The organism is Pseudomonas sp. TSO6, assembly GCF_056098905.1.
On sequence record NZ_JBLZWV010000062.1, the window covers coordinates 1 to 113,203 of the forward strand.

104 protein-coding genes and 1 pseudogene (1 of these 105 cut by a window edge) are annotated in these 113,203 nt (G+C 62.6%); 62 read left to right on the forward strand and 43 right to left on the reverse strand.

Going from position 1 to position 113,203, the window contains the following annotated elements:
* The first annotated feature begins 181 nt into the window (after nucleotides 1-181).
* Together ACN6NG_RS24145 and ACN6NG_RS24150 are read left to right on the forward strand one after the other, a co-directional pair.
* Nucleotides 182-775, forward strand: coding sequence for a biliverdin-producing heme oxygenase (locus ACN6NG_RS24145; RefSeq protein ID WP_016501291.1), 594 nt, complete (start codon nucleotides 182-184; stop codon nucleotides 773-775).
* Nucleotides 776-829: 54 nt separating this feature from the next.
* Complete coding sequence (locus ACN6NG_RS24150; RefSeq protein ID WP_016501292.1) at nucleotides 830-1,243, forward strand: YbaN family protein; 414 nt, start codon at nucleotides 830-832, stop codon at nucleotides 1,241-1,243.
* Here ACN6NG_RS24150 and arcD (ACN6NG_RS24155) read toward each other — a convergent pair.
* Nucleotides 1,223-2,650 carry an arginine-ornithine antiporter gene (gene arcD, locus ACN6NG_RS24155; protein ID WP_156859112.1) on the reverse strand — a complete coding sequence of 476 codons (1,428 nt, stop codon included), beginning with the start codon at nucleotides 2,648-2,650 and terminating at the stop codon, nucleotides 1,223-1,225. The genes ACN6NG_RS24150 and arcD (ACN6NG_RS24155) overlap by 21 nt on opposite strands.
* A gap of 436 nt (nucleotides 2,651-3,086) precedes the next feature.
* Between arcD (ACN6NG_RS24155) and arcD (ACN6NG_RS24160) the strand changes: the two genes are divergently transcribed.
* The 16 genes and pseudogenes from arcD (ACN6NG_RS24160) to ACN6NG_RS24235 all read left to right on the forward strand — a co-directional run bounded on the left by arcD (ACN6NG_RS24160) (nucleotide 3,087) and on the right by ACN6NG_RS24235 (nucleotide 20,970).
* Complete coding sequence (gene arcD / locus ACN6NG_RS24160) at nucleotides 3,087-4,514, forward strand: arginine-ornithine antiporter (RefSeq protein WP_016501294.1); 1,428 nt, start codon at nucleotides 3,087-3,089, stop codon at nucleotides 4,512-4,514.
* Between the two features lie 33 nt (nucleotides 4,515-4,547).
* The gene (gene arcA / locus ACN6NG_RS24165) at nucleotides 4,548-5,810 is read left to right on the forward strand and encodes an arginine deiminase (RefSeq protein WP_016501295.1); all 1,263 of its coding nucleotides are present in this window, start codon (nucleotides 4,548-4,550) and stop codon (nucleotides 5,808-5,810) included.
* A 69-nt stretch (nucleotides 5,811-5,879) separates the two neighbouring features.
* Complete coding sequence (locus ACN6NG_RS24170; protein ID WP_016501296.1) at nucleotides 5,880-6,890, forward strand: ornithine carbamoyltransferase; 1,011 nt, start codon at nucleotides 5,880-5,882, stop codon at nucleotides 6,888-6,890.
* 143 nt (nucleotides 6,891-7,033) lie between these two features.
* On the forward strand, nucleotides 7,034-7,963 hold the full coding sequence (arcC, locus tag ACN6NG_RS24175) for a carbamate kinase (RefSeq protein WP_043196856.1): 930 nt from the start codon (nucleotides 7,034-7,036) through the stop codon (nucleotides 7,961-7,963).
* 56 nt (nucleotides 7,964-8,019) lie between these two features.
* Nucleotides 8,020-8,388: a DUF5064 family protein gene (locus ACN6NG_RS24180; protein WP_059394656.1), complete on the forward strand. Its 369-nt coding sequence runs from the start codon at nucleotides 8,020-8,022 to the stop codon at nucleotides 8,386-8,388.
* A gap of 156 nt (nucleotides 8,389-8,544) precedes the next feature.
* Nucleotides 8,545-10,053: a sigma-54-dependent transcriptional regulator gene (locus tag ACN6NG_RS24185; RefSeq protein ID WP_353455781.1), complete on the forward strand. Its 1,509-nt coding sequence runs from the start codon at nucleotides 8,545-8,547 to the stop codon at nucleotides 10,051-10,053.
* A gap of 127 nt (nucleotides 10,054-10,180) precedes the next feature.
* On the forward strand, nucleotides 10,181-11,380 hold the full coding sequence (gltS, locus tag ACN6NG_RS24190; RefSeq protein ID WP_063426422.1) for a sodium/glutamate symporter: 1,200 nt from the start codon (nucleotides 10,181-10,183) through the stop codon (nucleotides 11,378-11,380).
* A 97-nt stretch (nucleotides 11,381-11,477) separates the two neighbouring features.
* Nucleotides 11,478-11,759: a hypothetical protein gene (locus ACN6NG_RS24195; RefSeq protein WP_155737867.1), complete on the forward strand. Its 282-nt coding sequence runs from the start codon at nucleotides 11,478-11,480 to the stop codon at nucleotides 11,757-11,759.
* A 105-nt stretch (nucleotides 11,760-11,864) separates the two neighbouring features.
* Complete coding sequence (gene nhaA, locus ACN6NG_RS24200) at nucleotides 11,865-13,226, forward strand: Na+/H+ antiporter NhaA (RefSeq protein ID WP_474316631.1); 1,362 nt, start codon at nucleotides 11,865-11,867, stop codon at nucleotides 13,224-13,226.
* A gap of 106 nt (nucleotides 13,227-13,332) precedes the next feature.
* Nucleotides 13,333-13,656 (forward strand): annotated as a pseudogene (locus ACN6NG_RS24205) (chloride channel protein); the annotation flags it as partial.
* Nucleotides 13,657-13,975: 319 nt separating this feature from the next.
* Nucleotides 13,976-14,359: a glycine cleavage system protein GcvH gene (gcvH, locus tag ACN6NG_RS24210; protein ID WP_016501301.1), complete on the forward strand. Its 384-nt coding sequence runs from the start codon at nucleotides 13,976-13,978 to the stop codon at nucleotides 14,357-14,359.
* Between the two features lie 11 nt (nucleotides 14,360-14,370).
* Nucleotides 14,371-17,226, forward strand: a complete 2,856-nt coding sequence (gene gcvP / locus ACN6NG_RS24215) for an aminomethyl-transferring glycine dehydrogenase (RefSeq protein ID WP_353455784.1) — start codon at nucleotides 14,371-14,373, stop codon at nucleotides 17,224-17,226.
* 65 nt (nucleotides 17,227-17,291) lie between these two features.
* Nucleotides 17,292-18,668 (forward strand): L-serine ammonia-lyase, encoded by a 1,377-nt coding sequence (locus tag ACN6NG_RS24220; RefSeq protein WP_353455785.1) that lies wholly within the window; start codon nucleotides 17,292-17,294, stop codon nucleotides 18,666-18,668.
* A gap of 27 nt (nucleotides 18,669-18,695) precedes the next feature.
* Nucleotides 18,696-19,817, forward strand: coding sequence for a glycine cleavage system aminomethyltransferase GcvT (gcvT, locus tag ACN6NG_RS24225; protein ID WP_353455786.1), 1,122 nt, complete (start codon nucleotides 18,696-18,698; stop codon nucleotides 19,815-19,817).
* A 357-nt stretch (nucleotides 19,818-20,174) separates the two neighbouring features.
* On the forward strand, nucleotides 20,175-20,387 hold the full coding sequence (locus ACN6NG_RS24230) for a cold-shock protein (RefSeq protein WP_353455787.1): 213 nt from the start codon (nucleotides 20,175-20,177) through the stop codon (nucleotides 20,385-20,387).
* 94 nt (nucleotides 20,388-20,481) lie between these two features.
* Entirely contained in the window at nucleotides 20,482-20,970 is a 489-nt protein-coding gene (locus ACN6NG_RS24235; protein ID WP_016501306.1) for an RDD family protein, read from the forward strand.
* A 173-nt stretch (nucleotides 20,971-21,143) separates the two neighbouring features.
* On the opposite strand, the gene lptG is transcribed toward ACN6NG_RS24235, so the two are convergent.
* Both lptG and lptF read right to left on the reverse strand, forming a co-directional pair.
* Nucleotides 21,144-22,205, reverse strand: a complete 1,062-nt coding sequence (gene lptG, locus ACN6NG_RS24240) for an LPS export ABC transporter permease LptG (protein WP_063426410.1) — start codon at nucleotides 22,203-22,205, stop codon at nucleotides 21,144-21,146.
* Nucleotides 22,198-23,313: an LPS export ABC transporter permease LptF gene (lptF, locus tag ACN6NG_RS24245; RefSeq protein WP_049276550.1), complete on the reverse strand. Its 1,116-nt coding sequence runs from the start codon at nucleotides 23,311-23,313 to the stop codon at nucleotides 22,198-22,200. The genes lptG and lptF overlap by 8 nt, the downstream gene beginning before the upstream one ends.
* Before the next feature lie 301 nt (nucleotides 23,314-23,614).
* Between lptF and ACN6NG_RS24250 the strand changes: the two genes are divergently transcribed.
* The 5 genes from ACN6NG_RS24250 (at nucleotide 23,615) to rlmF (ending at nucleotide 30,149) form a co-directional block, all read left to right on the forward strand.
* Nucleotides 23,615-25,108 (forward strand): leucyl aminopeptidase, encoded by a 1,494-nt coding sequence (locus ACN6NG_RS24250; RefSeq protein ID WP_016501309.1) that lies wholly within the window; start codon nucleotides 23,615-23,617, stop codon nucleotides 25,106-25,108.
* 50 nt (nucleotides 25,109-25,158) lie between these two features.
* Complete coding sequence (locus tag ACN6NG_RS24255; protein ID WP_016501310.1) at nucleotides 25,159-25,587, forward strand: DNA polymerase III subunit chi; 429 nt, start codon at nucleotides 25,159-25,161, stop codon at nucleotides 25,585-25,587.
* Between the two features lie 5 nt (nucleotides 25,588-25,592).
* Nucleotides 25,593-25,958: a hypothetical protein gene (locus ACN6NG_RS24260; RefSeq protein WP_016501311.1), complete on the forward strand. Its 366-nt coding sequence runs from the start codon at nucleotides 25,593-25,595 to the stop codon at nucleotides 25,956-25,958.
* A 217-nt stretch (nucleotides 25,959-26,175) separates the two neighbouring features.
* Nucleotides 26,176-29,022, forward strand: coding sequence for a valine--tRNA ligase (locus ACN6NG_RS24265; RefSeq protein WP_016501312.1), 2,847 nt, complete (start codon nucleotides 26,176-26,178; stop codon nucleotides 29,020-29,022).
* 173 nt (nucleotides 29,023-29,195) lie between these two features.
* Nucleotides 29,196-30,149, forward strand: coding sequence for a 23S rRNA (adenine(1618)-N(6))-methyltransferase RlmF (gene rlmF / locus ACN6NG_RS24270; RefSeq protein WP_063426591.1), 954 nt, complete (start codon nucleotides 29,196-29,198; stop codon nucleotides 30,147-30,149).
* A gap of 51 nt (nucleotides 30,150-30,200) precedes the next feature.
* On the opposite strand, the gene ACN6NG_RS24275 is transcribed toward rlmF, so the two are convergent.
* Nucleotides 30,201-30,482 (reverse strand): HU family DNA-binding protein, encoded by a 282-nt coding sequence (locus tag ACN6NG_RS24275; RefSeq protein ID WP_003255106.1) that lies wholly within the window; start codon nucleotides 30,480-30,482, stop codon nucleotides 30,201-30,203.
* 370 nt (nucleotides 30,483-30,852) lie between these two features.
* Here ACN6NG_RS24275 and yejK point away from each other — a divergent pair, with 370 nt between their 5' ends.
* A complete protein-coding gene (yejK, locus tag ACN6NG_RS24280) occupies nucleotides 30,853-31,860 on the forward strand; it encodes a nucleoid-associated protein YejK (protein ID WP_063426406.1) in 1,008 nt (335 codons plus the stop codon).
* Here yejK and ACN6NG_RS24285 read toward each other — a convergent pair whose 3' ends face one another.
* On the reverse strand, nucleotides 31,861-32,145 hold the full coding sequence (locus tag ACN6NG_RS24285) for a GIY-YIG nuclease family protein (protein ID WP_016485057.1): 285 nt from the start codon (nucleotides 32,143-32,145) through the stop codon (nucleotides 31,861-31,863).
* Nucleotides 32,146-32,173: 28 nt separating this feature from the next.
* On the opposite strand from ACN6NG_RS24285, the gene ACN6NG_RS24290 reads away from it, so the two are divergent.
* Nucleotides 32,174-33,073 (forward strand): hypothetical protein, encoded by a 900-nt coding sequence (locus ACN6NG_RS24290; protein ID WP_474316643.1) that lies wholly within the window; start codon nucleotides 32,174-32,176, stop codon nucleotides 33,071-33,073.
* Here the strand turns inward: ACN6NG_RS24290 and ACN6NG_RS24295 are convergent.
* The 3 genes from ACN6NG_RS24295 to ACN6NG_RS24305 all read right to left on the reverse strand — a co-directional run bounded on the left by ACN6NG_RS24295 (nucleotide 33,052) and on the right by ACN6NG_RS24305 (nucleotide 35,545).
* Complete coding sequence (locus ACN6NG_RS24295) at nucleotides 33,052-33,537, reverse strand: nuclear transport factor 2 family protein (protein WP_063426401.1); 486 nt, start codon at nucleotides 33,535-33,537, stop codon at nucleotides 33,052-33,054. The two genes, ACN6NG_RS24290 and ACN6NG_RS24295, sit on opposite strands and share 22 nt — an antisense overlap.
* 63 nt (nucleotides 33,538-33,600) lie before the next feature.
* Nucleotides 33,601-34,881, reverse strand: a complete 1,281-nt coding sequence (locus ACN6NG_RS24300; RefSeq protein WP_059394664.1) for a CynX/NimT family MFS transporter — start codon at nucleotides 34,879-34,881, stop codon at nucleotides 33,601-33,603.
* Between the two features lie 13 nt (nucleotides 34,882-34,894).
* On the reverse strand, nucleotides 34,895-35,545 hold the full coding sequence (locus tag ACN6NG_RS24305) for a FadR/GntR family transcriptional regulator (RefSeq protein ID WP_016501318.1): 651 nt from the start codon (nucleotides 35,543-35,545) through the stop codon (nucleotides 34,895-34,897).
* A 139-nt stretch (nucleotides 35,546-35,684) separates the two neighbouring features.
* Between ACN6NG_RS24305 and ACN6NG_RS24310 the strand changes: the two genes are divergently transcribed.
* Nucleotides 35,685-36,869 carry an alkaline phosphatase family protein gene (locus tag ACN6NG_RS24310; RefSeq protein ID WP_474316646.1) on the forward strand — a complete coding sequence of 395 codons (1,185 nt, stop codon included), beginning with the start codon at nucleotides 35,685-35,687 and terminating at the stop codon, nucleotides 36,867-36,869.
* Between the two features lie 171 nt (nucleotides 36,870-37,040).
* On the opposite strand, the gene hisC is transcribed toward ACN6NG_RS24310, so the two are convergent.
* The 10 genes from hisC to ACN6NG_RS24360 all read right to left on the reverse strand — a co-directional run bounded on the left by hisC (nucleotide 37,041) and on the right by ACN6NG_RS24360 (nucleotide 44,963).
* Nucleotides 37,041-38,087 (reverse strand): histidinol-phosphate transaminase, encoded by a 1,047-nt coding sequence (gene hisC, locus ACN6NG_RS24315; RefSeq protein ID WP_474316647.1) that lies wholly within the window; start codon nucleotides 38,085-38,087, stop codon nucleotides 37,041-37,043.
* A 2-nt stretch (nucleotides 38,088-38,089) separates the two neighbouring features.
* On the reverse strand, nucleotides 38,090-39,415 hold the full coding sequence (gene hisD, locus ACN6NG_RS24320) for a histidinol dehydrogenase (protein WP_016501321.1): 1,326 nt from the start codon (nucleotides 39,413-39,415) through the stop codon (nucleotides 38,090-38,092).
* A 127-nt stretch (nucleotides 39,416-39,542) separates the two neighbouring features.
* Nucleotides 39,543-40,178: an ATP phosphoribosyltransferase gene (gene hisG / locus ACN6NG_RS24325; protein WP_019471359.1), complete on the reverse strand. Its 636-nt coding sequence runs from the start codon at nucleotides 40,176-40,178 to the stop codon at nucleotides 39,543-39,545.
* Nucleotides 40,179-40,269: 91 nt separating this feature from the next.
* A complete protein-coding gene (gene murA / locus ACN6NG_RS24330; RefSeq protein ID WP_063426397.1) occupies nucleotides 40,270-41,535 on the reverse strand; it encodes a UDP-N-acetylglucosamine 1-carboxyvinyltransferase in 1,266 nt (421 codons plus the stop codon).
* 23 nt (nucleotides 41,536-41,558) lie between these two features.
* Nucleotides 41,559-41,798 carry a BolA family protein gene (locus ACN6NG_RS24335; protein WP_016501324.1) on the reverse strand — a complete coding sequence of 80 codons (240 nt, stop codon included), beginning with the start codon at nucleotides 41,796-41,798 and terminating at the stop codon, nucleotides 41,559-41,561.
* Between the two features lie 117 nt (nucleotides 41,799-41,915).
* Nucleotides 41,916-42,218 (reverse strand): STAS domain-containing protein, encoded by a 303-nt coding sequence (locus ACN6NG_RS24340; RefSeq protein ID WP_049276543.1) that lies wholly within the window; start codon nucleotides 42,216-42,218, stop codon nucleotides 41,916-41,918.
* Nucleotides 42,215-42,862 (reverse strand): MlaC/ttg2D family ABC transporter substrate-binding protein, encoded by a 648-nt coding sequence (locus tag ACN6NG_RS24345; protein ID WP_016501326.1) that lies wholly within the window; start codon nucleotides 42,860-42,862, stop codon nucleotides 42,215-42,217. Before ACN6NG_RS24345 ends, ACN6NG_RS24340 begins: the two co-directional genes overlap by 4 nt.
* Before the next feature lie 9 nt (nucleotides 42,863-42,871).
* A complete protein-coding gene (gene mlaD, locus ACN6NG_RS24350) occupies nucleotides 42,872-43,357 on the reverse strand; it encodes an outer membrane lipid asymmetry maintenance protein MlaD (RefSeq protein ID WP_016501327.1) in 486 nt (161 codons plus the stop codon).
* Nucleotides 43,357-44,154, reverse strand: a complete 798-nt coding sequence (mlaE, locus tag ACN6NG_RS24355; protein WP_016501328.1) for a lipid asymmetry maintenance ABC transporter permease subunit MlaE — start codon at nucleotides 44,152-44,154, stop codon at nucleotides 43,357-43,359. Before mlaE ends, mlaD begins: the two co-directional genes overlap by 1 nt.
* Nucleotides 44,154-44,963: an ATP-binding cassette domain-containing protein gene (locus ACN6NG_RS24360; RefSeq protein ID WP_016501329.1), complete on the reverse strand. Its 810-nt coding sequence runs from the start codon at nucleotides 44,961-44,963 to the stop codon at nucleotides 44,154-44,156. The genes mlaE and ACN6NG_RS24360 overlap by 1 nt, the downstream gene beginning before the upstream one ends.
* Before the next feature lie 248 nt (nucleotides 44,964-45,211).
* Here ACN6NG_RS24360 and ACN6NG_RS24365 point away from each other — a divergent pair, with 248 nt between their 5' ends.
* The 10 genes from ACN6NG_RS24365 (at nucleotide 45,212) to ACN6NG_RS24410 (ending at nucleotide 52,223) form a co-directional block, all read left to right on the forward strand.
* A complete protein-coding gene (locus ACN6NG_RS24365; protein ID WP_016501330.1) occupies nucleotides 45,212-46,186 on the forward strand; it encodes a KpsF/GutQ family sugar-phosphate isomerase in 975 nt (324 codons plus the stop codon).
* Between the two features lie 11 nt (nucleotides 46,187-46,197).
* On the forward strand, nucleotides 46,198-46,722 hold the full coding sequence (locus tag ACN6NG_RS24370; RefSeq protein WP_063426395.1) for a KdsC family phosphatase: 525 nt from the start codon (nucleotides 46,198-46,200) through the stop codon (nucleotides 46,720-46,722).
* Between the two features lie 8 nt (nucleotides 46,723-46,730).
* Complete coding sequence (gene lptC / locus ACN6NG_RS24375; RefSeq protein ID WP_474316657.1) at nucleotides 46,731-47,303, forward strand: LPS export ABC transporter periplasmic protein LptC; 573 nt, start codon at nucleotides 46,731-46,733, stop codon at nucleotides 47,301-47,303.
* Nucleotides 47,290-47,814, forward strand: coding sequence for a lipopolysaccharide transport periplasmic protein LptA (gene lptA, locus ACN6NG_RS24380; RefSeq protein WP_016501333.1), 525 nt, complete (start codon nucleotides 47,290-47,292; stop codon nucleotides 47,812-47,814). Before lptC ends, lptA begins: the two co-directional genes overlap by 14 nt.
* Complete coding sequence (lptB, locus tag ACN6NG_RS24385; protein ID WP_016501334.1) at nucleotides 47,815-48,540, forward strand: LPS export ABC transporter ATP-binding protein; 726 nt, start codon at nucleotides 47,815-47,817, stop codon at nucleotides 48,538-48,540.
* A 175-nt stretch (nucleotides 48,541-48,715) separates the two neighbouring features.
* The gene (locus tag ACN6NG_RS24390; protein WP_041167860.1) at nucleotides 48,716-50,209 is read left to right on the forward strand and encodes an RNA polymerase factor sigma-54; all 1,494 of its coding nucleotides are present in this window, start codon (nucleotides 48,716-48,718) and stop codon (nucleotides 50,207-50,209) included.
* Nucleotides 50,210-50,288: 79 nt separating this feature from the next.
* Complete coding sequence (gene hpf / locus ACN6NG_RS24395; RefSeq protein WP_016501336.1) at nucleotides 50,289-50,597, forward strand: ribosome hibernation-promoting factor, HPF/YfiA family; 309 nt, start codon at nucleotides 50,289-50,291, stop codon at nucleotides 50,595-50,597.
* Between the two features lie 12 nt (nucleotides 50,598-50,609).
* Nucleotides 50,610-51,074 (forward strand): PTS IIA-like nitrogen regulatory protein PtsN, encoded by a 465-nt coding sequence (ptsN, locus tag ACN6NG_RS24400; RefSeq protein ID WP_016501337.1) that lies wholly within the window; start codon nucleotides 50,610-50,612, stop codon nucleotides 51,072-51,074.
* A gap of 2 nt (nucleotides 51,075-51,076) precedes the next feature.
* Nucleotides 51,077-51,931, forward strand: a complete 855-nt coding sequence (gene rapZ, locus ACN6NG_RS24405; RefSeq protein WP_049276540.1) for an RNase adapter RapZ — start codon at nucleotides 51,077-51,079, stop codon at nucleotides 51,929-51,931.
* Nucleotides 51,932-51,950: 19 nt separating this feature from the next.
* Complete coding sequence (locus ACN6NG_RS24410) at nucleotides 51,951-52,223, forward strand: HPr family phosphocarrier protein (protein ID WP_003255140.1); 273 nt, start codon at nucleotides 51,951-51,953, stop codon at nucleotides 52,221-52,223.
* A 158-nt stretch (nucleotides 52,224-52,381) separates the two neighbouring features.
* Here the strand turns inward: ACN6NG_RS24410 and ACN6NG_RS24415 are convergent, their stop codons facing one another.
* From ACN6NG_RS24415 to pmbA, 6 genes are all read right to left on the reverse strand, one after another.
* On the reverse strand, nucleotides 52,382-53,275 hold the full coding sequence (locus ACN6NG_RS24415; RefSeq protein ID WP_016501339.1) for a ZIP family metal transporter: 894 nt from the start codon (nucleotides 53,273-53,275) through the stop codon (nucleotides 52,382-52,384).
* Between the two features lie 11 nt (nucleotides 53,276-53,286).
* A complete protein-coding gene (locus tag ACN6NG_RS24420; RefSeq protein WP_016501340.1) occupies nucleotides 53,287-53,898 on the reverse strand; it encodes a superoxide dismutase in 612 nt (203 codons plus the stop codon).
* A gap of 1 nt (nucleotide 53,899) precedes the next feature.
* Nucleotides 53,900-54,361 (reverse strand): DUF2753 family protein, encoded by a 462-nt coding sequence (locus ACN6NG_RS24425; protein WP_063426393.1) that lies wholly within the window; start codon nucleotides 54,359-54,361, stop codon nucleotides 53,900-53,902.
* A gap of 28 nt (nucleotides 54,362-54,389) precedes the next feature.
* A complete protein-coding gene (locus tag ACN6NG_RS24430) occupies nucleotides 54,390-55,766 on the reverse strand; it encodes a class II fumarate hydratase (protein WP_063426391.1) in 1,377 nt (458 codons plus the stop codon).
* On the reverse strand, nucleotides 55,759-56,160 hold the full coding sequence (locus ACN6NG_RS24435; protein WP_016501343.1) for a hypothetical protein: 402 nt from the start codon (nucleotides 56,158-56,160) through the stop codon (nucleotides 55,759-55,761). Before ACN6NG_RS24435 ends, ACN6NG_RS24430 begins: the two co-directional genes overlap by 8 nt.
* 128 nt (nucleotides 56,161-56,288) lie before the next feature.
* Complete coding sequence (gene pmbA, locus ACN6NG_RS24440; RefSeq protein WP_063426389.1) at nucleotides 56,289-57,635, reverse strand: metalloprotease PmbA; 1,347 nt, start codon at nucleotides 57,633-57,635, stop codon at nucleotides 56,289-56,291.
* 109 nt (nucleotides 57,636-57,744) lie between these two features.
* On the opposite strand from pmbA, the gene yjgA reads away from it, so the two are divergent.
* Nucleotides 57,745-58,263 carry a ribosome biogenesis factor YjgA gene (yjgA, locus tag ACN6NG_RS24445; protein ID WP_016501345.1) on the forward strand — a complete coding sequence of 173 codons (519 nt, stop codon included), beginning with the start codon at nucleotides 57,745-57,747 and terminating at the stop codon, nucleotides 58,261-58,263.
* A 138-nt stretch (nucleotides 58,264-58,401) separates the two neighbouring features.
* On the opposite strand, the gene tldD is transcribed toward yjgA, so the two are convergent.
* The 8 genes from tldD to mreB form a co-directional block, all read right to left on the reverse strand.
* Entirely contained in the window at nucleotides 58,402-59,841 is a 1,440-nt protein-coding gene (gene tldD / locus ACN6NG_RS24450; RefSeq protein ID WP_063426387.1) for a metalloprotease TldD, read from the reverse strand.
* Nucleotides 59,842-59,843: 2 nt separating this feature from the next.
* Entirely contained in the window at nucleotides 59,844-60,695 is an 852-nt protein-coding gene (locus ACN6NG_RS24455; protein WP_059394671.1) for a carbon-nitrogen hydrolase family protein, read from the reverse strand.
* Between the two features lie 8 nt (nucleotides 60,696-60,703).
* On the reverse strand, nucleotides 60,704-64,525 hold the full coding sequence (locus tag ACN6NG_RS24460) for a YhdP family protein (protein ID WP_474316664.1): 3,822 nt from the start codon (nucleotides 64,523-64,525) through the stop codon (nucleotides 60,704-60,706).
* Nucleotides 64,526-64,607: 82 nt separating this feature from the next.
* Entirely contained in the window at nucleotides 64,608-66,065 is a 1,458-nt protein-coding gene (gene rng, locus ACN6NG_RS24465; RefSeq protein WP_049275123.1) for a ribonuclease G, read from the reverse strand.
* 54 nt (nucleotides 66,066-66,119) lie between these two features.
* A complete protein-coding gene (locus ACN6NG_RS24470) occupies nucleotides 66,120-66,731 on the reverse strand; it encodes a Maf family protein (protein WP_063426383.1) in 612 nt (203 codons plus the stop codon).
* Between the two features lie 33 nt (nucleotides 66,732-66,764).
* Complete coding sequence (mreD, locus tag ACN6NG_RS24475) at nucleotides 66,765-67,253, reverse strand: rod shape-determining protein MreD (protein ID WP_016485021.1); 489 nt, start codon at nucleotides 67,251-67,253, stop codon at nucleotides 66,765-66,767.
* Nucleotides 67,253-68,287, reverse strand: a complete 1,035-nt coding sequence (gene mreC, locus ACN6NG_RS24480) for a rod shape-determining protein MreC (RefSeq protein WP_474316734.1) — start codon at nucleotides 68,285-68,287, stop codon at nucleotides 67,253-67,255. Before mreC ends, mreD begins: the two co-directional genes overlap by 1 nt.
* Before the next feature lie 196 nt (nucleotides 68,288-68,483).
* Nucleotides 68,484-69,521, reverse strand: coding sequence for a rod shape-determining protein MreB (gene mreB, locus ACN6NG_RS24485; RefSeq protein WP_003255163.1), 1,038 nt, complete (start codon nucleotides 69,519-69,521; stop codon nucleotides 68,484-68,486).
* A gap of 205 nt (nucleotides 69,522-69,726) precedes the next feature.
* Here mreB and gatC point away from each other — a divergent pair, with 205 nt between their 5' ends.
* The 5 genes from gatC (at nucleotide 69,727) to ACN6NG_RS24510 (ending at nucleotide 74,570) form a co-directional block, all read left to right on the forward strand.
* Nucleotides 69,727-70,014: an Asp-tRNA(Asn)/Glu-tRNA(Gln) amidotransferase subunit GatC gene (gatC, locus tag ACN6NG_RS24490; protein WP_003255165.1), complete on the forward strand. Its 288-nt coding sequence runs from the start codon at nucleotides 69,727-69,729 to the stop codon at nucleotides 70,012-70,014.
* Nucleotides 70,015-70,029: 15 nt separating this feature from the next.
* Complete coding sequence (gene gatA, locus ACN6NG_RS24495; protein WP_063426379.1) at nucleotides 70,030-71,481, forward strand: Asp-tRNA(Asn)/Glu-tRNA(Gln) amidotransferase subunit GatA; 1,452 nt, start codon at nucleotides 70,030-70,032, stop codon at nucleotides 71,479-71,481.
* Between the two features lie 11 nt (nucleotides 71,482-71,492).
* A complete protein-coding gene (gatB, locus tag ACN6NG_RS24500; RefSeq protein WP_016501353.1) occupies nucleotides 71,493-72,938 on the forward strand; it encodes an Asp-tRNA(Asn)/Glu-tRNA(Gln) amidotransferase subunit GatB in 1,446 nt (481 codons plus the stop codon).
* 153 nt (nucleotides 72,939-73,091) lie between these two features.
* Nucleotides 73,092-73,466 carry a septal ring lytic transglycosylase RlpA family protein gene (locus ACN6NG_RS24505; protein WP_063426377.1) on the forward strand — a complete coding sequence of 125 codons (375 nt, stop codon included), beginning with the start codon at nucleotides 73,092-73,094 and terminating at the stop codon, nucleotides 73,464-73,466.
* 60 nt (nucleotides 73,467-73,526) lie between these two features.
* The gene (locus ACN6NG_RS24510; RefSeq protein ID WP_063426375.1) at nucleotides 73,527-74,570 is read left to right on the forward strand and encodes a calcium/sodium antiporter; all 1,044 of its coding nucleotides are present in this window, start codon (nucleotides 73,527-73,529) and stop codon (nucleotides 74,568-74,570) included.
* A gap of 95 nt (nucleotides 74,571-74,665) precedes the next feature.
* Here the strand turns inward: ACN6NG_RS24510 and ACN6NG_RS24515 are convergent, their stop codons facing one another.
* From ACN6NG_RS24515 to ACN6NG_RS24530, 4 genes are all read right to left on the reverse strand, one after another.
* Complete coding sequence (locus tag ACN6NG_RS24515) at nucleotides 74,666-76,024, reverse strand: amino acid permease (RefSeq protein ID WP_016501356.1); 1,359 nt, start codon at nucleotides 76,022-76,024, stop codon at nucleotides 74,666-74,668.
* Between the two features lie 56 nt (nucleotides 76,025-76,080).
* The gene (locus tag ACN6NG_RS24520; protein ID WP_049274375.1) at nucleotides 76,081-77,022 is read right to left on the reverse strand and encodes an AEC family transporter; all 942 of its coding nucleotides are present in this window, start codon (nucleotides 77,020-77,022) and stop codon (nucleotides 76,081-76,083) included.
* A 215-nt stretch (nucleotides 77,023-77,237) separates the two neighbouring features.
* The gene (locus tag ACN6NG_RS24525; protein ID WP_003255244.1) at nucleotides 77,238-77,798 is read right to left on the reverse strand and encodes a response regulator transcription factor; all 561 of its coding nucleotides are present in this window, start codon (nucleotides 77,796-77,798) and stop codon (nucleotides 77,238-77,240) included.
* On the reverse strand, nucleotides 77,798-79,054 hold the full coding sequence (locus ACN6NG_RS24530) for an ATP-binding protein (protein WP_016501358.1): 1,257 nt from the start codon (nucleotides 79,052-79,054) through the stop codon (nucleotides 77,798-77,800). Before ACN6NG_RS24530 ends, ACN6NG_RS24525 begins: the two co-directional genes overlap by 1 nt.
* Before the next feature lie 201 nt (nucleotides 79,055-79,255).
* On the opposite strand from ACN6NG_RS24530, the gene ACN6NG_RS24535 reads away from it, so the two are divergent.
* From ACN6NG_RS24535 to ACN6NG_RS24575, 9 genes are all read left to right on the forward strand, one after another.
* On the forward strand, nucleotides 79,256-79,972 hold the full coding sequence (locus ACN6NG_RS24535; RefSeq protein WP_059394678.1) for an SIMPL domain-containing protein: 717 nt from the start codon (nucleotides 79,256-79,258) through the stop codon (nucleotides 79,970-79,972).
* A gap of 353 nt (nucleotides 79,973-80,325) precedes the next feature.
* Nucleotides 80,326-81,951 carry an ABC transporter substrate-binding protein gene (locus tag ACN6NG_RS24540; RefSeq protein WP_063426373.1) on the forward strand — a complete coding sequence of 542 codons (1,626 nt, stop codon included), beginning with the start codon at nucleotides 80,326-80,328 and terminating at the stop codon, nucleotides 81,949-81,951.
* 142 nt (nucleotides 81,952-82,093) lie between these two features.
* The gene (locus tag ACN6NG_RS24545; RefSeq protein WP_063426371.1) at nucleotides 82,094-83,686 is read left to right on the forward strand and encodes an ABC transporter substrate-binding protein; all 1,593 of its coding nucleotides are present in this window, start codon (nucleotides 82,094-82,096) and stop codon (nucleotides 83,684-83,686) included.
* A 229-nt stretch (nucleotides 83,687-83,915) separates the two neighbouring features.
* Nucleotides 83,916-85,295: an OprD family porin gene (locus tag ACN6NG_RS24550; protein WP_474316675.1), complete on the forward strand. Its 1,380-nt coding sequence runs from the start codon at nucleotides 83,916-83,918 to the stop codon at nucleotides 85,293-85,295.
* Between the two features lie 79 nt (nucleotides 85,296-85,374).
* Nucleotides 85,375-86,985, forward strand: a complete 1,611-nt coding sequence (locus ACN6NG_RS24555) for an ABC transporter substrate-binding protein (RefSeq protein WP_063426369.1) — start codon at nucleotides 85,375-85,377, stop codon at nucleotides 86,983-86,985.
* 91 nt (nucleotides 86,986-87,076) lie between these two features.
* The gene (locus ACN6NG_RS24560) at nucleotides 87,077-88,087 is read left to right on the forward strand and encodes an ABC transporter permease subunit (protein ID WP_016485006.1); all 1,011 of its coding nucleotides are present in this window, start codon (nucleotides 87,077-87,079) and stop codon (nucleotides 88,085-88,087) included.
* A 10-nt stretch (nucleotides 88,088-88,097) separates the two neighbouring features.
* Nucleotides 88,098-89,024, forward strand: coding sequence for an ABC transporter permease subunit (locus ACN6NG_RS24565; protein ID WP_016501364.1), 927 nt, complete (start codon nucleotides 88,098-88,100; stop codon nucleotides 89,022-89,024).
* Nucleotides 89,025-89,034: 10 nt separating this feature from the next.
* Nucleotides 89,035-90,003 carry an ABC transporter ATP-binding protein gene (locus ACN6NG_RS24570; protein ID WP_063426367.1) on the forward strand — a complete coding sequence of 323 codons (969 nt, stop codon included), beginning with the start codon at nucleotides 89,035-89,037 and terminating at the stop codon, nucleotides 90,001-90,003.
* On the forward strand, nucleotides 90,003-90,971 hold the full coding sequence (locus ACN6NG_RS24575) for a peptide ABC transporter ATP-binding protein (protein ID WP_063426365.1): 969 nt from the start codon (nucleotides 90,003-90,005) through the stop codon (nucleotides 90,969-90,971). The genes ACN6NG_RS24570 and ACN6NG_RS24575 overlap by 1 nt, the downstream gene beginning before the upstream one ends.
* 223 nt (nucleotides 90,972-91,194) lie before the next feature.
* Here the strand turns inward: ACN6NG_RS24575 and ACN6NG_RS24580 are convergent, their stop codons facing one another.
* Nucleotides 91,195-92,094, reverse strand: coding sequence for a hypothetical protein (locus tag ACN6NG_RS24580; protein WP_132844027.1), 900 nt, complete (start codon nucleotides 92,092-92,094; stop codon nucleotides 91,195-91,197).
* A gap of 211 nt (nucleotides 92,095-92,305) precedes the next feature.
* Between ACN6NG_RS24580 and ACN6NG_RS24585 the strand changes: the two genes are divergently transcribed.
* The 4 genes from ACN6NG_RS24585 (at nucleotide 92,306) to ACN6NG_RS24600 (ending at nucleotide 96,084) form a co-directional block, all read left to right on the forward strand.
* Nucleotides 92,306-93,106: an AraC family transcriptional regulator gene (locus tag ACN6NG_RS24585; RefSeq protein ID WP_474316682.1), complete on the forward strand. Its 801-nt coding sequence runs from the start codon at nucleotides 92,306-92,308 to the stop codon at nucleotides 93,104-93,106.
* Nucleotides 93,107-93,170: 64 nt separating this feature from the next.
* Complete coding sequence (locus ACN6NG_RS24590; protein WP_474316685.1) at nucleotides 93,171-94,577, forward strand: NAD(P)/FAD-dependent oxidoreductase; 1,407 nt, start codon at nucleotides 93,171-93,173, stop codon at nucleotides 94,575-94,577.
* Between the two features lie 33 nt (nucleotides 94,578-94,610).
* Entirely contained in the window at nucleotides 94,611-94,952 is a 342-nt protein-coding gene (locus tag ACN6NG_RS24595) for a cupin domain-containing protein (RefSeq protein ID WP_016484999.1), read from the forward strand.
* Between the two features lie 52 nt (nucleotides 94,953-95,004).
* Complete coding sequence (locus tag ACN6NG_RS24600; RefSeq protein WP_016501371.1) at nucleotides 95,005-96,084, forward strand: polyamine ABC transporter substrate-binding protein; 1,080 nt, start codon at nucleotides 95,005-95,007, stop codon at nucleotides 96,082-96,084.
* Nucleotides 96,085-96,347: 263 nt separating this feature from the next.
* Here ACN6NG_RS24600 and ACN6NG_RS24605 read toward each other — a convergent pair whose 3' ends face one another.
* Nucleotides 96,348-97,931, reverse strand: coding sequence for a peptide chain release factor 3 (locus ACN6NG_RS24605; RefSeq protein ID WP_016484997.1), 1,584 nt, complete (start codon nucleotides 97,929-97,931; stop codon nucleotides 96,348-96,350).
* Nucleotides 97,932-98,487: 556 nt separating this feature from the next.
* Here ACN6NG_RS24605 and ACN6NG_RS24610 point away from each other — a divergent pair.
* Genes ACN6NG_RS24610 through ACN6NG_RS24625 form a run of 4 tightly spaced genes read left to right on the forward strand, consistent with a single transcriptional unit; the run spans nucleotide 98,488 to nucleotide 101,933 of the window.
* A complete protein-coding gene (locus ACN6NG_RS24610) occupies nucleotides 98,488-99,201 on the forward strand; it encodes an ABC transporter permease (RefSeq protein ID WP_016501375.1) in 714 nt (237 codons plus the stop codon).
* Nucleotides 99,202-99,214: 13 nt separating this feature from the next.
* Nucleotides 99,215-100,129, forward strand: a complete 915-nt coding sequence (locus ACN6NG_RS24615) for a glycine betaine ABC transporter substrate-binding protein (RefSeq protein ID WP_019472713.1) — start codon at nucleotides 99,215-99,217, stop codon at nucleotides 100,127-100,129.
* A complete protein-coding gene (locus tag ACN6NG_RS24620; RefSeq protein WP_016501377.1) occupies nucleotides 100,126-100,779 on the forward strand; it encodes an ABC transporter permease in 654 nt (217 codons plus the stop codon). Before ACN6NG_RS24615 ends, ACN6NG_RS24620 begins: the two co-directional genes overlap by 4 nt.
* A complete protein-coding gene (locus ACN6NG_RS24625) occupies nucleotides 100,776-101,933 on the forward strand; it encodes an osmoprotectant ABC transporter ATP-binding protein OsmV (protein WP_063426355.1) in 1,158 nt (385 codons plus the stop codon). Before ACN6NG_RS24620 ends, ACN6NG_RS24625 begins: the two co-directional genes overlap by 4 nt.
* A gap of 135 nt (nucleotides 101,934-102,068) precedes the next feature.
* Here ACN6NG_RS24625 and ACN6NG_RS24630 read toward each other — a convergent pair whose 3' ends face one another.
* From ACN6NG_RS24630 to ACN6NG_RS24640, 3 genes are all read right to left on the reverse strand, one after another.
* Nucleotides 102,069-104,498: a TonB-dependent siderophore receptor gene (locus ACN6NG_RS24630; RefSeq protein ID WP_474316691.1), complete on the reverse strand. Its 2,430-nt coding sequence runs from the start codon at nucleotides 104,496-104,498 to the stop codon at nucleotides 102,069-102,071.
* Between the two features lie 108 nt (nucleotides 104,499-104,606).
* Nucleotides 104,607-105,569 carry a FecR family protein gene (locus tag ACN6NG_RS24635; RefSeq protein WP_474316693.1) on the reverse strand — a complete coding sequence of 321 codons (963 nt, stop codon included), beginning with the start codon at nucleotides 105,567-105,569 and terminating at the stop codon, nucleotides 104,607-104,609.
* A gap of 20 nt (nucleotides 105,570-105,589) precedes the next feature.
* Nucleotides 105,590-106,087, reverse strand: a complete 498-nt coding sequence (locus tag ACN6NG_RS24640) for a sigma-70 family RNA polymerase sigma factor (RefSeq protein ID WP_063426349.1) — start codon at nucleotides 106,085-106,087, stop codon at nucleotides 105,590-105,592.
* Nucleotides 106,088-106,581: 494 nt separating this feature from the next.
* Here ACN6NG_RS24640 and ACN6NG_RS24645 point away from each other — a divergent pair, with 494 nt between their 5' ends.
* Complete coding sequence (locus ACN6NG_RS24645; RefSeq protein ID WP_016501382.1) at nucleotides 106,582-107,745, forward strand: type III PLP-dependent enzyme; 1,164 nt, start codon at nucleotides 106,582-106,584, stop codon at nucleotides 107,743-107,745.
* 94 nt (nucleotides 107,746-107,839) lie between these two features.
* Here the strand turns inward: ACN6NG_RS24645 and ACN6NG_RS24650 are convergent, their stop codons facing one another.
* Nucleotides 107,840-108,589 (reverse strand): tetratricopeptide repeat protein, encoded by a 750-nt coding sequence (locus tag ACN6NG_RS24650; RefSeq protein ID WP_341797625.1) that lies wholly within the window; start codon nucleotides 108,587-108,589, stop codon nucleotides 107,840-107,842.
* A 3-nt stretch (nucleotides 108,590-108,592) separates the two neighbouring features.
* Nucleotides 108,593-109,273, reverse strand: a complete 681-nt coding sequence (locus tag ACN6NG_RS24655; RefSeq protein WP_474316695.1) for a Fe2+-dependent dioxygenase — start codon at nucleotides 109,271-109,273, stop codon at nucleotides 108,593-108,595.
* A 221-nt stretch (nucleotides 109,274-109,494) separates the two neighbouring features.
* Here ACN6NG_RS24655 and ACN6NG_RS24660 point away from each other — a divergent pair, with 221 nt between their 5' ends.
* On the forward strand, nucleotides 109,495-111,786 hold the full coding sequence (locus ACN6NG_RS24660; protein ID WP_016501385.1) for a TonB-dependent receptor: 2,292 nt from the start codon (nucleotides 109,495-109,497) through the stop codon (nucleotides 111,784-111,786).
* A 102-nt stretch (nucleotides 111,787-111,888) separates the two neighbouring features.
* Nucleotides 111,889-113,203, forward strand: partial view of a PepSY domain-containing protein gene (locus ACN6NG_RS24665; RefSeq protein WP_474316699.1) — the 5' portion only. Its footprint extends 1,241 nt past the window's final position; the window shows 1,315 of its 2,556 coding nt (coding positions 1-1,315); the start codon lies at nucleotides 111,889-111,891; the stop codon falls past the right edge of the window.

Consider the following 113,203-nt stretch of genomic DNA (forward strand, 5'->3'; position numbering starts at 1 on the left):
CAGTAATCTTTGCATCAGCACAGAAAATCTGGGGCCGCTGCGCGGCCCATTCGCGACACAAGGCCGCTCCCACAAAAAAACTCTGCGGCCTGCAGGAACGATGTAAAACCCGTTTTTTTTACTGTCCCGCCGCCGCTGTTTCGTCTTGTATCTAGACGCCCCTCTTTCCAAGGACTGCCCCATGACCGAACGCCCAGCCCTGCGCTCCCAGCGCCTGAACCAGATCACCCACGCCCCGCACGCCGAGCTGGATGCCCTGGTCAAATCCCACGCGCCCTTCGACAGCCGCGAAAGCTTCGCCCGCTTCGTCGTTGCCCAGTACCTGTTCCAGTCCGAGCTGCAAGCCCTGTACAACGATCCGCAGCTGAACGCCATAGTCCCCGACCTGGCCGAGCGCTGCCGTGCCGACCAGGCCCGCCTGGACCTCGCCGACCTCGACACCGAAGTGCCAGCCGCCGTGCCCGGCGCCGTGGGCAAGCCGAGCCTGGGCGAGGCAATGGGCTGGATCTTCGTCTCTGAAGGCTCCAAACTGGGCGCTGCGTTTCTGATCAAGCGTGCAGTGGCCCTGGAGCTGTCCGACACCTTCGGTGCCCGCCACCTGGGCGAGCCAGCCGGTGGCCGTGCCGAAGGCTGGAAGCAGTTCACCCGCATCCTCGATGGCCTTGAGCTGTCGGCTGAAGAGGAAGCCGCTGCCGAACGCGGTGCAGTTGCCGCCTTCGAGCGTTTCACCGAACTGCTCAAACATGCCTATGCTGCGGATGCCGCGCTGGTCTGATACGCCGTAACCGGCCACCCTACCGGTGGCCGAACCGCTTTTTGCAGTGAGACCATGACCCGACCTGCCCGCTCGAAGATCGCCCGCCTGTTGTATGGAATCCTGGCTTACGTGAGCCTTGGGGTGGGCTTGGTCGCAATCGTCATACCCGGTTTGCCGACCACCGAATTCATCCTGCTGGCCGCCTGGGCGGCGACCCGCAGCTCGCCGCGCCTGTCTGCCTGGCTGGAGAACCACCGGCTGTTCGGGCCGATTCTCTACAACTGGCGCAACGGCAAGGTGATCCAGCGCCGGGCCAAGGTAAGCGCTACCATCAGCATGCTGCTGTGCGCGGGCCTGATGCTGACGTTTCTGGAGCACCACTGGCCGGTGTTCCTGGCAATCGCCGGCATGACCCTGGGCAACCTGTGGATCTGGTCACGCCCGGAGCACGCCTGCCCTGCCCCGTCACAAGCTCAACAGCCCTGAATACAGGGCGTAGGCCGCCAGTGCAGCGCCCGCCAGCACAGCGGCGAAAATCAGCTTTTCCCAGGTGGTGAACAACGCCTGGCCCTGCTCATGCTTGGCCCTGGCAAACAGAATTACGCCGGGGGCATACAGCAGCGCCGACAGCAGCAGGTACTTGAGCCCGCCGGCATACAACAGCCACACGGCATACAGCAAGGCAACCAGCGCCACCAGCAAGTCCTTGCGCCGCAACCCCGTTTGCCCTGCATAGGTTTCTGCACGCACCGCCAGCAGCACGGCATACGCCGCCGACCACAGGTAAGGCACCAGGATCATCGACGAAGCCAGGTAGATGAGGCTGGTGTAGGTACCGGCCGAGAACAGCGTAATCAGCAAGAAGCCCTGGATCATGCAGTTGGTCAGCCACAGGGCGTTGGCAGGCACATGGTTGGCGTTTTCCTTGGCCAGAAAGCGCGGCATGGTCTTGTCCCGCGCCGTGGCGAACAGGATCTCGGCACACAGCAACGCCCACGACAGCAACGCGCCCAGCAGCGAAACCGCCAGGCCGAGGCTGATCAGCAACGCCCCCCAAGGGCCGACGATATGCTCCAGCACCGACGCCAGCGACGGGTTCTGCAAACCGGCCAGTTCCGGCTGGGTCATCACCCCTAGCGAAAGCACGTTGACCAGCACCAGCAGCGCCAGCACACCCAGAAAACCGATGACGGTAGCCTTGCCCACATCCGAACGACGCTCGGCGCGCCCGGAGTACACGCTGGCGCCCTCGATGCCGATGAACACGAACACGGTCACCAGCATCATGTTGCGCACCTGCTCCAGCACGCTGCCGAATTGCGGGTTGCTCAAGCCCCAGATGTCACGGGTGAAGATATCGGCACGAAAGGCGAACGCCGCAATCACCACGAACATCAGCAACGGCACCACCTTGGCCACGGTGGTCACCTGGTTGATGAAAGCGGCTTCCTTGATGCCGCGCAGCACCAGAAAGTGGACTGACCACAGCAGCAACGAGGCACAGCCGATGGCGATCGGCGTGTTGCCTTCGCCGAAAACCGGAAAGTAAAAGCCCAAGGTGCTGAACAGCAGTACGAAATAGCCGACATTGCCCAGCCAGGCGCTGATCCAGTAGCCCCAGGCCGAAGAGAAGCCCATGTAGTCGCCGAAACCCGCCTTGGCATAGGCGTACACCCCCGAGTCCAGTTCCGGCTTGCGGTTGGCCAGGGTCTGGAACACGAAGGCCAGGGCCAGCATGCCGACGGCTGTGATGCCCCAACCGATCAGCACCGCCCCGACATCGGCACGCGCCGCCATGTTCTGCGGCAGCGAGAAGATCCCGCCGCCAATCATCGAGCCGACCACCAGTGCGATCAGCGCGCCCAGGCGCAACTTCTGTCCCGGTTCGCTCATGCATCCCCCATTTTTTTTCGCGCTGTCATGCCTTTGAAACAGCCCTGCGGGCCATATACATGTGGTTACTTATAAGAAAACCCGCCACTCAAGCTATAGCACTCATAACTGCCTTGTCTATGCACCCTTCGTTAAAAGCTAGCAGCTGGATAGCAACTAGAACAGTTCCCGATAAAACTCAAAATTATTGTGAAAAATTTGCGAAAGCGTCAAAAACGGCTAGCTTCAAGCATCGCAGGCTGAACAGAGCGTTTGCTCTAGAAAGACATGGAGGTGCCAGCGCGCAAGGCTTGCAGCTTAAGCTGTCGGCACTCTCCAGGAGCACCCGTGAAGGAAATTTCCCACCTTCACGTCGCCTTAAACTGACACAAGTCAGCTTACGGCAACGGCGTCGGATTTATGCTGACGTCAACTTTCTCCTGGCAGGAGTTGTTAAATGTCTGATTCATCCGGAAAACTAAAGCTCGGCGCGTTAGTTGCACTTGTCGTCGGTTCGATGATTGGCGGCGGGATCTTCTCGCTGCCGCAAAACATGGCCGCCAGTGCAGGGGTTGGCGCTGTGCTGATCGGCTGGGGCATCACCGCGGTCGGCATGCTGACCCTGGCGTTCGTGTTCCAGACCCTGGCCAACCGCAAGCCTGACCTGGATGGCGGGGTGTATGCCTACGCCAAGGCCGGTTTCGGCGACTACATGGGCTTCTCTTCGGCCTGGGGCTACTGGATCAGCGCCTGGCTTGGCAACGTCGGCTACTTCGTGCTGTTGTTCAGCACCTTGGGCTACTTCTTCCCGATCTTCGGTGAAGGCAACACGCCGGCCGCCATCATTGGCGCGTCGATCCTGTTGTGGGCAGTGCACTTCCTGGTGCTGCGTGGCATCAAGGAAGCAGCGTTCATCAACCTGGTCACCACCGTGGCCAAGGTGGTGCCGCTGGTGCTGTTCGCGCTGATCTGCCTGTTTGCCTTCAGGCTCGACATCTTCACCGCCGACATCTGGGCCCTGGGTACACCGGAGCTGGGCAGCGTGATGAACCAGGTGCGCAACATGATGCTGGTCACCGTGTGGGTGTTCATCGGCATCGAGGGCGCGAGCATCTTCTCGTCCCGGGCGGAAAAGCGCTCTGACGTGGGCAAGGCCACGGTCATCGGCTTTGTCACCGTGCTGCTGTTCCTGGTGCTGGTCAACGTACTGTCGCTGGGCATCATGACCCAACCGGAACTGGCCAAGCTGCAGAACCCGTCGATGGCAGCCGTACTGGAGCATGTGGTCGGCCACTGGGGCGCGGTGCTGATCAGCGTCGGCCTGATCATCTCGCTGTTGGGGGCCTTGCTTTCGTGGGTACTGCTGTGCGCCGAGATCATGTTCGCTGCCGCCAAAGACCACACCATGCCGGAGTTCCTGCGCCGCGAAAATGCCAACCAGGTACCGGCCAACGCCCTGTGGCTTACCAACGCCATGGTGCAGATCTTCCTGGTGATCACGCTGTTCTCCAACAGCACCTACCTGTCGCTGATCTACCTCGCCACCTCGATGATCCTGGTGCCCTACCTGTGGTCGGCAGCCTATGCGTTCCTGCTGGCACTGCGCAGCGAAACCTACGAGCAGGCCCTGGCCGAACGCAAGAAAGACCTGATCATCGGCGGCATCGCCCTGCTGTACGCCATCTGGCTGCTGTACGCCGGCGGCGTGAAATACCTGCTGCTCTCGGCCCTGCTCTACGCACCTGGGGCGATTTTGTTCGCCAAAGCCAAGCGTGAAGTTGGCCAACCTATCTTCACCAACGTGGAAAAACTGATCTTCGCAGCCGTGGTCATTGGCGCCTTGGTGGCAGCTTATGGCCTGTACGACGGCTTCCTGACCCTTTGACCCACGTCTTCGTTCAATTGGAGGAATGAAACCATGTCCGCTGAAAAACAGAAGTACGGTGTCCACTCCGAAGCCGGCAAACTGCGCAAAGTGATGGTTTGCTCGCCGGGCCTGGCGCACAAGCGCCTGACGCCGAGCAACTGTGACGAGCTGCTGTTCGACGATGTGATCTGGGTCGACCAGGCCAAGCGTGACCATTTCGACTTCGTCACCAAAATGCGCGAGCGCGGCGTGGATGTGCTGGAAATGCACAACCTGCTGACCGACATCGTGCAGCAACCCGAAGCCCTCAAGTGGATCCTTGACCGCAAGATTACCTCTGACACCGTGGGTGTCGGCCTGACCAACGAGGTGCGTAGCTGGCTCGAAGGGCTGGAACCACGCCACCTGGCAGAGTTTCTGATTGGCGGCGTGGCAGGCCAGGACCTTCCAGTCAGCGAAGGCGCCGAAGTGATCAAGATGTACAACAAGTACCTCGGCCACTCCAGCTTCATTCTGCCACCACTGCCTAACACCCAGTTCACCCGCGACACCACCTGCTGGATCTACGGTGGCGTGACGCTCAACCCGATGTACTGGCCTGCGCGACGCCAGGAAACCCTGCTGACCACAGCCATTTACAAGTTCCACAAGGAATTCACCGGTGCTGACTTCCAGGTCTGGTATGGCGACCCGGACAAGGATCACGGCAACGCCACCCTCGAGGGCGGCGACGTGATGCCGGTCGGCAAGGGCATCGTGCTGATCGGCATGGGTGAGCGCACCTCGCGCCATGCCATCGGCCAACTCGCTCAGAACCTGTTCGAGAAAGGCGCGGCCGAGAAAATCATCGTCGCCGGGCTGCCGAAGTCCCGCGCGGCGATGCACCTGGACACCGTGTTCAGCTTCTGCGACCGCGACTTGGTAACGGTATTCCCGGAGGTGGTGAAAGAGATCAAGCCATTCATCATCACCCCAGACTCCAGCAAGCCCTATGGCATGAACATCGCGCCCCAGGATGCCTCGTTCCTCGAGGTGGTATCCGAGCAGTTGCTGGGCAAGAAAGACAAGCTGCGCGTGGTCGAGACCGGCGGCAACAGCTTTGCCGCCGAGCGCGAGCAGTGGGATGACGGCAACAACGTGGTGGCCATCGAGCCGGGCGTGGTCATCGGCTATGACCGCAACACCTACACCAACACCCTGCTGCGCAAGGCCGGCATCGAGGTCATCACCATCAGCGCCGGCGAACTGGGCCGGGGCCGGGGCGGCGGCCACTGCATGACCTGCCCGATTGTGCGTGACCCGATCGACTACTAACGACCATTGCACCCGGCCGCGCCCACAAAGTGCCGGCCGGGACACTACCGAACTCAAGGAGAAGCAATCATGGCGTTCAACATTCACAACCGCAACCTGCTCAGCCTGGAACACCACACCAACCGCGAGCTGCGCTACCTGCTGGACCTGTCCCGCGACCTCAAGCGTGCCAAGTACACTGGCACCGAGCAGCAGCACCTGAAGGGCAACAATATCGCGCTGATCTTCGAAAAAACCTCCACCCGTACCCGCTGCGCCTTCGAAGTGGCGGCTTACGACCAGGGCGCGAACGTTACCTACATCGACCCCAACTCTTCGCAGATCGGCCACAAAGAGAGCATGAAGGACACCGCCCGCGTGCTCGGGCGCATGTACGACGCCATCGAGTACCGTGGCTTCAAGCAGGAAATCGTCGAAGAGCTGGCCAAGTTTGCCGGCGTACCGGTGTTCAACGGCCTGACCGATGAGTACCACCCCACCCAGATGATCGCTGACGTGCTCACCATGCGCGAGAACAGCGACAAGCCGCTGCACGACATCAGCTACGCCTACCTGGGCGACGCCCGCAACAACATGGGCAACTCGCTGCTGCTGATTGGCGCCAAGCTCGGCATGGATGTGCGCATCGCCGCGCCAAAGGCACTTTGGCCGCATGACGACCTGGTCGAGCGCTGCAAGAAGTACGCTGAGGAAAGCGGCGCCCGCATCACCCTCACCGAAGACCCGAAAGCGGCGGTCAAGGGTGTGGACTTTGTGCATACCGACGTATGGGTATCGATGGGCGAGCCGATCGAAGCCTGGGGTGAGCGCATCAAGCAGCTCAAGCCTTACCAGGTGAATGCCGAGCTGATGAAGTCCACTGGCAACCCACGGACCAAGTTCATGCACTGCCTGCCGGCGTTCCATAACTCCGACACCAAGGTAGGCAAGCAGATCGCCGAACAATACCCGGACCTGGCCAACGGCATCGAAGTGACTGACGACGTGTTCGAGTCGCCGGCCTGCATCGCCTTCGAGCAGGCGGAAAACCGCATGCACACCATCAAAGCGATCCTGGTGTCGACCCTGGCTGACCTCTGACAACCACCCCGCTCCTGTGGGAGCTGGCTTGCCGGCGATGCAGGCAACCCGGTGCATGGCACCGGCTTCGCCGGTGATCGCCGGCAAGCCAGCTCCCACAAAGGATCGAGGTGCTCACCCCATCTGCGTAAAGGACATTCCCCATGCGTATCGTTGTTGCATTGGGCGGCAACGCCCTGCTGCGTCGCGGCGAGCCCATGACCGCTGACAACCAGCGCGCCAATATCCGCACCGCCACCGAACAGATCGCCAAGATTCACCCTGGCAACGAACTGGTCATCGCCCACGGCAACGGTCCGCAAGTCGGGCTGCTGTCGCTTCAGGCACTGTCCTACAAGCCTGACGAGGCTTACCCACTGGACGTGCTGGGTGCCGAAACCGAAGGCATGATCGGCTACATGATCGAACAGGAACTGGGCAACCTGCTGGCCTTCGAGGTGCCGTTCGCCACCCTGCTGACCCAGGTGGAAGTGGACGCCAACGACCCCGCCTTCAAGGACCCGACCAAGTTCATCGGCCCGGTCTACAGCAAGGAAGAGGCCGAGCGCCTGGCCAAAGAGAAAGGCTGGGTGGTCAAGGCCGATGGCGACAAGTACCGCCGTGTGGTGGCCAGCCCGAAACCCAAGCGCATCTTCGAAATCCGCCCGATCAAGTGGCTGTTGGAAAAGAACAGCATCGTGATTTGCGCAGGCGGTGGCGGCATCCCCACCATGTACGATGAAAACCGCAAGCTCAAAGGTATCGAAGCGGTGATCGACAAGGACCTGTGCTCGGCACTGCTGGCCGAGCAACTGGAAGCCGACCTTCTGATTATCGCCACTGACGTCGATGCAGCCTACATTGACTGGGGCAAGCCGACGCAGAAGGCCATTGCCCAGGCTCATCCGGACGAACTCGAGCGCCTTGGCTTCGCCGCAGGCTCCATGGGGCCGAAGGTGCAAGCGGCCAGTGACTTTGCCCGCAACACCGGCAAGGTGGCGGTAATCAGTTCGCTGGAAAACATTGAAGACATTGTCAAAGGTACTGCCGGCACACGGGTTTCCACCGCGAAGCCTGGGATCAGCTACCGTTGAATGCAGTTGGCGGGCGCCAGGTGCCCGCCGTTTTCGACCTTCCAAAGGAGCTAGCCATGGCCCAGTACCACCCCGGTCATGTACACATCGAGCGCACTGCGCTGAACAATACCGACCACAGCTATGACCTGAACATCGAGTACGAAGCAGCGTCGGACCCCAAGGAAGGCAGAGGCATTCAGTTCCGCATGCATGGCAGCATCGAAGGCAAGCCTGTGGAAGAAAAGTTCTTCCTCGCCAAGGACCAGGTGCTGCCAAGCTTTCTCATGCTGCTGACTCGCAAGGCGCAGTCGTATCTGGCGCCGCCGAAGAAATTCGAGAACCTGAGTTCGCCGCACAAACTCTACGACTATATGTTTGCGGACATTCGCGAAAAGCTCGATGTCAAATCGGGCGACCCGATCAAGCCTGAACATCTCGAGTGAATTCAAGATCTCGGGGCTGCTTTGCAGCCCATTCGCGGCACAAGGCCGCTCCTACAGGAGAATGCGTAAACTTTGTGTCGCGATAGGGCCGCACAGCGGCCCCGGCGATGTTAAGGCATACTACCGCCCTCCCCGGCCATCACCTTTCGCCTCCTCATGCGCATCCACGTCAGCTTCATCGACCGCGTCGGCATCACCCAGGAAGTCCTCGCCCTGCTCGGTGCCCGCCACCTCAACCTGGACGCCGTGGAGATGGTCCCGCCGAACGTCTACATCGACGCCCCCACCCTCAGCCCCGCCGTGCTCGAAGAACTGCATGATGCACTGTTCGAGGTGCAAGGCGTGCAATCGGTAGACGTGGTCGACATCCTCCCCGGCCAGCGTCGTCACCTGCAGCTCGATGCCCTGCTGGCAGCGATGAGCGACCCAGTGCTGGCAGTGGACAGCGCAGGCCTGGTGCTGCTGGCCAACCCGGCGCTGATCGCCTTGTGCGGCCGCGAATCCGCCGGGCGCTCGGTGGGTGAACTGTTCGGCGACCCCGCGCTGCTGCAGGCGCTTTTGGACAACAACTTCCACCTGCCCATGCGCGAGATGCAGCTCAACGGCCAGAGCCTGCTGCTGGACGCCATGCCGATCACCAACGCCGGTGGCCTGCTGACGCTGTACCCCCCAACCCGCATGGGCGAACGCCTGTCGGCGCTGCACCACGACCATGCCGAAGGCTTCGATGCCCTGCTCGGCGAGTCGCCCGCCATCCGCACGCTCAAGGCCCGCGCCCTGCGCGTGGCGGCGCTCGATGCACCGCTGCTGGTGCATGGCGAAACCGGCACTGGCAAAGAGCTGGTAGCCCGCGCCTGCCATGCCATCAGCAGCCGCCATGCGGCACCGTTCCTGGCCCTGAACTGTGCCGCACTGCCCGAAAGCCTGGCCGAGAGCGAGTTGTTCGGTTACGCCCCTGGCGCCTTCACCGGCGCGCAACGCGGTGGCAAGCCCGGGCTGATGGAGCTGGCCAACCAGGGCACGGTGTTCCTTGATGAAATTGGCGAAATGTCACCGTATTTGCAGGCCAAGCTGCTGCGTTTTCTAAGCGATGGCAGCTTCCGTCGGGTGGGCGGTGACCGCGAAGTGAAGGTGGACGTGCGCATCATCAGCGCCACCCACCGCGACCTGGAGCGCATGGTCGCCGAAGGCAGCTTCCGCGAAGACCTGTTCTACCGCCTCAACGTGCTCAACCTGCAGGTACCGCCCCTGCGCGACAGGGGCCAGGACATCCTGATGCTGGCGCACTTCTTCATGCAGCAAGCCTGCACGCAGATCCAGCGCCAAGCCTGCCGGCTGACCCCCGCCACCCACTCTGCACTGCTGGCCAACCCTTGGCCGGGCAACGTGCGCCAGCTACAGAACGTGATTTTCCGCGCTGCGGCCATCTGCGAGGGCAACCTGGTGGATATCGGCGACCTGGACATTGCCGGCACCTCGGTGGCCCGCGGGCAGGACGGCGAAGTGGCCAGCCTGGAACAGGCCGTGGGTGATTTCGAGCGGGAGCTGTTACAGCGCCTGTATGCCAGTTACCCGTCGACGCGGCAGCTGGCCGGGCGCTTGCAAACTTCGCATACCGCTATTGCCCAGCGACTGCGTAAATATGGAATACCCGGGAAACTTTGAAGCGTGTCGTCAAAACCGACAGCTCATTCAGACTTTTCCTAGCCGCGTAGCCGCAATTGACTGGAGTGCTCGCCGTAGAATGGTGACATCGTAATTTCGCATGTCACCTTGAACGAAGAGTACCTTGATGTTTGAACTCGATTTTTACGGGACACTTGTAGCCGCCTCTTTAGTACTGCTACTGGGGCGCGGGCTGGTCGCGCGTATTGGTTTCCTGCGCGTTTACAATATCCCCGAACCTGTTGCAGGCGGATTGGTCGTTGCCTTGGCACTCTTGGCATTACGCAGCTTCGATATACAGGTCCAGTTTGATACCTCATTGCAAACCCCGTTGATGCTGGCGTTCTTCGCCACCATCGGTTTGAGTGCAGACTTCGCCAGCCTGAAGAAAGGCGGGCGCGTGGTCGCCGTGTTCCTGCTGGTGGTGACTGGCTTGCTCCTGGTGCAGAACGCCATGGGCATCGGCCTGGCAACGGCCTTGGGGCTCGACCCGTTGATGGGCCTGCTGGCGGGTTCGATCAGCCTCTCCGGTGGCCACGGCACAGGCGCCGCCTGGGGCGCGACGTTCACTGAAAAATTTGGCCTGCCTTCGGCCTCCGAACTGGCGATGGCCTCTGCCACTTTCGGCCTGGTATTGGGCGGCCTGATTGGCGGCCCGGTTGCCAGGCTGCTGATCAAGCGGGTAAAGACGCACGGCAGCGATGAAGAAGCCCCCCAACTACCAAAAGGCTTTGAGCAGCCGAATAAAGAGCGCCTGATTACATCATCTTCATTCATCGAAACCTTGGCCCTGATTGCCGTCAGCTTGCTGGCGGGCACCCTCCTTCACGGTTTATTGAAAAGCACTGCATTTGAATTACCGACCTTCGTGTGCGTATTGTTCGTCGGCGTGCTGTTGCGCAACGGTCTTTCCGCATTCGGTTTCTACCGTGTATTCGAGCGGGAAGTTTCGGTCTTGGGCAATGTCAGTTTGTCCCTGTTCCTGGCCATTGCCTTGATGTCGCTGAAGTTGTGGGACCTGGCCGCACTGGCCTTACCCTTCTTTATATTGCTGGCCACGCAAACACTGGTCATGGCACTGTTCGCGATCTTCGTGACGTTCAGGGTGATGGGCCGCAACTACGATGCGGCAGTACTGGCTGCCGGGCACTGCGGCTTCGGCCTGGGGGCAACGCCGACGGCCATCGCCAACATGCAGGCAGTGACCCAGCGCTACGGCGCCTCGCACATCGCCTTCCTGGTAGTGCCGATGGTAGGGGCGTTCTTCATCGATATCATCAATGTCATCGTGATCAAGCTGTACCTGGCATTACCCTTTTTAGCGTGAGTTAAAACATCCAACCGTCCATGTAGCCACTACTGGGCATGACCGGGTCTACCGGGGCCTCACAACGCTGGGTGCATTGGCATTGTGGGCTGTCGGCATGACCCCGTTCGAGGCTATCAACCATTCGATGTCGCTGATTCCAACCGGCGGCTTTTCAAATCCTCACCATACTGGTTCTGGTCTCTCCTGCGTTCTGGCGGTTCTAGGCGGACTGATCGAGAAAATCGCCAATAACATCGTCGCGGCTCTACCCCATGATGTCGTAATCCTGGCGGCATCATGGCGATATTGCGCAGGCGACGCTGCCAGCCACCGGCCGTTTGGCGGGTGTGGCGGGGCCTGGCAGCGCTTGATTACGCAACCCGCTTGGTTCACCTGAGAACGGTTGTTCGGTAGACTACCGGACGGGTGCCAACTGCACAGTGCAGTGAGGCAGGTTAAAAAACAGCGCAGGTCGGGCCGCCATGCGGGAGTACCTGCGCCTATGCAAAAAAAAGAAATGCCTCGCGCCCAGAAGCTGGCCGAGCGTGCCTTCGCCAACCTTGAACGCTTTGTACACATTGAAGCGGTCAGCGGCGTTGTTCTACTGATTGCCGCCGTCGCCGCCCTGATCTGGGCGAACTCCCCGTCTGCCGACAGTTATGAAGCCCTCTGGCATACCCCTTTGACGATCGGCGTGGGTTCGCTGGTCTATTCGCAATCTCTGCATTTCTGGATCAATGACGGCCTGATGACCATCTTCTTCCTGGTCGTTGGCATGGAAATCCGCCGGGAGATCCACGAGGGCGCCCTGTCCAGCCTGCGCCAGGCTACCCTGCCCATGGCAGCCGCCGTCGGCGGGGTAGCGGTGCCCGCACTTCTCTACCTGAGTTTTGGCCACGCGTCGGCAGAACAACAAGGCTGGGCAGTTCCAACCGCCACGGATATCGCATTTGCGGTCGGCGTATTGGCGCTGCTCGGCAAATCCATCCCGTCCAACGTACGGGTGTTTCTGCTCGCCCTGGCAATCATCGATGACATCATCGCAGTCCTGATCATCGCATTCTTCTATTCAGGCGGCCTTGATTACAGCGGTTTCGGCGTTGCCGTGATCGGCCTGCTAATGGTGATCGGGCTGCAGAAGATCGGTGTGGGTACGGCCTACGCCTATATCGTTCCTGGCGCTCTGGTCTGGCTGGGCATCTTGTTGACCGGAGCCCACCCCACCCTCGCAGGCGTTGTGCTGGGCCTGATGACACCGGTGACCGCCATGCCGATGCGTGAGCGGCCACTGGATGCAATTACCCGTTTCACCGGAGAATTGCTGGGGCGGGCCAAAGCCCCCGAGCAAGATGCCAGCGACCTCATCGACCCTTTGAAACGACTGCGTCTGGCGCAGCGCGAACTGGTGCCGCCGGTGGTACGCATGCAAGGCGCCCTGCACCCTTGGGTAGCTTTCGGCATCATGCCTGTGTTTGCCTTGGCCAATGCCGGCGTCAGCCTTTCGGGCGTAGACCTGTCCGCCGAGGCCCCCCAGTGGGTCATGATCGCCGTGGCTGTCGCACTGGTCGCTGGCAAGCCCTTGGGCATCGTGTGTGTCAGTTGGCTGATGGTCCGCCTGGGCTGGTGCATACTTCCCGCTGACGTCAACTGGCGTAGCATCATCCTGGTTGGGCTGCTGGCCGGCATCGGCTTCACCATGTCGATCTTCATCGCCAACCTCGCCTTCGTCGACCCTGGCTCACTGGGAGCAGCGAAACTTGGCGTTCTGTCCGCGTCGTTGATCGCGGCCGTACTGGGCTTGACCTGGGGCGTATGGAGCATACGCAGAGCAGCATCTGCGACCAGAGCAAGTTCGCCCGCCTAGCAACATTCCTGGTGTGGCGGTCCAGCATGACCGAGCAAGTGGATCGCCATATCTGCCCCCTACAACCTGTGTCGGGTAGGCCCGTTCGGTAAAACACGCCATACCCGGTTACGAAGAAACGCGTGCCCTGCTGGAAACTCAGCCGATCACGGATTTGGGTTTTCTTCTCTGGAAGTTTCTGGCCAATGTCGTTTCGTATCCTTCGGGCATCCCCGGCGGGCTCTTTTTGCCTTCGCTGAGTATTGGCGCCGCATTCGCGCCACTGCTGTCAGTGCTACCCGATGTCGATCCCCAAGCATGCGCACTACTTGGAATGGGCGCCTACCTTGCCGGAGTGACCCGTTCCCCACTGGCCGCCTTGGACGCGTGCAATACGCTGTTCAATGGCTTCGATCACGGCTTTTTCGACACGATCAATCGTCTCGCCTGAAGCAGGGTGATTGTCGGCGAGTTGCAATGCAAGTGGCAGGCCGCGTACGAATGGGCATGTATCGATTTAGTTACAGTGCAACGAAATCAATACACGCCCATTCGAGAGCGCCTCCACAGGGGTTTGATGCCCAAACGGTTTTTCCTGGCCTGCCACCTGTAGCGTTTTCGTTCCATGAAAACCAGATGACAATCCAAGAAACTATCTAACTAATTGTTTTATATGGATTTTTATTAACTGGCCGTATTTTTGCTTAGAGAATCCCAACCCAAGAGCGCGGAGCCACCGCGCCCAACGCCCTGCTTCCCGAGGATTCCCCATGAGCGAGTTGCGTTTCACTGAAGATCACGAATGGCTGCGCGTCGAAGCCGATGGCAGCGTCACCGTGGGCATCACTGCCTACGCCCAGAACGCCCTTGGCGATGTGGTTTTCGTGCAACTGCCCGAGTTGCAGCAGTATGAGAAAGGTAGCGAAGCGTCCACCGTCGAGTCGGTCAAGGCCGCCAGCGGCGTGTACATGCCGCTGACCGGCGAAGTGGTCGAGGTCAACGGCCAGCTCGAAAGCAGCCCTGAACTGGTCAACGAAGACCCGATGGGGGAAGGCTGGTTCTTCCGCTTCAACCCGGCCGACATGAGCGAAGTCACCGCCCTGCTCGACCAGGACGCCTACGACCGCCTGATCAAAGCCAACGACGACGCCTGAGGAACCCCGCCATGACCATCAACCTCAGCACCGCCAACGAATTCATTGCCCGTCACATCGGCCCGCGCGCCGCTGACGAGCAGGCCATGCTCGCCGCCCTGGGCTTCGACTCGCTGGACGCCATGACGGCCGCAGTCATCCCCGACAGCATCAAGGGCACCAGCGTACTGGGCTCGCACGACGGCCAGAGCGAAGCCGACGCGCTCGCCGCGCTCAAGGCCATCGCCGGCAAGAACCAGCTGTTCAAAAGCTACATCGGCCAAGGCTACTACAACACCCACACCCCGGCGCCGATCCTGCGCAACCTGCTGGAAAACCCGGCCTGGTACACCGCCTACACCCCGTACCAGCCAGAAATTTCCCAAGGCCGCCTGGAGGCGCTGCTGAACTTCCAGACCCTGATCAGCGACCTGACCGGCCTGCCGATCGCCAACGCCTCCCTGCTCGACGAAGCCACTGCTGCGGCCGAGGCCATGACCTTCTGCAAGCGTCTGTCGAAGAACAAGGCCAGCCATGCCTTCTTCGCCTCTGTGCACTGCCACCCGCAAACCCTCGACGTACTGCGCACCCGTGCCGAGCCGCTGGGTATCGAGGTGGTGGTTGGCGACGAGCGCGAGCTGGGCGATGTAAGCGCCTTCTTCGGCGCCCTGCTGCAATACCCCGCCAGCAACGGTGAAGTGTTCAACTACCGTGAAGTGGTACAGCGCTTCCACGCTGCCAACGCGCTGGTCGCCGTCGCGGCCGACCTGCTGGCCCTGACCCTGCTGACCCCACCGGGCGAATTCGACGCCGACGTGGCCATCGGCAGCGCCCAGCGTTTTGGCGTGCCACTGGGCTTCGGTGGCCCGCACGCGGCCTACTTCGCCACCCGTGACGCGTTCAAGCGCGACATGCCGGGCCGCCTGGTCGGCGTATCGATCGACCGCTTCGGCAAAACCGCCCTGCGCCTGGCCATGCAGACCCGCGAGCAGCACATCCGCCGCGAAAAGGCCACCAGCAACATCTGCACCGCCCAAGTGCTGCTGGCCAACATCGCCAGCATGTTCGCCGTCTACCACGGCCCGGCCGGCCTCAAGCGCATTGCCGAACGCACCCATGCACTGACCGCGATCCTGGCCGCCGGCCTGAAGACGCTGGGCGTACAGGTAGTGGGCGCCAGCGCCTTCGACACCCTGACCCTGGCCACTGGCACTGCCACCGCAACCCTTCATGACAAGGCACGCGCCCAGGGCATCAACCTGCGCCAGGTCGACGCCGCCCACGTGGGCCTGTCGCTGGACGAAACCAGCAGCCAGGCTGACGTTGAATCCCTGTGGCAGCTGTTCGGTGACGACAAGGCCCAGCCTGACTTCGCCGCCCTGGCTGCCAGCACCGGTTCGCTGCTGCCTGCCGCCCTGCTGCGCCAGTCGGCCATCCTCGAACACCCGGTGTTCAACCGTTACCACAGCGAAACCGAGCTGATGCGCTACCTGCGCCGCCTGGCCGACAAGGACCTGGCGCTGGACCGCAGCATGATCCCGCTGGGCTCGTGCACCATGAAGCTGAACGCGGCCAGTGAAATGATCCCGGTCACCTGGGCCGAGTTCGGCAACCTGCACCCGTTCGCCCCGGCCGCGCAAAGCCAGGGCTACCTGCAGATGACCACCGAGCTGGAGGCCATGCTGTGCGCCGCCACCGGCTATGACGCCGTGTCGCTGCAGCCCAACGCCGGCTCCCAAGGCGAGTACGCAGGCCTGCTGGCCATCCGCGCCTACCACCGCAGCCGTGGCGAAAGCCACCGCGACATCTGCCTGATCCCGTCGTCGGCCCACGGCACCAACCCGGCCACCGCACACATGGCTGGCATGCGCGTAGTCGTCACCGCCTGTGACGCCCGCGGCAACGTCGATGTCGAGGACCTGCGCGCCAAGGCCATCGAGCACCGCGAGCGCCTGGCCGCGATCATGATCACCTACCCGTCGACCCACGGTGTGTTCGAGGAAGCGATCGGCGAAATCTGCGCGATCATCCACGACAACGGTGGCCAGGTGTACATCGACGGCGCCAACATGAACGCCATGGTCGGCCTGTGCGCCCCGGGCAAGTTCGGCGGCGACGTGTCTCACCTGAACCTGCACAAGACCTTCTGCATCCCCCACGGTGGCGGCGGCCCGGGCGTTGGCCCGATTGGCGTCAAGTCGCACCTGGCGCCGTTCCTGCCTGGCCATGCGCAGCTGGAAAACACCCAAGGGGCGGTGTGCGCCGCACCGTTCGGCAGCGCCAGCATCCTGCCAATCACCTGGATGTACATCCGCATGATGGGCGGTGCCGGCCTCAAGCGTGCTTCGCAGATGGCGATCCTCAACGCCAACTACATCGCCCGCCGCCTGGAAGAGCACTATCCTGTTCTGTATACCGGTGGCAATGGCCTGGTGGCCCACGAGTGCATCCTCGACCTGCGCCCACTGAAAGACACCAGCGGCATCAGCGTCGACGACGTGGCCAAGCGCCTGATCGACTTCGGTTTCCACGCCCCGACCATGTCCTTCCCGGTGGCCGGCACGCTGATGATCGAACCGACCGAAAGTGAGGCCAAGGAAGAACTGGACCGCTTCTGTGACGCGATGATCCAGATCCGCGAAGAAATCCGTGCGGTCGAAAGCGGTAGCCTGGACAAGGACGACAACCCGCTCAAGAACGCCCCGCACACGGCGGCCGAGCTGGTTGGCGAGTGGGCCCACGGCTACAGCCGCGAGCAGGCGGTCTACCCGCTGCCAAGCCTGGTGGAAAGCAAGTACTGGCCGCCGGTCGGCCGGGTCGACAACGTGTTCGGCGACCGCAACCTGGTGTGCGCTTGCCCGTCGATCGAGAGCTATCAGGACGCCTGATTACGCTCCGGCCCGCTCCCACAGGGTTCACCGTCCGCCTAATTTTCCTGGCTGGAGGAACCACCATGTCACTGAGCGTCTTCGACCTGTTCAAGATCGGCATCGGCCCCTCCAGCTCCCATACGGTCGGCCCGATGCGTGCTGCCGCACGTTTCGCCGAAGGGCTGCGCCGTGATGACCTGCTCACCCGCACCGCCAGCGTCAAGGCCGAGCTGTATGGCTCCCTGGGCGCCACCGGCAAGGGCCACGGCAGTGACAAGGCCGTACTGCTAGGCCTTGAAGGTGAACACCCCGACTCCGTCGACACCGGCTCCATACCAGGCCGCCTGCAGGCCATCCGCGACAGCGGCCACATCAACCTGCTGGGCGAACAGCGCATTGCGTTCATCGAAAAGCAGCACCTGGCAATGATCCGCAAGCCACTGGACTACCACCCAAACGGCATGATCTTCCGCGCCTTCGACGACGCCGGCCTGCAAATCCGCAGCCGCGAATACTACTCGGTGGGCGGTGGTTTCGTGGTCGACGAGGATGCCGCCGGCCACGACCGTATCGTCGAGGACAGCACCGTACTGCCCTACCCGTTCAAGACCGCCAAGGAACTGCTTGGCCACTGCACCACGCAGAACCTGTCGGTGAGCCAGGTGATGCTGGCCAACGAGGCCGCCTGGCGCCCGGAGGCGGAGACCCGCGCCGGGCTGCTGCGTATCTGGCAGGTGATGCAGGATTGCGTCGAAGCCGGCTGCCAGAATGAAGGCATCCTGCCGGGCGGGCTCAAGGTCAAGCGGCGGGCGCCAGCCCTGTATCGCCAGCTGAGCCGTCACCCGGAGGCCAGCCTGCGCGATGCGCTGTCGGTGCTCGACTGGGTCAACCTTTATGCCCTGGCGGTGAACGAGGAAAACGCCAATGGCGGGCGTGTGGTTACCGCGCCCACCAACGGCGCGGCGGGCATCGTCCCGGCGGTGCTGCACTACTACATGCGCTTCGTGCCGGGCGCCAGCGACGACGGGGTGGTGCGTTTTCTGCTCACCGCCGCGGCGATCGGCATCCTGTACAAGGAGAACGCCTCCATCTCCGGCGCCGAAGTGGGCTGCCAGGGTGAAGTCGGCGTGGCCTGCTCCATGGCCGCCGGCGCGCTGTGCGAAGTGATGGGCGGCACCGTGCAGCAGGTGGAAAACGCTGCCGAAATCGGCATGGAACACAACCTGGGCCTGACCTGCGACCCGATCGGCGGGTTGGTCCAGGTGCCCTGCATCGAGCGCAATGCCATGGGCTCGGTGAAAGCGATCAACGCGGTGCGCATGGCCTTGCGCGGCGACGGCCAGCACTTCGTGTCGCTCGACAAGGTCATCCGCACCATGCGCCAGACCGGCGCCGACATGAAAAGCAAATACAAGGAGACCGCCCGCGGCGGTCTTGCCGTCAACATCATCGAATGTTGACCCAACAATAAACCCAAGGAGTCACCGATGTCCGAAACACTGCTCAAGACCCCACTGCACGCCCTGCACCTGGAACTGGGTGCGCGCATGGTGCCGTTTGCCGGCTACGACATGCCGGTGCAGTACCCGCTGGGCGTGCTCAAGGAACACCTGCACACCCGTGAGCAGGCCGGCCTGTTCGATGTCTCGCACATGGGCCAGATCATCCTGCGCGGAGCCGATGCCGCCAAGGCCCTGGAAAGCCTGGTGCCGGTGGATATCATCGACCTGCCGGTGGGCATGCAGCGCTACGCCATGTTCACCAATGAACAAGGCGGCATCCTTGACGACCTGATGGTTGCCAACCTGGGCGACGACACTCTGTTCCTGGTGGTCAACGCCGCCTGCAAGGACCAGGACCTGGCCCACCTGCAAACGCACATCGGTGGCCGTTGCGAGGTGCAGCCGCTGTTCGAACAACGTGCCCTGCTTGCCCTGCAAGGGCCGGCAGCGGTCAAGGTGCTGGAGCGCCTGGCCCCGGAAGTGGCCGGCATGACCTTCATGCAGTTCCGGCCGGTAAAACTGCTGGGTGAAGACTGCTTCGTCAGCCGCTCAGGCTACACCGGCGAAGACGGCTACGAAATTTCGGTACCGGTCCAGGCCGCCGAAGCCTTGGCCCGCCGCCTGCTGGCCGAGCCCGAAGTACAGCCTATCGGCCTGGGCGCACGCGACTCGCTGCGCCTGGAAGCCGGCCTGTGCCTGTATGGCCATGACATGAATACCGAGACCACCCCGATCGAAGCCAGCCTGCTGTGGGCGATATCCAAGGTGCGCCGTGCCGACGGTGCACGTGCGGCAGGCTTCCCCGGCGCCGAAGCGATCTTTGCCCACCAGCGCGACGGTGTGGCGCGCAAACGTGTCGGCCTGTTGCCGCAGGAGCGCACGCCAGTACGTGAAGGCGCGGATATTGTCGATGCAAACGATAAGCCGGTAGGTAAAGTGTGCAGCGGCGGCTTTGGCCCGACACTCGGCGCACCTGTTGCAATGGGTTATATCGATAGCGAACATGCTGCACTCGACACCGCACTGTTTGCCGTGGTGCGCGGCAAGAAGGTGGCCTTGAAAGTCAGCAAAATGCCTTTCGTGGCGCAACGTTACTACCGTGGTTGAAACGGCTTTGTGAAGGTTATGGCCAGGTTCGACATATTCGTTTTCGAACCTGCCCAATAACTTTTGAACATGGCGCCAGGCCAGGCGCCATGCCGTTTCCGACAAATTGGTCGGTTATCGGCAAGCGGCCGATTTTCCATTCGACCAAGGGCTTGTTTTTCGCTCGGGAGTTGTCGTAGAGTCACTGCACTGTGTTTGCATGGGTCGCAACAGTTCGTGACCTGGGCCAGTAGCCGCAATCTGCTACAACCCGTTCGACGTCTCTTACTTTCCTGCAACCCAGCCCAGTAGTCTTTTGCTTACAAACAATGCAGAAGAAACTGTCATCAAAATTTAAGTTTCATAGGAAATAAGACAATGGCTGAGCGTCAGAACGGTACCGTCAAGTGGTTCAATGACGAAAAAGGTTACGGTTTCATCACCCCAGAACAAGGTCCGGATCTGTTCGTGCACTTCCGCGCCATCCAGGGCAACGGCTTCAAAAGCCTGAAAGAAGGCCAGAAAGTGACCTTCGTTGCTGTGCAAGGCCAAAAAGGCATGCAGGCTGACGAAGTCCAGGCTGAAGCCTGATACTTCTAGAAAAGAGCCCCTGCGTTGACGCGCAGGGGCTTTTTTTTGCTTGCGATTCCATAGAATGAGCTTTTTCCCCTGGAGTTGCCGAGCGATGCCCAAGCCCCACCTTATCCCTCAGGGGGACTTCCCCGCTGCTGGCCTGGGCCGACGACTGGCCGCGATGTTCTATGACTTCCTGTTATGTACTGCGCTGCTCATCGTGACCGCCGGTGCCTACAAGCTGATCCAGATGGCGATCATTGGCGAAGCGCGCATGCGTGAGCTGACCGAAGCCGGCGCACTGGATGGCGACCCCCTGTTGTCGACGGTACTGCTGTTCGCCTTGTTTGGCTTCTTTGCCAAGTTCTGGACCCATGGCGGGCAGACGCTGGGCATGCAGGTGTGGGGCGTGCGCGTGCAGAATGCGGATGGTTCGGCCATCAGCCTGTGGCAGGCGTTGTTGCGCTTCGTGGTATCGATTGCCTCATGGCTATGCCTGGGGCTGGGGTTCTTCTGGGTGTTGATCGACAAGCGCAAGCGTGGCTGGCATGACATCTATTCGGAAAGCCAGCTGGTGCGGGTGCCGAAGCAAAAGAAATGACTTGAGCCTTGTGTTGCCTTGCTCCGGCCCTATCGCCGGCAAGCCAGCTCCCACAGGTACCCGACAATGCTCAGCATTCGTGCTGAACCTGTGGGAGCTGGCTTGCCGGCGATAGGGCCATCAGCCACAAAAAAGCCGACACTGGGGTCGGCTTTTTTGTACAAATCAGGCCACTATCCTGCCCGGCGCAATAGCCAGACACCGGCCAAGGCACAGATCCCCGCCGGGATCACCACCGCCAGCAGCGGCGGGAAGCCGAACACCTGGCTGGATGGCCCCAGCAGGTCCTGGGCAATGCGGAACACGAAACCCACCAGCACACCGGTGAACACGCGCTGGCCAAGGGTTACCGAGCGCAGCGGGCCGAAGATGAAGGAAATCGCCATCAGCACCAGCGCCGCGGTGACCATCGGCTGCAGCACCTTGGTCCAGAACGCCAACCAGTAACGGGCATTGTTAAGGCCCTGGTCGGACAGGTAGTGGATGTAATCCCACAACCCGGTAATGGACAGCGACTCCGGCGCCAGGATCACCGTATTGAGCAGTTCTGGCGTGAGCGAAACGTCCCAGCGCTCCTGCGGTGCGCTGACGACTTCAGTGTGGTCGCCACGGAAGTAGGTGGTACGCACGTCGGCGAGCAACCAGTGGTCGCTCTGGTACTGCGCGCGGCGGGCGAAGCTCGAAGTAACGATCTTGCGCTCGCTGTCGAAGCGGTAACGGGTCACACCCAGCAACAGGCCGTTGGGCTGCACGGCGTTGATGTGCACGTACTCTTCACCCTGGCGGTGCCACATGCCGCGCTTGGAGCTTTGCGCCTCACCACCGCCCTGGGCCAGGGAACGGTCGGCCTGGGCCTTGTTCTCGGTCACCGGTGCCACGTATTCGCCAATCAGCAGGCCGACCAGCATCAGCACCAGCATCGGCTTCATCACCGCCCAGACGATGCGGCCGATGGACACCCCGGCCGCACGCATGATGGTCAGTTCGCTGCTGCTGGCCAGGCTGCCCAGGCCGATCAGGCAGCCGATCAGGGCGGCCATCGGCAGCATGTCGTACAGCCGCCGAGGTGCGGTGAGCATGACGAAGTTGCCAGCCTCCATCACCGTGTAGGTGTCACTCAGGTCGCTCATCTCGTCGATGAAGGCGAACAGCGAGGCCAGGCCGAGGATGATGCCCAGCACCGCAAGGATGGCCAGCAGTACGCTCTGGCCGATGTAGCGGTCCAGCTTACCCATGGGCCACCTCCGCACGACGGGCGGCGCGCTTGAGGCGCATCGGTTCCCAGTACAACAGGCCGAGGCCTATCAGCAGGAACAGGCCGTGGACCCACCACATGCCCAGGCCAATCGGCAATTTGCCCTTCTCGAGGGCGCCGCGTACGGAAATCAGCATTGTCAGGTAGGCCATGTACAAGAGAATTGCCGGCAGCAGCTTGAGGAAGCGGCCCTGGCGGGGGTTGACCCGGGACAGCGGTACCGCCAGCAGGGTCACGACGAATACCAGGATCGGCAGCGACAGCCGCCATTGCAGCTCGGCACGCTCCCGCAGGCCCTTCTTGCCGATCAGCTCGGAAGTGGGGATGGCTTCGCGCTCGGTGACTTCCTCGGCGACTTCCGGTTTGGGCAGCAGCACACCATAAGTGTCGTACTTGATCGCGCGGTAATCGGCCTGGCCCGGGTTACCGTCATAGCGATAGCCGTTTTCCAGCACCAGGTAGCGGTTGCCGTCGGCCTGGATCTCCTGGTGACCTTTTTCAGCCACCAGTACCGATGGGGCGCGGTCCTTGGTCTTGTCCTGGTTGAAGCGCTTCTCGGAGATGAACACCCCGGCCAGGTTGACGCGGTCGTCCGATAGCTGCTCGGTGTAGGTCACCCGCGAACCGTCACGCAAGGTCTGGAAGCGGCCCGGCACCAAGGTGTCGAACTCGGTCAGCGTGTCCTGCTGGGCAATGATCTGCTGCACCTGGGCAACGCCCAACGGCGCAAGGCTCAGGCTCAGCCAGGCCACCAGCAGGGCGACCAGCGCCGCCGGCGCCATGGTCAACCCCAACAGGCGCTGCTGGCTCATACCGGTTGCGGACAGCACGGTCATCTCGCTTTCCAGGTAGAGCCGCCCGTACGCCAGGAGAATGCCGAGGAACAGCCCCAGAGGCAGGATCAGTTGCAGGAAACCCGGCAGCCGGAAGCCCATGATCAGGAACAGCACGCCCGGGTCGAGCACGCCTTGGGCCGCCTGGGCCAGATACTTGATGAAGCGCCCGCTCATGATGATCACCAGCAGCACAGCGCTGACGGCGCTCAAGGTCACCAGGACCTCGCGGGACAGATAACGAAAGACGATCAAACCAGACACTCCTGGGTTGTCAGGGCGGACTGCCATGCAATGGCGCCAAACAATGACTTAGTACAGCCAAGACCAATGCCGGTTCGCCAAAGGCGAACCTCCATGTAAAGTGCGCGCATTATCCTGTGATTGACCGCGCCTGTCACTTGGCCGCGCATGAAGGCGCATAACGGGGTTGTCAGCACGCTTGCCGCAGGCTCAAACTGGCAGCTTTTCCGCTGGCGCGCGACTCCGCCGCCAGGCCCGTCCAGAGCGCTGGAACACACAGCGCCATTCGTATCGATCATTCGGGGACCCTGACATGGAACTGGTTGTAAAAAGCGTAGCTGCTGCATCCGTAAAAACCGCCACCCTGGTCATTCCGGTAGGTGAAAACCGCAAGCTCGGCGCTGTTGCCAAGGCTGTCGACCTGGCCAGCGAAGGTGCCATCAGCGCTGTGCTCAAGCGCGGCGACCTGGCTGGCAAGCCAGGCCAGACACTGCTGCTGCAGAACCTGCAGGGCCTGAAAGCCGAGCGCGTGCTGCTGGTGGGCAGCGGCAAGGACGAAGCCCTGGGCGACCGCACCTGGCGCAAACTGGTCGCCAGCGTGGCCGGCGTGCTCAAGGGCCTGAATGGCGCCGATGCAGTGCTGGCCCTGGACGATGTCGCGGTCAACAACCGCGATGCACACTACGGCAAATACCGCCTGCTGGCCGAAACCCTGCTGGACGGCGAGTACGTGTTCGACCGCTTCAAGAGCCAGAAGGTCGAGCCACGCGCCCTGAAAAAAGTCACCCTGCTGGCCGACAAGGCCGGCCAGGCCGAGGTCGAGCGCGCCGTCAAGCACGCCAGCGCCATTGCCACCGGCATGGCCTTCACCCGCGACCTGGGCAACCTGCCGCCTAACCTGTGCCACCCAAGCTTCCTCGCCGAACAGGCCAAGGAGCTGGGCAAGGCGCACAAGGCGCTGAAGGTCGAGGTGCTGGACGAGAAGAAGATCAAGGACCTGGGCATGGGCGCGTTCTACGCCGTGGGCCAGGGCAGCGACCAGCCACCCCGCCTGATCGTGCTCAACTATCAGGGCGGCAAAAAGGCTGACAAGCCGTTCGTGCTGGTGGGCAAGGGCATCACCTTCGATACCGGCGGCATCAGCCTCAAGCCAGGCGCCGGCATGGACGAAATGAAGTACGACATGTGCGGTGCTGCCAGCGTGTTCGGCACCCTGCGTGCGGTGCTCGAACTGCAACTGCCGGTCAACCTGGTGTGCCTGCTGGCCTGTGCCGAGAACATGCCGAGCGGCGGCGCCACCCGCCCGGGTGACATCGTCACCACCATGAGCGGCCAGACCGTCGAAATCCTCAACACCGACGCCGAAGGCCGGCTGGTGCTGTGCGACACCCTGACCTACGCCGAGCGTTTCAAGCCGCAGGCGGTGATCGACATCGCCACCCTGACCGGCGCCTGCATCGTCGCCCTGGGCAGCCACACCACCGGCCTGATGGGCAACAACGACGACCTGGTTGGCCAGTTGCTCGACGCTGGCAAGCGCGCCGACGACCGTGCCTGGCAGTTGCCGCTGTTCGATGAATACCAGGAGCAGCTGGACAGCCCGTTCGCCGACATGGGCAACATCGGCGGGCCGAAGGCCGGCACCATCACCGCAGGCTGCTTCCTGTCGCGCTTCGCCAAGGCCTACAACTGGGCGCATATGGACATCGCCGGTACCGCATGGATCAGTGGCGGCAAGGACAAAGGCGCCACAGGCCGCCCGGTACCCCTGCTGACCCAGTACCTGCTGGACCGCGCTGGCGCCTGACGCCGTGAGGCCGGTGGTGCCTTGCGCACCTCCGGCCGGCGATTACCACCATGAGCAAAGTCGACTTTTACATCCTGCCCACCGACTCGCTGTCGGCGCGGCTCGATTTCGCCTGCAAACTGTGCGAAAAGGCCTGGCGCCTCGGCCACCGGGTCTATCTGCATTGCCAGGATGAAGAACAGCGCAGCGAGCTAGACCTGCGTTTGTGGCGCTTCAAGGGTGAGGCCTTCGTGCCCCACGACCTGGCCGAGCTGCATGCCGATGCCGGCGTGGCCCTTGGCCTGGCTGACAACGCGGGCGATCACCGCGACCTGCTGATCAACCTGGGGGCCGGCGTGCCGGGCTTCGTCGGCCAGTTCGAGCGGGTGGCCGAAATCGTGGTGGAAGAGCCTGGCATCCGCCAATCAGCCCGTGAGCGATTCCGTTTCTACCGCGAACAGGGCTATGCTCTGCAAGACCACCGCTTACAGCGACTTTGACGACGATGGACAAGCCCTCCCCTTTGCCCGACTCCGCCCATCTGCTCGATGACCTCGAGTCGATCCGCCAGCTGCTTGGCGACGCCGACCTGCAACCGCCGCTGCTGACCGAGACGGTGGAACAGATCCCGTTACTGCTGGAAGAACCTGCCGGTAACCCTGCGCCTGATGGCGAGCCAATCGCTGTCGAGCCCGAGGAAGACCCGCAGACACGCCGGCAGGACACCCTGCTGCACCTGGAAAGCGAGCTGCGCGCAGCGGCGCAGATGATCATGCAGGACGTGATCAACGACTTCACCCCGCATATCGAGAACGAGATCAAGCGCCGGCTGGATGCGCGGATCGAGCGGTTGATCAAGCGTACCGAGTGATCGGAGCCACCTCTTCTGAAATAGCCACTGGCCTCATCGCCGGCAAGCCCGCTCCCACAAGTATTGCGCAAGGCCTGAAGCCAGCGCCCATCCTGTGGGAGCTGGCTTGCCGGCGATGAGGTCAGCCCACGCAACAAAGGACTAGCTGTCGCTTGCGGCCCCCAGCTTGGTTATACTTCCCGGCTTTCCCGAATAAATGCACAGGGTCCCGCCGCGCATGGATAAGACCTACCAGCCGCACGCCATCGAAACTTCCTGGTACAACACCTGGGAGTCCGAGAACTATTTCGCCCCACAAGGTGCAGGCGAGTCCTACACCATCATGATCCCGCCGCCGAACGTGACCGGCAGCCTGCACATGGGCCACGGGTTCAACAACGCGATCATGGACGCCCTGATCCGTTTCCGCCGCATGCAAGGCCGCGACACCCTGTGGCAGCCAGGTACCGACCACGCCGGTATCGCCACCCAGATGCTGGTCGAGCGCCAGCTCGAAGCCAAGGGCCAGAACCGGCACGACCTGGGCCGCGAGAAGTTCCTGGAAAAAGTCTGGGAATGGAAGGACCAGTCCGGTGGCAACATCAGCCGCCAGATCCGCCGTCTGGGCTCGTCGGTAGACTGGAGCCGCGAGCGTTTCACCATGGATGACGGCCTGTCCGACGCGGTCAAGGAAGCTTTCGTGCGCCTGCACGAAGACGGCCTGATCTACCGCGGCAAGCGCCTGGTCAACTGGGACACCAAGCTGCACACGGCCATCTCCGACCTCGAAGTGGAAAACCACGACGAAAAGGGCCACCTGTGGAACCTGCGCTACCCGTTGGCCGACGGCGCCAAGACCGCCGAGGGCCTGGACTACCTGGTCGTTGCCACCACCCGTCCGGAAACCCTGCTGGGTGACGCGGCCGTTGCGGTCAACCCGACTGACGAACGCTACCAGGCGCTAATCGGCAAGTTCGTCGAACTGCCGCTGGTTGGCCGCCGCATCCCGATCATCGCCGACGACTACTGCGACCCCGAGTTCGGTACCGGCTGCGTGAAGATCACCCCGGCTCACGACTTCAACGACTACGAAGTCGGCAAGCGCCACAACCTGCCGCTGCTGAACATCTTCGACAAGAATGCCTTCGTGCTGGCCAGCGCCCAGGCCTTCAACCTCGACGGCAGTATCAACGAGCAGGTCGACACCCGCCTGCCGGCCCAGTACGCCAACCTTGACCGCTTCGTCGCGCGCAAGCAGATCGTTGCCGACCTGGACGCCCAGGGCCTGCTGGTGAGCATCGACGACCACGCCCTGAAAGTGCCAAAAGGCGACCGTTCGGGCACCGTCATCGAGCCGTGGCTGACGGACCAGTGGTACGTCTCCACCAAGCCGCTGGCAGAACCTGCCATTGCTGCCGTGGAAGATGGCCGCATCCAGTTCGTGCCCAAGCAGTACGAGAACATGTACTTCTCCTGGATGCGTGACATCCAGGACTGGTGCATCAGCCGCCAGCTGTGGTGGGGCCACCGCATCCCCGCGTGGTACGACGAGGCCGGCCAAGTCTACGTTGGCCGCGACGAAGCCGAAGTGCGTGCCAAGCACAACCTGGGCGCCGACGTGGCCCTGCGCCAGGACGACGACGTACTCGACACCTGGTTCAGCTCGGGCCTGTGGACCTTCTCCACCCTGGGCTGGCCGGAACAGACCGAGTTCCTCAAGAAGTTCCACTCCACCGATGTGCTGGTAACCGGCTTCGACATCATCTTCTTCTGGGTTGCGCGCATGATCATGCTGACCATGCACCTGATCAAGAACGAAGACGGCACCCCGCAAGTCCCGTTCAAGACCGTGTACGTGCACGGCCTGGTGCGTGACGGCCAGGGCCAGAAGATGTCCAAGTCCAAGGGCAACGTCCTCGACCCGCTGGACATCGTCGACGGCATTACCCTCGACGCCCTGCTGGAAAAACGCACCAGCGGCATGATGCAGCCCAAGCTTGCCGAGAAGATCGCCAAGCAGACCAAGGCCGAGTTCCCCGAAGGTATCGCCAGCTACGGCACCGACGCCCTGCGCTTCACCTTCTGCTCGCTGGCCTCCACTGGCCGCGACATCAAGTTCGACATGGGCCGCGTCGAAGGCTACCGCAACTTCTGCAACAAGATCTGGAACGCCGCCCGCTACGTACTGGACAAAGGCGAAGACTGCGGCCAGAACGGCGAAGCCTACGAACTGTCGTTGGCTGACCGCTGGATCATCTCGCAGCTGCAGCGCACCGAAGCCGAAGTGACCCGCCAGCTGGAGCAGTTCCGCTTCGACCTGGCCAGCCAGGCGCTTTACGAGTTCATCTGGAACCAGTACTGCGACTGGTACCTGGAGCTGTCCAAGCCGGTCCTGTGGGACGAAAACGCCCCGGTCGAGCGCGCCCGCGGCACCCGTCGCACCCTGGTGCGCGTACTGGAAGTGGCGCTGCGCCTGGCGCACCCGTTCATGCCGTTCATTACCGAAGAAATCTGGCAGCGCATCGCGCCACTGGCCGGTATCGAAGGCAAGACCATCATGCTGCAGCCGTGGCCGGTGGCCAATGAAGCGCGCATCGACGCAGCTGCCGAAGGCGACATCGAGTGGCTGAAGGAACTGATGGTCGGCCTGCGCAATATCCGCGCCGAGATGAACATCGGCCCGGGCAAGCCGCTGCCGCTGTTCCTGAAAAACGCCAACGCCGACGACCAGCGCCGCCTGCACGAAAACGAAGCGCTGCTGAAGAAGCTGGCCAAGGTCGAGTCGTTCACCGTCCTCGGCGATGCCGACGAAGCGCCGCTGTCGGCCACTGCCCTGGTCGGTGACCTGCAAGTGCTGGTGCCAATGGCCGGCCTGATCGACAAGGATGCCGAGCTGGCGCGCCTGAACAAGGAAATCCAGCGTCTGCAAGGCGAAGTGCAACGTGTTGGCGGCAAGCTGTCCAACGCCGCCTTCGTCGACAAGGCACCGCCTGCCGTGATCGAAAAGGAACGCGCCAAGCTGGCCGAGTCCGAACAGGCCCTGGCCAACTTCACCGAGCAGCATGCGCGGATTGCAGCGCTGTAACTTGACACTGCTGATCTGACCAGCGAGGGCTTCGCCCTCGTTCGCGGCACAAGGCCGCTCCTACAGGGACGGCGCCGGTTTCAAGGGCGCCGCTATCCTGCAGGAGCGGCCTTGTGCCGCGAATGGGCCGCACAGCGGCCGCCTGGCCAGCACATGCAGCACCGGACCCGAGCATGACCCAAGACAAACCCACCCTGCACCCGCGCAACCGCCACCAGGGCCGTTACGACTTCCCCAGCCTGATCAAGGCCCACCCTGACCTGGCGCGCTTTACCATCACCAACCCCCACGGCAAACCCAGCATCGACTTCGCCAACCCCGAAGCCGTGCGGGTGTTCAACCGCGCCCTGCTCAAGGCCCAGTACGGCATCCAGCACTGGGACATCCCCGCCGATTACCTGTGCCCACCCATTCCCGGTCGCGCCGACTACATCCACGCGGCCGCCGACCTGCTGGCCGACGACAATGCCGGTGAAGTGCCCAAAGGCGCACAGGTGCGGGCGCTGGATATCGGCGTGGGTGCCAACTGCATCTACCCGCTGCTGGGCTACAGCGACTACCGCTGGCGCTTCCTCGGCTCGGACATCGACCCCGTGGCCCTGGCCTCGGCCAAGGCCATCGTCCAGGCCAATGGCCTGGGCAAGGCCATCACCCTGCGCCAACAGGCCAACCGCGCGTATATCCTCAGCGGCCTGCTGCAGGATGACGACCGCTTCGACCTGACCCTGTGCAACCCGCCCTTCCATGCCTCGCGCGAGGAAGCCACCCGCGGCAGCCAGCGCAAGTGGAAAAACCTCGGCAAGCAGGACCCCAAGCGCAAGCTGCCGGTGCTGAACTTCGGGGGCCAGAACAATGAATTGTGGTGCGAAGGCGGCGAAATCCGCTTTGTCACCCAACTGGTTGGCGAAAGTGTGCAGTACGCCAAACGGGTGCTGTGGTTTACCAGCCTGGTGTCCAAGGCCAGCAACCTGCCGGGGATAGACGCTGCGTTGAAAAAGGCCGGTGCCAAGGCCGTACGCATCATTGAGATGGGCCAGGGGCAGAAACAGAGCCGCATGGTCGCCTGGAGCTTCCATGACGACGCCGCGCGCAAGGCCTGGCACGCCCAGCGTAAATCACAGGCATGAAAAAACCGCGCCTGGGCAAGCCAGGCGCGGTTTTTGTCAACGCTTCAACAATTACTTGTTGATGGCATCGGTCAGCACTTTGGCTGGAACGAACTTGACGACTTTCTTGGCAGCGATTTCGATGGCAGCGCCAGTCGAAGGGTTGCGGCCGGTACGGGCAGGACGCTCGGAGACTTTCAGCTTGCCGATGCCTGGCAGAGTGATTTCAGCGCCGTTTTCCAGTTGGTCGGCAACGATCTGGCCCAGTTGCTCCAGAGCGTTTTTAGCGGTGGCTTTTGGCGCGGCGATCGATTCGGCGATGTCGGCAATCAGTTGGTCTTTGGTCAATGCCATGGTGATGTTCCTTCCCTATCAAATTCGATGGTTATGCAGCGAACTACGACGTTATCGGGCCAGCCCCTTACAGTGGAGGGCCGCGCCAATCGCGTATGTAGATACGTAAATCGGCGTTTGGTTCGACACGACGACAGCACGCTGCCAGCACTGCGCCATATGAGGGGCGCAAGACCGCGCAAAACTACCACAGGAATGGATAAATATCCGCTGCGCACTTCGATTTAATGCAGGTTTTTCGGGGGTTTTAGCCTAAAACGCGCAAAACTGAACAAAAAACGAACAACCGACATATCTGCCAACATACGGCCACTGCATCACCTTGTGTCTAGGGTAAACTTGACGCCTTTTGCAGCTCGCCGAGAATCCCATGCCAATCCGTCATTGCATCGTTCACCTGATCGACAAAAAGCCCGATGGCAGCCCTGCTGTACTGCACGCCCGCGACGCCGAGCTGGCGGCTTCCGACGCCATCGAAAACCTGCTGGCAGACCTCAACGACAGTTACAACGCCAAGCAAGGCAAGGCCTGGGGGTTCTTCCACGGTGAGTCCGGGGCGTATCCGCTGAGCGGCTGGCTGAAGCAGTACCTCGACGAGGAAAAGGACTTCACCGCATTCAGCCGCGTGGCGGTGGAGCACCTGCAAAAGCTGATGGAAGAGTCCAACCTGTCTACTGGCGGCCACACCCTTTTTGCTCACTACCAGCAAGGCATGACCGAATACCTGGCGATTGCCCTGTTGCACCACAGTGAAGGCGTGGCGGTGAACGCCGAGCTTGATGTGACCCCTTCGCGCCACCTTGACCTTGGCCAGTTGCACCTGGCAGCGCGCATCAACCTGTCGGAGTGGAAGAACAACAAGAATTCCAAGCAGTACATTTCGTTCATCAAAGGCAAGAACGGCAAAAAGGTCTCGGACTATTTCCGCGACTTCATCGGCTGCCAGGAAGGCGTCGACGGCCCGGGCGAAACCCGCACCCTGCTCAGGGCCTTCAGTGACTTCGTCGAGAGCGAAGACTTGCCCGAAGAGTCCGCCCGCGAAAAGACCCAGACCCTGGTCGAATACGCGACTAGCCAGACCAAAATGGGCGAACCGGTAACGCTGGAGGAACTGTCCAGCCTGATCGACGAGGACCGGCCAAAGGCGTTCTACGATCATATCCGCAACAAGGATTACGGCCTGTCGCCGGAAATCCCCGCAGACAAGCGCACCCTCAACCAGTTCCGCCGCTTCACCGGGCGTGCCGAGGGGCTGTCGATCAGCTTCGAGGCGCACCTGCTGGGGGACAAGGTTGAATATGATGAAGAGGCTGGTACCTTGGTTATCAAGGGCCTGCCAACTCAGCTGGTCGATCAGCTCAAGCGCCGCAAGGACTGATCAGCTGCCTGCATAGGAGGCGACCAGCGCCTCCTTGGCCGACTTGCGCAGCCGCTTCACCAGCCGCTCCTGGCGCAACGCCTCGCCTTTGTTCGGCCACTGCTCCACATAGACCAGCGCCTGCGCGGGGCTGGTCTTGAAATACCGCGCGCCCTGCCCTTTCTGATGCGCCACGAAACGCCGCTGCGGGTCGTCACTGATACCGCAGTAGAGCGAACCATTGGCGGCACGCACAAGGTAGACATACCAGGGTTTCGCTACCGGTTGCGGCAATTCTTCACTCACGACGCCAGCTCTTTCGATGATTAATTTGGTGAGCCCAACGCTTGAGGGCTACATCATGTTCCGCACACTACCGCAAATACTGCTCGGCGCAACGCTGTCGACCATTGCCATTACCGCCAACGCCTCCATCGGCGCAAAGGTCGCCCAAAAAATGCAGGCCAACTATGACTCGACCCCGCCACAATGCGAGGGCGAAGCCGTACCCGCCCATGCCTGTTCCGGGGTGCTGCTAAGGTCGACGCGGCCCTCGCCCGCTTATCACACCTGGCACCACAGCCCCAACTCCAAGGCCAAAGGTGCGGTGTCGTTTTCCTACCTGCGCGCAGATATTCCGGTGACCCGCCTGGCAGAAGATGGCCGCAGCGGTTTCACCTTGCACCCCATGCTGCAACGGCCCAAAGGCACCATGCGCTATGAAATGCTCTGCGCCATGCCCAGCGATGGCGATACCTGGGAACGCGGCTCCCGCGGCTGCGGCGACAACCGCCAGACGGCTGAAGTAGAAACCGTCTGCCATGAGCAGGGCATCCTGACGGCGGAGGACTGGATCGCGCAGTTCAGGAAAACCGGTGACTACAAACAGCAATGTGCCTTCGACATCCAGCGCGCACGGGTGCCGGAGCGGGCCGAGGCTTTCCACCAAAGCCTGCGGACCAGGCAATTGTTCGCCGCGGAAATGCCGTTCCCGTGGAACGAGGTGATGATCGGCGCGTGGAACGAAGCACGCTCCGCCAGCCTGCCGATTCAATCGTTCTTCTACATCGACGGCCCACACGGCGCGCTTGAGCAGGCTCAGGCGGACCAGCGCGACTGGCACCAGACCCACGGCAGTTTCATTCCCGTCATCCGCATACAGCTGCCCAAGTCACTGCAGGACAGTGCCAGGTTCAGCTACCACGAGGACGATCAGGCTGTAGCGCTGCCCTGACTGTGCTGGTAAGCCCGCAGGCCCTTGAAGGCCTGCTGGCGAACCTTGTTCTTGAGCATGGGCGACCACCCCAGCAACACCCCCGGCACACCCAGCGCCTGCCGCGACCAGCGCCATAGGTCGAAGGTGTCGTCATGCTGGCAGATCAACCCATCGCGAATGACAAACCGTGCCTGGATGTCGTTGACCACAATACGGCCGGTCTGGCTGAACAGGTAGGTCGCCACCCAGTGCGCGCCGCCGCTGCGCTCGTCGGCGCGCACACTGTCGAATGCCAGGGTGAAGTCTTTGGCGCGGGTGGTGAGCATGCGCCACATGTCCCCCGCATCCTTCCCGCGCAGGGTGCCGAAAACCGGGTCGCTGAAAACGATATCGTCGCTGTAGCAGGCCACCATGGCCTCGGCGTCCAGGCGCTGGAAGGCCTGGTAGAAGCGGGTGATCAGGTCGCGGTTGGCATCACTCATGGGGCAGGTCCGTCCTGGGCTCGAAAGCAGCACGATAATCTGCCCCGATGGCTTATGCCAGTCTCAAACTTTTTCGCTGGTCACCTGCACATGCAACGCCCGCCCGGCACCCAGCCCGAACACGATTGCACCTACCCCCAGCACAGCAAAAATCCACCCTACTGCCGCCCAGCCCCCTGTCAGGTCATGCACCAGGCCCACCGCAAACGGCCCCATCGACGCCAGGGTATAACCTACCCCCTGGGCCATGCTCGACAGGTTCGCGGCCACATGGGCATCTTTCGAGCGCAGCACGATCAAGGTCAGCGCCAGGGCAAAGGTTCCGCCCTGCCCCAGGCCCAACACCACGGCCCATCCCCACAGCCCGGACACCGGTGCATACAGGCAACCGAACAGGCCAGCCAGGGTAATCAGCATGACCAGCACGATCGCCAGCCGCTGGTCCTTGCCGCGGGTGGCCAGCCAAGGCGCACTCAGCGAGCTGACCAGCTGCACGATCACCGACCCCGACAACACCAGCCCCGCCTCGGTCGGGCTCAGGCCGCGACCGATGAGGATCGATGGCAACCAGCCGAACACGATGTAAGCCAGCGATGACTGCAGGCCCATGTAAAGGGTCACCTGCCAGGCCAGCGGGTCACGCCACAGGCCACGCACGCGATAGGCCACCTTGTGCAGGCCATGCCCCTGGCGGGCCTGCGGCAGCCACACCAGCATGGCCAGCAGGGCCGGTAGCACCCAGAAGCCCAACCCCAGCGCCCAGCTGCCGTCAAAATGTTGGGCCAAAGGTACGGTGGCACCGGCTGCCATCGCTGCGCCCAGGCACAACGCCATGGTGTACACACCGGTCAGTGTGCCAGCGTGCTGCGGGAAGTCGCGCTTGACGATACCCGGCAACAGCACGCCGATAATTCCGATGCTGGCCCCCGCCATCAGGCTGCCAAGGAACACCCCGATGGCCCCAAAGGCGCTTCGCACCACGATGCCCAGCGCCAGCGTGACGAGAATGCCCAGAATCACCCGCTCGCTGCCAAAACGCCGCGCCAGCACCGGCGCCAGTGGGGCGAACAGCCCCAGGCACAGCACCGGCAAGGTGGTCAGCAACCCGGCCTGCGAGGCACTCAGCCCCAGGCCTTCGGCAACCTGCCCCAGCACCGGCGCCATGCTCGACAACGCAGGGCGCAGGTTCAATGCCACCAGCACCAGGCCAAGCAGCAACAGCCAAGGCCGCCGCAATACCACAGGCTGCTGCTGCACCTGCTCGTCGTCCGCTTCCGCGTCGATCAGCAGCTCATCGAGGTCCCGCTCGTTGCGCGGGTTGTTACGGGTGATGGATTCAGCCATGGCCTTCTCGGAGTCAGGATTCGATGAGGGTACGGCTCAGGCGCTTGGCCCGCTCCGCATCACGTTGTTCGATGGCATCGAGGATCTGCCCATGCAGATCGAACGTGGCCTGGCATCGGGGCACGGTCGCCATGTTGTGCTGAAGAGCGGCAGCCACCACCCCGGAAAAGTACCGGTACAGCTCGCTCAATGCCGGGTTGTGGGCGGCATCGACCAGCCGCTGGTGAAACACCAGGTCACACGCTACATAGGCATCGACATTCCCGTGGAAGTGCCCGGCACTGCCGGCCAGGGCCTCGCGCAGCGCTTGCAGGTCGGCATCCGTGCGGCGCAACGCCGCCAGGCCAATGGCCTCGGCTTCGAGGATATGGCGGGTTTCACGGGCCTGCTCGGGGGTGCAGCGGGACATTGCCTGCACCGCCTGCAATGGGTCCTGAGCCGTGCGCAGGTAGCTGCCGTCGCCCTGACGAATTTCCACCAGGCCACTGAACGCCAGCACGCGCATGGCCTCACGCACAGTGTTGCGGCTGATGCCCAGCTGAAGGGCCAGTTCCGGCTCGGTGGGCAAACGCTGGCCGACTTGCCAGTCGCCCAACACGATGCGCTCGCGCATGCGCTCCACGGCCAGTTCGACCAGGGAACGCTTGGTCAACTCGGTGCTCATCTTACTCAACCAATCATCCGATGAATTAGCACAGCTTACTGGATGCCGGGTAACGCCGCAAACCACCTGGTATTTCTGCCAGTTGTGAACAAAACCCTTTGTTGCAACGCTCGCAGTGTTTTTTCAGGGGTGTACTTACATGCGACTGGCGAGCCTGATGTTAATGCTGTTTCTGGCAATGCTGCCGGGTTGCGATCCGGCCAGACACCCCAGCCGCCCCAAAGCCTTGCTCATCGGGCTGGACGGTGTGCAATTGGAGCAATACCTGCTGTTGGGCGACGCCACCAACCTGAAACAACGGCTGTATTACGGCAAGGCCTACGCTGGCGGAATCAACGGCAAGGCCAGCGAGCAGCCTACCTTGAGCGGCCCGGGCTGGGTCACGCTGCTTACCGGCGTCTGGAGCAACAAGCATGGCGTCGACTCGGATACCGAGTCGTTGCGGGTAGATCCGGCGTTTCCCAGCCTGTTCAAAAGGCTGCGCCTGGCCATGCCCAACGCTTACCTGTCCAGTGTGGTGGGTTGGTCGCCGCTGAACACGGCATTCCTGCTGGAAGATGCCCATGGTGCCGATGTACGCGAGAGTGGTTTGTCAGATGCGCGGGTAATTGAACGAACGCTGCAAATCCTTGCCAACACGCCGGCCGACTTCACATTCATTCAGCTGGATGCGGCAGACCAGGTCGGGCACGACAGTGGCTTTGGCGATCACTATCAGCAGGCGTTGCGCACACTCGATAGCCAGATCGGGCATTTGCTGGACAAGGTCGACGAACGCCGGCGCCTGCACCCGCAGGAAGACTGGCTGGTGATCATCAGCACAGACCATGGGCGCGATTACTGGGGGAAAGGCCATGGCAGCGCTTCGGAGCAGGAAAAGAGCATCTTCATCGCCAGCAACAAGCCGCTGAATCAGGAGCTGACCGAGCTGAGCATTCCTGCGGAAATGCCAGGGCCCAACAACCTGTATGGCCTCCCCGCGCAGACTTCAGTGGCACCCACTGTGCTACGCCACATGGGCCTGACGCTGCAGCCGGAATGGCTACTGGATGGCACGCCTTTGCTGGGTAAAACCGGTGCGCGCAAGGGTCGAGCCGATGAACACAAGGGACGGTTGCGCTGGAACAGCAATGCCACTGGCTACCTGACGATTCTGAAGAACGGGCAAGTGGTTGCACAGGTACCGGCCAGGGACGGGCAATGTACTGATCCGCAGGGGATGGAAAGGCAGAACGATTACGTGCTGGTGCTTGATGGCACGCCGACGGCGGTGCGCAACCGGCCAGCCGCCAAGGCGTTTGTCATTGAAGAGAGCAGCTATTAAGCCGTGCAGGAGCAGTCCTGCGTCGATTTCAAGGCTAACAAAAGCCCTGTAGGAGCAGCCTTGTGCTGCGAAGAGGCCATTGCAGCCAAAGAAAGTCTCTTGCCTTACCGGCCTCTTCGCAGCACAAGGCTGCTCCTACAGGGTGATGCGTCAGCCTGAGTGGCGATGCAATCAGTTCAACGCATCGAGCAGCGCCTGGTTCATCTCTGGCGTACCGATGGTAATACGCAGGAACTGAGCAATGCGTGGTTGCTTGAAGTGGCGCACGATCACACCTTGCTCACGAAGACGCGCAGCCAGCTCGCCGGCATCCTGCTGCGGGTGGCGCGCGAAGATGAAGTTGGCGGCCGAAGGCAGTACCTCGAAGCCCTTGGCCTCAAGCTGCCCGACCAGCACTTCGCGGCTGTCGATCACCTTGCGGCAGGTTTGCTCGAAGTACTCGCGGTCTTCAAACGCCACCGCCGCGCCAACGATCGCCGCACGGTCCAGCGGGTAGGAGTTGAAGCTGTTCTTGATCCGCTCCAGCGCCTCGATCAGGTCCGGGTGCCCGACCGCCAAGCCAACCCGCAGGCCGGCCAGGGAGCGCGACTTCGACAGGGTCTGGGTCACCAGCAGGTTGTCGTAGCGGTCCACCAGGCTGATGGCCGTCTCGCCACCGAAATCGATGTAGGCCTCATCGACCACCACCACCGAGTCACGGTTGGCCTGCAGCAACTGCTCCACCGCCTGCAGCGGCATCAGGCAGCCAGTCGGCGCGTTGGGGTTGGGGAAGATGATGCCGGCGTTGGGCTTGTTGTAGTCCTCGATGCGGATCTGGAACTTCTCATCCAGCGCCACCTGCTCGAAGGCAATACCGTACAGGCCGCAATAGACCGGGTAGAAGCTGTAGCTGATGTCCGGGAACAGCAGCGGTGCATCGTGCTGGAACAGGCCGTGGAAAATGTGCGCCAGCACCTCGTCCGAGCCGTTGCCGACAAACACCTGCCCCGGGGTTACGCCGTAGTACTCGGCAACCGCCTGCTTCAGCCGGTCGCCGTTAGGGTCCGGGTACAGGCGCAGGTTGTCGTTCAGCTCGCCACTCATGGCCTCCAGCGCCTTGGGCGACGGGCCGTAGGGGTTTTCGTTGGTGTTGAGCTTGACCAGACGGGCCAGCTTGGGTTGCTCGCCCGGCACGTAAGGCACCAAATCCTTGACGAAGGGGCTCCAGTATCGACTCATGCTCAGTTCCCCTTCTCTTGGGTCAGGATACGGTATTCAGCGCTGCGGGCGTGGGCGGTCAGCGACTCGCCGCGGGCCAGCACAGAAGCGGTGTGGCCCAGCTCGGACGCGCCCTGCTCGGAACAGAAGATGATCGACGAACGCTTCTGGAAGTCGTACACCCCCAGCGGCGAAGAGAAACGCGCGGTGCCGGAGGTAGGCAGCACGTGGTTGGGGCCGGCGCAGTAATCGCCCAGCGCTTCACTGGTGTGGCGGCCCATGAAGATCGCGCCAGCGTGGCGAATGTGCGGCAGCCAGGCTTGCGGGTCGGCCACCGACAGCTCCAGGTGTTCCGGGGCGATGCGGTTGGCCACATCCATGGCCTGTTGCATGTCACGCACCTGGATCAGCGCGCCGCGGCCGTTGATCGATTTCTCGATGATATCGGCACGCTCCATGGTCGGCATCAGCTTGTCGATGCTGGCGGCAACGCGGTCGAGGAACGCGGCATCCGGGCTGACCAGGATGGCCTGGGCATCCTCGTCGTGCTCGGCCTGGGAGAACAGGTCCATGGCGATCCAGTCCGGGTCGGTCTGGCCGTCACATACCACGAGGATTTCCGACGGGCCGGCGATCATGTCGATGCCTACCTGGCCAAACACGTGGCGCTTGGCAGTGGCCACGTAGATGTTGCCAGGACCGACAATCTTGTCCACCTGCGGCACGCTTTCGGTGCCGTAGGCCAGCGCTGCGACAGCTTGCGCACCACCGACGGTGAACACGCGGTCGACGCCGGCGATGCAGGCGGCGGCCAGCACCAGTTCGTTGACCTCACCACGCGGGGTCGGCACTACCATCACCACTTCGGCCACGCCGGCAACCTTGGCCGGAATGGCGTTCATCAGCACCGACGACGGGTACGACGCCTTGCCGCCCGGCACATACAATCCTGCACGGTCCAGCGGGGTGACCTTCTGGCCCAGCACCGTGCCGTCAGCCTCGGTGTACTGCCAGGAGTCCTGCTTCTGCCGCTCGTGGTACATGCGCACACGGTTGGCGGCCTTTTCCAGGGCCTCACGCTGCACCGGGGTAATGCGGGTCAGGGCCAGTTCAAGGCGCTCGCGACCAAGAATCAGGTCATCGATGCTGTTGGCGGCAACGCCGTCGAAACGCTGGGTGAACTCCACCAGTGCCGCATCGCCGCGCTCGCGCACGCCCTTGATAATGTCGAGCACGCGCTGGTTGACCGCGTCATCGGACACACTTTCCCAGCTCAGCAGATGATCCAGATGTCGGGCGAAATCCGGATCGGCAGCGTTGAGACGGGCAATTGCAGTGGACACGGTCATGGCGAGGGCCTCGATTATTAGCGAATGCTCAGGCGCCCTAGGCTACCAGTCCATCCGCGCGGGCACCCGAGAAAAGTGGCTATGACGCGGATAGACGGGCGCGACAGCGAAGGTCGCGCGCAGGGAGTCAGCCGCGGTGTCGCGATTCGACCGCTTCGCGCAGCGTGTCGATCAGGCTCTGGATACGGGCGTGCTGCATTTTCATGGAGGCCTTGTTGACCACCAGGCGCGAGCTGATCGTGGCGATCAGGTCCTGGGGCTCCAGGCCGTTGGCACGCAGGGTGTTGCCGGTGTCGACCACGTCGATGATCTTGTCGGCGAGGTTGATCAGCGGTGCCAGTTCCATCGAACCATACAGCTTGATGATGTCGACCTGGCGGCCCTGTTCGGCGTAGTAACGCTTGGCTACGTTGACGAACTTGGTGGCCACGCGCAGGCGGCCCTTGGGCTCGGGCGCGCCGACCACACCGGCAGTCATCAGCTTGCACTGGGCAATCTGCAGGTCCAGGGGTTCGTACATACCCTGGCCGCCGTACTCCATCAGCACGTCCTTGCCGGCCACACCCAGGTCGGCGGCACCATGCTCGACATAGGTCGGCACGTCGGTGGCACGCACGATCAGCAGGCGCACATCGTCCTGCGTGGTGGGGATGATCAGTTTGCGGCTCTTGTCCGGGTTCTCGGTGGGCACGATACCGGCCTCGGCCAGCAACGGCAGGGTATCGTCGAGGATACGGCCTTTGGAAAGCGCGATGGTCAACATTGGAACGTCGGTCCTTAAGCGGCTGCTGCCGGCCAGGTCATCGACCTGGCCGCATTCAATTCGAAAGGTGCATCCTTGCACCTGCGGGCGGTTAGCCCGGTACGCGGCGGATTTTCGCGCCGAGCATCTGCAGTTTCTCTTCGATGCACTCGTAACCACGGTCGATGTGGTAGATGCGGTCGATCAGGGTATCGCCTTCGGCAACCAGCGCCGACAGCACCAGGCTGGCGGATGCACGCAGGTCGGTGGCCATCACTGGGGCGCCTTTGAGCGACTTCACGCCAGTGACGATGGCAGTGTTGCCTTCGACCTGGATCTGCGCGCCCATGCGGTGCATTTCGTAGACGTGCATGAAGCGGTTTTCGAAGATGGTCTCGATCACCGCGCCAGTGCCTTCGGCAATGGCGTTCAGGGAAATGAACTGCGCCTGCATGTCGGTCGGGAACGCCGGGTACGGGGCGGTACGCAGGTTGACGGCCTTTGGCCGCTTGCCATGCATGTCCAGCTCGATCCAGTCGTCGCCGGTGTTGATGTCGGCACCGGCTTCCTTGAGTTTTTCCAGCACGGCTTCAAGGATGGTCGGGTCGGTGTCCTTGACCTTGACGCGGCCACCGGTGACGGCAGCAGCGACCAGGTAGGTACCGGTCTCGATGCGGTCCGGCATCACGCGGTAGGTGGCCGAGTGCAGGCGCTCGACGCCATCGATGGTGATGGTGTCGGTACCCGCGCCCTGGACATTGCCGCCCATGGCATTGATGAAGTTGGCCAGGTCGACCACTTCAGGCTCGCGTGCGGCGTTCTGCAACACGCTGCGGCCCTTGGCCAGGGCAGCGGCCATCATGATGTTCTCGGTACCGGTGACGCTGACGGTGTCGAAGAAGAAGTGCGCGCCGCGCAGGCCACCCTCAGGCGCCTTGGCCTTGATGTAGCCACCTTCCACTTCGATCTTCGCGCCCATGGCCTCGAGGCCGCGGATGTGCAGGTCGACCGGGCGCGAACCAATCGCGCAACCGCCAGGCAGGGCCACTTCGGCTTCGCCGAAACGGGCAACCATCGGGCCCAGTACCAGGATCGAGGCGCGCATGGTCTTGACCAGCTCGTAAGGCGCAACCAGGGTCTTGATGGTGCGTGGGTCAATCTCCACCGACAGCTTTTCGTCGATCACAGGCTCGATGCCCATGCGGCCGAACAGCTCGATCATGGTGGTGATGTCGTGCAGGTGTGGCAGGTTGCCCACGGTGACCGGGCCATCGGCCAGCAGGGTCGCCGCCAGAATCGGCAGGGCTGCGTTCTTCGCGCCCGAAATGCGGATCTCGCCGTCAAGGCGAGCGCCGCCAGTAATAATCAGTTTGTCCATTGGAGTCTCGCCGCCAAGTTGGCTCAGGTGCGCTCAGCCCAGGCTGCGCTGCTGAAAAATTTCATGGTTACCGCATGGATGCTGCCATTGGCGATCCAGGGATTAAGGTGAGCATAGATCGCCTGCTGGCGCTTGACCGGGCTCAGGCCAGCCAACTCGTCGCTGATCACGTTCAACTGGAAGTTGCAGCCTTCGCCTTCAACTTCAACCAGGGATCCCGGCAATTTTTCTTCAAGGAAGCTTTTAACTTCTAGGGCCTGCATGCTCAACCTCAATCGGCGCCCGATGCGCACGGGTCGGCCATCATACAAAAAAGCCCCTCGCCTGCGAAGCCCACCGAGGGCGTGCGCTGACCGAGGGGCCTCATCAGTGGCGAGCCATCAGCTCGCCAGCACTTCATCGAGGTCATAAACCTCGGCGATTTCCCGCATGTCGTCGGGCATGCCGCGCACCTCGAAGGCCTTGCCGGCGGCTTGACCATCGCGAATGAACGCCAGCAACAGCGACAGGCCGACACTCGACGACTTCTCGACAGCCGAGCAATCCAGCACCAGGCGTGGCTCGCGAGACGCGTCGATCAATGCCTTGCCTTGCTTGCGCAAGCCCGGGCCGCTGCGGTAATCCAGCACGCCAGCCAGGCGCAGCACGCCTGGTTCGGCCATGCTCACCCCGGCATCACTCATTTCACTTCCTTGTCAGGCGAGCTGTCCGCGGTTTGCTTGGCCTTGGCCACTTCGCCGGCCCAGCCGTCGATGGTCTTGTCCAGATTGTTGCCGTTGCGCTGCATGGCATCGGCGAACTGGTCACGGAAGAGCTTGCCGATGTTGATGCCGTTGACGATGACGTTACGCACCTTCCACTCGCCGGCAATGTTTTCCAGGGTGTACTGCACCGGGTAAACGGCACCGTTGTTGCCAGTGACCTTCATGCCGACACTGGCGCGCTTGCCGTCATCGGCCTTGGCCGGATCGACGATGATGCCCTGGTTGTTGTATTCGAGCAGCGCGTTGCCATAGAACTGCATCAGGCTGCGCTTGAAGTTTTCCTGGAAGCGCTGCATCTGCTCAGGCGTGGCCTTGCGCGAGTACTTGACGGTCATGATGCTGCGGGAAATGCCGTCGGCGTCCACCACCGGGCCGAGGATGCGGTTAAGTGCATCGTAGAAGGCGCCAGGGTTGGACTTGTACTGTTCCTTGTTGGCCTTGAGGTCGCCCAACAGTTCGGTGGTGGTGCCCTGAATCACATCGTGGGGCGTCTGCGCGGCCACGACCAGCAGGGGGAAAGCCGCCAGCAAAACCAGCAGGCCACGTCGCAGGATCGAAATCATGGAAACTCCTTAATTAGCCGGTTGCGCTTCTTTCGGTTCCTTGCCAACGGAGTTGAGCAGGAACTTGCCAATGAGATCTTCCAGCACCAGTGCCGACTGGGTGTCGTGGATGGTCGCGCCATCCTTGAGCACCTGGTCTTCACCGCCTACGCTGATGCCGATGTACTTCTCGCCAAGCAAACCGGCGGTCAGGATCGAGGCAGTGGAGTCGGTCGGCAGGTTGTCTACCGTCTTGTCCAGCTGCAACGTCACCCGACCGGTGTAGGAATCGCGGTCCAGATCGATGGCGGTGACCTTGCCGATGGTCACACCGGCCATGGTCACTTTAGCTCTGACCGTCAAACCGGCAATATTGTCGAAGTAGGCATAAACTTTATAGGTATCGCTGCTCGGGCTGGCCGACAGCCCGCTGACACGCAGGGCCAGCAGCAGCAGCGCCAGGATCCCGGCCAGGAGGAACAGGCCGACACCGATTTCCAGGGTGCGGTTTTGCATCAGAAATCTCCAAACATCAAGGCGGTCAGAATAAAGTCCAGACCCAGCACTGCCAACGAGGCATAGACCACGGTCTTGGTGGTGGCACGGCTGATCCCTTCTGAGGTGGGCTCACAGTCGTACCCCTGGAATACGGCGATCCAGGTTGTGACGAAGGCGAATACCAGGCTCTTGACCAGCCCGTTGAGCACGTCGTCAGTGAACGAAACACTGTTCTGCATGTTGGCCCAGAACGAGCCCTCGTAGACGCCCAGCCAGTCCACGGCCACCCACGAGCCACCCCAGATGCCGACCACGCTGAAGATCAGCGCCAGCAGCGGCAGCGAGATGAAGCCGGCCCACAGGCGCGGCGCGACGATGTACTTGAGCGGGTCGACGCCGATCATTTCCAGGCTCGACAGCTGCTCGGTGGACTTCATGTTGCCGATTTCGGCGGTCAGCGCAGAACCTGCACGGCCGGCAAACAGCAACGCCGTCACCACCGGGCCCAGCTCGCGCAGCAGGGTCAGGGCGACCATCTGCCCCACCGCCTGCTCCGAACCGTACTTGGTCAGGATGCTGTAGCCCTGCAGCGCCAGCACCATGCCGATGAACACACCGGACACGACAACGATTGCCAGCGACAGCACGCCTACCGAGTACAGCTGCTTGGTCAGCAACTGGAAGCCGCCGCCGATGCCGCCACGGCCGACCAGCGCATGAAACAGGAACAGGCACGAACGCCCGAGCACGGCCAGCACGTCGATGGCCGAACGGCCCAGCAGGCGGACACGTTCAAGTAAGGATTTTTTGCGCATCAACGCGCTCCCAGCAGGTCGGCGCGGTAGTCTGGCGCAGGAAAGTGGAAGGGAACCGGGCCGTCCGGGTCGCCCTTCATGAACTGGCGAATCCGTGGATTGTCGGAGCCCATCAGCTCGTCAGGCGTGCCCTGCCCCAGTACCTGGCCGTCGCCTACCACATAGATGTAGTCGGCGATGCTGGCGGTTTCCGCCAGGTCGTGGGAGACCACGATGCTGGTGATGCCCAAGGCATCGTTGAGCAGGCGGATCAGGCGCACCAGTACGCCCATGGCAATGGGGTCCTGGCCGACGAACGGTTCGTCGTACATGAGGATCTGCGGGTCCAGGGCAATTGCCCGTGCCAGCGCCACACGGCGCTTCATGCCACCGGACAACTCGTCGGGCATGAGGTCGATGGCACCGCGCAGGCCCACGGCCTGCAGCTTCATCAGCACGATGTCGCGGATCATTTCTTCCGACAGCTGGGTGTGCACGCGCAGCGGGAACGCGACGTTCTCGAACACATCAAGGTCGGTGAACAGTGCACCACTCTGGAACAGCACGCCCATCTGCTTGCGGGCATCGAACAAGTCGCTGCGCGACAGCGTCGGCAGGTTCTGCCCGGCAACCCATACCTCACCGCTGGAGGGGCGCAGCTGCGCGCCCATCAGACGGAGCAACGTGGTCTTGCCGCAACCCGATGGCCCCATGATGCCGGTGACCTTGCCGCGCGGGATGCGAATGTCGACGTTGCTGAAAATGCTGCGCGAACCGCGTTTGAAGGTAACCCCCTTCAACTCGACCGCGTAGGCGCTATCCACACTCATCTAGACTCCTTGCTAGTGCAGCCTCGTCCTAGTGGACGCCAGCCTCCATCAGGAAGGCACAAGCGCCCCTGCCAGGCCGAATAGCGGCGAACTATAGCACCGCTGACGCCACCGCCCCAAGGCCAGGCAAGCAGTCGTTCAGCCCTGTGACAGGCTTTGATGACATTCGCTACAGCAATCGAAGGGGTGAGGGTTTTCGTCATTGCGCGTATAATCGCGGCCTTTTCATCAGGCATTGCTTTCTCGACATGAGCCAATCCAGCGAGCTGATCCAATCCGCCCAACGCACCCTGCGCCTGGAACTCGAGGCCGTAGAGGCCCTGTTGGCGCGCATCGACGACAATTTCGTCAAAGCCTGCGAACTGATCCTGGCCAGCAAGGGCCGGGTGGTCGTGGTCGGCATGGGCAAGTCCGGGCATATCGGCAACAAGATCGCCGCCACCCTGGCCAGCACCGGTACGCCGGCATTTTTCGTGCACCCGGCTGAAGCCAGCCATGGCGACATGGGCATGATAACCCGCGATGATGTCATCCTTGCCCTGTCGAATTCCGGTAGCACTGCCGAAATCGTCACCCTGCTGCCGCTGATCAAGCGCCTGGGCATCAAGCTGGTCAGCCTGACCGGCAACCCTGATTCGCCCCTGGCCCAGGCCGCCGAGGTCAACCTCGACGCCCGCGTAGAGCAAGAGGCCTGCCCACTTAACCTGGCACCCACCTCTTCCACCACCGCATCGCTGGTGCTGGGCGACTGCCTGGCCATCGCCCTGCTCGAAGCCCGCGGCTTCACGGCAGAAGACTTTGCCTTCTCGCACCCGGGCGGTGCACTGGGCCGCCGCCTGTTGCTCAAGGTCGAGAACGTGATGCACAGCGGCGACGAGCTGCCCCAGGTAGCCCGCGGCACCCTGCTCAAGGATGCGCTGCTTGAAATGTCCCGCAAAGGTCTGGGCATGACCGTGATCGTCGAAGCCGACGGCACGCTGGCTGGGATCTTCACCGACGGCGACCTGCGCCGCAGCCTGGACCGCAACATCGACGTACACACCACCCTGATCGACCAGGTGATGACCGTGCACGGCAAGACGGCCCGCGCCGAAATGCTCGCTGCCGAAGCCTTGAAGATCATGGAAGACCACAAGATCGGCGCACTGGTGGTGGTGGACCGCGAGGACCGCCCGACCGGCGCCCTGAACATGCACGACCTGCTGCGCGCCGGTGTAATGTAAGGAGCGATGGAATGAACCAGGATCTCATGCAACGCGGCAAAACCATCAAGCTGGCAGTGTTCGATGTGGACGGCGTGCTCACCGACGGGCGCCTGTACTTCCTCGAAGACGGCAGCGAGTTCAAGACCTTCAACACCCTCGACGGCCAGGGCATCAAGATGCTCATGGTCTCGGGCGTGACCACCGCGATCATCAGCGGGCGTAAAACCCCTGTGGTCGAACGCCGGGCGAAAAACCTCGGCATCCCGCACCTGTACCAGGGCCGCGAGGACAAATTGGTCGTGCTTGACGGCCTGCTCGCCGAACTGGGCCTAAGCTATGATCAAGTGGCCTACCTGGGCGACGACCTGCCCGACCTGCCGGTCATTCGCCGGGTAGCATTGGGCATGGCCGTGGCCAACGCCGCTCCGTTTGTTCGCCAGCACGCCCACGGCGTGACCCAGGCACGCGGCGGTGAAGGCGCAGCCCGTGAATTCTGCGAACTGATCATGCAGGCCCAGGGCACCCTGGACGCTGCCAACGCCAATTACCTGTAAGGCTGCCCATGTTCAGCAAGAAAGCCCGCAATATTGCGCTGCTAGCAGTGATCGCCGCCCTGCTGGCGGCGGTCGGCTACTGGAACGTCAGCCCGGAAAGCTTCCTCGACAAGCCGGTGGTTCAGGTCGACGAAAGCGCCATCGACTACTATGCGATCAACGCGCACAGCGTGCAGTTTTTGCCTGATGGCAAGCTGCAGTACGAAATGACTGCCGACAAGGTTGAGCACCTCAAGACCAGCGAAATCACGTTGCTGACCACGCCGGACCTGCACCTGTACCGCGGCACCGAATACCCATGGCACGTGCAGAGCACCCGCGCCGAGGTCAACCCGGACGGCACCGAGGTCGAACTGATCGACAAGGTCCGGATTGCGCGCATCGACGAAAAACAGCGTGAAACCATCATTACCAGCTCACGCATGACCGTGTTCCCGCAGAAGCAATATGCGCAGACCGAGCAAGCCGTTAGAATCGACGGCGCCGGTGGCACAACTACGGGCAAAGGAATGAAAGCGTATTTGAAAGAAAGCAGGATGGACCTGCTCTCTAACGTAAGAGGACAGTATGAGGCTCGTTAAAACCCTCCCCCTTTTGCTCAGCCTGAGCGCAGCACTGGGAAGCGCGAGCGCCTTCGCACTGCCGAATGACCGTGATCAACCGATCCGCATCCAGGCCGACCAGGCCCACCTGGATGACAAGCAAGGCGTAGCCACCTACACCGGCGACGTGGTCATTACCCAGGGCTCGATGATGATCAAAGGCAACACCGTGACCATCACCCGCTCCGCTTCCGGCGACATCGATGTGGTGACCTCGGTGGGCAACCTGGCCTACTTCGAGCAGCAGCAGAGCGCGGCCAAGCCAGACAAGATGAAAGGCTGGGGCGTGACCATCCAGTATCAGGCGCTGAAAGACCTGGTGATCCTCACCGACCGCGCCAAGGTCGAGAATGAAGGCAACACCACCGAAGGCGAGAAGATCGTCTACAACACCCAGACCCAGGTGGCGACCGCCGGTCGCGGTGGCAACGTGACTACACCGCGTCAGCGCATCGACATGGTGATCCAGCCCAAGAAGAAGGCCGAGTAAATGGCAACCCTCAAAGCCCAGCACCTGGCCAAGAGCTACAAGGGGCGGCAGGTCGTACGCGATGTCAGCCTGTCGATCGACAGCGGCCAGATCGTCGGCCTGCTCGGCCCCAACGGCGCCGGCAAGACCACCTGCTTCTACATGATTGTCGGGCTGGTCCAGGCCGAGCAGGGGCGCGTGCTCATCGATAACCTCGATGTCAGCCACCAGCCCATGCACGGCCGCGCCCGTGCTGGCATCGGCTACCTGCCGCAGGAAGCCTCGATCTTCCGCAAGCTATCGGTGGCCGACAACATCATGGCCATCCTCGAGACCCGCAAGGACATCGACCGCGACGGCCGGCGCAAGGAGCTGGAAAGCCTGCTGCAGGAGTTCCACATCAGCCACATCCGCGACAACCTCGGCATGAGCCTTTCTGGTGGTGAACGCCGTCGCGTCGAGATTGCCCGCGCCCTGGCGACCGCACCCAAGTTCATCTTGCTGGACGAACCATTCGCCGGTGTCGACCCGATCTCGGTCGGCGACATCAAGCAGATCATCCACCATCTCAAGGCCAAGGGCATCGGTGTGCTGATCACCGACCACAACGTGCGCGAGACCCTGGATATCTGCGAAACCGCCTATATCGTCAATGATGGCCGCCTGATCGCCGAAGGCGACGCCGAAACCATCCTGGCCAACGACCTGGTCAAAGAGGTTTACCTGGGCCACGAGTTCCGTCTCTGACCCCGGCACGCGCCTGGAGCATCGGAAAATAGCCGCACAACTGCGGGTAAAGTTGTTACGGTGCTCTAGGCAAACGCTACAATTTAAGGCATAAAACTTGCTTGATCTGGCGCCCCGGCGCCCTCGTGTAGTGGATGGCGCATGCGCGCCGGCGAACAAGGTACAAGCCCCTGCCATGAAACCATCGCTCGTCCTAAAAATGGGCCAGCAACTGACGATGACACCGCAGTTGCAACAGGCCATCCGCCTGCTCCAGCTTTCCACCCTGGACCTCCAACAGGAAATTCAGGAAGCGCTGGAGTCGAACCCGATGCTCGAACGTCAGGAAGACGGCGAGGACTTCGACAACAGCGACCCGATGGCGGACAACGCCGAGAACAAGCCGACAGCCGAAGCCCAGGACAACAGTTTCCAGGAAAGCACCATCAGTGCCGACAACCTGGAAGACGGTGAATGGAGCGAGCGCATTCCCAACGAGCTTCCAGTCGATACCGCCTGGGAAGACATCTACCAGACCAGCGCCAGCAGCCTGCCGAGTAACGATGACGACGAGTGGGACTTCACCACCCGCACATCGGCCGGCGAAAGCCTGCAAAGCCACCTGCTGTGGCAACTGAACCTGGCGCCGATGTCCGACACCGACCGCCTGATCGCCGTTACCCTCATCGACAGCATCAACGGCCAGGGATACCTGGAAGACACCCTCGAAGAAATCTGCGCCGGTTTCGACCCGGAGCTGGACATCGAGCTGGACGAAGTCGAGGCGGTACTGCACCGCATCCAGCAGTTCGAACCAGCGGGTGTCGGCGCCCGCAATCTGGGCGAATGCCTGCTGCTGCAACTGCGCCAGCTACCTGCCAATACCCCGTGGATGACCGAAGCCAAACGCCTGGTCACCGATTTCATCGACCTGCTCGGCAGCCGCGACTACAGCCAGCTGATGCGGCGCATGAAAATCAAGGAAGACGAGCTTCGCCAGGTCATCGAACTGGTACAAAGCCTCAACCCGCGGCCCGGTTCGCAGATCGAGTCGAGCGAACCCGAGTACGTGGTGCCCGACGTCATCGTGCGCAAAGATACCGACCGTTGGCTGGTGGAACTGAACCAGGAAGCCATACCGCGCCTGCGGGTGAACCCGCAATACGCCGGTTTCGTGCGCCGCGCCGATACCAGCGCCGACAACACCTTCATGCGCAACCAGTTGCAGGAAGCGCGCTGGTTCATCAAGAGCCTGCAAAGCCGTAACGAAACCCTGATGAAGGTTGCCACCCAGATCGTCGAGCACCAGCGTGGTTTCCTCGACCACGGCGACGAAGCGATGAAGCCGCTGGTGCTGCATGACATTGCCGAAGCGGTGGGGATGCACGAGTCGACCATTTCGCGGGTTACCACGCAAAAGTACATGCACACACCGCGTGGCATCTACGAACTGAAATACTTTTTCTCCAGCCACGTCAGCACCTCCGAAGGCGGAGAATGCTCGTCCACGGCGATTCGCGCGATCATCAAGAAACTGGTTGCGGCGGAAAATCAGAAAAAGCCATTGAGTGACAGCAAGATCGCTGGTTTACTGGAGGCACAAGGCATCCAGGTAGCCCGTCGCACCGTCGCCAAGTACCGCGAGTCCCTCGGCATCGCACCGTCGAGCGAGCGCAAGCGACTGATGTAGCCCCTGAGATGAGCCACAGCGTTTGTGGGGCAGGTGCGAGACCTGCCTCTTTATGCACGGGCAATAAAGGAGAAGCTGTATGCAAGTCAATATCAGTGGACAGCATGTAGAAGTCACCCCACCGCTGCGTGATTATGTGGAGCAGAAGCTCAAACGCGTAGCGAGTCACTTCGACAAGATCACCAACGTGCAGGTCATCATGAAAGTCGAGAAGCTGCAGCAGAAGGTCGAAGCGACCCTGCAGATTCCTGGCGGTGAAGTGGTTGCCAATGCCGAAGACCAAGACATGTATGCAGCAATCGACGCCTTGGCCGACAAGCTCGACCGCCAACTGAAAAAACACAAGGAAAAACAGCAAAGCCTGCTGCAAGGTGCAGCTGCACGCTGATCCCCCTCATCCATGATCCGACTTGAAACCATCCTGACCCCCGGCCGTTCACTCGTGAACGTGCCGGGCGGCAGTAAGAAGCGCGCCCTGGAAAAGGTCGCCACCGTCATCGCCGACCAAGTGCCAGAACTGGAGATGCAAGACGTCTTCGAAAAACTGGTAGCCCGGGAAAAACTCGGCTCGACCGGTTTCGGCAATGGCATCGCCATCCCCCACTGCCGGCTTGAAGGCTGTTCCGCACCGGTCAGTGCCTTGCTGCACCTGGAAGCTCCAATCGATTACGACGCCATCGATGGCGCGCCCGTGGACCTGCTGTTCGTCCTGCTGGTGCCTGAAGCCGCTACCGATGCCCATCTGGAACTGCTGCGCCAGATTGCCAGCATGCTCGATCGCAAGGAGGTTCGTGATCGCTTGCGTGCCGCCAGCAGTAACGAGGCCCTGTTCCAGGTTGTCCTGGACGTACAGAACGAGCACTGAACATGCGCCTGATCATTGTCAGCGGCCGCTCCGGCTCCGGCAAGAGCACCGCCCTCGATGTACTGGAAGACAACGGTTTCTACTGCATTGACAACCTGCCGGCCGGGCTTCTGCCGCAGCTGGCGGAAGAAGCGCTGATCAACACCGAACTGCTGCAACCAAGGGTTGCCGTGTCGATCGACGCGCGTAACCTGCCCAGCCACCTGACGCGCTTCCCCGAATTGCTCGAAGAAGCCCGTGCGCGAAACATCCAGTGTGATGTGCTGTTCCTGGATGCCGACGAAGACATACTACTCAAGCGCTTCTCGGAAACCCGCCGACGCCACCCACTGACCAATGCCAACCGCTCCCTGGCCGAAGCGATTCGCGTCGAGAGTGAGCTTCTGGGGCCGATCGCCGACCTGGCCGACCTGAAGATCGACACCACCAACCTGAATCTGTATCAGCTGCGTGATTCGATCAAGCTGCGCCTGCTCAACCAACCCGAGCCCGGCACCGCGTTCCTTGTCGAGTCGTTCGGTTTCAAGCGTGGCATGCCGGTCGATGCAGACCTGGTGTTCGATGTGCGCTGCCTGCCAAACCCTTACTGGAAGCCCGAGCTGCGCGAGCACTCCGGCCTCGACCAACCGGTAATCGACTATCTGGCCGCGCAGCCGGATGTCGAAGACATGTTCAGCGACATTTCCAGCTATCTGCTCAAGTGGTTGCCCCGCTTCGCCGCCAGCAACCGTGCCTACGTCACCATTGCCATCGGCTGCACCGGCGGCCACCACCGCTCGGTGTACATCACTGAGCGCCTTGGCCAGTTGCTGCAGCAATCCCTGAAAAACGTCCAGGTCCGCCACCGCGACCTCTAGCCCAAGGATCCGCCCCACGATGCCCGCCCGCGAAATCACCATCATCAACAAGCTGGGCCTGCATGCCCGGGCGGCAGCCAAGTTCGTCGGCGTGGCAGGCCGCTTCCCCTGCCAGGTGCGGGTTGGCCGTGCGCCGGACAAGCTGGTGGATGGCAAGAGCATCATGGCGGTGATGATGCTGGCGGCCGGCAAAGGCACCCAGGTGCACCTGCACACCGAAGGCGAGCAGGACAACGACGCCATGGATGCGTTGGTCGAGCTGATCAACAACTTCTTCGACGAAGGCGAATAAAAGCCAGCACGATCCTTGTAGGAGCGGCCTTGCGTCGCGAAAGGGCTGCAATGCAGTCCCAGAATTTGAGCAACAAGGCACAAGTTGCCGGGGCCGCTTTGCGGCCCTATCGCGACACAAGGCCGCTCCCACAGGGAACACGCAAACCTGATAATGAATCAGGACATCGCTGTATCCATCACCATCATCAGGCAGAAGCCAATACACAGCCCCAGGCTGGCCAGACGATGATGGCCGTTACTGCGCGATTCCGGGATGATCTCCTGGGTCACCACCAGCAGCATTGCCCCCGCCGCGCACGCCAGGCCCAGCGGCAGCAGCAGTTCGGCGATGTTCACCAGCCAGGCGCAGATCACCGCAGCCACCGGCTCGACCAGGCCTGACGCTGCGCCTATCAAGAAGGCTTTGAAGCGCGACATGCCCGCCCCGGCCAGCACCAGCGCAATGACCAGCCCCTCAGGCACATCCTGCAAGGCAATGCCCATGGCCAGGCTGTCGGCGTCGGCCATGCCACCACCGGCGGACACACCGATGGCCATGCCCTCGGGAATGTTGTGGGCGATGATGGCGATGACAAACAGCCAGATGCGCGCAGCAATCACCGGCTGGTTGTCGGTGCCGACCAGCGCTTCTGGTGAGGCGCCAGACACTTTGAGGTCAACCAGAAACAGGCAGAGCGCACCGAACAACAAGCCAAAGCTGATCAGGCCGCCCGCGCCCCAAGGGCTGAAACCGATGGACTGGGCCGCGCCCAGACCCGGAATGATCAGGGAAAACGCGGTGGCTGCCAGCATCACGCCAGCGCCGAAGCCCAGCAGCGTGTCGGCCAGCGCCACTGGCATGTTGCGAATGACCAGTACCGGTACCGCCCCCAACGCCGTCCCCAGTGCGCACAATGCGCCGCCCTCCAGGGCGCGCAACATCCGTGGTTCCAGGTCCAGCCAGGCAAGGCCACGCGCTACCAACAGCGCGGTGCCCGCCAGCAAAAGCAAAGTCCCAAGCGCCAGGCGAAACAGGCGCACACTGCTGACAGACATCACTTCAGAGCGCATACCGGTCCGACTCACTTCAGGGCTTCAACGTAGCGACGTTCCACTTCCGCCCAGTCAATGACGTTGTAGAAAGCGCCGATGTATTCCGGACGACGGTTCTGGTACTTCAGGTAGTAGGCATGCTCCCACACGTCCAGGCCGAGGATCGGCGTATTGCCGTGCATCAGCGGGCTGTCCTGGTTACCGCTGCTTTCCACCACCAGGGTTTTCTGCGGGGTCACGCTGAGCCAGGCCCAGCCGCTGCCGAAGCGGGTCAGCGCCGCTTTGGTGAAGGCATCCTTGAAGGCATCAAAACCGCCCAGTTGCGAGGAGATGGCTTGTACCAGCTGGCCCTGTGGCTCACCGCCGCCCTGCGGCGACATCACAGTCCAGAACAGGCTGTGGTTGGCGTGGCCGCCGCCATGGTTGGTGACCGCAGCGCGCAGGTTTTCTGGCAGCTGCTTGACCGCACCGACCAGTTTTTCCACCGGCCATTCGGCCCACTCAGTGCCTTCGATGGCGGCATTGAGGCCGTTGACGTAGGTCTGATGGTGCTTGCTGTGGTGGATCTCCATGGTCTGGGCGTCGATGTGCGGCTCCAGCGCATCGTAGGCGTAAGGCAAAGCAGGCAAGGTATGGGGCATGTCAGTGAATTCCGTAGGCATGGGTTGCAGGCGCCACGTCCGGCTGGGCAGCGAGTTCGCTGGCCCCGGCATTGTGGCGGTTGAGCAGGCGCTCGGTTCGCGGGTACTGGCCGTACTCGGCGATGAAATTCAGCAGTTCGGTGTAGGTTCGCCCACTGTGGCGCAGGGCTGCGTCACGCAGCGGCTGGGGCAACCGCGCCTCCTGGCTGGCCTGCAGCAGCCGCTGGTGGGCGGCGCACAAGTAGTCGGCGCTCTCGTGCGGCTGATTCAGGCGCACGTGCAGGTCGGCCAGGTTGTGGTGGGCGATGACGAACACGGCCACCGCTTCGTCGACGTCATGCCAGCGCTCGAACAGCACCTGGGCCAGCGCCAGGGCTTGCAGGTAGTGTTCCCGGGCGTCGACCAGCTCGCCTTGTTCGAACAGGCGGTTGGCGGTTTCCGTGGTGCGTTTCCAGTGCTGCATGGGTTGTCTCCTGGGCGGTGACGCAGGGTCAGATACCGCCGGCGGTGAGTTTTTCCGGGTCCAGCAACGCTTCAAGCTGGTCACGCGACAGGTCGGTGTGCTCCAGCGCCACATCGATGACCGGGCGACCCTGCTTGTAGGCGGTCTTGGCGATTTCAGCAGCCTTGAGGTAACCGATGATCGGGTTCAGCGCAGTGACCAGGATCGGGTTGCGCGCCAGGGCTTCCTTGAGCTTGCCCTCGTTGACCTTGAAGGTGGCGATGGCCTTGTCGGCCAGCAAACGGCTGACGTTGGCCATCAGCTCAATGCTCTCCAGCAAGTTGCGGGCGATCACCGGCAGCATCACGTTCAGCTCGAAGTTGCCGGACTGGCCAGCGACAGCGATGGTCGCGTCATTACCGATCACCTGGGCGGCAACCATGGCGGTGGCCTCCGGGATCACGGGGTTGACCTTGCCTGGCATGATCGAAGACCCCGGCTGCAAGCCTTGCAGCTCGATTTCGCCCAGGCCGGCCAGTGGGCCGGAGTTCATCCAGCGCAGGTCGTTGGCGATCTTCATCAGTGCCACGGCGGTGGTCTTCAGCTGGCCAGACAGCGCCACGGCGGTGTCCTGCGAGCCGATCAGGGCGAACAGGTTCTGCCCGGGGGTGAACTCGACCTGGGTCAGGCCGCTGAGCTGTCGGGCGAAACCGGCAGCGAACTGAGGGTGGGCGTTGATGCCCGTACCCACGGCGGTGCCGCCCTGGGCCAGCGCCTGCAGGCTCGGCAGGGTCGCTTCGATGTGCCCCTTCGCAGCGTTGATCTGTGCCGCCCAGCCATCCAGCACCTGGCTCATGCGCACCGGCATGGCGTCCATCAAGTGCGTACGGCCCGTTTTCACATACTGATGCACTTGCGCCGACTTGGTCTCGATCACCTGTACCAGGTGGCTCAGGGCCGGCAGCAACTGCTCGTGCAAGGCCAGGGCAGCGCTGACATGAATGGTGGTGGGGATGATGTCGTTGCTGCTCTGGCCACAGTTGACGTGGTCATTGGCGTTGACAGCGTCACCCAGCACGCGGCTTGCCAAGGTGGCAATCACCTCGTTGGCGTTCATGTTCGAGCTGGTGCCGGAGCCGGTCTGGAACACATCCACCGGGAAGTGCTGGATGAAGTCTCCCGCCAGCAGTTGCTCGACAGCCTTGACGATGGCCTGGCCCTGCGCTGCAGACAGTTGCTCCAGGTCCACGTTGGCCTTGGCGGCAGCAGCTTTGGCCAGCAACAAGGCACGAATGAACTGGGCCGGCATGCGCAGACCACTGACCGGGAAGTTGTCGACCGCGCGCTGGGTCTGGGCACCGTACAGGGCCTGGGCCGGCACCTGCAGCTCACCCATGCTGTCACGCTCGATACGGGTATCACTCATCATCAAATCCTTGCATCAGTTCATCGGGAGAAATCGACGGCAGCAGACGGCAATTGGCCAACTGCAGGGCATAGGGCTGCCAGCGCTGGTTCTGTTCCTGGCGGTCGAGGTTGCGCATGTCCAGCAGCGGGCGCCAGGCCAGGTCCAGGCACAGGCAGCGCCAATGCCAGGGCAGCATGCGATCGCAGGCGGTATCCAGCAGCAGGCGGAAAGAGGTCAGTGCCACCGTCCATGGCGAGGTCTCGGTGCAGCACACCAGATAGCGGCCTTCGGCAAGGTAATGCTCGATCAGGCGCGGCTCGTCGGGCTCGAGCGCACAGCGGATGCGCCGGCTGAGCCAGCGCCAGTTTTCCAGGTAGGGCAGTTCGCGGAGGACGGGTTTCATGAACATCATCGCCGGGTTACTGGGTAATGATATTCATTATTAAGTGATAAAAAGAATCACTTCAAGAAAAAGGTGATGAAAAAAAACCCGGCGCAGGGGCCGGGTCTTCATTTTATCTGAGCAGTACACGTTGATGATCAGCTACCAGCAACAGTCATCCGTTCGATCAGCACCGAGCCCGTATGGATATTGCTGCGGGTTTCCAGATCGCTACCAATCGCGACAATCTGCTGAAACATATCCTTCATATTGCCGGCAATGGTCACTTCCTGAACCGCATGCTGGATCTCGCCATTTTCGACCCAGAAGCCGGCCGCACCACGGGAGTAATCCCCCGTCACCATATTCAGCCCATGCCCCATCAACTCGGTCACCAGCAGCCCGCGCCCCATACGGCGGATCAATGCGGCCTGGTCTTCGACACCGTGAGTGACGAACAGGTTGTGCACGCCACCGGAGTTGGCCGTGCTAGGCAAGCCCAGCTTGCGCCCGGAATAGGTGCCCAGCAGGTACGACACCAGCTCGCCTTTGTCGACGAACGGCTTGGCATAGGTAGCCAGGCCATCACCGTCGAATGCTGCACTGCCCAGTGCCCGTGGAATATGGGGGCGCTCGTCAAGGGTCAGCCAGGAGGGGAACAGGCGTTGGCCGATGGTCCCTTCAAGGAATGACGACTTGCGGTAAAGATTGCCGCCGGAAATGGCCGAGAGGAAACTGCCGAACAGGCCACCGGCCAGCTCGGCGGAGAACAGCACCGGTACCTCGCAGGTCGGTACCGGGCGTGCGCCCAAACGGCTGGCTGCGCGCTGGGCAGCGCGGGCGCCGATACTGCGCGGGTCAGCCAGCAGGTTGCCCTGGCGGTTCACGTCGTACCAGTAGTCACGCTGCATCTGCCCGTCGCCTTCAGCGATCATCACGCAGCTCAGGCTGTGCCGGGTCGAAGCATAACTGCCGATGAAGCCATGGCTGTTGCCATACACGCGGCAGCCCTGGTGGGTATTGAGTGTGGTGCCATCGGCGTTGAGAATGCGCGGGTCTTCATCGAACGCCGCAGCCTCGCAGGCCAAAGCCATTTCGATAGCCTTTTCAGGCTCCATGGCCCAGTCGTGATAGAGGTCCAGATCCGGGATTTCGCGGGCCATCAGCGCCGCGTCGGCCAGGCCTGAGCATTCGTCCTCGGAGGTATGCTTGGCAATGGCCAACGCTGCGGCGACGGTCTCGCGGATCGCGTCCGGGCCACTGGCCGAGGTGCTGGCCGAGCCTTTGCGCTGGCCGACATAAAGGGTGATACCAAAGCCCTGGTCGCGGTTGAACTCGACCGTTTCGACCTCACGCTGGCGTACCGTGGTGGACAGGCCCTGCTCCAGCGACACCGCCACTTCGCAGGCGCTGGCCCCCTGGCGGCGCGCCTCGGCAATGATCGCCTCGACCTGCTCCTGCAATGCTGGCAGGTCTTTCGGACCTACGCTCTGGACTGCACTCATGGTTCTCTCCACTAAAATTCTGCGTACGGCTTGGGGTCATTCTACGACCGGGCCGGACAAGCGGCCCCCGACTGGTTATCATGGCGACGATTTCTAGCGGACTGCCACCATGGTTGATTCAAACGACGCCTACGACGGCGAAAAAAGCAAAACCCAGATCAAGCGCGAACTGCATGAGCTGGTTGAACTCGGCGAGCGCCTCACTACGCTCAAGGCCGACACTCTGGCGCGTCTGCCGTTGACCGACGAGCTACGCAAGGCCCTGGCCGAGGCTTCCAAGCACACCGCTCACGGTGCCCGCAAACGCCACATGTCGTTTGTCGGCAAGCTGATGCGCGTGCAGGACCTGGATGCCATCCACGCCTTGCTTGAGCAGATGGACAGCTCGACCCGCCAGTACAACGAGCGCTTCCACGGCCTGGAGCGCTGGCGCGACCGGCTCATCGACGGTAATGACGAAGACCTCGAGCGTTTCGTCAACGAATACCCCGAGACCGATCGCCAGCAACTACGCTCGCTGATCCGGCATGCCCAGCACGAAAAAGCGCGTAACAAGCCGCCTGCTGCTGCGCGCAAGGTGTTCAAGTACATCCGCGACCTCGACGAGTTACAGCGCGGTTTGCGCTGAGCCCCTGGGGCCGCTGTGCGGCCCAATCGCGACACAAGGCCGCTCCCACAGTATTCGCGCAGCCATTCCTGCATGGCGCAGCCCCTGTGGGAGCGGCCTTGCGTCGCGAAAGGACCGCAAAGCGGTCCAAGATGGCCATCACGCCCCGGTACCGCCCACGGTAATCGCGTCCAGCTTCAAAGTCGGCTGCCCTACTCCTACGGGTACCGACTGCCCGTCCTTGCCGCACGTCCCTACCCCGCTGTCCAGCGCCAGGTCGTTACCGACCATCGACACCCGGCTCATCGCCTCCGGGCCATTGCCAATCAGGGTCGCACCCTTGACCGGCGCGGTAATCTTGCCGTCTTCGATCAGGTAGGCCTCACTGGTCGAGAACACGAACTTGCCACTGGTGATGTCCACCTGGCCACCGCCCAGGTTGGCGCAATAGATGCCCTTCTTCACCGACGCGATGATTTCCTGCGGGTCGCTTTCGCCTGCACGCATGTAGGTGTTGGTCATGCGGGGCATCGGCAGGTGCGCGTAGGATTCACGGCGACCGTTGCCGGTCAACGCCATGCCCATCAGGCGTGCGTTGAGCTTGTCCTGCATGTAACCCTTGAGCACACCTTTCTCGATCAGCGTGGTGCATTCGGTCGGAGTGCCTTCGTCATCCACGCTCAGTGAGCCACGGCGGCCTTCGAGCGTGCCATCGTCAACGATGGTGCACAGGCTCGATGCCACCTTCTCGCCAATGCGGCCGCTGAACGCCGAACTGCCTTTGCGGTTGAAGTCACCCTCCAGGCCATGGCCTACAGCCTCGTGCAGCAACACGCCCGACCAGCCCGAGCCCAGTACAACCGGCAAGGTGCCTGCAGGTGCCGGGATCGCCTCAAGGTTTACCAGCGCCTGGCGCAATGCCTCGCGGGCATAGCCCATTACCCGTTCTTCGGTGAAGAAACGGTAGTCGGTACGCCCGCCACCGCCCTGCCCGCCGCGCTCGCGACGGCCATTCTGTTCGACGATGACGCTGACGTTGAAGCGCACCAGCGGGCGCACGTCGGCGGCCAGGCTACCATCGGCCGCAGCGATCAGGATGCGCTCCCAGACCCCGGCCATGCTCACGCTGACTTGCTGGATGCGCGGGTCCAGGGCGCGGGTGGCGACATCGACACGCTTGAGCAGCTCGACCTTTTCGGCACGGCTGAGTACATCCAGCGGGTTGTCTGCGGCATACAGGGCGGCCACTTCCTGACTGCGGAAAGCCTGGACCGTGCCATTCTGCCCGGCACGTGAAATCGAACGGGCGGCGCGCGCCGCCGAGGTCAATGCCTCGAGGTTGATCGCATTGCTGTAGGCGAAGCCGGTCTTTTCACCGGACTGGGCACGTACGCCCACGCCCTGGTCCAGGTTGAAGCTGCCCTCTTTGACGATGCCGTCTTCCAGCGCCCAGGTTTCCGAGATCTGGCCCTGGAAATACAGGTCGGCGGCGTCGATGCCGGGGCCGGCCAACTCACCCAGTACGCTCTGCAGGCTGTCCAGGGTCAAGCCGCCTGGGGCCAGGAGCTGCTCACTGACGGTGGATAACATCTGGCTCATAGTCACTCCGAGGTGTGCGCAGGCCGCAACGCGCCCTGCGAGAAAAAGCGCCGGTGCGATACCACCGGCATGCGCGCCCGGATGGACGCTTGTTCTTCAATGTCGCGCTCGGCAAGCAGTACTGCTTCGCCTTGCGCCTGTTCTGCGACGATGCGCCCCCAAGGGTCGACGATCGACGCATGGCCATGGGTTTCCCGAGGGCCTGGATGGGTGCCGCCCTGCGCCGCAGCCAGCAGGTAGCACTGGGTTTCGATTGCGCGGGCGCGTACCAGCACCTCCCAATGTGCCGCGCCTGTCACGGCAGTGAAGGCCGCTGGGGCAGTGATCAGTTCCGCGCCGGCCTCGCGCAGTGCGCTGTACAGCTCAGGAAAGCGCAAGTCGTAGCACACGCTAAGCCCCAGCCGCCCAACCGGCGTGTCAGCCACCACCACCTGGGCGCCATGGGCGTAGTCATCCGACTCACGGTACCGACCGCGGTTGTCGGCAACGTCCACGTCGAACAGGTGCAGCTTGTCATAGCGTGCCGCTACCTCGCCGTGTTCGTCGATCAGTAACGAGCAGGCATGCGCCTTGGCCTCGGGCTGACCGACCGGAGGCAAGGGCAAGGTACCGGCCACAATCCATAACTTGAGGTCGCGGGCGGTGCGTTTCAACCATGGCAGAATCGGCCCTTCGCCCAATGCTTCGGCGCGGCCGATGGCAGCGGCGTCCTTGCGGCCCATGGCGGCGAAGTTTTCCGGCAGTACCGCCAGCCGTGCGCCGCCAGATGCGGCCTGCTCCAACAGGGCACCGGCACGCTGCAGGTTAGCCAGCACATCATCCTGGCTGACCATCTGGATTACCGCTGCCTTCATGGGCACTCCTAGCGGGATTTCTCGAAAGGTTTCACAAATGTGATTCTAGGCTCTTTCCACGGCCCTTCGACACGGTAGTGCACGCTGGCAAAGCGCGACACGCGGTCACCGATCAAGCGGTCGACCAGGAACAGCGCACCGCCTACGGCCGGCGCGCCGATAATCAGTGCAGCCAGCGGCAGGTTGTTGGTCACCGGCAGGCTCACCTGCAGGTTGGCATCAACCCGGTCGCGCACCATGTCCAGGGTGCCCTCCAGCTCAAAGTTGCTCGACGGGCCAGTGACACTGATCGGCTCGCGGGTGACATATACACCATCACTGGCCACCAGCAGGCCCTTGACCCGGTCATAGGCCAGGCCCTTTTCGAACAGGTCGGAGAAGTCCAGGCGCAGGCGCCGGCCAATCGAGTTGAAGTTGAGCAGGCCGAACACGCGCAGTGCCTGTGCACTGCCTTCGACTTCGACGAACTGGCCGGTGCGCAGCGCCGCGTCCATGCTGCCAGAGAAGCGCTTCAGGCCCACCGCAGCGGGCGAACCCGGCCAGCGGCCGTCCACATCCAGGCGGAAGTCACGGCTGGTCACGGTCGGCGCGAAGCCCCAGGCCTTGAGCACATCGGCCAGGTTCTTGCCGTCCAGGCGCCCTTTGTACCAGCTGCTGGTGCTGCCCTGCTCACCCTCCCAGCCGCCACCGCCGTCTATGCGCAGCCCTTTGAAGTCGAGGTCGATATCGCTGGCGGTCACGCCCCGCGCTGTCGGTCGCAATTTGATCGCCGCGCTGCCGAACAGGTCGTCGCCGCGGTAAAGCTTGTCGATGCTCAAGTCCAGCGCCGGTACCTTGCGCGGGTCGAACGAGGCCAACGGGTCCGGGCCCTCTTCGGCCTGAGCCTGGGCAGGGTCGGCAGCGGGCAGGCGCAGGGTCTGCATACGCACGACCATCGGCGCACCCTTGGCATCCGGCACACGGGCGTTGCCAATCACTTCCTTGCTGTCCAGGCGCAGGTCCCAGGCCGCGCCGCCACGGGCCATACGCACCACGGCCTGGTTCAGGTCCATGCCGAAGGCTTTCAGCTGGCCGATGCTCAGGTCGACACTTTGCAGGTTCTGTCGCGCGCTGCCACCTGGGTCATCACCGGCAAGCCGGGCCGCCTGATCTTGCCAGGGCGCCAGGTCCAGCGACTCCAGGCGCCCGCGTACCCGCAAACCCTGGCCAGCTGGGAGTTGGGCGTCACCAGTGCCCAACAGCAATTCACCACGCCCCTGCATGAGCTTGTCGGCCGGTGCGGCGTAGGCAAAGCGTGCAAGGTCGGTGTAAGCAGCATCGAATCGCCGCTCCTGGCCTTGCAGGCTCATGCTGAAACGGCTGTCGCGGGTGTCTGCTGCGGCTTTGCCGAAGGGCGCCGGCAGGTCGATGGCCAAGCCCTTCAGGTTCGAGTTGACGCTCAGCCGGTTGTCCCGGCTACCCAGGCTGAGTTGCAACTGGTAAGGCAGCTCACCGGACGCTGGCAAAGCCTGTTTGAACTGCAGCCAGTCGGTGAGTGCCTTGAGCGATACCTGGCCATTGGCGTCGATGCGCGTCTGCATCTGCCCCGGCTGGCCTTCGGCAGTAATTTGCGCCGTCACCGGCTTGCCGAACGCCTGCAGGCTGATGCCCTTGCCACTTAGGCCTTTGTCAAAATCGAAGCTGAAATCACCCTTCAAGCGGGTCAACTCCAGGCTCGGCGGGGCAACTTTCAGGCGCGCATCGCTGGTGGCGAAATCCACCTGCACTTTCGGCCGTTCCCCGTGGGCCAGCGGGATGTCGAGCTTGAGCTTGCCCTTCAACGGCCCTTCGCCCTCCCAGCCGGCAAAGATCTCGCCCGTGCCGATCGGTGCTTCCTTGAGTATTTTCAGGCCATCGCCCAGGCTGCCGTCGAAGCCGCCATCCAGGTACAGGCGACTGTGCTGCTCACCCTCGACATGCGGGATATCAACGCTGACATCGCTCACCTTGGTGTCGAGCAACACGCCACGCTGGGCCTTGATGCGCACACCACTGTCCTCGATGAACACATCGCCATCTACGTGCTGCACCTGCGGCCAGCCAGGCTGGAAGTCCAGGGCCGCGTCCCGCACCTTGAAAAACAGGCTGATGCTGCGAGACTCCGGTGCGGCGCCATGATTCAGCGAGCCCTGGTACTGGAAGTAGCCCTCATCCACCGTGCCTTTGACGATGGCGCTGCGAAGCCATTCGTCGAGGGCCGGGCTGAGCACCTCGGGCAGGTACTTGGCGGTGTAGCGGCCATCGCCCTCGGTCAGGCCGACACGCAGGTCCATGTAGTCCTCGCGGCCTTCTTCGAACAACAGGCGGATAAGGAAGTCACCAGCAATCTTGCCCTCCTCGCCCAACACCTTGAGGTAAGGCGCAACCAGGGTGAAGCCTTCCTTGTCCAGCGCCCAGGTCAGGCGCGCATTGGCTTTCTGGTAGTGCCAAGGTTTGGCGAAGATCGGGTACAGGTGCAGCATGAACGCATCGGTATCCAGGCGCAGTTCACCATGCCCCAGGTCGCCGCTGATGCTGCCGCTGACGTTACCGGCAGCCGGGGCACCGTGATAGGCATCGAAACCGACCTTCTCCAGGTTGGCGTCGAATTGCAGGCGTTGGTCACCCTCGGCCTTGGGCCGGGCCTCCAGCCGTACATTGCGCAACGCGCCGGTTACCTTCAGGCCATCGACTACGGCCATGACATTGTCAGGCAGCGGTGCCAGAGCTTCGATCAGCGGGGTAAGGGGCGTAAGGTGCAGCCGGTCGGCCTGCAGCTTCCAGCTTTCATCGGCAGCGCTCTGGCCGGGGCGCTGCTGCAACTGCAGGTGCGACTCCCAACGGGTCTTGCCGATGTCCATGGCCAGGGAGTCGACCACCACATCAAAGCCTTGGTCCCGGCGCTGGAACCAGGCACCCAAGGCCAGGTTGTTCAGCGTCGCGGCCTTGCGCCCGGCATAACCGCCCTGCAGCTCCGGTGCATTGAGCCGCACCACAGCCTGCTGCAATTGCCCTTCGCGCCAATCGACCCAGAACTCGCCGCCCGCTCGCAGCGCGTCGGCATGCCACTGGCCCAGCAGGCGTGGAGGTAACCATCGGGCCCAGTCACTCTGCGGCAGGCTCAGGTAGGCATCTACCTGGCCATCACGCCAGGCCTTGGCCGAAGCGCGGCTACGCAGGTTCAGCGCCAGGGGCTGGCCATCGGGCAGGGTCGCACTCAGGTCCAAGGCCTGGCGCGAAGCACCCGCCTGCAGGCCGGCGCTAACATACGTCAGGGTGAGCGGGTCACGCTGCCACGGGTGCAAGGTGACCTGGCTGTCGAACACATCAATGCGGCCCAGCTGGCGCAGGCGCTGCAGCAGTTCGGCGGGGTCAAGCGGCGCATCGTCCTTCTTCGGCAAGCCTTCAAGGTGCCAGGCACCTTGCTCGTTCTCACGCAGGATCAGTTGCAGGCCTCCCAGCTGTACACGCGCCAGGCGCACTTCGCGGGCACTGAGGCTGGCCCACACATCGGGCACAACCTTGACCTCGTCCAGGCGCAGCGCCGTCGCACCTTCACCCAGTTGCAGGTCACGTACCCGCAGCACCGGTGCCAGGCCGCTCCAGCGCCCCTCAAGGGCACCGACATGCACCGGCAGGCCCAGCGCCTGCTCGGCTTTGCGTTCCACATCGGCACGGTATTCGGCCACCAGCGGTACCAGCTCGCGGCCGAGGCTGACATACAACGCCACCAATACCGCCAACAGGGCGCAAAAGCCCAGCGCCCAGCGGGTCAAGGCGACAAGAACGCGGGTCAGACGTCCCATGGCCATGGCCCTCCAAGTCGTTTATCCATGATGGCCGGTAGTGGCGCTTTTGCCAGCCCGAGCATCCAGTGGCGCGTTCGAGAAGACCTCAGAGCAGCACCACGTCGTATTGTTCCTGCGAATACATCGACTCGACCTGGAAGCGAATGGTTCGACCGATAAAGGCCTCCAGCTCTGCCACGTTGCCCGATTCTTCATCCAGCAGGCGGTCGACCACCTTCTGGTTGGCCAGCACACGGTAGCCCTCGGCCTGATAGGCACGTGCCTCGCGCAGGATCTCGCGGAAGATTTCGTAGCAAATGGTCTCGGGGGTTTTCAGCTTGCCGCGGCCCTGACAGGCCAGGCACGGCTCGCACAACACCTGCTCCAGGCTTTCACGGGTGCGCTTGCGGGTCATCTGCACCAGGCCCAGCTCGGTGATGCCGATGATGTTGGTCTTTGCGTGATCCCGTTCCAGCTGTTTTTCCAGTGTGCGCAGCACCTGGCGCTGGTGTTCTTCATCTTCCATGTCGATGAAGTCGATGATGATGATGCCGCCGATATTGCGCAGGCGCAGTTGCCGGGCGATGGCGGTGGCGGCCTCCAGATTGGTCTTGAAGATGGTCTCTTCAAGGTTGCGATGGCCGACGAATGCACCGGTGTTCACATCAATGGTGGTCATCGCTTCGGCCGGGTCGACCACCAGGTAGCCACCGGACTTGAGCGGCACCTTGCGCTCGAGGGCGCGCTGGATTTCGTCTTCGACACCGTACAGGTCAAAGATTGGCCGTTCGCCCGGGTAGTGTTCGAGGCGGTCGGCGATTTCCGGCATCAGTTCACCGACGAACTGCGTGGTCTTCTGGAAGGTTTCACGCGAGTCGATGCGGATCTTCTCGATCTTCGGGTTGACCAGGTCACGCAGGGTACGCAGTGCCAGGCCCAGATCCTCGTAGATGACCATCGGCGCGCCGCAGGTCTTGATCTGGGCGCCAATCTGCTCCCACAAGCGGCGCAGGTAGCGGATGTCCTGCAGGATCTCTTCGGCACGAGCGCCTTCGGCGGCGGTGCGCAGGATGAAACCACCGGCATCCTTGATGTTTTCGCTTTCCATGCAGTTGCTGACCACCTGCTTGAGGCGGTCTCGCTCGGCTTCGTCTTCGATCTTCAGCGAAATGCCGACATGGCTGCTGCGCGGCATGTACACCAGGTAGCGCGAAGGGATCGACAGCTGGGTGGTCAGGCGTGCGCCCTTGGTGCCAATCGGGTCCTTGGTCACCTGTACCACAAGGGCCTGGCCTTCGTGCACCAGCGCCGTGATGGTCTCGACCGCCGAGCCTTCACGCTGAGAAATTTCCGACGCATGGATGAACGCGGCGCGCTCCAGGCCGATGTCGACGAAGGCCGCCTGCATGCCTGGCAGCACACGCACCACCTTGCCCTTGTAGATATTGCCGACGATGCCACGGCGCTGGGTGCGCTCGACGTGCACTTCCTGCAGTACCCCGTTTTCCACCACCGCCACGCGTGACTCCATCGGGGTGATGTTGATCAGGATCTCTTCACTCATGGCCGGCTCTCGTCAAAGGTCTTTTGTAATGATGGATGGCGTATGCCGTGCTGGCTACTGCGGGTTTGTTACCTCTGGCGTATGCACGGGCGATTGCCAACAGGCGATACCAAACGTGCCAAGCAACTCGGCCGTCTCACTGAGGGGCAGGCCTACCACGGCCGAATAACTGCCGGACAGACCGGTGACGAACACTGCGCCCAGGCCCTGGATGGCGTAGCCACCGGCCTTGTCCACAGGCTCGCCGCTGGCCCAGTAGCGTTGTGCTTCATCGGCACTGATCGCCCGGAAGCGCACCTTGCTGGTGACGCACAGGCTTTGCGTATGCAGGCCGTCGCTGAGGGCAACCGCAGTCAATACCTGGTGCTCGCGGCCCGACAGGTCAGCCAGCATGGCCATGGCATCTTCGCGGTTTTCCGGTTTGCCCAGAATACGCCCATCGAGCACCACGGCAGTATCCGCCCCCAGCACCACAGCCGGGCCCTCGACACGGGCCACACCAGCCGCAGCCTTGGCCCGAGCCAGGCGCTCAACGTAGGCCGGGGCGCTTTCGTCAGGCAGCGGGGATTCATCGATGGGTGCACTGACAACGGTGAAAGGCACACCGATCTGGGTCAGCAGTTCACGACGGCGGGGCGAGCCAGAGGCCAGGTATAACGGGTTCATGCAGACATCTCCCTGTCAGTTGCGGCGTCGCCGTCAGTTGATATGCAAGCGTCGGCGCAGGTCGCGCAGGGCGAAACTGATCCATGGCCAGAGCAAGGCACTGATGACCGCCGACCAGACCAGCGCCAGGGTAGGCAGCCGGTTGCCGGTCAGGGCGCTGAGCCATAGCTGGATGAGCTGGGCGATGCCGAAAATGACCAGGATCACCAGACTCTGCTGCCACATGGGGAACATGCGCAAGCGCTGCTGCAGGGATAACACCAGAAAGGTGATAAGGGTGAGGATCAACGCGTTCTGGCCCAGCAGGGTGCCGTACAACACGTCCTCGGCCAGGCCCAGCACGAACGCCGTGGTCATGCCGACCTTGCCCGGCACCGCCAGGGTCCAGAACGACACCAGCAAAGCCAGCCACATGGGCCGGAACACTTCCATGAACTGCGGCATGGGCGAGACGCTGAGCAGCAGGCCGATGGCGAAAGTCAGCCAGATGACCCAGCCGTTGTTGCGGCGCGAAGCAGCCATCATTGTCTCCGGGTGTGAGCGGGTGCGGCAGGCGCTGCGGCAGGCGTGGCAGGGTTAGCCGCCGGGGCTGCAGGCTGTGCGGCCGGTGCTGTCGGCGCTGCGGGTGTGGCTGGGGTTACAGGCGTAGTGCTGGCAGGTGTGCCCTGCTCGCCCGTACTCGCCGGTTGGCCGGGGACCGAGGTGCCCTTGCGGTCAGCCTCTTCCTGGGCGATGGCAGCATCAGTGGCGCGCTGCTCCGGGGTACGCCGGTCGCTGAACACCAGCAGCATGTAACGGCTGCGATTGAGCGCGGCAGTGGGAATGGCTCGCACAATGGCGAACGGCTGCCCGGAATCGTGGATCACCTCGTTGACCGTCGCCACCGGGTAGCCAGCCGGGAAGCGCTGGCCCATGCCGGAGCTGACCAGCAGGTCGCCTTCCTTGACGTCGGCGGTATCGGCCACGTGACGCAGTTCAAGGCGCTCCGGGTTGCCGGTGCCACTGGCAATGGCGCGCAGGCCGTTGCGGTTGACCTGCACCGGAATGCTATGGGTGGTATCGGTCAGCAACAGTACCCGCGAGGTGTAGGGCATCAGCTCGACCACCTGGCCCATCAGACCGCGCGCATCGAGCACCGGCTGACCAAGGAACACACCATCACGCTCGCCCTTGTTGATCAGGATGCGGTGGGTGAACGGGTTGGGGTCGACACCGATCAGCTCGGCCACTTCGACCTTTTCGTTGACCAGCGCCGAAGAGTTCAGCAACTCGCGTAGGCGCACGTTCTGCTCGGTCAGGGCTGCCAGCTTCTGCAGACGCCCCTGCAACAGCAGGGCTTCGGTCTTGAGCTTTTCGTTTTCGGCGATCAGTTCAGTGCGGCTGCCGAACTGGCCGGCCACGCCTTGCCACGCACGTTGCGGCAGGTCGGTGATCCAGTACGACTCCATCAGCACCATGCCCATCTGGCTGCGCGCGGGTTTGAGTATGTCAAAGCGCGCGTCGACAACCATCAACGCGACCGACATCACCACCAGAACGAGCAGGCGAACGCCCAGCGAAGGGCCCTTGGAGAAAAGCGGTTTAATGGGCCGTTCCTCGTGGACGACTCAGGAGGTCATTGGACATGGAACAACGCACCAGCCTGGTTGCGGGTTGACGGATACGGCGCCCTTGACGGGCGCCAGCCCAGCACATACAGGTAGCACTGTGCGTGCTACCTGTAAACCGGGCGCTCGTGAACAGCGAGTGGGATCACTCGCTGGAGAGCAGGTCCATCGCGTGCTTGTCCATCATCTCCAGGGCGCGACCGCCGCCACGGGCGACACAGGTCAGCGGGTCCTCGGCGACGATCACCGGCAGGCCGGTTTCCTGGGCCAGCAGCTTGTCGAGGTCACGCAGCAGCGCGCCACCACCGGTCAGCACCAGGCCACGCTCGGCGATGTCCGAAGCCAGCTCGGGCGGCGATTGCTCCAGGGCGCTCTTCACGGCCTGGACGATGGTCGCCAGCGATTCCTGCAGAGCTTCGAGCACTTCGTTGGAGTTCAGGGTGAAGGCACGCGGTACGCCTTCGGCCAGGTTGCGGCCACGCACATCGACTTCGCGCACTTCGCCGCCCGGGTAAGCGGTACCGATTTCCTGCTTGATGCGCTCGGCGGTGGACTCGCCGATCAGGCTGCCGTAGTTGCGGCGCACGTAGGTGACGATGGCTTCATCGAAGCGGTCGCCGCCAACGCGTACGGATTCGGCATAGACCACGCCGTTCAGGGAGATCAGTGCGATTTCAGTGGTACCACCACCGATATCGACGACCATCGAACCGCGGGCCTCTTCAACCGGCAAGCCGGCACCGATGGCAGCCGCCATTGGCTCTTCGATCAGGAACACTTCACGGGCACCGGCACCCAGGGCCGACTCGCGAATGGCGCGGCGCTCTACCTGGGTCGACTTGCACGGCACGCAGATCAGCACGCGCGGGCTTGGCTGCAGGAAGCTGTTCTCGTGAACCTTGTTGATAAAATATTGCAGCATTTTTTCGCAAACGCTGAAGTCGGCGATAACGCCGTCCTTCATCGGACGAATGGCAGCAATGTTGCCAGGCGTACGGCCCAGCATGCGTTTGGCTTCGGTACCGACGGCGACGACGCTTTTCTGATTGCCATGGGTACGGATGGCAACAACCGAGGGCTCATTCAGGACGATACCGCGCTCACGCACGTAAATAAGGGTGTTGGCAGTACCCAGGTCGATGGAGAGATCGCTGGAAAACATGCCACGCAGTTTCTTGAACATGGGAAAGTGACCCTGGGGAAAGCGTGGGTAAAAAAGTGCGGCAAACTCTAACAATGGCAGGGATTTTGGGCAAGGAGCCAATATGTTAAATTGGCTGTTTTTCCGAGCATGCCAGCCGATGATCGCGGCCGTTGGACCGCCAGAAAGCTGACATGTTCCTCATCGCGGACCCAAATTCCGTTCTTTGTTTCCCTTGGAGATCTTCATGGCGCTTGAACGCTGCGACGTGGAAAAGATCGCCCATCTGGCCCGTCTGGGGCTGAATGATGGCGAACTGCCACGCATTACCGATGCCCTGAACAGCATCCTCGGGCTGGTCGACCAGATGCAAGCGGTCGATACCACTGGCATCGAGCCCCTGGCCCACCCGCTGGAGGCCAGCCAGCGCCTGCGTCCCGACCAGGTCACCGAAAGCAACCAGCGCGACGCCTACCAGGCTATCGCGCCGTCGACCGAAAGCGGTCTGTACCTGGTTCCCAAAGTCATCGAGTAAGGGATAGAGCCTGCCATGCATCAATTGACCCTGGCCGAGATCGCCCGCGGACTCGCCGACAAGTCGTTTTCCTCCGAAGAGCTGACCAGCGCCCTGTTGGCGCGCATCAAGCAACTCGACCCGCAAATCAACAGCTTCATCAGCGTCACCGAAGACCTGGCCCTGGGCCAGGCGCGTGCCGCCGACGCCCGTCGCGCCGCAGGCGAAACCGGCGCGCTGCTGGGTGCCCCCATCGCCCACAAGGACCTGTTCTGCACCAACGGCGTACGCACCAGTTGCGGCTCGAAGATGCTCGACAACTTCAAGGCGCCGTACGACGCCACCGTGGTCGCCAAGCTGGCTGAAGCCGGCATGGTCACCCTGGGCAAGACCAACATGGACGAGTTCGCCATGGGTTCGGCCAACGAATCCAGCCACTACGGCGCGGTGAAGAACCCTTGGAACCTCGAACACGTCCCAGGCGGTTCGTCGGGCGGTTCGGCCGCTGCCGTGGCCGCGCGCCTGCTGCCGGCCACCACTGGCACCGACACCGGCGGTTCGATCCGCCAGCCGGCGGCACTGACCAACCTCACCGGCCTCAAACCGACGTACGGTCGTGTTTCGCGCTGGGGCATGATCGCCTACGCCTCCAGCCTCGACCAGGGCGGCCCGCTGGCCCGCACTGCCGAGGACTGCGCCCTGCTGCTGCAAGGCATGGCCGGTTTCGACGCCAAGGATTCCACCAGCATCGAAGAGCCGGTGCCGGACTACAGCGCCAACCTCAATGGTTCGCTGCAGGGCCTGCGCATCGGCCTGCCGAAAGAGTACTTCGGTGCAGGCCTCGACCCGCGTATCGCCGACCTGGTTCAGGCCAGTGTCAAAGAGCTGGAAAAGCTCGGCGCAGTGGTCAAGGAAATCAGCCTGCCGAACATGCAGCACGCCATCCCGGCCTACTACGTGATCGCCCCGGCTGAAGCCTCTTCCAACCTGTCGCGCTTCGACGGCGTGCGCTTCGGCTACCGCTGCGAAGACCCGAAAGACCTCACCGACCTGTACAAGCGTTCCCGTGGCGAAGGCTTCGGCGTTGAAGTGCAGCGCCGGATCATGGTCGGCACCTACGCCCTGTCGGCCGGCTACTACGACGCGTACTACGTGAAGGCGCAGCAGATCCGCCGCCTGATCAAGAACGACTTCATGGCCGCCTTCAACGATGTCGACCTGATCCTCGGCCCTACCACGCCGAACCCGGCCTGGAAGCTTGGCGCCAAGAGCAGCGACCCGGTCGCCGCCTACCTGGAAGACGTCTACACCATCACCGCCAACCTGGCGGGCCTGCCGGGCCTGTCGATGCCGGCCGGCTTCGTCGACGGCCTGCCGGTCGGTGTGCAGCTGCTGGCGCCGTACTTCCAGGAAGGCCGCCTGCTCAACGTCGCGCACCGCTACCAGCAAGTGACCGACTGGCACACCCGTGCCCCCAACGGCTTCTGAGGAGTTCACACATGCAATGGGAAGTTGTGATCGGGCTGGAAATCCACACCCAGCTCGCCACCCAGTCGAAGATCTTCTCCGGCAGCGCCACCACCTTCGGTTCCGAGCCGAACACCCAGGCCAGCCTGGTTGACCTGGGGATGCCCGGCGTACTGCCGGTGCTGAACCAGGAAGCCGTGCGCATGGCGTGCATGTTCGGCCTGGCCATCGATGCCGAGATCGGCAAGCGCAACGTGTTCGCGCGCAAGAACTACTTCTACCCGGACCTGCCCAAGGGCTACCAGATCAGCCAGATGGACCTGCCGATCGTCGGCAAGGGTCACCTGGATATCGCCCTGGAAGACGGCACCATCAAGCGCATCGGGGTAACCCGCGCGCACCTGGAAGAAGACGCAGGCAAAAGCCTGCACGAAGACTTCAGCGGCTCCACCGGCATCGACCTCAACCGTGCCGGTACCCCGCTGCTGGAAATCGTCTCCGAGCCTGACATGCGCAGTGCCAAGGAAGCCGTGGCTTACGTCAAGGCGATCCACGCGCTGGTGCGCTACCTGGGCATCTGCGACGGCAACATGGCCGAAGGCTCGCTACGCTGCGACTGCAACGTGTCGATTCGCCCGAAAGGCCAGGTCGAGTTCGGCACCCGCTGCGAGATCAAGAACGTCAACTCGTTCCGCTTCATCGAGCGCGCGATCAACAGCGAAATCCAGCGCCAGATCGACCTGATCGAAGACGGCGGCAAGGTCGTGCAGGAAACCCGCCTGTACGACCCGAACAAAGACGAAACCCGCTCCATGCGCAGCAAGGAAGAAGCCAACGACTACCGTTACTTCCCCGACCCGGACCTGCTGCCGGTGGTGATCGAGGACAGCTTCCTCGAAACCATCCGCGCCGGCCTGCCGGAGCTGCCGCCGCAGAAGGTCGAACGCTTCCAGAGCCAGTACGGCCTGTCGGCCTACGACGCCAACGTGCTGGCTTCCAGCCGCGAACAGGCGGACTACTTCGAGGAAGTGGTGAAAATTGGTGGCGACGCCAAGCTGGCGGCCAACTGGGTCATGGTCGAGTTGGGCAGCCTGCTTAACAAGCTGGGCATCGAGATCGACCAGGCACCGGTCAGCGCCGCGCACCTGGGTGGCATGCTGCTGCGCATCCGCGACAACACCATCAGCGGCAAGATCGCCAAGACCGTGTTCGAGGCCATGGCCGCCGGTGAAGGCGATGCCGACAGCATCATCGAAAGCAAAGGCCTGAAGCAGGTTACCGACACCGGTGCGATCGACAAGATGCTCGACGAAATGCTGGCGGCCAACGCCGAGCAGGTCGAACAGTACCGCGCCGCCGACGAGGCCAAGCGTGGCAAGATGTTCGGCTTCTTCGTCGGCCAGGCGATGAAGGCTTCCAAAGGCAAGGCCAACCCGGGGCAGGTGAACCAATTGCTCAAGGCCAAGCTCGAAGGCTGAGCTGAAAAAGCGGCGAGGGCCTTGCCCTCGTTCGCCGGCAAGCCAGCTCCCACAGGTACAGCGCCGCTCTTGAGGGCGATGAGGTACCTGTGGGAGCTGGCTTGCCGGCGATGGGCCGCACAGCGGCCCCAATTGCAGCATCGGAGCAATAACTTGCTAAAACGATCCCTCGGCACCCTCGCCCTCTTCTCTTTCCTGGCCGGCTGCGCCAGCCACGACATCGACCCGCGCGGTTACGACCAGACGGGCACCGCTTCCTATTACGGCTCGCGCCACCACGGTAAACGCACCGCCAGCGGCGAACCGTTCAACCAGCACGGCCTTACCGCCGCCCATCGCAGCCTGCCGTTCGGCACTCGCGTACTGGTCACCAACACGGCCAACCAGCGCAGTGTGGTGGTGCGCATCAACGACCGTGGCCCGCACACCCGCGGCCGCCTGATCGACCTGTCTCGCGCCGCAGCAGAAAAAATCGGCATGCTCCGTAGCGGAACAGCGCGCGTGCGAGTACAAGGGCTTAGCGACTGACGCGACAGGAGTCCGACCATTTTCGACCTGGCCACCCTTCCCACCTTCAGCCTGCTGCAATTGGGCGTTGCCCTGCTGCTGCTGGTCGGCGGCGCCGAATTGCTGGTGCGCGCAGCGCTGCGCCTGGCACAACGCCTTCATGTTCGCCCGTTGATCATCGGCCTGAGCCTGGTGGCTTTCGGCAGTACCGCGCCACAACTCACCGTCAGCCTGCAGGCCGCCTACCAGGGCGCGCCGGATGTGGCGGTCGGCAGCGTGATCGGCAGCAACATATTCAACGTACTGGTCATTCTCGGCCTGGCCGCGCTGATCATCCCCTTGCGCGTATCGCGCCAGCTGGTGCGCCTGGACATTCCGCTGATGATCGTCGCCAGCGGCCTGGTCTATGCCCTGTGCGCCAACGGTTACCTGGGCCGGGTTGAAGGGGGGCTGCTGCTGCTTGGCCTGGTCGGCTACCTGGTAATGCTCTGGCACCAGTCGCGCCACTACGCACGCACCTACCCCGCGCCGGACACGGCCAAATCCAGCGCCAGGCGCTTCTGGTCAGGCACGCTGCTGCTGGTGTTGGCCGGCCTTGCCCTGCTGAGCCTGGCGGGGCACCTGCTGCTGGAGGCCGCCGTGGAGGTTGCCACCGACCTGGGGCTGTCCGAGCGCATAATCGGCCTGACCGTCGTCGCCATCTGCACATCCCTGCCAGAGCTCGCCGCCGCATTGATCGCTGCCCTGCGCGGTGAACGGGAAATTGCCGTGGGCACGGTCATCGGCAGCAACCTGTTCAACCTGCTGGCCGTGCTGGGCCTGACCGCGCTGATCACCCCTGAGCCGCTGTCGATCTCGCCCAACGCCCTGGCGTTCGACCTGCCAGTAATGCTCGGGGTTGCCGTGCTGAGCCTGCCGGTGTTCTATTCCGGCTACCGGATCACCCGCGCCGAAGGCTTGGTGTTCCTCTGCCTGTACGTGGCGTACGGGCTGCACGTGGCGGCATTCACAATGGGCATGCCGCTGGCCGGGCGCCTGGAGCGGTTGATGCTGTTCTATGTGCTGCCTGTGCTCGGCGTGGTGCTGCTGTATACCACCGTGCGTGCCTGGCGCCGGCAGCATTGATCGGGCCATGTCATCTGGCGCATGCCTTAAGCCTTGTGTCGCCCTTTAGATCGAGCGCCGCGCGGGCGGCGCTCGATCTCACAGGCGATACAAATCTAACGGCGAACCTGCCGAGCCTTCTTCAGCTTGAAGGCCACCCACAGCACGGCAATCCATGCCGGGATCAGCATCACCGAGATGCGAATCGGCGGGGTCAGGTACATCACCACCAGAATCAGCACAATGAACGCCAGGCACAGGTAGTTGGTCAGCGGGTGCCCCAGGCTCTTGTAGAACGGGGTAATCCCGGCCGCCAGCTTGGCTTTGCGGAACTTCAGGTGGGTAATGCTGATGCTCGCCCAGTTGATCACCAGCGCCGACACCGCCAGGGCCATCAGCAAGCCAAAGGCCTCACCCGGCATCAGGTAGTTGATCACCACGCACAGCCCGGTAGCGAAGGCCGACACGCCCAGCGCAGTCAGCGGCACACCGCTGCGGCTGACTTTCAGCAACTGGCGCGGTGCATCGCCCTGGCTGGCCAGACCAAACAGCATGCGGCTGTTGGCGTATACGCAGCTGTTGTAGACCGACAGCGCGGCCGTCAGCACCACGATATTGAGAATGGTCGCCACCAGGTCGCTGTCCAGTTCGTGGAAGATCATAACGAACGGGCTACCGCCCTGCACCACCTTCTGCCACGGGTACAGCGACAGCAGCACCGCCAGGGCACCGATGTAGAAGATCAGGATGCGATACACCACCTGGTTGGTGGCCTTGGGGATGCTCTCGCGCGGGTTGTCGGCCTCGGCAGCGGTGATACCCACCAGCTCCAGGCCACCGAACGAGAACATGATCACTGCCAGCGCCATCACCAGGCCGCTGACACCGTTAGGGAAGAAGCCGCCGTATTGCCACAAGTTGGCCACGCTGGCATCCGGGCCGCCATGGCCACTGCTCAGCAACCAGGCGCCGAAGCCGATCATGCTGACGATGGCCACTACCTTGATCAGGGCGAACCAGAATTCCATTTCGCCGTAGACTTTCACCTGGGTCAGGTTGATCAGGTTGATCACCACGAAGAAGATCGCCGCCGTGGCCCAGGTGGGGAAATCCGGCCACCAGTACTGCACGTAGATACCCACAGCCGTCAGCTCGGCCATGCCCACCAGCACATACACCACCCAATAGTTCCAGCCCGACACGAAGCCTGCAAACTCGCTCCAGTACTGGTGGGCAAAGTGGCTGAAGCTGCCGGCTACCGGCTCTTCCACCACCATTTCGCCCAGCTGGCGCATGATCAGGAAGGCCATCAGGCCCGCGATGGCATACCCCAGCAACACGGAGGGGCCGGCCAGCTGAATGGTCTGGGCGATACCCAGGAACAAGCCGGTACCGATAGCCCCGCCCAGCGCGATCAGCTGGATATGGCGATTCTTCAGCCCGCGCTGTAGCTCGGGCGTGCTCTGGTCTTGCATGAAGTGTCCTTTAGCTCAGTGAGGCTGTGTTTTTTGTGTTGTTTGCAGTCAAGGATCTAGATCCATCCGCCCCACTGCAAGATGAAAATGCCGATATTGGTGGTGATTGCCGCCATTAGCGTAGTAATGACGATGATCGACGCCGCCAGCTCATGGTTGCCATTGGCTGCTCGCGCCATGACGTAACTGGCTGCTGCGGTAGGGCTGCCGATGTACAGGAACAGGATGCCCAGTTCGGCCCCGCGAAAACCACACAGCCAGGCGCCGAGGGTGCCGGCCAGCGGTAGCCAGACCATCTTAACCAGGCTGGCGTCGATGGCCAGCTTGCCGCTGTCGCGCAATGCCGTCAGCGACAGGGTGCCGCCAATACACATCAAGGCCAACGGCAGGGTCATCTGCGCCAGGTAATCCCCCGAAGTCAGCAGCCAGTTGGGTAGCGGCACCTGGCCGTAAGCCATGGGTGTCGCGACCAGCACACTGATGATCAGCGGGTTGCTGAAGATGCTCTTGCAGATGCTCCACGGGTCGGACTTCAGGTCCGGGCTGTACACCGCCAGCACTACCGCCGACAGCGAGTTGTACATGAGGATGACCAGGCCGGCGAGCACCGCCCCCAGCGAAATACCGTAGTCGCCGTACAGGCTGGCAGCCAGGGCCAGGCCAATCACGCCGTTGTTGCCGCGGAACGCGCCCTGGGTATAGATGCCCCGGTCGGCCAGCGGGCTGCGCCAGATGGCCATGCCCCAGGCGACGGCGAAGCCAACCAGGGTGGCGGCGATGAAGTAGAGGATGACGCCGGGCTTTACCGCTGCTGCCAGGTCGGCGTGGTAGATACCGAGGAACAGCAGCGCTGGCATGCAGACGTTGAACACCAACTGCGAGGCGACACGGTTGAAATTGTCGTCGATCAGGTGGATGCGCTTGAGCAGCACGCCCATGAACAGCATGGCGAAGACAGGTGCCGTGATGTTCAGCGTCTGGATGAGAAGGGCGAGCATGCGCAAGCGATCCTGGAGAGGGTTGCCGTTAGGTGGCTAATGATACGCCAACGGCCGCTAGTTGCGGGGATCAGGTGCGATAAAGAGACGTTTCCGACAGTGCTGGCCCTATCGCCGGCAAGCCAGCTCCCACAGGTATTGCATATATACCGGAACCTGCGGGGTGCCTGTGGGAGCTGGCTTGCCGGCGATGAGGCCGGTACAGGCGAAAGGGATCAGCGCCGGACCGGGCGCTTCTGCAGCTTGCGCTGCAAGGTCCGCCGGTGCATGCCCAGCGCCCGTGCGGTGGCCGAAATGTTGCCCTCGTGCTCGTTCAGCACGCGCTGGATGTGTTCCCACTGCAGGCGGTCGACCGACATGGGGTTTTCCGGCACCAGGGTATCCAGGTCGGTGTGTTCCGACAGCAGCGCTGCCAGCACATCATCGGCGTCGGCCGGCTTGCACAGGTAGTTGCAGGCGCCGCGCTTGACCGCTTCCACCGCAGTGGCAATGCTCGAGTAGCCGGTCAGGATCACCACGCGCATTTCCGGGTCGAGCTCCAGCAGCTTGGGCAGCAGCACGAGGCCGGAATCACCGTCCATCTTCAGGTCCAGCGTGGCGTAGTCCGGCAAGTCCTGCTGCGCCAGAATCAAGCCTTCTTCGGCAGAACTGGCGGTGCTCACGCGGAAACCGCGACGGCTCATTGCCCGGGCCATGACCCGGGTGAAGGTGGCATCGTCATCCACCAACAGCAGGTGCGGCAGCTCTTCGCTTTCGACCTGGTTTTCTTCGCTCATCATTCATCTCCTCGCTTGCCATAGGGCAGGCGCAATTCGGTCAGGGTGCCACCCTGTTCATGACTATAGAGTTTTACCGAACCGCCCGCACGGGTCACGCTGGCCTTGCTCAAGAACAGGCCCAGGCCGAAGCCTTTGCCTTTGGTGGTAATGAAGGGTTTGCCGATGGCTTCGGCAATGGCCGGCGGCACGCCAGGGCCATGGTCGCGGATGCTGATGACGATGTCCTGGGCATCCCAGTCCAGGTGCACCTCCAGGTCATCGGGGCAGGCATCGGCGGCATTGTTCAACAGGTTCAGCAACGCCTGGGTCAGGTCTGGCGGCGGTGTCAGCCGCGGCACCTTGCCATCGCGCAGGCGCTGGAAGCGGTAGCTGGCTTCGGGGCGCATCAGGTGCCAACGGTTCAGCGCCTCGTCCAGCCAGGCGGTCACATCCTGCTCCACGATCGCCAGGCGGCGGTTGGCTTCGGCAGCGCGCACCAGCTGTTGCAAGGTCTCTTTGCACAGCTTTACCTGGTCCTGGAGGATCTGCAGGTCTTCCTGCAGCAGCGGGTCGGTATGGTCCTGGCGCATTTCGTTGATCAGCACGCTCATGGTCGCCAGCGGCGTGCCCAGCTCATGGGCGGCACCGGCGGCCTGGGTAGCCACGGCCAGCAATTGCTCGTCACGCAGGCTTTCTTCACGCCGTTCGGAGCGCAGCTGCTCCTGGCGGCGCAGCTCTTCGGCCATGCGCGCGGCAAAGAAGGTAATCACCGCCGCAGCCAGGGCAATGCTCAGCCACATGCCGTAGACCTGCATCTTGTCCCGCGCCATGGGCAGGCCTTCAAGCGGGTAGAACTGCACCAGCAGCAGGCTGTAGGCGGTCAGGGCGATACCCGAAAGAATCAGCGAATACAGCCACGGCAAGGTCACCGCGGCAATCGCCAGCGGTACCAGGTAATACGACACGAACGGGTTGGTCGAGCCGCCGGAGTAGTACAGCAAGGCACTGTGGATCAGCAGGTCGCAGGCCAGCTGCAGGGCGTACTCCATTTCGGTGACTGGCAGCGACAGGCGCAAGCGCAGCGCCGTAAAGGCACACAGCAGCGAGGACAACGCCAAGGTGCCAGCCAGCGACAGCCAGGGCAACGGCAGCAATTCGGTCCAGTAGGCGACGCCCACGGAGCCAGCCTGGGCAGCCAGGACCAGGACCCGAATGACAGTCAGGCGCCACAGGTTCTGGCGGGTAGCGGACAGCGGTTGTACGGCAGCGAGCATGAGCTCTCCTGATGAGTGCTCCAGAAAATCGGCTGGAGTATACCGAAGCCGGGCGCCTCACTGCAGCGATGCGGCAAAGCGCCACACTTTGTCACAGGTTGATGATGGCACTTTTGAACCCACTACACTGTTGCCGGTCTGATGGGCCATGCGTGGAATGGATGACCAGACCCCACGCCTTTTATTGCCAAGGAGTACCACATGCAAATCCCACGTCGCGGCGCCGCCCTGATCCTGTCTTGCGGCTTGCTCGCCAGCCTGCCGGCGCTGGCTGCCGATGAGCCACGTTACAACCAGGTATCGCTGCGTGCCGAAGTGAGCAAGGAAGTGGCGCGCGACCTGATGGTCGTGACCCTGTACAGCGAAGCGCAGAACACCGACCCGGGCAAGCTCGCCAAGCAGATCACCGAAACCATGAACAGGGCCGTGCAGCAGTCGCGCCAGGTCAAGGACGTGAAGATCAGCCAGGGCAGCCGCAACAGCTACCCGGTGTATGACAGCAAGGGCCAGAAGATTACCGGCTGGCGCGAGCGCGCCGAGCTGCGCCTGGAAAGCGACAACTTCCCGGCCTTGTCCCAGCTTACCGCCGACCTGCTGCAAGAGCTGAAAATGGGCGGCATGGACTTCTCCATCGCCCCGGCCACGCGCAAGGCAAGCGAGGATGCACTGCTCAAGGACGCGGTCGATGCCTTCAAGGCACGCGCGCAACTGGCCACCGAAGCGCTGGGCGGCAAGGGCTATAAAGTGGTCAGCCTGAACCTCAACAGCAGCGGTTACCCGCGCCCGTACCTGCGCAGTGCGCCGATGGCAATGAAAGCCATGGGGGCTGATGAAGCCGCGCCAGCGCCGGACATCGAGGCGGGTACCAGCGAAGTGAGCATGAATGCCGATGGCCTGATCGAAGTGCAGATGCCCTGACAGCCACACGCTTCAAGCGGCAAGTTTCAAGTTGACGGTGAACCCGGTCTGCTTTGTCTTGTTGCTTGAAGCCTGCCGCTTGAACCTGCTTTTCAGACGTTTCCTACGCACCACCCAGGTGCATCCTACGCATACCCCCGCCTCGAAACATCCCGCAAAATGCCATCATTTTGCCTGCGCAAACGTTTAACTTCGTCGAAAGTTATACCAATGCGACATCCATGTACGGTCGTACCACTTTTCCGGCGCCAACTATCCTTCTACCTGTTGCATTGGGAACATCCCCTGCATAAGTATCCTCAGGTCGGCTCACGAGGCCACCTCATCCAAAAAATGACAACAATGAGGCCACCATGCTCAAACACGCAGTCATTCCGTTCCTGCTTGGCGCAGGCTTACTCACCGGTGCACCGTCGGCCCTGGCCGCGTCCAACCTGGTGTTCTGCTCCGAAGGCAGCCCGGCCGGTTTCGATCCGGGGCAGTACACCACCGGGACCGACTTCGACGCCTCGGCAGAGACCGTGTTCAACCGCCTGACCCAGTTTGAACGGGGCGGCACTGCGGTCATCCCGGGCCTGGCGACCAAATGGGAAGTGTCCGACGACGGCAAGACCTACACCTTCCACCTGCGCGAAGGGGTCAAGTTCCATACCACCGACTACTTCAAGCCCAGCCGCCCCTTCAACGCCGACGACGTGCTGTTCACCTTCAAGCGCATGCTCGACAAGGACTACCCGTTCCGCAAGGCCTACCCTACCGAGTTCCCGTACTTCACCGACATGGGCATGGACAAGAACATCGCCAAGGTGGAGAAACTCGACGAGCAGACGGTGAAGTTCACCCTCAACGAAGTCGACGCAGCGTTCATCCAGAACCTGGCCATGAGCTTTGCTTCCATCCAGTCGGCCGAATACGCCGACCAGTTGCTCAAGAATGGCAAGGCTGCCGACATCAACCAGAAACCGATCGGCACCGGCCCGTTCGTGTTCAGCAAGTACCAGAAGGACGCGCAGATCCGCTTCAAGGGCAACAAGGACTACTGGAAGCCCGATGACGTGAAGATCGATAACCTGATCTTCGCCATCACCACCGATGCCTCGGTGCGCATGCAGAAGCTGAAGAAGAACGAGTGCCAGGTCACCCTGTTCCCGCGCCCGGCCGACATCGAGCCGCTAAAGGCCGACAAGAATCTGCAAATGCCGCAGCAAGCCGGGTTCAACCTCGGCTACATCGCCTACAACGTGATGGACAAGATCAAGGGCAGCAACGAGCCCAACCCCATGGCCCAGCTGAAAGTGCGCCAGGCGCTGGACATGGCCGTGGACAAGAAGAAGATCATCGAGTCGGTCTACCAGGGGGCCGGCCAGTTGGCAGTCAATGGCATGCCGCCAACGCAATGGTCCTATGACGACAGCATCAAGGACGCCGCCTTCGACCCCGAAAAGGCCAAACAACTGCTGAACGAAGCCGGCATCAAGGAAGGCACCGAGATCACCCTGTGGGCCATGCCCGTACAACGGCCGTACAACCCCAACGCCAAGCTGATGGCCGAAATGCTGCAATCCGACTGGGCCAAGATCGGCATCAAGGCGAAGATCGTCAGCTATGAATGGGGCGAGTACATCAAACGCTCCAAGGGTGGCGAACAGGGCGCCATGCTGATTGGCTGGAGCGGCGACAACGGTGACCCGGACAACTGGCTGGGCACCCTTTACGGCTGCGATGCCGTCGACGGCAACAACTTCTCCAAGTGGTGCTTCAAGCCCTACGACGACCTGATCAAGCAGGCCAAGGCCACCTCAGACCAGGCCAAGCGCACCGAGCTGTACCAAAAGGCGCAGCACATCCTCAAGGAGCAGGTGCCGATCACCCCGATCGCCCACTCCACCGTGTACCAGCCCATGAGCGCCAAAGTGAAGGACTTCAAGATCAGCCCGTTTGCGCTGAACTCCTTCTATGGCGTCAGCGTGGACAAATAGGCTGACTGAGGCACCCGCTGAATCGCGGGTGCCCTCCCCCCCACCTCTTCATGTCGTCCTGCGGCCATACGCTGCGGGGTCGGCTAACTGTTGCCGCCATTCGTACCCGAAGGCGGCGCAAACAGATGAAAAAGGATTTGCCATGCGCCACGTTACCCGCCTTTCCGCGCTGCTGGCCCTGGGCCTGGTCAGCCAATCCCCGTTCCTGCTGGCCAACAACCTGGTGTTCTGCTCTGAAGGTAGCCCTGCCGGTTTCGACACCGCACAGTACACCAGCGCCACCGACAACGACGCCGCCGAACCGATCTACAACCGCCTGGTCGAGTTCGAGCGCGGCGGTACTGCCGTGCACCCTGCCCTGGCGACCCGCTGGGAAGTCTCCGACGATGGCTTGCGCTACACCTTCCACCTGCGTGAAGGGGTGAAGTTCCACAGCAACAAGGCCTTCAAACCTGGCCGTGACTTCAATGCCGACGACGTGCTGTTCACTTTCAACCGCATGCTCGACAAGGGCTACCCGTTCCGCCAGGCCTACCCCACCGAGTTCCCTTACTTCATCAGCATGGGCCTGGACAAGAACATCGCCCACGTCGAGAAAATCGACCCACTCACCGTGGCATTCACCCTGAACACGGTCGATGCCGCGTTCATCCAGAACCTGGCCATGAGCTTCGCTTCCATCCTCTCCGCCGAATACGCCGAACACCTGATGGCCAGCGCAAGGCCGAGCGACATCAACCAGCAGCCCATTGGCACCGGGCCGTTCGTGTTCCAGCGTTACCAGAAGGATTCGCAGATCCGCTACAAGGGCAACAAGGATTACTGGGCACCGGATGAAGTGAAGATCGACAACCTGGTGTTCTCGATCAACATCGACCCCTCGGTACGCATCCAGAAGCTGCGCCGCAACGAATGCCAGGTCACCCTGCACCCACGCCCCGCCGACCTGCCGGCGCTCAAGGCCGACCGTTCGCTGCAGGTGCTGCAGCAACCGGGCTTCAACCTCGGCTACATCGCCTACAACACCCAGCACCCACCCTTCGACCGGCTGGAGGTGCGCCAGGCGATGGATATGGCTGTGAACAAGAAAGCCATCCTGCAGGCGGTTTATCAGGACTCCGGCCAGCTGGCGGTCAACGCCATGCCACCCACCCAGTGGTCCTATGACGAAAGCCTCAAGGACGCACGCTACGACCCGGAAAAGGCCAGGCAGCTGCTGCAGCAGGCGGGCGTCAAACCGGGCACCGAAGTCACCCTGTGGGCCATGCCGGTGCAACGCCCGTACAACCCCAACGCCAAGCTGATGGCCGAAATGCTCCAGGCCGACTGGAACAAGCTTGGTTTCAAGGTGCGCATCGTCAGTTACGAATGGGGCGAGTACCTCAAGCGCATGAAAAGCGGCGAACACGACATCGCCCTGATTGGCTGGACCGGCGACAACGGCGACCCGGACAACTGGCTGGGCACCCTCTACAGCTGCGATGCCATCGGCAGCAACAACTACTCGCTGTGGTGCGACCCGCAGTACGACAGCCTGGTCAAGCAGGCCAAGCAGGTCACCGACCAGGCGCAGCGCAGCGCCCTGTACCAGCAGGCCCAGCAGCGGCTCAAGCAGCAGGTGCCGATTACCCCGGTGGCGCACTCCACCGTGAACCAGCCGCTCAGCGTCAAGGTTTCCGGGTTCAAGGTCAGCCCGTTTGGGCGCAATGATTTCTCCGGCGTGAGTGTTGACTGACTTTTAGCCTTCAAGGGCCTCTTCGCGGGTAAACCCGCTCCCACAAGTACCCCCATCAGCCAGGGCCTGCACAGGTCCCTGTGGGAGCGGGTTTACCCGCGAAAAGGCCGGTACAGGTAGCACAACGCCCCCGATTTAGCCCGGCGATCCCGGGCAACCCTGGCAACACCGCAACAACCATCCGGCCCACAAGGCCGGCAATGACTAGAAAAAAATGGGAGCTTCAACCTTGAGAGTATTCACCCTGACCGCACTGGCCTTATCCATCAGTGCCTTTTCCACCGTGGCCCAGGCCGATCCGCAAAGCCAGGCCTTCGTCCCCCTCACCCTCAAAGCCAGCAGCGAGCAGGCGCAAGCCAGCGGCTTCATCGACGGCCAGAGCCTGTCCGGCACCACCCGCAACTGGTACGCCCGTGAACGCGCCGCACGCGCGCCGCTGTGGCGCTACTACAAGAGCGACGGCACCCGCCACCCCACCCACAGCCGGGAAAACTGGCTGCAAGGCACCATCCTCAACTACAGCTCCGGTTTCACCCAAGGCACCGTGGGCATCGCCGTCGAGGCCGCAGCCTACAATGCCATTGCCCTGCAACAGAACCGCCAGGCCGTCGCCGGCCCCAACAACCGCACCCTTACCCACAGCGATGGCGACCCCATCGGCCAGTGGAGCAAGCTGGGCCTGGGCAATATCAAGGCGCGTGTGTCCAACACCACCCTTACCCTCGGCCGTCAGTCGGTAGACACGCCGATGATCGCCTACATCGGCAACCGCGCCTTGCCATCGAGCTTCCAGGGCGCGTTCCTGCACAGTGCCGAGTTCGACAACCTGAGCTTCGACCTGGGCACCTTCGACCGCGTCTCGCCACGTACCGAACAGAGCCTGAGCAAGTTCCGCAGCGAATACAGCGCCACGGGCGTGGAAACCGACCGCGCCAGCACCGCCGGCATCAACTACCAGCCGTTCAGGAGCCTGAGCACCCGCCTGTACGCCACCCAGGTCGACGACTTCTGGAACCAGTACTACTTCGGCGCCAACCACGTGCTCGGCGACAGCGCAGTGCTCAGCCTGAGCACCGGCCTGAACTACTACAAGACCGTGGATGCCGGCAGCCAGAAAATGGGCAAGATCGACAACGACACCTACAGCCTGTCGCTCGACCTGACCCACCAGGCCCACACCCTCGGTGCCTCCTGGCAGCAGGTGAACGGCAACGAGTACTTCGACTACCTGCACGGAACCAACGGCATCTACCTGGCCAACTCGCTGCTGTCGGACTTCAACGGCCCCAACGAAAAATCGCTGAAGATCTCCTACGTACTGAACATGGCGCCCTACGGCGTGCCCGGCCTGAAGTTCAACCTGTACAACGCCCGCGGCTGGGGCATCGACGGCACCCACTACCGCGGCACCGCCTACGACGTGAATGGCCTGAACGGCGAAACCCACTACGAGTGGGGCATCGGCACCAGCTACGCGGTGCAGAGCGGGCCGCTGAAAGACACCAGCGTCCGCGCCACCTACACCACCCACCGCGCCAGCAAGGCCCAGGGTGACGGCAGCCTGGACGAGTTCCGCGTGGTCACCACCATTCCATTCAACATTCTTTGACCGCTGGCGCCACGGCCCCTTCGTGACGGGCCGTGGCGGCTACGCTGGAATCAATGCAAAAGCAGGGAGTCTTCAACCCATGCAGAGAGCTTTCATCAAATCGATACCGCTACGCCTGGCCCTGGCCGCGCTGGTGCTCGGCGGCGCCACGCAGGTGGCGGCCAAGCCGCTGGTGGTGTGCACCGAAGCCAGCCCGGAAGGGTTCGACGTGGTCCAATACACCACGGGAGTCACCTTCGATGCCTCATCCGAAACCCTGTTCAACCGCCTGGTCGACTTCAAGCCCGGCACTACCGATATCCAGCCGGCCCTGGCCGAGCGATGGGAGATTTCAGCCGACGGCCTGACCTACACGTTTCACCTGCGCCAGGGGGTGAAGTTCCACAGCACCGAGTACTTCACCCCTACCCGTGAATTCAACGCCGACGATGTGCTGTGGAGCCTGCGCCGCCAGCTCGACCCCGCCCATCCATGGCACGACAAGACCAGCGTCGGCTACCCGTACTTCGAAAGCATGGCCTTCAAGCAACTGCTCAAGTCGGTGGACAAAACCGACGACCACACGGTGGTAATCACCCTCAACCGCCCGGAAGCGCCGTTCCTGCGGGACATGGCGATGGGGTTCACCTCGATCTACTCCGCCGAGTACGGCGACCAGTTGCTCAAAGCCGGCAAGACCGCCGAACTGAACAGCAAGCCGATCGGTACCGGCCCATTCATCTTCCAGCGCTACAACAAGGACGCTCAGGTCCGCTTCAAACCCAACCCGGACTACTTCCGCGGCAAGCCACCAGCCGACTCCTTGATATTCGCCATCACTACCGATAGCAACGTGCGCCTGCAAAAGCTGCGCGCCAACGAGTGCCAGGTGGCGCTGTACCCCAAGCCGGATGACGTGCCGTCGATAATGGCTGAGCCCAGTCTCAAGGTTGCCCAAACCGAAGCGTTGGTCACCGGCTACATCGCCATGAACACCCAGCACAAATACCTCAACGATGTGCGCGTGCGTAAAGCCATCAACATGGCCTTCGACCGCCAGGCCCATGTCGACCAACTGTTTGGCAAAGGCAACGCACTGGTGGGTGTAAACCCTTACCCACCGACCATGATCGGCTACAACCCCCGCAACCAGAACCCGCCGCGCGACCTCGACAAAGCGCGTGCCCTGCTCAAGCAGGCCGGTGTACCCGAAGGTACGGTGATCACCCTGTTCACCCGTAACGGCGGCGGCATGACCAACCCTAACCCGCGTCTGTCCGCCGAGATGCTGCAAGCCGACCTCAAGCAGATCGGCCTAAAGCTGGATATACGCGTGATGGAGTGGGCCGAGATGCTGCGCCGCGCCAAGAATGGCGAAGCCGACCTGGTGTCTACCGGTTGGGCCGGCGACAACGCCGACCCGGATAACTTCCTGACCCCACTGCTGAGCTGCGAGGCGGCCAGGAACGGCGAGAACTATGCCCGCTGGTGCAACCCTAAGTTCCAGGAGCTGATCACCCGCGCCCGCGAGGTGATCGACAACGAGGAGCGTGCAAGGCTCTATAGCGAGGCATTGAAGGTGTACGATGACGACCAACCCTGGATCAGCATGGCCCACCCCAAGGTGTTCACGGCCATGCGTGACAACGTGGAGGGCTACGTGATCAGCCCTCTGACCAACAATAACTTCGCCACCACCAAGGTGAAGTAGAACAACAACGACCGCCGGCAACCCATACGGGAACCGGCGGCACTGCCGTAGCGGGCTGATCGCCCCACGGCCTGATGAGGTAACCCCGACAATGTTGAGTTTTATTGCCCGGCGCCTTGGCCTGTTGATACCGACCTTTTTCGGCATCACCTTGCTCACCTTTGCGCTCATACGCCTGATCCCCGGGGACCCGGTGGAAGTGATGATGGGCGAGCGCAGGGTCGACCCCGAAATGCACGCCCAGGCCATGGAACGCCTGGGCCTTAACAAGCCGCTGCCGGTCCAGTACCTGGACTACGTCGGCAAGCTCGCCCAGGGTGACCTCGGGGAATCGCTGCGCACCCGCGAAAGCGTGTGGACCGAATTCCTCACGCTGTTCCCGGCCACCCTCGAACTGGCCTTCGCCGCCCTGCTGTTCGCCGGCATCGTCGGCCTGCTGGCCGGGGTGATCGCCGCGCTCAAGCGCGGCTCACTGTTCGACCACGGGGTCATGGGCATATCCCTGGCCGGCTACTCGATGCCGATCTTCTGGTGGGGCCTGATCCTGATCATGTTCTTCTCGGTAAGCCTGGGCTGGACCCCAGTATCCGGGCGTATCGACCTGCTTTACGACATCGAGCCGAAGACCGGCTTCATGCTCATCGATACCCTGCTCAGCGACGAAGAAGGCGCGTTCAAGGACGCGGTGATGCACCTGATACTGCCAGCCATCGTGCTCGGCACCATCCCCCTGGCGGTAATCGCCCGCATGACCCGTTCGTCGATGCTTGAAGTGCTGCGCGAAGACTACATCCGCACCGCTCGCGCCAAGGGCCTTTCGCCCGCCCGGGTGGTGTTCGTGCATGGCCTGCGCAACGCCCTGATTCCGGTGCTCACGGTGTTCGGCCTGCAGGTCGGCACACTACTGGCCGGTGCGGTGCTGACCGAAACCATCTTTTCCTGGCCGGGCATCGGCAAGTGGCTGATCGAAGCCATCGGTGCCCGTGACTACCCCGTGGTCCAGAACGGCATCCTGTTGATTGCCTGCCTGGTGATCCTGGTCAACTTCGTCGTGGACATCCTCTACGGCCTGGCCAACCCACGCATCCGTCATCAGCGCTGAGGCCTTTGCCATGACTAGCCCGATTGCAAAATCCGTGTCGCCGGCCAGCCCGGTGGACCAGAGCCTGCTCTACCCCTCGCCGTACAAAGAATTCTGGCAAGCCTTTGCGCGCAACAAAGGCGCAGTGATGGGCCTGGCCTTCATGTGCCTGGTGGTGTTCTGCGCACTGTTCGCGCCATGGGTTGCCCCCCATGACCCGAGCGAGCAGTACCGCGACTTCCTGCTGACCCCGCCGGTATGGCTCGAAGGCGGCACCTGGCAGTTCATCCTCGGCACCGACGAACTGGGCCGCGACCTGCTTTCGCGCTTGATCCAGGGGGCGCGGCTGTCGCTGCTGATCGGCCTGTCGTCGGTGGTGATGTCGCTGATCCCGGGCATCCTGCTGGGCCTGCTGGCCGGCTTCTTCCCGCAAATCCTCGGCCCGTCGATCATGCGCCTGATGGACGTGATGCTGGCCCTGCCCTCCCTGCTGCTGGCCGTGGCCATCGTCGCCATCCTCGGCCCAGGCCTGATCAATACGGTGATCGCCATCGCCATCGTCTCCCTGCCCTCCTACGTGCGCCTTACCCGGGCTGCGGTGATGGTCGAGCTGAACCGCGACTACGTCACCGCCGCACGCCTGGCCGGCGCCGGGCTGCCACGGCTGATGTTCGTCACCGTGCTGCCCAACTGCATGGCGCCGCTGATCGTGCAGGCCACCCTCAGCTTCTCCTCGGCGATCCTCGACGCTGCCGCCCTGGGCTTCCTCGGCCTGGGCGTGCAACCGCCGACCCCGGAGTGGGGCACCATGCTGGCTTCGGCCCGTGACTACATCGAGCGTGCCTGGTGGGTGGTGAGCCTGCCCGGCCTGACCATTCTGCTCAGTGTGCTGGCAATCAACCTGATGGGCGACGGCCTGCGCGATGCGCTGGACCCGAAACTCAAGAACGCCGCCTGAGGAGAACGCCATGTCACTGTTGCAGATCAAAAACCTGAATGTGCGCTTCGGCGACGCCAATGCGGTACCCGTGGTCGATGGCCTGGACCTGTCGGTGGACGCCGGCGAAATCCTGGCCATCGTCGGCGAATCCGGCTCGGGCAAATCCGTGACCATGATGGCCTTGATGGGCCTGATCGACGCCCCCGGGCGCATCACCGCCGACACCCTCAGCTTCGACGGCACCGACATGCTCAAGCTCAGCGGCCGCCAGCGGCGCAAGGTGGTGGGCAAGGACATCGCCATGGTCTTCCAGGACCCGATGACCGCGCTCAACCCCAGCTATACCGTGGGCTTCCAGATCGAAGAAGTGCTGCGCCAGCACCTGGGCCTGAAGGGTAAAGCCGCACGCCAGCGTGCCCTTGAGCTGTTGAAAAAGGTCGAAATCCCGGCTGCGGAAAGCCGCCTGGATGCCTATCCGCACCAGCTGTCTGGCGGCATGAGCCAGCGCGTGGCGATTGCCATGGCCATTGCCGGCGAGCCCAAGCTGCTGATCGCCGACGAGCCGACCACCGCGCTGGACGTCACCATCCAGGCGCAGATCATGGAGCTGCTGGTCAACCTGCAGAAGGAGCGCAACATGGCGCTCATCCTGATCACCCACGACCTCGCCGTGGTCGCCGAAACGGCCAGGCGGGTATGCGTGATGTACGCAGGCGAAGCCGTCGAAGTGGGCCAAGTGCCGACGCTGTTCGACGTGCCCGCCCACCCTTACAGCGAAGCCTTGCTGGCGGCGATCCCCGAGCACAGCATCGGCGCCGAGCGGCTGGCCACCCTGCCCGGCATTGTCCCCGGCCGCTACGACCGCCCGGTCGGCTGCCTGTTGTCGCCGCGCTGCCCCTACGTGCAGGACAACTGCCGGCGCCAGCGCCCGCCTCTCGATCCTCAGGCCCACAGCCTGGTGCGTTGCTTCTATCCGCTGAACCAGGAGGTGGCGTGATGGCCGTCGTTCTATCTGCCCGGGACCTCACCCGGCATTACGAAGTCTCCCGCGGGCTGTTCAAAGGCCACGCCCTGGTCCGCGCACTGAATGGCGTGTCGTTCGAACTGGAAGCCGGCAAGACCCTGGCGGTGGTCGGCGAGTCCGGCTGCGGCAAGTCGACCCTGGCCCGTGCCCTGACCCTGATCGAAGAGCCGTCTTCCGGCTCGCTGCAAATTGCCGGCACCGAGGTGAAAGGCGCCAGCAAGGCCGAGCGCAAGCAACTGCGCCGCGATGTGCAAATGGTGTTCCAGAGCCCTTACGCCTCGCTTAACCCACGGCAGAAGATTGGCGACCAGCTGGCTGAACCGCTGGTGATCAATACCTCGCTGAACAAGGCCGAGCGGCGCGAGAAAGTACAAAAAATGATGGAGCAGGTGGGCCTGCGCCCCGAGCATTACCAGCGCTACCCGCACATGTTCTCCGGGGGCCAGCGCCAGCGCATTGCCCTGGCCCGGGCGATGATGCTGCAACCCAAAGTGCTGGTGGCGGACGAGCCGACCTCGGCGTTGGACGTGTCGATCCAGGCGCAGGTGCTGAACCTGTTCATGGACCTGCAAAAGGAGTTCAACACTGCGTACGTGTTCATCTCGCACAACCTGGCGGTGGTGCGGCATGTGGCTGATCACGTGCTGGTGATGTACCTGGGGCGCCCGGTGGAAATGGGGCCTAAAGTGGACATCTACGAGAAGCCGCTGCACCCCTATACCCAGGCGCTGCTCTCGGCAACGCCAGCCATTCACCCGGACCCGCTGAAGCCGAAGATTCGCATTGTCGGCGAGCTGCCAAACCCGTTGAACCCGCCCGATGGGTGTGCGTTTCACAAGCGCTGCCCGTATGCGACGGAACGTTGTGCCAAGGAGGTGCCGGCGTTGCGGCAGGTGAGTAGCCGGCAGGTGGCTTGCCACTATGCCGAGCAGTTCCTGTAGATGACCGGGGGCGCTTTGCGCCCCATTCGCAGCACAAGGCTGCCCCTACAATGGACCGCGATAACAGGGGATATCGCGGTCGTCTGTAGGAGCAGCCTTGTGCTGCGAATGGGCCGCAAAGCGGCCCTCTCGGTCAATGCATGAAAATGGCAATCAGGATGATGACCGGGATCGGTACACCAAGCATCCAGAGCAGTATCGAGCGCATGTCAGTTCTCCTTGCTTAACGTTGAATGGTGCGATGGGCTACGTATTCGCCTTCCAGCCACTGCACCTGGTCACGACGGCGACCACCGTAGAGCGCTGCAAGGCTGGCGAAGAAGGCGCCACACAGCAGCGCGACGAAGGTCCACAGCGCTGTCCAGGCAGCAACCTTGGCGGCAGTATCAGCGGCTTGCTTGGCCTGCACTTTCAGCTGTTGCACCTGGGCCATCACCTGATCGACACGGGCTTCGGCCTCGGCCTGGGTCAGACGCGTGCGCTGGGCCACCAGCTGCGCCAGGTAAGTGCGGTCTTCGGCAGGCAGCGCACCATCGCTGGCAATGCCTTTGGCCAGGATGCGTGCGGCCACGCCGTTGGCTGCATCGTCGCTGACAGGGGCCGGGCCATCGCCACGGAACAGGCTATCGACGAAATAGCCCATCGAATCGTTGTTGTCACCGGATGCCGCCGCACCACCGGCAGCCGCCGATACTGTGGCCGCCTGCGAAGCCGCGCTGGCACCAGCGCCCACCAGGTTGCCCGCAGCGCCCAGCACCAGCATGGCCGTCACCAGGGTAGCTACAGCCCAGGACAGGAAGCCATGCGCGGTATCGCGGAAATACACTTCATCGCCATGCAAGTTGGCCCATTTCACCCGCAACCGACCGGCAATGTAGCCGCCCAGGCCCGAAGCGATGATCTGCGTCAGCAGCAGCCATACGATGGTGGAAATGCCCAGGGCCTTGGCACTGGCCCCCTCGTCTGCCCAGGGGGAAGTGGCTGCGAAGCCAAGCCCTGCACCAAGGACCACCAGGATCAGGGACAAGGCAGCTGCGGTAGCGGCGCCAGCGAAAATTGCAGCCCAGGAAACACCTGAGCGGCTTTGTGAATCGACAGCGGGATAGTCGGCAGGGGTGATCATGATGTTTTCGCCTTAAGTGGTTAGCGACAAGTCCATTCGCGCAGTAACCATTGCAGCGGCTGTGCCATTTGCGACAAAAAATTACACCCTTATAAAACAATGAGTTAGAAATATCGGCTCGTTCATAATCGTGCAAATTGCGCGACTTGGCCCTGTGCATCAGGTGTTCTGCATTCTTGTAGCAAGCTTTGCGGCGAGGCATCATTCACCCATGACGCTCCCCGATGGCCCCGCCCAGACCCCGATTACCGCCGACACGGTGCTGCGCTACCACCTGTGCTGGAAGCATCGCGACCTCGACGGCGTCATTGCGCTATACCACCCCGATATCCAGTACCACGACTTCTTCCAGAACCGCGTGCTTGGCTACGTTGAGTTGCGCGACTACGTGCGCGCCTGCCTGCCCCATGAAGCCGGCGAAGATATCGTTCACAGCGACCGCATCCGCGTCGATGGCTGCACCGCGTTCATCCAGTACCAGGTCACCGTCCAGGGCGGTGACGGCTTGGTGGCGTTCCAGTCCAGCGAGGCGATCACCGTCAAGGACGGTCTGATCTGGCGGGTCAACGAATACGCCACGCTGGTTCGCCAGAACGGCAGCGGGCATGGCCGCAGCGGCCCGCGTCCGGCCACCAGTCGCCTGGGCCTGTCGCCGCGGCAGCTGTCGACCATGGCTCAGGACCTGGAGCACTACTTCCAGCGCCAGCGCCCCTACCTGGACCCGGAGCTGGACCTGCAGCAGGTGGCCGACGCCAGCGGCTACAGCCGCAACCAGATTTCCTACCTGCTGAACCAGGTGCTCGGGCAAAGCTTCTACCGCTACGTCAACCAGGCCCGCCTGCAGCACCTGATGGCCAGCCTCGACGACGACAGCGTCGAGGCGACGATCGACGAGCTGGCGTTCAGCGCCGGTTTCAACTCGCTGTCGGCGTTCTACAAGGGCTTCCGCGAGCACACCGGGCTCACGCCCAAGGCCTACCTCAAGCAAATTTCTCTGCGTGCACGCACGTAAGACAGCCACTAGCTGACAGCACTAGGATCGCCCACAGACCTTGACCGATGTGGAGCCGAACCCGATGCAACCCCTGCGCACGCTCAGCCTGTGGATGGACCAGCTCGAAGAGCCATTGTGCGCCCGCCCGGCCCTGCGCGAAGACCTGGCAGTGGATGTGTGCATCATCGGTGCCGGCTACACCGGCCTGTGGACCGCCTACTACCTCAAGCGCCAGGCGCCACAACTGAACATCGCCGTGATCGACGCCAACATCGCAGGCTTCGGCGCGTCCGGGCGCAATGGCGGCTGGCTGATGGGCAACTTGCTGGGCGAAGACCGCCTGCTCGCCACCCTGTCGCCACAACAGCGCCGCGCCAGCATCGACCTGCTGCACGGCATTCCCGATGAAGTGCAGGGTGTGTTGCAACGCGAAGGCATCGACTGCGACTACCGCAAGGGCGGCGTGCTGTACTGCGCCGCGCGCTACCCGGAGCAAGAACGCAGCCTGCGTGCCTACCTCGATGACTTGTATCGCCAAGGCATGACCGAGGACGACTACCGCTGGCTGCGCCCCGAGCAACTGGAAAACCAGCTGCGGGTCAGTAATGCATTTGGTGCCATCTATAGCCCGCACACCGCGACCATCCAGCCGGCCAAGCTGGTGCGTGGCCTGGCACGCGCGGTCGAAGCGCTGGGCGTGCCAATCTACGAAAACACCCCGGCCATCGACTGGCAACCCGGCGAGGTGCGCACCCCGCTGGCGCGGATTCGCTGCCAGTGGATGGTGCCGGCCGTCGAAGGCTACGCCGCCAGCCTGCCGCCGCTGGGCAAGCACCAGTTACCGGTACAGAGTTTGCTGATAGCCACCGAACCGCTGCCGGAATCGACCTGGGAGCAGATCGGCCTGAGCCAGGGCCAGGCCTTCAGCGAGAGCAGCCGCCAGGTCACCTATGGCCAGCGCACTGCCGACAACCGTCTGGTATTCGGCGCACGCGGTGGTTACCGCTTCGGTGGCCGCCTGCGCGAAAACTTCAACCTCCAAGAGCACGAAATCGAACTGCGCCGCTACCTGTTCAGCGAGCTGTTCCCGCAGCTCAAGCATGTGCGCATCACCCACTCCTGGGGCGGCAACCTGGGCATGGCCCGGCGCTTCCACCCGCACATGCTCTGCGACCGCCAGCGCGGCATAGCCTTGGCCGGTGGTTACGGCGGTGAAGGGGTCGGCGCCACCAACCTGGGTGGTCGCACCCTGGCAGCACTGATCCTCAACCAGCACAACGAACTGACCGCGCAGCCTTGGGTGCTCGACAACCGCCCGGTTTCCAGCCTGGCCAGCTGGCCGCCCGAGCCCTGCCGCTGGCTGGGCTACAACGCGATCATCCAAAGCTTCGTCCACGAGGACCGGACCCTCGCCAACCCCGCCAGCGCGCCCTGGAGGCGGCGCCTAGCCAGCTCGCTCGCGGACTTCATGGAAGGCTTCATGCACTGACTTCCCTTATCAACTGCACAGGATCCACCGGTCATGAGCATTACCCAGTTCAAGAACACCGACAGCGCTGTCCTCGACAGCTCCAACCCGGTCGCGGTGCCGCTTGGCGACCCCGTGGCAGTGACGTCTGTTACCTGCGTAGAGCGCAGCGATGGCGTCGAAACCGGCATCTGGGAGTGCACCCCGGGGCGCTGGCGGCGGCAGATCGTGCAACAGGAGTTCTGCCACTTCATCAAGGGCCGCTGCACCTTCACCCCCGACGGTGGCGAGCCCCTGGTCATAGAAGCCGGAGACGCATTGATGCTACCGGCCAACAGCACCGGCACCTGGGACATCCAGGAGACCGTGCGCAAGACCTACGTACTCATTTTCTGATCCGCTGATCGCCTGCCTTCGATAACAACAGACAAAGCAAGGTAAACCCGACATGCGCACGCTCCTTCTCGCCCCCCTGATGCTGGCCGCCAGTGTGGCCGGCGCCGCCGAAACGGTGAAAATCTACAACTGGTCCAGCTACGTCGCCCCCGACACGCTGAAGAACTTCCAGCAAGCCAGCGGCATCGTGCCCACCTACGACGTGTACGACAGCAACGAAACCCTCGACGGCAAGCTGATGACCGGCAACTCCGGCTACGATGTGGTGTTCCCTTCCAACCACTTCATGGCCCGGCAGATCCAGGGCAAGGCCCTGAAGAAGCTGGACAAGTCGCAGCTGCCCAACTGGCAAAACCTCAACCCGGTGCTGCTCAAGGCACTGGAGGTGAACGACCCGGGCAACCAGTACGGCTTCCCGTACCTGTGGGGCAGTACCGGCATCGGCTACAACATCGACAAGGTCAAGGCGGTGCTCGGCGACAACGCGCCGGTGGACTCGTGGGACCTGATCTTCAAGCCCGAGTACATGAGCAAGCTGAAAAGCTGTGGCGTCGCCGTGCTGGACAACGGCCCCGAACTGCTGCCGATTGCCCTGCACTACCTGGGCCTGCCGCACCACAGCCAGAACCCGGCGGACTACGACAAGGCCAAGGCGCTGTTGATGCAGGTGCGGCCTTACATCAGCTACTTCCATTCATCGAAGTACACCGGCGACCTGGCCAATGGCGATATCTGTGTGGTGGTGGGCTTCTCGGGGGATGTGCTGCAAGCGAAAAACCGTGCCGAAGAAGCGAAGAACGGGGTGAAGGTGGGCTATTCGATACCCAAGGAAGGCGCGCCCATGTGGTTTGACATGGTGGCCATGCCGGCCGATGCACCGGACGAAAAAGCCGGGTATGCCTACATGAACTACCTGCTGCAGCCAGAGGTGATGGCCAACATCAGCAACCATGTGCAGTACGCCAACGGCAACCTGAAGGCGGACGGGCTGGTGGAGCCGGCCATGAAGGGCAATACGATGATTTACCCGAGCGAAGACATGATGGGCAAGTTGTATGCGCTGGAAGCGATGCCGGCGAAGATCGACCGCATTCGCACCCGGATCTGGACCAGTATCAAAGCCGGGAACTGAGCCCTGTGTAGTTTTCACTGGCCTCATCGCCGGCAAGCCAGCTCCCACAGGGATTGCACCAGCCTTCAGGGCTGTGCACATCCCTGTGGGAGCTGGCTTGCACAGGGATTGCACAAGACTTCAGGGCTGTGCACATCCTTGTGGGAGATGGCTTGCACAGGGATTGCACAAGCCTGCAGGACTGTGCACATCCTTGTGGGAGCTGGCTTGCCGGCGATGGGGCCAGATCAGACAACACAACTGCCTGATCTGGCTTCTGAGGATCAGTGGTGTTCGCGGGTCGCGCGGAATTTCACATCCGGCCAGCGCTCTTCCATCAGCGCCAGGTTGACCCGGGTCGGCGCCAGGTAGGTCAGGTGCCCGCCACCGTCGATGGCCAGGTTCTCCATGGCCTTGGTCTGGAATTCCTCGAGCTTCTTCTTGTCATCGCAGCTGATCCAGCGCGCCGACCACACGGTGATCGGCTCGTAGGCGCATTCGACCTTGTACTCTTCCTTCAGGCGGCTGGCGACCACATCAAACTGCAGCACACCGACCGCCCCGAGGATGATGTCGTTGCTGCGCTCCGGGAAGAACACCTGGGTTGCACCCTCTTCGGCCAGCTGCTGCAGGCCCTGGCGCAGCTGCTTGGACTTGAGCGGGTCCTTCAGGCGCACACGGCGGAACAGCTCCGGGGCGAAGTGCGGAATACCCGTGAAGCCCAGTGCTTCGCCTTCGGTGAAGGTGTCGCCAATCTGGATGGTGCCGTGGTTGTGCAGGCCGATGATGTCGCCGGCAAAGGCCTCGTCCAGCTGCTCGCGCTCGGACGAGAAGAAGGTCAGCGCGTCACCGATGCGCAGGTCCTTACCGGTACGCACGTGGCGCATCTTCATGCCCTTCTCGTACTTGCCCGAGCAGATGCGCATGAAGGCGATCCGGTCGCGGTGTTTCGGGTCCATGTTCGCCTGGATCTTGAACACGAAGCCTGTGAACTTTTCCTCTACCGGCTCCACAGTACGCTCGTGGGCGACACGGGCCAGCGGGCGCGGCGCCCAGTCGACAACGGCATCGAGCACATGGTCGACACCGAAGTTGCCCAGTGCGGTACCGAAGAACACCGGCGTCAGCTGGCCATTGATGAACTCGTCCTGATCGAACTCGTGGCAGGCACCCTGTACCAGCTCAAGCTGTTCGAGGAAGCGATCATATTCGTCACCCAGGTGCGCGCGGGCTTCATCGGAGTCCAGCTTCTCGATGATCTTCACCTCGGTACGCTCATGGCCGTGGCCCGGGGTGTAGACAATGATGTAGTCACCGCGCAGGTGGTACACGCCCTTGAAGTCGCGGTAGCAACCAATCGGCCAGGTGATCGGCGCAGCCTTGATCTTCAGAACGGCTTCGATCTCGTCGAGCAGTTCGATCGGGTCGCGGATGTCACGGTCGAGTTTGTTGATGAAGCTGACGATTGGCGTATCACGCAGGCGGCACACGTCCATCAGGGCGATGGTACGCGGCTCTACACCTTTACCGCCATCGAGCACCATCAGCGCCGAGTCCACCGCGGTCAGGGTGCGGTAGGTGTCTTCCGAGAAGTCTTCGTGGCCGGGGGTGTCGAGCAGGTTGATCATGTGCTCGCGGTACGGGAACTGCATCACCGAGGTGGTGATGGAGATGCCGCGCTGCTTCTCCATTTCCATCCAGTCGGAGGTGGCGTGGCGGTCGGACTTGCGCGACTTCACGGTACCGGCGACGGCAATGGCCTTGCCCATCAGCAGCAGCTTCTCGGTGATGGTGGTCTTACCGGCGTCGGGGTGGGAAATGATTGCGAAAGTGCGGCGCTTCGCGACTTCGGCGGCCTGGTTGGTCATGGGAAATCGCCTGACTGGGGGATTCAAAAAGGGGCGATATCATACCTGAAGTTGGGCTGGGACCAAAATCTGCTGAACCAGCGGCACTTGTTCCGGCCTCTTCGCGGGTGAACCCGCTCCCACAATGACCTGCGCTGTTTTCAAGCCTTGCACAGGCTGTGGGAGCTGGCTTGCCGGTGACAGGGCCAGCCCGACAGCAAAAAATCATCAGGCAATCGCTTTATCACGACAAATGGCCAAAGCGCAGTTATTTCAACGCCTGCAGCGCATTAAGCTGCTGTTTTTTCTCGCCAAAATTCCTGAGACCCAGTGATTAACGCTGGCCAAATGCCGCCTCAGATGGGAACCTTTGCGCCCACGGAGACGTCCATTCCCTTGCAACCCGCTTCGGTTGGGGACTGGTTTCATCAGCATTTTCGGGCCCGACGGGGTTCGGCTCATGGCCTGATCGCAGCCTTCGGCGTGCGTCACGCTGCTACTCGCGAACACACCAACCGCCGCCAGGACTGGCCGGCAAAAAAGAAGTGTGCTCGCCGACAACACAAGGAGTCCGCCTGTGGCTAAACGCTACGGTAAAGGGCTGTTGGGATGCGCCACCGTGCTCGTCATCCTGGCCCTGCTGGTCCACTGGATCGGCATCGACACGATCGCGCGTTACCGCGACGATCTTGGGTTCTACCTGCAAGCGCACCTGGTTCTGGTGCTGGCTTCGATGGCGGCGGCGTTAGCCGTGGGCATCCCGGCTGGCATTGCCCTCAGTCGACCGCACCGGGTCGACAAAGCCGAGCGCTTCATGCAGTTTTTCAACGTTGGCAACACCATCCCTCCCCTGGCCGTTCTGGCCATCGCGCTCAGTATCCTGGGCATCGGCGCCGGGCCTGCGATCTTCGCGCTGTTCCTCGCCTCCCTCCTGCCCATCGTGCGCAACACCTACGAGGGCCTGAAAAACGTCCCCGCCTCGCTCAAGGAAGCCGCCACCGGCATCGGCATGACCCCGCGCCAGCAACTCTGGCAGGTGGAGCTACCGAATGCCGTGCCGATCATCGTCGGTGGTGTACGCGTGGCCCTGGCGTTGAACGTGGGCACCGCACCGCTGGCCTTCCTGATCGGCGCCAACAGCCTGGGTAGCCTGATCTTCCCCGGCATCGCCCTGAATAACCAGCCACAGCTGCTGCTGGGTGCCGCCTGCACCGCACTGCTGGCACTGGTGCTGGACGCGGCGGTGAGTTTCTCCAGCAAGCGCTGGCTGGAACGTGGCCTGGCCCAATAAGGATAGGGAACGTATGAACAAGAGAATCGCCTTGCTGCTGGGCGCGGCCCTGCTGTTCGCAGGATTTGCCCAGGCAGTGGAAAAACCACTGGTGCGCATCGGCGCGCGGGTGTTCACCGAGCAGACCGTGCTCGCCGAAATCACTGCGCAATACCTGCGCGCCAATGGCTTTGACGTGCGCGTCACCACCGGCCTTGGCAGCAACATTGCGCGCCAGGCGCAGGAGACCGGCCAGCTCGACCTGATGTGGGAATACACCGGCGTTTCGCTGGTGTCGTACAACCACATCGACGAGCGCATGCCCAGTGCCGAAGCCACCTTCGCCAGGGTCAAGGAGCTGGATGCAAAGAAGGACCTGATCTGGCTGACCCCGTCGAAGTTCAGCAACACCTACGCACTGGGCCTGCCCAAGCAAGTGGCCGAAGCCTACCCGCAGGTCAACACCATCAGTGACCTCAACCAGGTACTGCGTGACGAAAGCCAGCGCAACCACCTGGTGGCGCTGGACACCGAGTTCGCCAACCGCCCCGACGGCCTGGTTGGCCTGCGCGAGATGTACGGCCTGCCGCTGGACCGGCGCAACATCCGCCAGATGGACGGTGGCCTGGTGTACACCGCCATGCGCAACAACCAGGTATTCGCCGGTTTGGTGTATACCACCGACGGCCGCCTGAGTGCGTTCAACCTCAAGCTGCTGGAAGACGACAAGCACTACTTCCCCGACTACACCGCAGCGCCCGTGGTGCGTAAAGCCGTGCTCGACGCCAACCCGCAACTGGCCGCACTGCTCAAGCCACTGGCCGAGCAACTGGATGATGAAACCATGCGCCAGCTCAACGCCAAGGTCGACGTGGAGCACCAGAACCCGACTGCCGTGGCCGCCACCTTCCTGCGCGAGCACCCACTGAACAGCGAGGGCCAGCCATGAACCTGATCGATACCTTCAGCCACCTGGACTGGGCCCAGGTGCTGCAACTGACCTGGCAGCACATCATGCTGGTGGGCGTTGCGGTGAGCCTGGCCATTCTCGTCGGCGTGCCGCTGGGCATCCTGATGACCCGCTTCCCGGCCGTTGCCGGGCCGCTGCAAGCCAGCGCCACGGTGCTGCTGACCATCCCGTCGATTGCCCTGTTCGGCCTGCTGCTGCCGTTCTATTCCAAGTTCGGCCAGGGGCTGGGGCCATTGCCAGCGATCACCGCGGTGTTCCTCTATTCGCTGCTGCCGATCCTGCGCAACACCTACCTGGCCCTGACCAACGTAGAGCCCGGTATCCGTGAAGCTGCGCGCGGCATCGGCATGACCTTCGGCCAGCGCCTGCGCATGGTCGAGCTGCCCATCGCCGTGCCGGTGATCCTCGCCGGTGTGCGCACTGCCGTGGTCATGAACATCGGCGTCATGACCATTGCCGCCACCATCGGCGCCGGCGGCCTGGGCGTGCTCATTCTTACCTCCATCAGCCGCAGCGACATGTCGATGCTGCTGGTCGGTGCCGTACTGGTCAGCCTGCTGGCCATCATTGCCGACCTGCTGCTGCAAACCCTGCAACGTGCCCTGACTCCAGAAGGACTGCGCCCATGATCGAACTGAAGAACCTCAGCAAAACCTTCAACGTCAACGGCAAGGACGTCAAAGCCGTCGACGCGGTAAGCCTCACTGTCAACGAAGGGGAAATCTGCGTGTTCCTCGGCCCCTCGGGCTGCGGCAAGAGCACCACGCTGAAAATGATCAACCGGCTGATCACGCCTACTTCGGGCCAGGTGTTCATCAATGGCGAGGACACCACCGGGCTGGACGAAGTCACCCTGCGCCGCCGTATCGGCTATGTGATCCAGCAGATCGGCCTGTTCCCCAACATGACCATCGAGGAGAACATCACCGTGGTCCCGCGCCTGCTCGGCTGGGACAAGCAAAAGTGCCATGAACGCGCTCGCGAGCTGATGCACATGATCAAGCTCGAACCCAAGCAGTATCTGCAGCGCTACCCGCGCGAGCTGTCCGGTGGCCAGCAGCAGCGCATCGGCGTGATCCGTGCCTTGGCGGCCGACGCGCCGGTATTGCTGATGGACGAGCCATTCGGCGCAGTCGACCCGATCAACCGCGAGATGATCCAGAACGAGTTCTTCGAGATGCAGCGGGCGCTGAACAAGACCGTGATCATGGTCAGCCACGACATCGACGAAGCGATCAAGCTGGGCGACAAGATTGCCATCTTCCGTGCCGGCAAACTGTTGCAGCTGGACCACCCGGACACGCTGCTGGCGCACCCGGCGGATGACTTTGTCAGCAACTTCGTTGGCCAGGACAGCACGCTCAAGCGCCTGCTGCTGGTGCGTGCCGAGGATGCAGCGGACAACGCGCCGTCGGTGAGCCCGGAGACGCCCGTGAGCGATGCACTGGAGCTGCTGGATGAGCACGACCGCCGCTACGTGGTGGTGACCGATGCACAGAACAAGGCACTGGGCTATGTACGCCGACGTGACATGCACCGCCAGCAAGGGACGTGTGGCGACTTCCTGCGGCCGTTCAATGCCACGGCGTCGCACGATGAGCATTTGCGCATCCTGCTGTCGCGCATGTACGAGTTCAACCGGGCGTGGTTGCCGGTGCTGGACGCCGAGCAGGTGTTTTTGGGCGAGGTGACGCAGGAGTCGATTGCGGCGTACCTGAGTTCGGGCAGATCGCGCGGGGCCAAGACCAGCATCGTCTCGCCAGCCGAAGCGGTGGTGTCCTAGAAAGCCGGGGGCGCTTCGCGCCCCATCGCCGGCAAGCCAGCTCCCACAGGTACAGCGAGAACCTCAAGACATGCGCTGTACCTGTGGGAGCTGGCTTGCCGGCGATGGGCCGCAAAGCGGCCCGGCAATCTCCAGTCAGAACCCTACGCTGGCCTGCACATAAAAGGTCCGCGGCTCACCCACGTAGAGGCCGGCGTTGTTGTCGCTGGAGCGGGTGAAGTACTGCTTGTCGAACAGGTTCTTCACCCCCGCCGCCAGCTTCAGGTTGGACATCTCGGGCCCGAATTCATACCCGCCACGGGCATGCCAGGTCACGTAACCCGGAATATCGCCATACTGCCCATCCGCACTTGGCTCGGTGATGTAGTCGCCGTTGAAGCTGCCATCGGCGTTGATCCCGGTCCCCGGCGCGCGCTGTTTGGATTGGGCGTAGGCGTCCAGGTTCCAGGTCCAGCGGTTGACCGCGTAACGCACGCCGGCAGTGGCCACCTGGCGTGAATAGAACGGCAGGTCACGGCCCTTGAAGCCCGGGATTTCACCTTCATAGGTGGCGCGGGTAAAGGTGTAACCACCACTCACCGAAAGCCCTTCCAGGCGCGGGTCCAGCCCGGCCAGATCGTAGCGCACCGAGGCCTCGATGCCCTGGTGCTTGGTCGCCCCGAGGTTGGTCCAGCCCACATCGTTGCTGATGTACTGCAGCTCGTCATCGAAGTCGATGTAGAACGCCGTCAGCTCGCCGGCAAAGCCACCATCGTCATAGCGCGTGCCTATTTCGTAGGTCTTGGCCTTTTCCGGCTCCAGGCCATTGGCCGTGCTGTTGCCGGTACCGCCCTGGCCCAGCTGGAAGTACTGCAGGCTGCCGAACGAGGTTTCGTAGTTGGCGAACACTTTCCACGCGTCGGAGATGTGGTAGATCACGCTCAGCGCCGGCAGCGGCTCGTTGCTGGTGATGCTGCGCTTCTTCTCCGCCAGCGGGCGGTTGTTGGCATCCAGCACCGGGCGGTCGCGCCAGTCGGTATTGATGTGCTCGAAGCGCACGCCCGGGGTGATGGTCCAGTTGCCCACATCGATCTTGTCGTCGATGTAGTAGGCGCTGGCCTCGGTACCGCCGCTGCGGTCCTGGAACACGTGGCCGTCAGAGGTGGGGGTCACGGTCGGCACGTTGTCGATCAGCGCCAGGCGGGTCGACTGTTCGCGCATCGCTTCCTTCAGGTAGCGATAGCCCACGCTGACTTCCTGGGTGGTCGGGCCGGCAAAGAAGATGCGCGACACCCGTGGCTCGATGGCAAAGGTGTGGTAGTTGCGCGGGTACGACGACAGGGTCTTCATGTCACGCGAGGCGATGGCGCTGCCGCGGAAGCTGTCGGTGTAGTAGGTCAGCACTTCGAACTGGGTGGCATCGTCAAGCTGGCGCTGCCACTTGAACGACACATCCTTGCGCCGACCGGCGAAGTAGTCATAGTCGCGCAGCGACTGGTAAGGGTTGCTGTCGTACTGGGCCTGGGTCAGGCCGCCGGGCATGTCGGCACGGCCATCGTAGTAATGGAAGTTGAGCCAGAACTCATCGACGTCGGTAGGTGCCCAGTGGGTCTTGAGGATGACGTCGTCGATGTCGTTGCCATTGTTGCTTTCGCGGTAACCGTTGCCGTTCACCCCGGTGTACAGCAGCGCCACGCCCATGCCGTTGTCAGCCGTGCCGCCGACGAAAGCCGACTCGGTGTGCTTCCAGCCGCCGCGCTGGGAGGTTTCCAGGGTGGTGGACAGTTCCGCCGAAGCCTTTTCCGGAATCGCCCGGGTGACGAAGTTGATCACCCCTCCCACGTTCTGCGGGCCATAGCGTACCGAGCCGGCCCCACGCACCACGTCGATGCTGTCGAGGTTGCCCGAGGAGATCGGCGCCATCGACAGCTGTGGCTGGCCATACGGCGCGAAGGCGGCCGGGATGCCGTCGATCAATACGGTGGAGCGCGGCGACAGGCGCGAGGTCAGGCCGCGCACGCCCACGTTCAGCGACAGGTCGCTGCCGCCGGTGCCGTTGGAGTCCTGCACCTGCACACCCGGGATGCCGCGCAGTACGTCGCGCACGTTCATCGCGCCCTTCTCCACCATCGCCTCGCGGCGCACCACGGTGCGCGCGCCGGGGTGGTTCTGCACCACGCTCTGCTGGGCATCGCCCAACCAGTCACCGACCACCTTGATGTCGGTGGGCGCCAGTTCCAGGCTGCCGCTGCCCAGGTCGAGGGTAGTCGGCAGTGGCTTTACCACCACGGTGTCCTGGGACATCTCGAAGGTCAGCCCGCTGCCTTGCAGCAACTGTTGCAGCGCCTGCACCGGCGCCAGGTTGCCGGACACCGCCGGGGCCTGTTTGCCGGCCACCAGCTCGGGGCTGAAGAACAGCTGCAGGTTGGTTTGCTGACCGAGCTGATTCAGCGCCGAAGCCAGCGGTTGGGCCTGGATCTGGATGGTGTTGCCCGCCTCAGCAGCCTGGCTGTTGACGGTCACGGCGCTGACCGCCAGGGCCAGCGCCAGGGCGCGGAAGCGTGGGAAGGGTTTGTTGTTGTTCACGTCGTCGAAACATCCTGGAATGCGGAATAAACGCCAACCGCGTGCAAATGGGAATGCTTGGCAGTTGCAGCTGGCGAGGAAGACGAACGAGCGAGAAAAAACCTGAATCTATTTCGCAATTATTTCGCGAGAGCCGTCTTCATGGGCCTTGATGGCCACCGGCAGGATGCTCGGCAAGGCCCGCAACAGTGCGTCGGTGTCGTCGGTGCTGAAGGTGCTCGAAAGGCGCATCTGGGCGACTTTACCGGGGGCGACCCGCAGCGGTTGGCTACGATAGCGCGAGGCTTCGGCCACCACCTCGGCGAGGGTGGCGTTGTCGAACACCAGCTTGCCCTGGCGCCAGGCAGTAACGGCAGCGGTATTGACGGCGTAGGGCGCGGCCACCCCGCCCTGTGCATCTATATGCGAACCCTGGCCGGCCGTAAGCTGCGCCAGCGCGTCGCCCTTGCCCTGCACACGCACCGAACCCTGCTCCACCGCCACCCGGGTGCTGGCAGGGTCCTGGCGCACGTCAAAGCGGGTACCGGTTACCGTCACGCTGCCCTGGGCGGTGTCGACCACAAACGGCCGGGCACTGTCGTGGGCGACGTTGAACATCACCTCGCCGGCACTCAGGCGGATATGCCGCTGGCCGGCGCTGAAGTCGACCTGCAGCTTTGTGCTGCCATTGAGATCGAGCAAGGAGCCATCCGGCAGTTCGACCTGGCGGCGTTCATTGAAGGCGGTCTGCAAGCTACCCTGGTGATTCAGTTGCTGGTAGTGCCAGCCACCCCAGCCCAGGCCCAACGCCACCACCGCGACACTGGCGGCCAGGGCCTGACGCACGAAACGCCGACGTGGCAACTGCTGCACCGGGTCCGGCTGGCACAACGCTTCAAGGCGCTGGCGCGGAATGAAGTCGGCGGCCTGCCACACGCGGCACAGGTGCTGGTACTCCTCCCGGTGGCGCTCGTCGCTGGCCAACCAGGCGCGCAACTGTTTCTGCAGCCCGGCATCCCGAGGCGCATCCTGCACGCGGGCAAACCATGCGGCCGCCTGCTCGCGGACGGTATCGGTACCGTGCTGTTTCATCGAAAAGGTCTCCTGACTCATCATGCCGACACATCCAGGTGCTCACGCAAATGCCGGAGCGTGCGGATCATATACTTTTCGACCATGTTCTTGCTCAACCCCATCCGCTCGGCGATCTCGGCCTGGGTCAGCCCTTCGAGCTTCTGCCAGATGAACACCTGCCGGCAGTTGAGCGGCAACTCGGCCAGGGCCCGCTCGACGCTGTCGGCCAATTCCAGCGCATGCACGTAGGCCTCCGGGTCATCGCTGCCGCCAGTGCCTTCGTCTAACGCTTCCAGCGCCAGGGCCTGGCGGCGGTCTTCGCGGCGCAAGCCATCCACGGCAATGTTACGTGCGGTCTGGTGCAGGTAGGCGCGCGGCTGTTCAACCTGCTCGCGCGGGTTTTCCAGTACCCGGACAAAGGCATCGTGGGTGAGGTCTTCGGCCTGCTGGCGATTGCGCAGTTTGCGCGTCCAGGTGCCGATCAGCTCATGGTAATGGTCGAGGAAGCCTTTGTGTCCGGACACGGTCTGGGTCATCAGGGAGGCGGATAAGGGTGCGAATAGTAATGTTTCTCATCAAAACCAGCAAATCCGCCAGTCGGTAACAAAAAATTTATGGGCCATTTCCTGTACGTGGGTACCAGGAAAATGTGGCCATAAATATGAACACCTCTGGCCCCTTAACGGGTGACCCCGCACACCCGAGAATTGCGAAAAGCCTATAGGAGCGGGTTTACCCACAAAGGGGCCAACACGGTCTATTCCACAATATTTAACGCTTGAAACATCGCGGGGAACATCAGCCGGTCACACGAGTCGGTTATTCAAATGGCTGGTCGTCGATCCACGCCGATCACGCCCGGATTGCCTGTTGATTCTGCATTCCTCACGCCCTAAAGTGCGCGCCGAACGTCCATGCTGGAAACGATCCATCCGGCTCAAGTACTGAGTAGGCGAACCAAAGTGGGGATACGGAGGACGTTCAGTTTGCAGCCACTTATTCTTTTTGTTTGCCCATGGAGTCCCTGAGCATGTCGATCCAGGTCGAAGACTATTTCGCGCGTGACACCTTCCAGAAAATGAAGGCGTTCGCCGACAAGCAGGAAACCCCGTTCGTACTCATCGATACCCAGATGATCAGCCAGGCCTATGACGACCTGCGCGCCGGTTTCGAATTCGCCAAGGTCTACTACGCGGTCAAGGCCAACCCGGCCGTCGAAATCATCGACCTGCTCAAAGAGAAAGGTTCGAGCTTCGACATCGCCTCGATCTACGAACTGGACAAGGTGATGGACCGTGGTGTCAGCGCCGACCGCATCAGCTACGGCAACACCATCAAGAAGTCCAAGGACATCCGCTACTTCTACGAGAAGGGCGTGCGCCTGTTCGCCACCGACTCGGAAGCCGACCTGCGCAACATCGCCAAGGCCGCACCGGGTTCGAAAGTGTATGTGCGTATCCTGACTGAAGGCTCCACCACTGCCGACTGGCCGCTGTCGCGTAAATTCGGCTGCCAGACCGACATGGCCATGGACCTGCTGATCCTCGCCCGTGACCTGGGCCTGGTGCCTTACGGCATCTCCTTCCACGTGGGCTCGCAGCAGCGCGACATCAGCGTGTGGGACGCCGCCATCGCCAAGGTCAAGGTGATCTTCGAGCGCCTGAAGGAAGAAGACGGCATCGAGCTGAAGCTGATCAACATGGGTGGCGGCTTCCCGGCCAACTACATCACCCGTACCAACAGCCTGGAAACCTACGCCGAAGAAATCATCCGCTTCCTCAAGGAAGACTTCGGTGACGAGCTGCCGGAAATCATCCTGGAGCCAGGCCGTTCGCTGATTGCCAACGCCGGCATCCTGGTCAGCGAAGTAGTGCTGGTGGCGCGCAAGTCGCGCACTGCCGTCGAGCGCTGGATCTACACCGACGTGGGCAAGTTCTCCGGCCTGATCGAAACCATGGACGAAGCCATCAAGTTCCCGATCTGGACCGAGAAGAAAGGCGAAACCGAAGAAGTCGTCATCGCCGGCCCGACCTGCGACAGCGCCGACATCATGTACGAAAACTACAAGTACGGCCTGCCGCTGAACCTGGCCATCGGTGACCGCCTGTACTGGCTGTCGACCGGTGCCTACACCACCAGTTACAGCGCAGTCGAATTCAACGGCTTCCCGCCGCTGAAGGCTTACTACCTGTAACGCAAAACGGGGCCGCAAGGCCCCGTTTTCATGTGTGCTCCGCTGTACCGGCCCCTTCGCGGGCTTGCCCGCGAAGAGGCCAGCACAGGCAACTTCAATCCCCGCGCCGTTCGATCTCTTCGGCATACCGCGCCGCAAAGGCCATCAACACCGGCCCTGCACCCTGCAAGGTTACCAACGCAGCACGCAGGAAATTCATGTTCCCCTCAACCCGCGCCTGCTCCAGCCATTGCCCTGCTTCGGCCAGCTGCCCGCGCTCGACCAGCACCAGCCCCAGGCTGAACATCCCACGGAAATCCCCCGCCTCGGCCGAACGCCGGTACCAGCGCACCGCCCGCGCCGGGCTGGGCGCCGTGGCAATGCCCTGCTCCAGGTAACGCCCATACAGGTTCATCGACTTGGCATGCCCCAGCTGCGCAGCCTTCTCGTAACACTGCAGCGCCTGTGCCTGGTTGGCCGGCACCCCGCGCCCGGTGGCCAGCAGGTTGCCCAGGTTGTAAAGGCCCCAGTCCAGCCCGGCGTCGGCCGCACGTGCATAATGAATGGCCGCCTGCGTCAGGCTTGGCTCACCGCCCCAGCCATGCTCCAGGCAACGCCCGAGCATGTTGTGCGCCATGGCACTGCCGCCCTGTGCGGCGATGCCGAACCAACGCCGGGCCACGGTGGCATCTTCTTCGATACCGCGCCCATCCAGCAGAATCTGCCCCAGCAGCAACTGCGCCTCGACCGCGCCCTGCCCCGCCGCTGCCAGGATTGCCTGGGCAGCTTTGCCGGGGCTTTCCTCCAGCATGGACTGCAAGCCAGCCACATCCACCACTTCCTCACGTCGCAACTGATAGGACACGGTTCAGACCTCGGCCCAGCGGCGTAGCAGGTTGTGGTAGGTGCCGGTCAGCTGCAGCAACGAGGGGTGCTCGGGTACATCGGCAGTCAGTTGCTGGATGGCATCGTCCATCTCGAACAGCAGCGCCCGCTGGCTGTCCTCGCGCACCAGGCTCTGGGTCCAGAAGAACGCGGCGTAACGCTGGCCTCGGGTCACCGGGTTGACCTTGTGCAGGCTGGTACCGGGGTACAGCACCAGATCACCGGCCGCCAGCTTCACCTGCCGCTCACCATAGGTGTCCTGAATCACCAGTTCACCGCCGTCGTAGCTGTCCGGGTCGCTGAGGAACAACGTCGATGACAGGTCGGTACGCACCCGCTCCGGGCTGCCCTTGGGCTGACGCAAGGCGTTATCGATGTGAAAGCCGAAATTGCCGCCCTCGCGGTAGCAGTTGATCAACGGCGGGAACACCTTGTGCGGCAGGGCCGCCGACATGAAGCGCGGAGTTTTCCACAGGCGGTCGATCAGCGCAGTGCCGATCTCCTTGGCCAACGGGTGCCCTTCCGGCAACTGCAGGTTGTGTTTGGCCTTGGCCGACTGATATCCGGCAGTCACCTTGCCATCAGCCCAGTCGGCCTGCTCCAGCGCCTCGCGGATACGGGCCAGCTCGTCAGCGGCAAACAGGCCTGGGATGTGAAGCAGCATGGCGGCAGCACCGTTAGGAAATGTAAAGGCGCCAATGATATTGATTCCCTTTTGCGCTGCACAAGCCTTTTCGCCGCTTAAGACGTTTCAGCTTGATGAAACCGTAAAGGCCAAATGTAAAGATTGTAAATTCTTCACGAATGGTAACGACTCTCAATTGTTAGTCACAATTGCTTACATTAAGATCCGCCGCCTCAACACCTTGGGGAAGGTCCTTAGCAATGCGCCAGTACGTACCATCTGCAGTGAGTTCGCCACGCCTGATCGTATCCGCCATCGGCGTCGCGCTTAGCGCCACATCGGTGTATGCCGCCGACCCGGCCGCCAATAGCGCGATCACCCTCGACGCTACCAGCGTCAACGGCAAGGCTGAACAGGCCAGCACCGATTACAAAGTCGAGAAGGCCGCCTCGCAGAAGTACACCGCGCCGCTGGTAGACACCCCGCGCTCGGTCACCGTCATCCCGCAGCAGGTGATCAAGGACACCAACGCCCTGACCCTGCAGGACGCCCTGCGTACCGTGCCAGGCATCACCTTCGGCGCTGGCGAAGGCGGCAACCCGCAAGGCGACCGCCCGTTCATCCGCGGCTTCGACGCCCAAGGCGATACTTACCTGGACGGCGTGCGTGACACTGGCGCGCAAACCCGCGAAATCTTCGCCATCGAGTCGGTAGAAGTGGCCAAGGGCCCGAACTCGGCCATCGGTGGCCGTGGTGCTGCCGGCGGTACCATCAACCTGGTGAGCAAGCGTGCGCACCTGGGCAACTCGCTGGACGGCGCCTGGACCTGGGGCAGTGACCAGACCCAGCGCTACACCTTCGATGGCAACTACCAGTTCAGCGACACCGTTGCCGGCCGTCTGAACCTGATGACCCACGAAAGCAACGTTGCCGGCCGCGACAAGGTCAACTACGACCGTTGGGGGATCGCCCCGTCGCTGGCCTTCGGCCTGGGCACACCGACCCGCGTCAACCTTGACTACTACCACCTGGAAAGCGACGACCTGCCGGATTCGGGCATCCCGTACACCATCCCGACCAACGGCAGCGGCGGGCGCACCTCGGCACACCCGAGCAAGCCGAATGACGGCGGCGACAGCGACAACTTCTATGGCCTGACCGGCCGTGACTTCCGCAAGAGCCGTGTAGACATCGCCACCTTCGCGATCGAGCACGACCTGACCGACTCGTTGACCATCAAGAACACCCTGCGTCACGGCAACAGCATGCAGGACTACATCCTGACCCAGCCTGACGACAGCAAGGGCAACGTCAACAACGGTAGCGTCTGGCGCCGTGCAAACACCCGTGTCGGCAACACCGCCACCACCACCAACCAGACCGACCTGTTCGGCGAGTTCTACGTCGGTGGTATGAAAAACAGCTTCTCTACCGGTATCGAGCTCAGCCGCGAAGAGAGCGACCGTTCGTCCTACACCGTCGACACAGACACCGTGCCTGGCGGCGCCGCCAACAGCAACTGCACCCCCGGCATGATCGGCGCCACCAGTGGCTACAACTGCACCTCACTGAGCAACCCGAACCCGGATGACCCGTGGAACGGTACCATCTCGCGCAACTACGCCGGCACCACCACCAACAGCAAGACCCGGGCGATCTACGTGTTCGACACTCTGGAGCTTACCCCGGAGTGGCTGGTCAACATGGGCCTGCGCTACGACCACTTCGACACCGACTACAAGACCTACAACGCTGCTGGCACCACCACCGCCAAAGGCAAGGATGTCAGCGAGTTCGTGACCGGCCAGCTGGGCCTGGTGTGGAAACCGGCCGAAAACGGCAGTATCTACGTTTCCTACGCCACTTCTGCAACGCCACCAGGCTCGATGCTCGGTGAAGGTACAGAAGGCAACCCGCTGGGTGGCACCCCGGACCGTAACGGCAACCTGTTGGCCAGTGACATGGAGCCAGAGGAAACCACCAACTACGAGATCGGCACCAAGTGGGACCTGCTCGACCAGCGCCTGTCGCTGACCGCTGCGCTGTTCCGCACCGAGAAGGAAAACGCCCGCGTCCAGGTGGACACCACCACCTACGAAAACGTCGGCGAAACCCGCGTACAAGGCATCGAACTGTCGGCCAGCGGCAAGATCACCGACAAGTGGCAGGTGTTTGCCGGCTACACCTACATGCAGGCTCGCCAGATCGACGGCGGCCCGCTGGGCAAGGCCAACGATGGCAACCAGTTGCCAAACACCCCAAACAACAGCGCCAGCCTGTGGACGACCTACTCGATCACGCCAAAGCTGACCGTCGGTGGCGGTGCGTTCTACGTGGATGACGTGTACGGCAGCGTGGCCAACACCACCATGGTCGACAGCTACGTGCGCTACGACGCCATGGCCGCCTATAAGCTGACCAAGAACGTCGACCTGCAGCTGAACGTGCAGAACCTGACCAACGAGGTGTACTACGACAAGGCCTTCTCCACCCACTTCGCCAACCAGGCGGCCGGGCGGACTGCACTGTTGACCACCAGCGTCCACTTCTAAAGCAACAACCAAGGGCCCCGTTCATTCCAGTGAGCGGGGCTTTTGCGTATCAAGGCATAATGCACGCCGCGCAGTCTGCGGCAGCAACACAAGGTGATCGATGTGGTGAAGAAGACGCTGTTCCAATTGCACTGGTTCTTTGGCATCACCGCTGGCCTGGTGCTGGCCTTGATGGGCATCACCGGGGCCCTTTATTCGTTCCAGGAAGAACTGCTGCGCGCGTTCAATGCCGATGTGCTCAAGGTCGAAGTGCGCGCCGAAGGCGTACTGCCGCCGGCCGAGCTGGTGCAACGGGTCGAGGCCCAGCAACACGACAAGGTGTCGATGCTGTGGGTTGACGTGCGTGAAGGCAATGCCGCACGCATCTTCTTCATGCCGGCACCGGGCGAGCGCCGTGGCGAGCTGCGCTATGCCGACCCGTATACGGGCGAACTCAAAGGTGAAGTGGCCGGGCAAGGCTTCTTCAACCTCATGCTCAACCTGCACCGTTTTCTGGCCATTGGCGACACCGGCCGGCAGATCACCGGCGCCTGCACCCTGATGCTGGTGTTCTTCTGCCTGTCCGGCCTGTACCTACGCTGGCCGCGCAAGGCGCTGGACTGGCGCACCTGGCTGACGTTCGACTGGGCCAAGAAAGGCCGCGCCTTCAACTGGGACCTGCACGCCGTGGCCGGTACCTGGTGCCTGCTGTTCTATCTGCTGTTCGCCCTCACCGGCCTGTTCTGGTCCTATGAGTGGTACCGCGAAGGCCTGAACAAGCTGCTGGCCGACGCGCCGGCAGCCGGCCAGCAACAAAAACGCGGCGAAGGCCGTGGCCGCCACGGGCCACAGAAAGTCGACAAGAACGCCCCGCCGCTGGTGGTCGACTACGACGCCATCTGGGCCAGCCTCAAAGACGCCGCAGGGCCAGGCCTTGCCGCCTACAACCTGCGCCTGCCACCGGTTGGCGGCCAGCCGGCCAACCTGTTCTACCTGCTGGACAACGCCGATCACCCGCGCGCCTTCAACACCCTGGAACTGGACCCGGCCACCGGCCAGGTGAAAAGACACGACCGCTACTCCGACAAATCCTTCAAGGCCCAGCTGCTGCAGAGCGTCTACGCCCTGCACGTGGGCGAATACTTCGGCCTGCCGGGGCGCATCATCGTCACCATCGCCAGCTTGACCATGCCACTGTTCTTCGTCACGGGCTGGCTGCTGTACCTCGACCGCCGCCGCAAGAAGCGCCAGGTCCGCGCAGCCCGTGGCAACGTCGCCACCGGCAACGGCAGCGGCGACAGCTGGCTGATCGGCTTTGCCAGCCAAAGCGGCTTTGCCGAACAACTGGCCTGGCAAAGTGCCGGCCAGCTGCAGGCAGCCGGCCTGCCGGTGCAGGTACGCGCGCTGGCCGAACTGCGTGAAGACGACCTGCGCCAGG

What these genes read in the sequence shown, in the direction of transcription:
- ACN6NG_RS24145 (WP_016501291.1), top strand. Translation starts at nt 182, where the DNA reads ATGACCGAACGCCCAGCCCTGCGCTCCCAGCGCCTGAACCAGATCACC.
- ACN6NG_RS24150 (WP_016501292.1), top strand. Translation starts at nt 830, where the DNA reads ATGACCCGACCTGCCCGCTCGAAGATCGCCCGCCTGTTGTATGGAATC.
- arcD (WP_156859112.1), bottom strand. Translation starts at nt 2,650, where the DNA reads ATGAGCGAACCGGGACAGAAGTTGCGCCTGGGCGCGCTGATCGCACTG.
- arcD (WP_016501294.1), top strand. Translation starts at nt 3,087, where the DNA reads ATGTCTGATTCATCCGGAAAACTAAAGCTCGGCGCGTTAGTTGCACTT.
- arcA (WP_016501295.1), top strand. Translation starts at nt 4,548, where the DNA reads ATGTCCGCTGAAAAACAGAAGTACGGTGTCCACTCCGAAGCCGGCAAA.
- ACN6NG_RS24170 (WP_016501296.1), top strand. Translation starts at nt 5,880, where the DNA reads ATGGCGTTCAACATTCACAACCGCAACCTGCTCAGCCTGGAACACCAC.
- arcC (WP_043196856.1), top strand. Translation starts at nt 7,034, where the DNA reads ATGCGTATCGTTGTTGCATTGGGCGGCAACGCCCTGCTGCGTCGCGGC.
- ACN6NG_RS24180 (WP_059394656.1), top strand. Translation starts at nt 8,020, where the DNA reads ATGGCCCAGTACCACCCCGGTCATGTACACATCGAGCGCACTGCGCTG.
- ACN6NG_RS24185 (WP_353455781.1), top strand. Translation starts at nt 8,545, where the DNA reads ATGCGCATCCACGTCAGCTTCATCGACCGCGTCGGCATCACCCAGGAA.
- gltS (WP_063426422.1), top strand. Translation starts at nt 10,181, where the DNA reads ATGTTTGAACTCGATTTTTACGGGACACTTGTAGCCGCCTCTTTAGTA.
- ACN6NG_RS24195 (WP_155737867.1), top strand. Translation starts at nt 11,478, where the DNA reads ATGACCCCGTTCGAGGCTATCAACCATTCGATGTCGCTGATTCCAACC.
- nhaA (WP_474316631.1), top strand. Translation starts at nt 11,865, where the DNA reads ATGCAAAAAAAAGAAATGCCTCGCGCCCAGAAGCTGGCCGAGCGTGCC.
- gcvH (WP_016501301.1), top strand. Translation starts at nt 13,976, where the DNA reads ATGAGCGAGTTGCGTTTCACTGAAGATCACGAATGGCTGCGCGTCGAA.
- gcvP (WP_353455784.1), top strand. Translation starts at nt 14,371, where the DNA reads ATGACCATCAACCTCAGCACCGCCAACGAATTCATTGCCCGTCACATC.
- ACN6NG_RS24220 (WP_353455785.1), top strand. Translation starts at nt 17,292, where the DNA reads ATGTCACTGAGCGTCTTCGACCTGTTCAAGATCGGCATCGGCCCCTCC.
- gcvT (WP_353455786.1), top strand. Translation starts at nt 18,696, where the DNA reads ATGTCCGAAACACTGCTCAAGACCCCACTGCACGCCCTGCACCTGGAA.
- ACN6NG_RS24230 (WP_353455787.1), top strand. Translation starts at nt 20,175, where the DNA reads ATGGCTGAGCGTCAGAACGGTACCGTCAAGTGGTTCAATGACGAAAAA.
- ACN6NG_RS24235 (WP_016501306.1), top strand. Translation starts at nt 20,482, where the DNA reads ATGCCCAAGCCCCACCTTATCCCTCAGGGGGACTTCCCCGCTGCTGGC.
- lptG (WP_063426410.1), bottom strand. Translation starts at nt 22,205, where the DNA reads ATGGGTAAGCTGGACCGCTACATCGGCCAGAGCGTACTGCTGGCCATC.
- ACN6NG_RS24250 (WP_016501309.1), top strand. Translation starts at nt 23,615, where the DNA reads ATGGAACTGGTTGTAAAAAGCGTAGCTGCTGCATCCGTAAAAACCGCC.
- ACN6NG_RS24255 (WP_016501310.1), top strand. Translation starts at nt 25,159, where the DNA reads ATGAGCAAAGTCGACTTTTACATCCTGCCCACCGACTCGCTGTCGGCG.
- ACN6NG_RS24260 (WP_016501311.1), top strand. Translation starts at nt 25,593, where the DNA reads ATGGACAAGCCCTCCCCTTTGCCCGACTCCGCCCATCTGCTCGATGAC.
- ACN6NG_RS24265 (WP_016501312.1), top strand. Translation starts at nt 26,176, where the DNA reads ATGGATAAGACCTACCAGCCGCACGCCATCGAAACTTCCTGGTACAAC.
- rlmF (WP_063426591.1), top strand. Translation starts at nt 29,196, where the DNA reads ATGACCCAAGACAAACCCACCCTGCACCCGCGCAACCGCCACCAGGGC.
- ACN6NG_RS24275 (WP_003255106.1), bottom strand. Translation starts at nt 30,482, where the DNA reads ATGGCATTGACCAAAGACCAACTGATTGCCGACATCGCCGAATCGATC.
- yejK (WP_063426406.1), top strand. Translation starts at nt 30,853, where the DNA reads ATGCCAATCCGTCATTGCATCGTTCACCTGATCGACAAAAAGCCCGAT.
- ACN6NG_RS24295 (WP_063426401.1), bottom strand. Translation starts at nt 33,537, where the DNA reads ATGAGTGATGCCAACCGCGACCTGATCACCCGCTTCTACCAGGCCTTC.
- ACN6NG_RS24300 (WP_059394664.1), bottom strand. Translation starts at nt 34,881, where the DNA reads ATGGCTGAATCCATCACCCGTAACAACCCGCGCAACGAGCGGGACCTC.
- ACN6NG_RS24305 (WP_016501318.1), bottom strand. Translation starts at nt 35,545, where the DNA reads ATGAGCACCGAGTTGACCAAGCGTTCCCTGGTCGAACTGGCCGTGGAG.
- ACN6NG_RS24310 (WP_474316646.1), top strand. Translation starts at nt 35,685, where the DNA reads ATGCGACTGGCGAGCCTGATGTTAATGCTGTTTCTGGCAATGCTGCCG.
- hisC (WP_474316647.1), bottom strand. Translation starts at nt 38,087, where the DNA reads ATGAGTCGATACTGGAGCCCCTTCGTCAAGGATTTGGTGCCTTACGTG.
- hisD (WP_016501321.1), bottom strand. Translation starts at nt 39,415, where the DNA reads ATGACCGTGTCCACTGCAATTGCCCGTCTCAACGCTGCCGATCCGGAT.
- hisG (WP_019471359.1), bottom strand. Translation starts at nt 40,178, where the DNA reads ATGTTGACCATCGCGCTTTCCAAAGGCCGTATCCTCGACGATACCCTG.
- murA (WP_063426397.1), bottom strand. Translation starts at nt 41,535, where the DNA reads ATGGACAAACTGATTATTACTGGCGGCGCTCGCCTTGACGGCGAGATC.
- ACN6NG_RS24335 (WP_016501324.1), bottom strand. Translation starts at nt 41,798, where the DNA reads ATGCAGGCCCTAGAAGTTAAAAGCTTCCTTGAAGAAAAATTGCCGGGA.
- ACN6NG_RS24340 (WP_049276543.1), bottom strand. Translation starts at nt 42,218, where the DNA reads ATGAGTGATGCCGGGGTGAGCATGGCCGAACCAGGCGTGCTGCGCCTG.
- ACN6NG_RS24345 (WP_016501326.1), bottom strand. Translation starts at nt 42,862, where the DNA reads ATGATTTCGATCCTGCGACGTGGCCTGCTGGTTTTGCTGGCGGCTTTC.
- mlaD (WP_016501327.1), bottom strand. Translation starts at nt 43,357, where the DNA reads ATGCAAAACCGCACCCTGGAAATCGGTGTCGGCCTGTTCCTCCTGGCC.
- mlaE (WP_016501328.1), bottom strand. Translation starts at nt 44,154, where the DNA reads ATGCGCAAAAAATCCTTACTTGAACGTGTCCGCCTGCTGGGCCGTTCG.
- ACN6NG_RS24360 (WP_016501329.1), bottom strand. Translation starts at nt 44,963, where the DNA reads ATGAGTGTGGATAGCGCCTACGCGGTCGAGTTGAAGGGGGTTACCTTC.
- ACN6NG_RS24365 (WP_016501330.1), top strand. Translation starts at nt 45,212, where the DNA reads ATGAGCCAATCCAGCGAGCTGATCCAATCCGCCCAACGCACCCTGCGC.
- ACN6NG_RS24370 (WP_063426395.1), top strand. Translation starts at nt 46,198, where the DNA reads ATGAACCAGGATCTCATGCAACGCGGCAAAACCATCAAGCTGGCAGTG.
- lptC (WP_474316657.1), top strand. Translation starts at nt 46,731, where the DNA reads ATGTTCAGCAAGAAAGCCCGCAATATTGCGCTGCTAGCAGTGATCGCC.
- lptA (WP_016501333.1), top strand. Translation starts at nt 47,290, where the DNA reads ATGAGGCTCGTTAAAACCCTCCCCCTTTTGCTCAGCCTGAGCGCAGCA.
- lptB (WP_016501334.1), top strand. Translation starts at nt 47,815, where the DNA reads ATGGCAACCCTCAAAGCCCAGCACCTGGCCAAGAGCTACAAGGGGCGG.
- ACN6NG_RS24390 (WP_041167860.1), top strand. Translation starts at nt 48,716, where the DNA reads ATGAAACCATCGCTCGTCCTAAAAATGGGCCAGCAACTGACGATGACA.
- hpf (WP_016501336.1), top strand. Translation starts at nt 50,289, where the DNA reads ATGCAAGTCAATATCAGTGGACAGCATGTAGAAGTCACCCCACCGCTG.
- ptsN (WP_016501337.1), top strand. Translation starts at nt 50,610, where the DNA reads ATGATCCGACTTGAAACCATCCTGACCCCCGGCCGTTCACTCGTGAAC.
- rapZ (WP_049276540.1), top strand. Translation starts at nt 51,077, where the DNA reads ATGCGCCTGATCATTGTCAGCGGCCGCTCCGGCTCCGGCAAGAGCACC.
- ACN6NG_RS24410 (WP_003255140.1), top strand. Translation starts at nt 51,951, where the DNA reads ATGCCCGCCCGCGAAATCACCATCATCAACAAGCTGGGCCTGCATGCC.
- ACN6NG_RS24415 (WP_016501339.1), bottom strand. Translation starts at nt 53,275, where the DNA reads ATGCGCTCTGAAGTGATGTCTGTCAGCAGTGTGCGCCTGTTTCGCCTG.
- ACN6NG_RS24420 (WP_016501340.1), bottom strand. Translation starts at nt 53,898, where the DNA reads ATGCCCCATACCTTGCCTGCTTTGCCTTACGCCTACGATGCGCTGGAG.
- ACN6NG_RS24425 (WP_063426393.1), bottom strand. Translation starts at nt 54,361, where the DNA reads ATGCAGCACTGGAAACGCACCACGGAAACCGCCAACCGCCTGTTCGAA.
- ACN6NG_RS24430 (WP_063426391.1), bottom strand. Translation starts at nt 55,766, where the DNA reads ATGAGTGATACCCGTATCGAGCGTGACAGCATGGGTGAGCTGCAGGTG.
- ACN6NG_RS24435 (WP_016501343.1), bottom strand. Translation starts at nt 56,160, where the DNA reads ATGATGTTCATGAAACCCGTCCTCCGCGAACTGCCCTACCTGGAAAAC.
- pmbA (WP_063426389.1), bottom strand. Translation starts at nt 57,635, where the DNA reads ATGAGTGCAGTCCAGAGCGTAGGTCCGAAAGACCTGCCAGCATTGCAG.
- yjgA (WP_016501345.1), top strand. Translation starts at nt 57,745, where the DNA reads ATGGTTGATTCAAACGACGCCTACGACGGCGAAAAAAGCAAAACCCAG.
- tldD (WP_063426387.1), bottom strand. Translation starts at nt 59,841, where the DNA reads ATGAGCCAGATGTTATCCACCGTCAGTGAGCAGCTCCTGGCCCCAGGC.
- ACN6NG_RS24455 (WP_059394671.1), bottom strand. Translation starts at nt 60,695, where the DNA reads ATGAAGGCAGCGGTAATCCAGATGGTCAGCCAGGATGATGTGCTGGCT.
- ACN6NG_RS24460 (WP_474316664.1), bottom strand. Translation starts at nt 64,525, where the DNA reads ATGGCCATGGGACGTCTGACCCGCGTTCTTGTCGCCTTGACCCGCTGG.
- rng (WP_049275123.1), bottom strand. Translation starts at nt 66,065, where the DNA reads ATGAGTGAAGAGATCCTGATCAACATCACCCCGATGGAGTCACGCGTG.
- ACN6NG_RS24470 (WP_063426383.1), bottom strand. Translation starts at nt 66,731, where the DNA reads ATGAACCCGTTATACCTGGCCTCTGGCTCGCCCCGCCGTCGTGAACTG.
- mreD (WP_016485021.1), bottom strand. Translation starts at nt 67,253, where the DNA reads ATGGCTGCTTCGCGCCGCAACAACGGCTGGGTCATCTGGCTGACTTTC.
- mreB (WP_003255163.1), bottom strand. Translation starts at nt 69,521, where the DNA reads ATGTTCAAGAAACTGCGTGGCATGTTTTCCAGCGATCTCTCCATCGAC.
- gatC (WP_003255165.1), top strand. Translation starts at nt 69,727, where the DNA reads ATGGCGCTTGAACGCTGCGACGTGGAAAAGATCGCCCATCTGGCCCGT.
- gatA (WP_063426379.1), top strand. Translation starts at nt 70,030, where the DNA reads ATGCATCAATTGACCCTGGCCGAGATCGCCCGCGGACTCGCCGACAAG.
- gatB (WP_016501353.1), top strand. Translation starts at nt 71,493, where the DNA reads ATGCAATGGGAAGTTGTGATCGGGCTGGAAATCCACACCCAGCTCGCC.
- ACN6NG_RS24515 (WP_016501356.1), bottom strand. Translation starts at nt 76,024, where the DNA reads ATGCAAGACCAGAGCACGCCCGAGCTACAGCGCGGGCTGAAGAATCGC.
- ACN6NG_RS24520 (WP_049274375.1), bottom strand. Translation starts at nt 77,022, where the DNA reads ATGCTCGCCCTTCTCATCCAGACGCTGAACATCACGGCACCTGTCTTC.
- ACN6NG_RS24525 (WP_003255244.1), bottom strand. Translation starts at nt 77,798, where the DNA reads ATGAGCGAAGAAAACCAGGTCGAAAGCGAAGAGCTGCCGCACCTGCTG.
- ACN6NG_RS24530 (WP_016501358.1), bottom strand. Translation starts at nt 79,054, where the DNA reads ATGCTCGCTGCCGTACAACCGCTGTCCGCTACCCGCCAGAACCTGTGG.
- ACN6NG_RS24535 (WP_059394678.1), top strand. Translation starts at nt 79,256, where the DNA reads ATGCAAATCCCACGTCGCGGCGCCGCCCTGATCCTGTCTTGCGGCTTG.
- ACN6NG_RS24540 (WP_063426373.1), top strand. Translation starts at nt 80,326, where the DNA reads ATGCTCAAACACGCAGTCATTCCGTTCCTGCTTGGCGCAGGCTTACTC.
- ACN6NG_RS24545 (WP_063426371.1), top strand. Translation starts at nt 82,094, where the DNA reads ATGCGCCACGTTACCCGCCTTTCCGCGCTGCTGGCCCTGGGCCTGGTC.
- ACN6NG_RS24555 (WP_063426369.1), top strand. Translation starts at nt 85,375, where the DNA reads ATGCAGAGAGCTTTCATCAAATCGATACCGCTACGCCTGGCCCTGGCC.
- ACN6NG_RS24560 (WP_016485006.1), top strand. Translation starts at nt 87,077, where the DNA reads ATGTTGAGTTTTATTGCCCGGCGCCTTGGCCTGTTGATACCGACCTTT.
- ACN6NG_RS24565 (WP_016501364.1), top strand. Translation starts at nt 88,098, where the DNA reads ATGACTAGCCCGATTGCAAAATCCGTGTCGCCGGCCAGCCCGGTGGAC.
- ACN6NG_RS24570 (WP_063426367.1), top strand. Translation starts at nt 89,035, where the DNA reads ATGTCACTGTTGCAGATCAAAAACCTGAATGTGCGCTTCGGCGACGCC.
- ACN6NG_RS24575 (WP_063426365.1), top strand. Translation starts at nt 90,003, where the DNA reads ATGGCCGTCGTTCTATCTGCCCGGGACCTCACCCGGCATTACGAAGTC.
- ACN6NG_RS24580 (WP_132844027.1), bottom strand. Translation starts at nt 92,094, where the DNA reads ATGATCACCCCTGCCGACTATCCCGCTGTCGATTCACAAAGCCGCTCA.
- ACN6NG_RS24585 (WP_474316682.1), top strand. Translation starts at nt 92,306, where the DNA reads ATGACGCTCCCCGATGGCCCCGCCCAGACCCCGATTACCGCCGACACG.
- ACN6NG_RS24590 (WP_474316685.1), top strand. Translation starts at nt 93,171, where the DNA reads ATGCAACCCCTGCGCACGCTCAGCCTGTGGATGGACCAGCTCGAAGAG.
- ACN6NG_RS24595 (WP_016484999.1), top strand. Translation starts at nt 94,611, where the DNA reads ATGAGCATTACCCAGTTCAAGAACACCGACAGCGCTGTCCTCGACAGC.
- ACN6NG_RS24600 (WP_016501371.1), top strand. Translation starts at nt 95,005, where the DNA reads ATGCGCACGCTCCTTCTCGCCCCCCTGATGCTGGCCGCCAGTGTGGCC.
- ACN6NG_RS24605 (WP_016484997.1), bottom strand. Translation starts at nt 97,931, where the DNA reads ATGACCAACCAGGCCGCCGAAGTCGCGAAGCGCCGCACTTTCGCAATC.
- ACN6NG_RS24615 (WP_019472713.1), top strand. Translation starts at nt 99,215, where the DNA reads ATGAACAAGAGAATCGCCTTGCTGCTGGGCGCGGCCCTGCTGTTCGCA.
- ACN6NG_RS24620 (WP_016501377.1), top strand. Translation starts at nt 100,126, where the DNA reads ATGAACCTGATCGATACCTTCAGCCACCTGGACTGGGCCCAGGTGCTG.
- ACN6NG_RS24625 (WP_063426355.1), top strand. Translation starts at nt 100,776, where the DNA reads ATGATCGAACTGAAGAACCTCAGCAAAACCTTCAACGTCAACGGCAAG.
- ACN6NG_RS24635 (WP_474316693.1), bottom strand. Translation starts at nt 105,569, where the DNA reads ATGAAACAGCACGGTACCGATACCGTCCGCGAGCAGGCGGCCGCATGG.
- ACN6NG_RS24640 (WP_063426349.1), bottom strand. Translation starts at nt 106,087, where the DNA reads ATGACCCAGACCGTGTCCGGACACAAAGGCTTCCTCGACCATTACCAT.
- ACN6NG_RS24645 (WP_016501382.1), top strand. Translation starts at nt 106,582, where the DNA reads ATGTCGATCCAGGTCGAAGACTATTTCGCGCGTGACACCTTCCAGAAA.
- ACN6NG_RS24655 (WP_474316695.1), bottom strand. Translation starts at nt 109,273, where the DNA reads ATGCTGCTTCACATCCCAGGCCTGTTTGCCGCTGACGAGCTGGCCCGT.
- ACN6NG_RS24660 (WP_016501385.1), top strand. Translation starts at nt 109,495, where the DNA reads ATGCGCCAGTACGTACCATCTGCAGTGAGTTCGCCACGCCTGATCGTA.